Source organism: Thalassospira xianhensis MCCC 1A02616 (genome assembly GCF_003326475.1).
GTDB classification, from domain to species: Bacteria; Pseudomonadota; Alphaproteobacteria; order Rhodospirillales; family Thalassospiraceae; genus Thalassospira; species Thalassospira xianhensis.
Window position 1 is genome coordinate 57,672 of the sequence record NZ_JPWA01000010.1, and the last position, 87,067, is coordinate 144,738.

Sequence of the window (87,067 nt, forward strand, 5' to 3'; positions counted from 1 at the left end):
TGGAGCGGACATAGAGGCGCGCGATATAACAATCATCACCCGTGACCTTGTCACATTCCCCGAATTCAGGGATTTCTTCAATCATCTGCTGAACGATATGCAATTTGCCCGGCAGCGGGCGGATGCGCACAATCGCCTGCAGCGGATAACCAAGCGCCTCGGGATTTACATCAATGGTAAAGCCCCGAATAACCCCGCGATCTTCCAGACGCCTGACCCGCTCTGCCACACCGGGGGATGATAATCCGACACGAGCTGCCAGTTCCTTTTGTGAGATACGCGAATCATCAATCAGGATTTTCAGTATCTTCTGGTCAATTTCGTCAATCACTTTACTTTTTCCATAAATCTGCCATCTCAACTTTATATAATTAATTAAATGACCGATATTTTCAATCTCAAGCCATGGAACGAAGCCGAAAAAAGGCGCAAATTTCATCCATAAAATCAGTTTAACGGAGCATTCCGATGGATGAAAAACTGCGCGGCACGGTCGAAATGACCGCGGCCATGACGATTCTGGGCACAATTGGCTGGTTCGTCGTTATGTCGGGGCAATCCGCCCTTGATGTTGTTTTCTGGCGGTGCGTATTCGGGGCGGGTGCCCTGCTTGTCGTCTGCGCTGGCATGGGTTTTTTACGCGGACTTTTGAACCTGCGGACATTGGGCTGGGCAGCGCTTGGCGGCGTTGCTATCGTGACAAACTGGTTTCTGCTGTTCCAGTCCTATTCGATGGCCTCTATTTCGGTTTCAACAGCAGTCTACAACACGCAACCCTTCATGCTGGTGATGTTCGGCGCATTGCTGTTTGGTGAAAAGCTGACAGCAAATAAATTCGCTTGGCTTGCCATTGCATTTGGTGGATTGCTGCTGATCATATCGGGCAAGCCCGATGGCGGCTTTACCGGCACCAATTATGCCGGCGGCATCGCGATGGCTTTGATCGCGGCCTTTTTCTGGGCGGTTGCCGTCATCATTACCAAAAAACTGAAAGGCACCCCGCCGCATCTGATCGCCCTGATACAGGTTTGTGTCGGCATCTTGCTACTCGCCCCCTTTGCAAATCTTGATAACCTGCCCGACACGCCATCAAGCTGGGGCGCGCTTGTCATGGTTGGCGTGGTTCATACCGGAATCATGTATGTGCTGATGTATGGGGCGGTTCAGAAACTGCCCACCCATTTGCAAGGGTCGCTGTCCTTCATCTATCCGGTCGTTGCGATCCTGGTAGACCTGATCGCGTTCGGTTATCGCCCCGATACCGCCCAGATCATCGGGGCAGTGGCGATTGTGATTGCCGCGACCGGCATGAATCTTGGCTGGCAACTGATGAAAACCAAACCAGCCCGCCATGCCTCTGGTTAAATTCGGAAAAACACAAAACAAAAAGGGGACCTTTGGTCCCCTTTTTCTAATTGCCTATCTCAACAGGCCGGAAATCAGGCAGCAACCGTCGCCTCAATCGCTGCAAGCGCTGCATCGGCCTGATTGGCATCGGGACCACCGCCCTGTGCCATATCGGGGCGGCCACCGCCCCCCTTGCCGCCAAGCTTTTCCACACCGACACGGACCAGATCAACCGCGCTGAATTTACCAGCAAGGTCTTCGGTCAGGCCGACAACGATGGATGCCTTGCCGCCGTCGGTCGAAATCAGGGCTACAACACCCGATCCCATCTGATCGCGCAATTCATCAACCATGCCCTTGAGTTCCTTGGCGGGGATACCATCCAGAACACGCAGGGCCAGTTTGACACCATTGACTTCCTTGAACGCGACCGCACCCGATGCCCCGCCCGAACCGGCTGTTGCCAGTTTCTTACGCAGGTCGGAAACTTCGCGTTCAAGCTTGCGGCGTTCATCCTGCAAGGCTTTGACACGTGCCGGAACATCTTCGGGAACGGCTTTGAGATCGGCCGAAATGGTTTGCAGAAGCTGATCGCGGGCCGCCATATAGCTTGCGGCATCCGAACCGGTCAGGGCTTCGATACGGCGGACACCACTTGAAACCGCACCTTCGGATACGATCTTGAACATACCGATATCGCCGGTCCGTTTGACATGCGTACCACCGCAAAGTTCAAGCGAATAGGCATGTTCGTTCGCTTCGGGCAGGCCCATCGAAACAACGCGGACTTCATCACCGTATTTTTCGCCAAACAGCGCCATCGCGCCCAGTTCGATCGCCTCGTCCGGGGTCATCAGACGGGTGGTGACTTCACTGTTCTCGCGGATCAGACGGTTGACGTCGAATTCGATTATAGCGGCTTCTTCGGCGGTGATGGGTTTGGGGTGCGATACGTCGAAACGCAGACGATCCTTGGCAACCAGCGATCCTTTCTGGGTGACGTGATCACCCAGATGCTTGCGCATCACCGCATGCAGAAGGTGCGTTGCCGAATGGTTCGCGCGCAAGGACGAACGGCGGGTATGATCGACGCGGAATTCGGCCGCATCGCCAACTGAAACATCACCTTCGACAACCTTGCCAAGATGCACATGCAATGCGCCAAGTTTCTTCTGGGTATCGGTGATTTCAATCACGGCACCCTTTTCGGTTTTGATCACGCCGGCATCGCCCTGCTGACCACCGGATTCCCCAAAGAACGGGGTCTGGTTGGCAACAATGGCAACCTCATCGCCCTTGGTTGCGGTTTTGGTTTCCGCACCGTCCTTGATCAGGGCCGTAACGACGCCCTCGGCATTTTCGGTTTCATAGCCCAGGAATTCGGTCGCGCCATCACGGTCATTGATGTCAAACCAGACTTCCTCGGTCGCGGCTTCGCCGGAACCCGACCATGCGGCACGGGCCTTGGCTTTCTGTTCTTCCATTGCGGAAGTAAAGCCGCTTTCATCAATGCCGATCTTGCGCGGTTTAAGCGCATCCGCCGTCAGATCAAGCGGGAAGCCATAAGTATCATAAAGCTTGAAGGCAACATCGCCTGAAAGGGTTGCCCCCTCGGCCATGCCATCGGTCGCGTCATCAAGCATCTTGAGACCGCGATCAAGCATGGTTTTAAAGCCCTGCTCTTCAAGCTTCAGGGTTTCTTCAATCAATGCCTGCGCCCGAACCAGTTCCGGGAAGGCACCGCCCATTTTGCGCACCAGTGCCGGGACCAGTTTATACATCACCGGGTCTTGCGTGCCGATCATGTGCAGATGGCGCATGGCGCGACGCATGATACGACGCAGAACGTTACCACGGCCGGCATTGGACGGCAGAACGCCATCAGCAATCAGGAAGCTGGTCGAACGCAGATGGTCGGCAACTACGCGATGCGACACATTATGCGGGCCATCGGGATCGGTGCTGGTGGCATCGGCCGATGCCTCGATCAGCGCGCGCATCAGGTCGATGTCATAGTTATCGTGCTTGCCCTGAAGGACGGCTGCAATACGTTCAAGGCCCATGCCGGTATCAATCGACGGCTTTGGCAGATTGACGCGTTCGCCATTTGCCATCTGCTCGTACTGCATGAAAACGAGGTTCCAGATTTCGATGAACCGGTCCCCGTCCTCTTCAGGGCTACCCGGGGGGCCACCCCAGATTTTATCGCCATGGTCAAAGAAGATTTCCGAACACGGACCGCACGGACCGGTATCGCCCATCGACCAGAAGTTATCCGACGTCGGAATGCGAATGATGCGATCATCGGAAAGACCGGCGATCTTTTTCCAAAGGCCATGGGCCTCGTCATCGGTGTGATAGACGGTAACCAGCAGCTTTTCTGCCGGGAGGCCGTATTCCTTGGTGATCAGGTTCCAGGCAAACTCAATTGCGTTTTCCTTGAAATAGTCGCCAAACGAAAAGTTGCCGAGCATTTCAAAGAAGGTATGGTGACGGGCGGTATGACCGACATTTTCAAGGTCGTTATGCTTGCCACCGGCGCGCACGCATTTCTGCGAGGTGGTCGCACGCGAATAATCGCGGTGTTCCTGACCGGTAAAAACGTTCTTGAACTGCACCATCCCTGCGTTGGTGAACATCAGGGTCGGGTCATTGCGCGGCACCAGCGGGCTGGAAGACACGACCTCGTGGCCGTTCTTGCGGAAGAATTCCAGAAACGTGGTGCGGATATCGTTAACGGTCTGCATCTCTCTCCAACCCGGAAAACGCGGAACAATCGCTGCCGCAAACGTGCGGCGCGACTGCCCTATTTAGCGGCTCGGCCCTGTGCTGTCCAGTCGGGGAAAGGCTTTGCGGTGTTTAAGTGACGATTTCTGCGTCCGGCACCGCGTCGATACGTTCAGATATGCCAACCTAATCAAGAACCGGTCGCATGAAACTGCGCTCGTAACTGATGATGCTTCGGTTACGTTTTTCAAGTTCAAGTGTCGCAACACATTCTTCGTCTGCCGCCATGCGATTGCGGTAATCTTCGTATGCCGCAAGGCTTGGGAAGCTAAACAGCGCATAGGCAATGTTGCTGGCCCCTTCATGCGGCAGGAAATAGCCGTGATGCGTCCCGCCCATCCGATTAACGATGGGAATCCAGCGACGGGCATAATCCTCGAACTCGGGGATTTTGTGCATGTCGATAACGTATTTCAGATAGCAGGTGATCACGGCGAGAGCTTTCTGGCACTTAGGGGGAAGATTACTTCTCAACGCCTTCCTGAATCTGTTCACCCAGTTTTTCAACATCGCGACCAAATCCGGCAGCGGTTTCGCACGCCGCAAGCGACATGCCAAAGCCCGCAATCAGGGCCAATGCCAGAATACGTTTTACAAGAATAGCCATTGTTTGAATGCTCCTGCCTTTAACGACATGTTGATTTTGAAGGCGGCCGCGGCCTGCTTCTGACGCAAGGCATTTGGCTTCCGAAATCGGTTGCTATCTTGTCGGGGTCGCGTGCTGCTGGCAACTCTTTCCTGCATGACGGTTTAAAAGCCGCACAGAAAAACGGACGCGCCGTAGCACGCCCGTTTTCGTTTGCTCGTATTATTGTCTATATCGCAATCAGATCGGTGGGCGACGGCCACGCAGCGCGTTGACCAGAAGCGAAACCACGAACAGCACGAGGAAGACAAAGAACAGGATCTTGGCGATCCCGACAAATGTACCTGCCAAGCCGCCAAAACCAAGGACGGCGGCAACAAGCGCCAGAATGAGACAAAAGACTGCCCAACCCAACATGATGTTATCTCCTTTTCAGGCTTTGGCTGCTTGCGGGTGATGGAGTTGCTCCAAAAGTCCCGTCAGCGAACGAAAATCCGCGATGATGCCTTACTCGCTGGCTTCATCCTGAATGGCTTCACCAGCATTTTCCATATCCTGGCCAAACCCTTCGGCGGTTTCACACGCGGCAAGGCCAAAGCCCATGCCGGAAATCATTGCAACGGCGAAAAGCTTTTTCAAAAAGTCAGACATTTCGGTTTCTCCTGTTTGCTCGACGTGATTTTGTTCACACCATCCATAACGGAGCCGGAAAGACAAAGTTCCTTCGCACATTGCCAAGCCCCTGATTTGGCGCAATTAAGGCAGCCCGGATGCCTTTATTTTTGCCGGTTTTGGCCAATATTGATCATTTTGGGGCAATTGCAAATTTACTCACCGCACAACAGAAAACGGGCCCCGAAGAGCCCGTTTGATGTGTTCAGAAAAACCGGTAATCAGCAATCACGCATCATCGTCATTTGACGGTTCATCATCGCTCATGCTGGTCATTGCCTCGGCAATCAGGCCGGCACTTTCGCGGATGCTGCGCTCGATTTCGGCGGTCATTTCCTGATTTTCACGCAGGAATGTTTTGGCATTCTCGCGCCCCTGACCGATACGGGTAGAGTTATACGAGAACCATGAACCGGATTTCTCGACGATCCCGGCCTTGACACCAAGATCAAGGATTTCACCCATCTTGGAAATGCCTTCGCCATACATGATGTCGAATTCGACCTGCTTGAACGGCGGGGCCATCTTGTTCTTGACGACCTTCACACGGGTCTGGTTACCAACGACCTCATCACGGTCCTTGATCTGGCCGATACGGCGGATATCAAGACGAACCGACGCATAGAATTTAAGCGCGTTGCCACCCGTGGTGGTTTCCGGGCTGCCAAACATCACACCGATCTTCATACGAATCTGGTTGATGAAGATGACCATGCAGTTCGAACGCGAGACAGAGCTGGTCAGTTTGCGCAATGCCTGGCTCATCAAGCGGGCCTGCAAACCAACGTGGGTGTCGCCCATTTCGCCTTCAAGTTCGGCACGCGGTACAAGAGCAGCAACCGAATCGACGACCAGAACATCAATCGCACCGGAACGCACCAGCGTATCAGCGATTTCAAGCGCCTGTTCACCCGCATCAGGCTGCGAAATCAGGAGTTCGTCGGTATTCACACCGAGCTTGCGGGCATAGCCCGGATCAAGAGCATGTTCCGCATCGACAAAGGCGCAAGTCCCGCCAAGTTTCTGAGCCTCGGCAATGGTATGCAGCGCCAGTGTGGTTTTACCCGAGCTTTCCGGGCCGTAAATTTCGACGATACGGCCACGCGGCAGACCGCCAATCCCGAGCCCGATATCAAGCCCAAGCGACCCGGTCGAAATGGCTGAAATATCCACCGCACTATCGCGCTGGCCAAGCTTCATGATCGAGCCCTTGCCAAATGCGCGTTCGATCTGCCCAAGGGCGGCTTCGAGTGCCTTCTGCTTATCCATCGTATCTTTATCCACCAAATGCAGCGCGGTCTGAATCATTTTTCGAACTCTCTTATTCCACAGGGCCGGGTAGGATGCAACGCAGGCGGTTCCCCGGTCCTAAATGCGGAACGCCACCGCTAGGTGCCCCGCCGGATAACTGACATCACGCCAACCATTTTCCGGCAAACGCATTGAGAACATAATGTGAACACTTGCACAAAAAAATGGATGTTGCAAGTTTGTTCTCATTCTGGTGGGTAAGAATTCGAACCCGGATAAATAAAATTGCCGCCGGACTTGTGCCGGGATTTTTAAAACAATTCGGAGAAGCCCGGTTCAGGTCGTGATTTTCAGATGTTCGTGCCTATGTGCATGTCCATGATCGTCATCGCCATGGTGATGGGCTTCGACATGCAGTTCGCCCGGAACGGAATAAAGCTGCCCATGGCGAACCCCCGGCTGTGCCAGAACCTGATCGGCAAATCTGCGGATATCGGCAAGCTTGCCGCGCAGGGTAACGCTTTCAAGGCAGGTATCATGATCGATGTGGAAATGCACGGTCGAGACCGTCAGGTCATGATGTTCGTGCTGCGCGCTCATCAAGCGTGACGCCAGCATGCGTTCTTCATGATCATAGACATAATTCAGAACCGCTATGCCAACGCCGCCGGTGTCTTCGTCAAGCTTGGTATTCTGAAGCTTTTCCCGGATCAGGTCACGAAAACCTTCTGACCGGTTGGTGTAGCCGCGATGTTCAAGGAAGGCATCAAACGCCTCCATCAAATCGTCTTCGATTGATACGGTCACGCGGGTCATACGAATTCCCTTTCAGAATCATCAGTTTGACTCGTATGAACATTTTTGAAAAGTTCATACCGCCTTTCAACTTCCCTAATCTCCCAAAGGATAGCAGATGTTTCAATCAAAGTTCACAACCGCGCTTGCAATTGCCGCACTGGGTTGCCTGATCGGCTTTGGCGCAACGGCCCATGAATTCGTTGCCAGCAGCAAAACCACCGACGCAGATGGCAAGGACACTGCTGCCTTCACCCTCGATTCGACCCATGTTTTCGGCACCCCCGAAGAAGTCGAAGCCCCAAAGCATGTCAGTGCGCAGTTGATCACCCCCTCGGCCACCACCGAACTTGATGTCACTGAAAATGCGGATGCCCCCAATCTGACTGGCATATTCACCCTTTCCGAAGAAGAACCCGCATGGCTTGTCGGGCATCGACTGCCGGTGATCTGGTCACAAACGCCCGATGGCTGGAAAGAAGGCGGGCCGGACGCACATCCCGATGCGGTTGCGTCATCCCGATTTGAAAAATTTTCCAAAAACCTGACTGGAGGCTCCCAAAACGCGGATTTTATTTCTTCCCCTCTTGGGCACAAACTTGAAATCGTGCCGCTTTCCGATCCGCGCATGACGGCAATCGGCCAGGACGTTGCGGTTCAAATCCTGCTGGACGGGCAACCTTATTCGACCAGTGTCCTGGCAACCTATGCCGGATTTACCGACACGCCATCGTCTTATGCCTATTACACCGAAACTTTCAGCGACGAGCGTGGCAGCGGCATTGCCAAAATCCGGATTACGAAACCGGGTCTTTGGATGGTTCGGGTTGCGGCCGATGTCCCGGACTCTGATGCATCTGTGCGGGTACATAACCTGCGGGCAACCCTGACTTTCAATGTCAGCCAATAGGCCGCCACATGCTGCAATCCTTTGGACGTTTGATGATCGCGGCAATTGCCTGTGCGATCCTGCTTTATGCAGGATCGTTCCCGGCGATTGCCCACGGGGCGGGATGGCAGATTGACCAGAACCGGACCGCCACCATCTATCAGTTCGGCTATACAGATGGCAAACCAATGATATTTGCCGAAGCCATGGTGACGTCACCGGACGGGAAAACCTGGCAAAAAGGAAGAACCGATCGTGACGGACGCCTTGCCGTCGCGGTTCCGTCATTACGCCCTGAAGATGATACCGATGCGCATTGGAAAATCATGGTATCAGACGGCATGGGTCATCAGGTTGTCCTGATCCATTCACCGGAAAAAACACCGCCACCGGGAACACAATCTTCGGCCCCAACCCCCGGATTGCAGGGAAACAGCGCCTTGCTTGACCTGCCGGTCTGGGCTGCAATCCTGTTCGGTTTCAGCCTGATTGCCAATCTTGCCTTTCTGCCGAGCTGGATCACCAGGATCAAAAGGCAGAGAAAATCGCACTTAATGCAGGAATAAAAGCGCAACACCCCCAAAGGCCATGCAGGTCCCGACAATGGCCTGCAGGCCAACGGGGCGGCGAAGAACCACACCTTCATAGACAATCAGCAAAACCGGCGGCAATGCCATCAGCGTCGATGCGATCCCGACATTGGCATTCTGAACCGCCACCATCGAGAGCCAAACGCCAAGCGCCGGACCGATGAAAGCCCCCAGAAACAGCCACCGCCCGACATCTGGCGCACTGCACGCCACAATCGTGCGCCTTGCACGGCCAAGCACAATGGCAATCCCCCACATGATCACAACCGCGACAAAGGTTCTGATCCAAGTAGCCGACAGCGCGGAATAACCGCCGATCAACGCGTATTTCGCAGTAATCAGGTTTGCCACCTGTCCGATGGCGCCGCCCAACCCGAACAAAACACCGATCAGGTAATTGCGTCCCTCCAGCCCGACGGGGCGCCCCTTTTTCATCATGATGACCAAAAGGATTCCACCAATGCCCAGTGCAATGCCCGACATTTCCTGAAGGCTTAGGACTTCGTCAAACAACACCCAACCCAGAACCGCCCCCATGATCGGCACCGTCGACATCATCAGCATTGATAACCGCGCACCAAGCATGACAAAGGCCTGAAACAGCATGGCATCGCCAATCACAAGACCAAGAACCGACGACAGTGACAACCAGCCAAGCTGTTCCCACGTAACCGCATTCGGCCAGGGCTGGCCTTCCAGTATCCAATGCAGCACCGTCAGACAGGTAATTGAACACGCCAGACGCCCGCGATTGACCGTCTGTGCGCCGACCTTTCCGCCAATATTGGAGAAAATCATGCTCGACGTCGCCCAGGCCATCGCGGCAGTAAAGGCGGCTGCTTCACCGAAAAACGGGATCATGCGGGGCTCTTGCTTGGACGTTGTCATATAAGCTTTGGAACCGGATTGTGGCGCAACCGGTTTGGGAACATAAACCCGCTTTATCGGGGTTTGGCAATCTGAATTTCCAATGGCAAACAAAGCCCGATCAAAGACCCTTACCGGATTAAATGTACTTTCAACATTCCCCCCCTACGCTTCGGGTTTTCACCGTTGATCAAGGATCACGTTTTGAAACATACCGGCCTGATTTTGCTTCTTGCTGTGCTATTCACCCCGATGATTGCCAAGGCGGAAACCACAACGGTCTGCACCCTGATATCGGATGCAAAAACCGGCAGGACCATCGTCGAAGAAGGCCAATGCGCAACCCGCGCGACGGCGGCCTCGACCTTCAAGATCGCCATCAGTCTGATGGGATTTGATAGTGGCATCCTTAAGGATGCCCATCATCCCGTATGGTCGTTCAAGGAAGGCTATCCAGACTGGCGCGCCGCATGGCGCGGGGATACGGATCCGCAATACTGGATCGAACAATCCGTCGTCTGGTATTCGCAACAGATCAATATCAGACTGGGAGAGGCAAGGTTTCGCAACTATGTCACATCCTTTGATTACGGAAATGCCGATGTATCCGGGGATGCCGGAAAACAGAACGGCCTGACGCGATCATGGCTAAGCTCTTCCTTGCAAATCTCGCCTGCCGAACAGGTTGAATTCATTTCAAAAATGATCCGGGGCGAACTGCCCGTCAGCAAACAGGCCCGGGAAATTGCAATGGGACTGTTTGACATCGGTGTTCAGGCAAATGGCTGGCATGTATTTGGCAAAACCGGCGCAGGCCTGTCGCAAAATGCCGATGGCAGCCCGATAAACGGGCAACCCTGGGGCTGGTTCGTTGGCTGGGCAACACGCGGCAGCCAGACCATCGCCTTTGCCAGATTGACCCATGACAGCACGCGCCCGGCAAAATCGCCCGGCTTTGGTGCGCGCGATACGTTTTTGGCCGAATATTTTGCAACAGATGGTGCCTTTTGAGGGGGTAAATCCTTCTGTATCTTGCCAATTGCGGATCGCGGCCTATGTTGGACCGATTGGCATAAAACAGGAAAGACTGCATGAGCCGGAAAAATGAGACCACCGCGGAAAGCAAACCGTTCAAGGGCATTCGCCGTCATCTGCATGATGGCGAGGTGGTCATCATGGATCTGCCGATTTCACCGGTTTCGATCCTTGTCCCCGGTATCATCAAGATCATCTGGATTGCTGTTCTGATTTACGCATCCTATCACTGGCGAGCAATTTACGATTTCCTGATGCCGCAGGCACGCGCCCTTCTGACCGGTCCTGAAGCCTTTGCTGCACTTGACCGGGTCTGGGAAGAATATGAATTCGTTTTTTCGATTGCCCTGTTTGGGGTGATCATCGCGCTGATTTCGATTGTCTGGAAACTTTTGAAGCGTGCCCTTGGCGTTTCAACGCGCGCTGCACGCGACAGTATTCTCTTGCCGCTTACGGCCATTCGCGATCTGTTTTTCTTTGAACGTGTCATCACCAATAACCGCATCGTCACGCGAAGCGGCGTGTTGCGCAAGGATCAGGATGATCGCGGATTTGAGTCGATCAAAAGCACTCAGATCAGCAAAAGCGTAATCGGCAATATCTTTGATTATGGCGATCTGCATGTTACCGACCGGCTGGGGCACAGCTTTACACTGCGTCAGGTCACGGCACCGGAAACCGTTGCCAAGGAACTTTCCGATTTCTTTGGGCGCGTTCGCCCCGATAACCGTCAGGGAGAGCCGATCGACATCACGCATCGCGCCCGCGAAGAAGCGATAGAACACTCAGAAAACAAGCCGCTGGCACACCCGGAAGGCGAAGTGTTTTAACTTTACACAATCATGGAACATGACAGCACCCGACGCGTCTTAAAGTTCAGGTAAAGCCGCCCCGATGCAAATGCGGCCAGATCCGGACAAAAGATGTTTCGATGCTGCCTGCAATTGCCAGCCTGCCGCTTTGGTCCATAGTCGGACTGTTTTCAATTTGCGCCCTGATTATCGGTTTTGCCGGAACGCGGCTGGCAAATGTTGCCGTCAAGCTGGCCGAGCGGACCGGTATGGGGCAAATCATTGCCGGGGCCGTTTTTGTCGGCATGTCGACCAGTCTGCCCGGAAGTGTGCTTTCGGTAACAACAGCATGGCAAGGCCATACCGATCTTGCCATCGGCAATGCACTGGGCGGCATTGCTGCCCAGACGACCTTTCTGGCAATCGCCGATTTCCTGTATCGCAAAGGTAATCTGGAACATGCCGCCGCCAGTGCCACAGGGCTGGCGCAGGCGACCCTGTTGGTCAGTATGCTTGCTCTCCCGCTTTTGGCCCATGCAGGCCCAGACTGGATGATATTGCATATCCACCCGGTATCGATCCTGTTGTTCATTCTGTATGGTTTCGGGCTGTCACTGCTTGCCGAAATCCGTCATCAACCAATGTGGCGGCCGCGCAAGACCGACCTTACCGACGAAGACGCCAAGGAAGATGATACAGATTACCATCCCGAAAGCACATTTCGCCTATGGGCAGAATTTCTTGTCTTTGCCGCGATAACAGCAATCGCCGGGTACACTATTGGTGAAAGCGGACTGGCTATCGTCAAGAAAACCGGTATCAGCGAAACCGCCGTGGGTACTTTCCTGACTGCGATAGCTACATCACTTCCCGAACTTGTTTCGGCAATTGCGGCTGTCCGTATGGGGGCGGTTAATCTGGCAGTTGGAGATATTATCGGCGGCAATGCGTTTGATGTTCTGTTTCTGGCGGCGTCTGACTTCGCCTATCGCGATGGATCGATTTACGCCGCCTTCAACCAGCAACATCTGTTTACCATTGCCCTTGTCATCCTGATGACCGGCATCCTTCTGTTGGGCATGCTTAACCGCGAACGCAGGGGGCTTGCCAATATCGGCTGGGAAAGCGTTTCGATCCTGTGTCTTTATGGCATGTCGATATTTTATCTTTCGGGATAGGCCAACAAGATAACGCCAGCAAGTCACTTTGCCTTTTGGCGCCACTCCATGATCTTTTGTAAAAACAGTGTCGTGCCTTTATCAAAGACCGGAAGCAAATCGGCATGGTCCGCAACCAGCCAGCTGTAAACCGAAAGGCTCGTAACAGTCACAGCGTGAAATCCGTCGGGAACGCCACCGGTGACCGACAACGAGTAGTTATCAAGCAGAATGGCATCCAATCGCCCGTATCGGAGCATCTTCTGCATCATTTCGGGGCCACGCGGAACATGCACGATATTTGGATAATCGGCCAAAAGTACGTTAGACCAGTTTGCCCCTAGCCAGACACCAACGATTTCATCTGTCAGATCGTCTATTCCGGATACCTTTCCAGACCGCACCACCAGCATTCCGTCAACCAGTCCGACGCGGGCATTTCCCCGTGTGATCTGGCGGTCAACCCGTTGCTGGAATCCCTCAATCTCGGCAAAAACACCATCGATTTCGCCGTGGGACAAAGCCTGAGCAACCCTTGCAAGAGGCATACGTACCGGTTCGACACATAGCCCAGCCTGCTGCATGGCTTCGCGATATGGTTCGATCCCATCCCCGGTCATCCGGACTTCCGGCATGGCAATAATCAGGCACTTTTCAGCAGCGAGGGCGAATGTCGAAAGGCTTAGGATCGAAACCAGAACCAAAACGATCAGGCCGGATGGTCCTGTCCTGAACTTTTCGCAAAACGTCATCGCCACTTTCCCAAAGCAATCCAGAACGCCAACGGCGTCCAAATCAAACAGACCGGGCGCCCAACAATAAGGACCCGGCCTGTTATCATGATACTTACTTCAAATTCAGAGCATGAGGGAATTCAAGATCTCGAAAACAAGCACAAATCGCATTGGTTTCATCGTGCGGCGATCAGATGTTCGACCAACGGCGTGTCTTCCCCCTGATGCAGTTTGTTGACCTTTTCCTGAAGGACACGATCCGTGCCGGTTACCCGTTTGTGATGGCGCAGATGTTCGATCCATGAACCTTCCGACCAGACTTCGGTAAACAGATCAGCCTGTTTGCTATCCTGATACAGGTTCCAATGATAGGCACCATGACGCTGGCGCGCCTTGCGCATGGCTTTCATCAGGTCACTAAAAGTCTCACGGTCCGCATCAGCAATGCGGTAGGAAATGCGGATCATGACAGGGCCGCGATCATGTTCGACATCCTCGCCGATTATTGGTTCGGGCCAATGCATCGACGGCGCAAGATCAAGGTCCGCCCCCTGATTAAGGGCAAACCGCATGGTGGCAAACATCAGGACAATCGCCCCGGCCGCCGCACACAACAACGCCGTTTCAATCGAAAACCGATCGGCAACCCAACCCCATAGGATACTGCCACCCGACATCGCACCGAAAAACAGGGTCAGAAAGACAGACAAACCACGTGCCCGAACCCAATCAGGCAATGCCGTCTGTGCGGAAACATTGAAGGATGACAGAACCGCAATCCACGATGCCCCGGCAATAAAGGACGCAATCACGGCAACAGCCGGTTGCTGGATCAAGGCAAAGGCAACAAGAACCGACGCCGTGCCAATCGTTCCGGCCATGACGGTTTTATCCGCCCCCAGACGCGCCTTGATCCGGGGCAAAACAACAGCCCCGATAACCGCCCCAGCACCGACACTGGCAAGCAGGATGCCATAAAGCTGCGGACCACCTGCTAACACTTCACGCGCAATTAGAGGCAGCATCGCCCAATAGGCACTGGCAAAAACAAAGAACGCCACCGCGCGCACCAGTGTCGCAATGACCGGCGGGCTGTTAAATACATAACGAAGGCCCGTGCGCATGGCCCCAAAGACCTTTTCGCGCGGCATGATCTGATCTGCCTTTGCCGGTTTCCAGAAGAAGAGAACAACCAGAATGCCAACAAAACTGATCGCGTTAAGCGCAAAAGGCGCGACCAGCCCGACAGACACAATCAGGAATCCGGCCAATGCCGGTCCGATTGCACGGCTGACATTGATCCCCATCGAATTCAGTGCGATAGCCGGTGCCAGACGGGATTTATCAACCAGCGACGGGACAATTGCCTGCCAGGCCGGTGCCATAAGTGCCGCGCAGGTTCCCATCATGAAGGTAAAGGCAATCAGGATCGACGGCGTTACCAGTTGCAGATAAACGAGTGCTGATAAAGCCGCAGCCAACCCCGCCATTACAAGATTGACTGCTAGCAGTAATTTGCGACGATCCATCAGATCGGCCACAGCTCCGGCAAAGATCGCGAACAGGAACACCGGTAAAGTGGTTGCAGCCTGCACCAGCGCGACGACAAGCGGCGAAGGTGAAAGTTCCGTCATCAACCACCCCGCACCAACGTCATGCATCCATGTGCCAATATTTGAAACAACGGTTGCGATCCAGAGGAAGGCAAAAGCACGATGGCGGAAAGGCGACCACGGGCCCGCTTTGGTTCCGGTGGTGTTTTCTGATTTCTGAGTCTTCATCTTAACCTTCCCCTATTGCACGGTCAGAATGTGATCGGTAATCACAAACCCCGCCGTCATCGCCACCACCAAAAGTGCACCGACAATTTTCGGAGGAGCTGGCAAAGGTAAATCAAGCCAGCGACATCCGCCACCAATCGCAAGTCCCAGCCCAATACCGGTCAGAAGTTGCCACATGGTCCTATTCTCCTGTTTTGGGCACATGTCCGATCGGACCAGCGCAATTTTTACGATTGTTACAGCGACGATGCGGAAACCAGCGATCTACCGCCAGATAGCCGATCGTCATGGCAAGTACCAGAAGCGCGCCTGTCATGGCAGGCGGGGCTGGAACCGGGATATCGATCACCCGGCAACCGATGCCAATCAGGATCGCCAGCAAAAGTCCAAATACGATTTTCATGATTTTCAATCTGTTGCGGCATCCGGCCCATTAAAGACCCTGCCTGCTTGTCTTTCGGGGAACCGGGCGGGCAAGGTGGCCCGCCCGATCCATAACGGCACTAGACTGCAAAGCAGGAACAGCCAAGCGCCCCCCAGAACGATTTTGCATCCGCAACTGGCACAGGATTATTCCAGGCAATCCCGTGGTCATGTCCGTGGACACCGCAGCCATGATTGCAAGCGTCATGGCATGCGCGCTCCGCGTGATGGGCATGGGATTCCGGGCGCTGTCCGGGGCTTTCGTGATGCAAGACCGGGCTCCAGGAAGGAGATGCCGGCGGAATCTCCGGTGACAGGGGCTGATAACCGTCTTCGCCATAGACAACATTCCCCCCCACCATGGTCAGGACCGAATTGATCCGGCGAATTTCTTCGGGCGGGACACTTAGATAGTCAGCGGAAAGGATTGCCAGATCGGCATATTGTCCAGGTGCCAGCGTGCCTTTGACATCCGCCTCGCCCGAGAACCATGCCGACCCTTTCGTCCACAGCATGAGCGCAGTTTCACGATCAAGAACGTTGTCATTGTCGTAAAGTGACATACCGCCAACCGTCTTGCCGGTAGTCAGCCAGTAAAGACCGACCCACGGGTCGTAGGATGCAACGCGGGTCGCATCTGTTCCCGCCCCGACCGGAAGACCATATTCCAGCATTTTGGAGACAGGCGGGGTCGCCATGGCAGCATCCTTGCCATAACGGTCAACAAAATATTCGCCCTGGAATGCCATGCGATGCTGGATCGCGATGCCGCCACCCAGTGCCTTGATCCGTTCGATATTGCGTTCGGAAACGGTTTCGGCATGGTCGATGATGAACCGTGTCTTGAACGGCTGTTTACCATTCACCCTTTCGAATACACCAAGGAAACGGTCGATGGTTTCGTCATAGGTCGCATGGATGCGGAACGGCCATTCCCGTTCAGCCAGCAATTCAACGATGGGTTCGAGTTCGCTTTCCATGACCGGCGCCAGATCGGGGCGCGGTTCAAGGAAGTTTTCAAAATCTGCGGCCGACCAGGCAAGGTTCTCACCAGCCCCGTTCATCCGCAGCATATCATCGCCAGCCCCCGGTTCGGTCATTCCAACCCAACGTTCATAATCGCTAAGCTCGTTTCCGGCGTTTTGCGCAAACAGGTTATAGGCGATGCGGACAGTCATCTGCCCGTCATCATGCAGACGGCGAATGACATCATAATCTTCGGGATAATTCTGCCCGCCGCCGCCAGCATCAATGACGCTGGTGATGCCAAGCCGGTTCATTTCGCGCATATAGTGACGGGTGGAATTGATCTGATCCTCAATCGGAAGCTTGGGACCCTTGGCCAGCGTAGAATACAGAATCAAGGCAGATGGTTTCGCCACTAACAGGCCGGTTGGATTGCCCTTGGCATCCTTTTCAATGACACCACCGGGCGGGTTTGGTGTGTTTTTATCAAAACCAAGAACCTTGATTGCGGCCTGGTTCAATAAAGCACGCCCATAAAGGTGCAGGATGAAAACCGGCGTATCTGGTGCGGCAGCATTGATTTCATCAAGGGTTGGCATCCGGCGTTCGGCAAACTGGAATTCCGACCAGCCACCGACAACGCGCACCCATTGCGGGGCTGGCGTGACAGCCGCCTGCGCTTTAAGCATGCGTAGCGCGTCGGCAACGGACGGCACGTTTTCCCAGCGCAGTTCCATGTTGAAGTTAAGACCACCGCGAATAAGGTGGGTATGGCTGTCATTCAGCCCCGGAATAATCCGGCGTCCCGCGCCGTTGATCATTTTGGTTTTGCGATCGGCCAGTTTGCGTATCCCGGCTTCGTCACCGACCGCAAGAACCTTGCCATCGGCAATCGCAATGGCTTCTGCTTCCGGAGTCTTTGGGTCGAGTGTTGTGACCTTGGCGTTGTAAATGATGGTGTCGGCGGTCTGTTTCATTTGCTGGCTCCTGATCCCTGTAATCGGCAAAGTCGACAAGGCGGCCGTGGCGGCAACACCTTTCACGAAAGTCCGGCGTTTCATTGATTTGATCCCTGCAAAAAAGGCAGCCTGAGACAAGCGATTGACCGGCCCGCTGCCAAAAAGAAAAGGCACGACGGAGATCCCCTTCCGTCGTGCCATCACATCAGGAAGCAGCCTGCGGTGCGAGGCGCGGACCGTGTTCGACACGTTCCGGTGCCTTGTGAACCATGGTGTAGGCATAATCGACGCCCATGCCATATGCGCCGGAATGTTCTTTCACGAGTGCCATTACATCGTTGTAGGTTTCACGATGTGCCCAGTCGCGCTGCCATTCGAGCAGAACCTGCTGCCAGGTTACCGGCACCACACCAGCCTGAACCATGCGATCCATCGCATAATTATGCGCATCAACCGATGTGCCCCCCGAAGCATCGGCGACCATGTAGATTTCATATCCGCCTTCAAGCATTGCACAGAACGCAAAGGAGTTGTTGCAGACTTCGGTCCACAAGCCGGAAACGATCACTTTCTTGCGGCCGTTTGCAGCGAGTGCATCACGCACTTTCTGGTCATCCCAGGAATTCATCGAGGTCCGTTCGAGAAGCGGCGCTTCGGGGAAGACGGCCAGAAGTTCCGGATAGGTATGGCCCGAAAAGCTCTCTGTTTCGACGGTCGTGATCGTGGTCGGGATGTTGAAAATCTTGGCAGCCTTCGCCAGACCAACGGTGTTGTTTTTCAGAACCTGACGATCAATCGACTGAACGCCGAATGCCATTTGCGGCTGGTGATCGATGAAGATGATCTGCGAATTTTTCGGAGTAAGAAGTTCGAGCTTTGACATGATAATTCTCCTGTTAATGACGTAAGTCTTGCCTGTTGATCCCCACCCGTTTTCATCTGTGCTCGGGTGATGAGGAGATAATGACATCTTTTAAAAATGGAACAATTCTGTTATTTTGAGACAAATTATCCCAAATTTGAGACAAATTAACGATGGATCGTTTTGCTGAACTGCGCGCTTTTGTCGCAGTGGTTGAGAATTCCGGCTTTACCGCAGCGGCACGGGCATCACGCCTGCCCCGGTCTACGGTAAGCCGATTGGTCATGGGTCTTGAAGAAAGGTTGAATACGCAGCTTCTTCAGCGATCGACGCGAAGCGTTGCAACCACCAGCACGGGGCAGGTTTACTATGAACGCGCCCGGCAGGTGCTTGATGATCTTGACGAGATTGACCTTGCCGTTACGACAACGTCTTCGACACCGTCAGGACATTTGCGCATTAGTGCACCCCTACCTTTTCAGGGCATCAACTTCGCCCAAACCGTGGCGAATTTTGTGAAAGTCTATCCGGATATGACGGTTTCAATGGATCTGGAAACCCGACTGGTCGACCCGGTGTCGGAAGGCTACGATCTGATCGTGCGAATCGCCCGCCCAGACGAAGAAACCAATCTTGTTGATCATCGCATTGCGACGCTGAAATACGTTACCTGTGCGGCGCCAATGTATGTTCGGAAATACGGAATGCCTGAAACCCCGGCCGATCTGCGCAATCACAAACTGATTGTCTACGCAAACCGCAATCGCATGCGGAACTGGATCTATCAGACAGCCAATGGCCGGGTCGAAATCAAAGCAGACTCTGCAATGAAGACCAACAATATGGAAGCATTGATGGTTTGGGTCGAAAACGGCTTGGGCATATCGGTGCTTCCGGAATATGCCCTTCGCGATGCTTTCAAATACAAAAGGCTGGTAAAGCTGCTTGAGGATTACGAACTGCCGGAACTTTGCCTGCAGGTCATCTATCCACCGACCCGGCACCTGTCGTCAAAAGTACGCCTGTTCACCGATATGGTCGCCGAGGAATACTCAGCCGTTCACTTCTGAAGCCGAAAGGCCGGGGAAACAAACCAACGGGATATCGACTACAGGACTTCCTTGACCTTGGTCGCAAGGTCTTTGAGCGAGAAGGGCTTGGGCAGGAAATGCACGCCGTTTTCTTCGTCAAGTTCGTCACGATAGGTATCTTCGGCATAGCCCGAGATAAAGATGACCCGCAAATCCGGACGCTTTTCGCGCAGCATCCGGATCAATGTCGGACCATCGATACCGGGCATCACCACATCCGAAATGACCAGATCGATGGTCTTGTCGGTTTTCGCCAAGACCTCAAGCGCGTTGTCGCCATTGTTGGCTTCAAGCACATCATACCCTTTGCCGCGAAGCGCGCGCGCACCAAATGTTCGCACCGCATCCTCGTCCTCGACCAGAAGGATCGCACCGGTACCGGTCAGATCGCGGGACGGGGCTTCTTCGGCCACCGCGCGGGTTTCAGCCAGTTCTTCCTCGGTCGCCTCATAACGCGGCAGATAGATCGTAAAGGTCGTGCCAACACCAGGTTCTGACTGGACGGCCACGAAACCGCCGGTCTGTTTGACGATCCCGTAAACGGTCGAAAGGCCAAGCCCCGTCCCTTCGCCGCGTTGTTTGGTCGAGAAGAAAGGTTCAAAAATGCGCGTCAGGTTGTCCTTGGGAATACCGATACCGGTATCGGAAACCTCGATACGAATGTAATCCCCCGGCGGGATCAATTCGGTACCGGTATTTCGGGCTTCGTCGACAATCTCGGTGCCGGTCTGGACCGTCAATGTCCCGCCATTGGCCGCCATGGCATCGCGCGCATTGACCACCAGATTGATGATCACCTGATCAAGCTGCCCCGGGTCAACCTTTACCAGACCGATATCGCGCCCATGACTGACCTTCAGATCAATCTTTTCACCAATCAGGCGACGTAGCAGGTTCGACATTTCCGCCAGCGCATCGGTGATATTGATGATTTTCGGCTGCAATGTCTGACGGCGCGAAAATGCCAGAAGCTGCCGAACAAGATTGGCCGCACGATTGGCATTCTGTTTGATCTGCATGATATCGGCAAAGCTGGGGTCACCCGGCCCATGCCGCGACAGCAACAGATCGCAGAAACCGATCATCGCGGTCAGCAGGTTATTGAAATCATGCGCAACCCCGCCCGCAAGCTGCCCGACGGCCTGCATTTTCTGCGACTGGGCAAATTGCTCCTCAAGGTTCTTTTGTTCGGTCGTATCAAGGAAGTTCAGCAGAAGCGCTCCGGCTTCACCTGATCGCCCGGCGACACGTTGCAGGTAAATCTGTGCGGCCACGCCGCGCGAGCCTTGCAAGCGGGCCTCGATCTGGCCGCCTTTGCCCATGCCCATGACGGCCTTGGACAGATAGCGCGCGACCTCGTCGCGGTCTTCCGGCAAGATCAGTTCAAGGATTGACCGCCCAATCACCCGTTCATGACGCTGGCCCGCCGTTTCGATAAAGGCGCGGTTGGCGTCGGTAACAGTCCCCGACATATCAGCCAGAACAATCGACAGCGGACTGTCATCGAAGAACCAGCGCACCCGGCGTTCTGTTTCCGCAAGCGCATGTTCCCATTCATGGGCCGGCATCGGATCAGGGAAGACAACAGCCTGGCTTCGGATCGGACCGGTGCCCGGCGCATTGATCGAATGGGTGACAAAGCATTTGATCGGCTCGCCGCCTTTGACCTTAAGCTTCACCTCGCCATTCATGCCATCGCCGACGATCAAATCTGCCAGTTCCAGCGTACCGCTGGCGAAATCCTCAGGTTCTCCGCCCAGCCAGCTTGCCAGACGCCGGTTCAGGTAAAGAATGCGCCCTTCTTCATCCAGCCCACAGACACCGACAGGCAGGCGTTCGATCATTTGATCGGCCTGCTCGCTTCCGGCGCCGTCTGCCATCCGCGAGGCGACCCCGCCGACCGTCATTTCATCATCGGTACCGGTAACAAACGCGCCAAAGGCCGCAGACTGTTCTGCAACAACAAGTGAACGCCCCACTTCAGGCATGGCGGATGGATCAATACCGTCAACAGTCCAAAGCATCTGCCCAGCACGGGCATTTGCCGCCGTCACCGAAATCCGCAGGCAGGCCGTACCGGCTTCATAGGTTTCTTCGGCAATCTCTTCTGACGATGCTTCGTCACTACCGGCATCATCCTTCCCGATTGCATCACTGTTCACAGGTTCGGCAGGGGCTGCAAGTGCAAGTTGCTCGGGCTTTTTGGCCTGCGAAAAATCAACATAAATCTCGCCGGCCTCGCCCCGCATTGCACGCGTGCGCAAATCGGCGAGTTCGGAACTGCCGACATCCAGATAGCTCAGGCGTGCCTCAAGTGCGGCAAGCATGTCTTCGCCCGGTTCGATACCGAGTTTGCGAGGAAAGGAGGGGTTGGCATAAAGCGTGCGGCCATAGGCATCGATCAGGGCAACACCAATATCGGAATGCGCCAAACCGTTCAGTAAGGGCGCAAGGTCACTATCACCGGCAGATCGCCAGCGCGCAGACAGTGACAGGGCGGCCACCGCAACGATCGCGACCCCTGTTACCATGGACCCGATGATCCACATGATACGCGCATCAAGACCAGCCTTTGCCATGACCTGCAAGAGGACATAAACAAAAGCGACAAATGCGACACTTACAGCAAGGATAATTCCCCGAAACAGCACGCGACCGCCTTTAACGCCAATAACTTACAATATTGCTCTATACTTTTAGCTGCTATTGGGCTGACTGGCTACCGGCAAGTTTTACATTAGCCGGAAGACATAATGTACTCTGCCCGGGACCGAGACCTAGCGCATGATCGCAGCCGCAATTTCCTGCCCCAGATCGGCAATCGCAGCATTCCGTTCATCCATTGATGCAGATGTTTGGGTTATATATATCGCAACAATCACCGGCTTTTGTTCCGGCGGCCAGATCACTGCCGCAATCGCACGCGATCCAAACCCGCCTGCCCCGGTTCGGTCCGCAATCTTCCAGTCATCGGGCAAACCAGCCCGCAGCAACGGGCCACCGACCTGATTACCCATCAGCCAATCTTCAAGAAGCTGGCGGGATTCCGGGGACAGGGCATCGCCAAGCAACAGATAGGCAAGCAAAGCACGCATGGCATCGGGTGTTGTGGTATCACGCGGATCACCCGGTTTTGCGGTGTTCAAATCGGGTTCGATCCGGTCAAGCCGGGTCACATCATCGCCAATGTCACGCAAATAGGCGGTAAGTTTACCCGGCCCGCCCAACGCATCAAGGATAAGGTTGGCGGCTGTATTGTCGCTCAGATGCAGGGTGGCTTCGCACAGTTCCCCGATCGTCATTCCGCCATCAACGTGCTTTTCGGTTATCGGGGAATAAGGCACCAGATCTTCGGCGCCGTAAGTAATCCGGCGATCAAGCGTTTCTGTTCCAAAGTCGACCTTGTGCAGTACCGCGGCACAGGCAAGAAGCTTGAACGTACTGGTTAGCGGGAAACGTTCATCCTCACGATATTGCCATTCCCGACCATTTTCCACATTCAGAATACTGACACCAACCCTTGCACCAAGTCGGGTTTCAACCGCATGAATGGCGTCCATCAGACGATCATTGGCCGATGCGGCCATCGGCATCCCAAACGGCAACAGCAGTGATAGAATAGCAGCAGTTGCCAGAACGGCTTTTTTAAAGGCAGACATGTTTTGCAGATTTCCCGGAAACAAAACAAACAGATAACGAGGCAGGCTGCTTGTTACCGGGATTAACGGCTGAATTTTGGCGCAATAATGTCGAAAGGTCGAACTTGCGATTGGCAGCGGGGCCGGCACTCAACCCAGCTTCTTGCCTCGCTGGCGGAAAACGAACGAGATGATTTCGGCAACCGCCTTGTAATGTTCCGGCGGGATTTCCTGATCGATTTCCACGGTCGCGAACAGGGCACGCGCGACCGGCGGGTTTTCCATGATGGTGACATTGTTTTCTTCGGCCACTTCACGGATTTTAAGCGCAATATTGTCCTGCCCCTTGGCGACGCACATCGGGGCTTCCATCGCACCGACATCATATTTCAGCGCTACCGCATAATGCGTCGGGTTGGTGATCACGACGTCGGCGGTCGGAACGTTCTGCATCATGCGCTGCTGGGCACGCTGCATTCGGATCTGGCGGACCTTGGCTTTGATTTCTGGGCTACCCTCGGTCTGTTTGTATTCGTCCTTGATCTCCTGCTTGGACATTTTCATCTGCTTGGTGAATTCGTATCGCTGATAGGCAAAATCGAGCCCCGCGATCACGGCTGTCAGCGAAATGGCTGCGATCATCAAAATAATGATCATATCGTAAAGCCGTTCCAGCGCCATTTCGATCGGCATCTGAGGATAAAGCTCAACATCCATCAGTTCGGGAACAATCACGAACCCCAAGACCGCACCGACCAGGACAATCTTGAAAACGTTTTTGACGAATTCGACCATGTTCTTCATCGAGAACAGGTTCTTCGCCCCATTCAGAGGGTTAAGTTTATCCGGTTTAGGAGAAATGCGTTCAACAGCGATGACCAGGCCGTTTTGCAACAAATGCCCGGCAGCCGCAAAAAACATCAAAAGAACAAAGGGAATGCCCAATACATAAAGCATTCCTAGCAGTACATCTTTCATCAGTACCGGCAGGCCTGCCTGGCTGACATCATACATATGCGGATGTTCGATAAATCCAACCGCAAGATCCCGGACTGACTGCGCCATGCCGGGTGCCATCATGGTCATCACCAGACCACCACCAAATAGCAGCATGAAGTTACCGACTTCCTTGGAAACCGGTACCTGCCCTTTCTTTCGGGCGTCCTCAAGCTTTTTACTTGTGGGGTCTTCTGTTTTTTGGCTGTCGTCTTCGTCGGCCATTCCCATACCATTCCGGGTTGCCCGGCATTATGCCGTAAGGTTGGCGGTCCCTAGGGGTTGACGAAACTTTCCAACCCGTTTTCGTAATATTCCAAAAATACCATCATCATGGTCGGTAATGCCAGTGCCAGAAGCACAAAAGCCAATCCGATCTGAACCGGCATGGCAACAAAGAACACCGGCAACTGGGGCATCAGCTTGTTCAAAATGCCCAACGCCACCTGCAGCACGATTGCAACGATCAGGAACGGAGCCGAGATTTTCATCGCGATGACAAAACTTTCATTGATCGCACGCGCGAAAAATTCGCTCATATCACCAACCGGCAAGGCCCCCCCTGGCGGAAACAGGGAATAGCTCTCAAACACAGCCTGTATCATCAGATGATCAAGGCCGGTCACAAAAATCAAAACCATGCCGATTTGTGTGATAAAATTGCCGGTTACCGCACTTTGCGCTCCCGACAGCGCATCACCGCTGAAGGCGTTTGCCATCGAAGAACTATAGGCAATAATCGAGCCGGCTGTTTGCAAACCAGCCATCATAACCTGCCCAAACAGACCAAAAAATGCACCGATGGTCAGCTCGTAGGCCAGATGAACAAAAAGTGTCGGAGCATCAGCAGGCTGTTCGGGTATCAACGGACCCGCCAGCGGTGAAATCACCACTGCCACCCAAAAAGCAAAAACCAGCCGCACCCGTGCGGGTACAACCCTTGCCCCGATTCCAGGCATAAAGGCAAAGGCCGCCCCGACCCTGGCAAAGCTCATCAGGACCACATAGACATTAAGTGTCAGAAGATCATCGAGATTCATCTTCTTTCAGGATGTCCTGTTGTTGGTTTTTTGCTAATTCGGCAGGCCAATAAAATGATCGACCATTCGTCCCATGAATTCGGTCATTTCCGTCATCATGAAAGGCAAAAGCACCAGAAGTGCGATAAAAATCACGAGGATTTTGGGTACAAAAGTCAGGGTCATTTCCTGGATTTGGGTCAAAGCCTGAAACAGCGCGATGACCAAACCGACACCCAATGCAATCAGCATCAAGGGCGTACTGACCTTCAGAAGAGTCCATACGGCATCATAGGCCACGTCCATGATTTCCGCTTGATCCATCGGGTCTTCCTGCCTCGTCTTCCGTCACGTTACATCATTCATACAGGATAAGACCGGTGATGGGCCATGATTTCCTGCAATTTCAATTCGATCGCCCTGAAAACAAAAAGCCGCACGAAATTCGTGCGGCTTGCTCAAGGCGTCCTTCCGACAATTCAATCAACCGTCAGATAGGCATGCTCAGTACACTCTGGTAGGCTTCAACCGCCTTGTCACGAACACTGACCACAGTACGAAGTGTGACTTCGGCAGCCGAAACAGCGGTCACCACTTCATGCAGTTCCGCGTCACCAACGATGGCCTTCTGGGTCATCTGTTCACTGTTCACCATGGTTGCACGGGCATCAATTGCCGCCCCCTTCACCATATCGGCAAAACTTTCCCCCGGATTGACCGTCTGGCCGTTACCGCCAACACGCTCGGCCACGCTTGCGGTCTTGCCGCTTGCAGCGTTCCGGTAGGCAGAAATGGCATCGTTAAAACTGGCAACCATCGGTTCGTATCCTTAAAGCGGCGTTTGCAGACCTGATATTTTGTAACTTACTGCAGAATATCAAGGGTCTTGAGCAGCATGCTGCGCGAAGACTGTATCACATTGAGGTTGGCTTCATAGCTTCTCTGTGCTTCGCGCAAATCCATCATTTCGACCAGCGTTTCAACGTTCGGAGTCTGCACATAGCCCTGATCGTTGGCGGCCGGATGGCTCGGTTCGTATTTCATACCAAAATCGGACTTGTCCGTCATGACTTTATTGACCTTGACCAGCTCGACACCGACTTCCCGATCCATCACATTTTTGAAAGTCAGCAGCTTGCGGCGATAGGGGTCCTGCCCCTGCGCGGTCGGAAGACTGTCAGCGTTGGCAACGTTTTCAGCCGCGATACGAAGACGGGTACCCTGTGCACGCATGCCTGCAGCGGAAATTTTAAAAGCTTTGTAAAGTTCCATGATCGCTTATTCCTTTAACGCTGCTTATGCGCGGCCCAAAGCCGAAATCATCATCGACTTATGCTTGGCATAAAGTCGGGTCATGGTCTGATAATCGACCTGGTTTTCGTTCATCTTGACCATCTGCTCTTCAAGGATGACGGCGTTTTTGCCGGGCGCGACCTCATAGTTCTTGCGCACTTCCTCGTCCTTGAAGTTCTGCGGTTTGTGCAGGCCCTGGCTGTGCCCCGGTGCGGTCGCCTGCATCGCCAGAATAAACTGGCGGTCGCGACCAATGGTTTTCGGGTCGAATTCTTTAAGGTCGTTGGAGCGGTAATTAGGCGTATCGGAGTTGGCAATATTCTGCGCGATGACTTCCTGACGCTGCGTCAGCCAGTCCATCTTTTCTTTCAGATTGGCGAACATGCCAAGTTTGCCGATATCCATTGCCTGCTCCTGTTATCGCGACCCCAGTATTAGGCGGGCCGGTAAAGTCGAAGTTAACGCCGTGCCCGGATCGGGCCCCGGATCTGGTCAAAGGCTATTTTTGCCGCCCCGGCTCGATCCTGCAAACTATGTTGCATGAGGCGTGCCAAAACCAAAAAAGCGTTAAATTACAATGCCGGGCCGGGTTGCTATCGGTGACACTGGACCGCGACGGACAAAGCGGGCATATTGTGTCGCGTCTGGCGAATTTCTTTCGCCATCTATCGAAACCGGGACATTTCATGCTCTATCTCACACGAAAAGTTGGCGACTCCGTTGTTATTGACGACAACATCGAAGTTACCGTCGTTGAGGTTCGCGGCAAAACCGTGAAGCTGGGCTTCACCTTTCCCGAAGATGTACAGGTCCTGCGGCGTGAACTTTATGATCGCATTCAGGAAGAAAACCGTTCGGCTGCGGCCAGTGCGGATCTTGTGCGTCAATTGGGTCAGGTCACCAATGCGGTTGCCGACAATATGAAAAACAGTCCTGATGCCGACAAAGACGACGGTAAAGACTGATTTTCCGGTCGCGCAATCACCGGCATGGGCCGGGGATGCAAGACCACCGACATACGACAGACACTATCGTCATCCTCCTGGCAGGTAGCCGGGATATTGACCCTCATCTGTCGAATTCGCCTGCGCCGCCCTCTCCTGCTCCGTTACAGCATCATCAACATTCTGACCGGTTGCGGGTGACGGCAACGATTTGTTGACCATCTTCTGGCTATGGTCGAGGCTTGTGAATGGCGATAGAGCCGCGCAAAACGCGGGAACTTGACGAGATGGGCAAGAATGACCGGTAACCGACCCAAGGTCGACATCACCGATCCGCGCGAAATCCGCTCGGAAAATCTTGCCGCGCCCGGTTCCAGCGACCAGAAAGCCGTGGCACTAAGCTATGCCCATGGCAGGGATAACGCGCCGATATTAAGCGCGAAGGGCGAAGGCAGCGTTGCGGAACAGATCTTGCAACTCGCTTTTGCCAACGGGATCAAAGTCCGCAAAGACAGTGATCTTGCAGAAATTTTGATGGCTGTGGACGTCGATAGCGAGATTCCGCTCGAAGCGTTTGCCGCCGTCGCCGAGATTCTGAACTATATATACCGTATCAACCGGATTTACGGTGATCCGGCGAAGAAAAGGCCGACGACGTCGAATATCGACCAAGTATCGGCAAACAGTTTTGCAGATCGCAACCGGGAAGATCCAAATGAGCCCTGAACAATTCAAACCCGATCAGTTCAAAAAAGATCTCAAACGTGTTTTATCCCTGATCACGGCCAGTCAGCGATTTGTCGATGACGGCAAAGTGGTCGAGCTTAACACGCTGGAAACCAAAATTTCCGATCTGTGTGTGCAGGCTCGTGCAATGAATGGCGAACAGCGCCGCGAGGTCGCACCACTTCTGGCGGCGCTGACCGACGATTTGGCCCGTCTGGAAACCACGATGCACAAGGAATATTCCGAACTGCAACGCCAATTGCGCGGTCTTAGCAATAACGCACAGGCAACCAATGCCTATGCGCATGCAGCCCGGACCACCCGCTGAGCAAGTTCCGTCACACCGTTTTGCGGCGCAACGCCGGATCGCGAAATCCGATGGTGACTTGCCTGCATCACCTGTGCACGGTAAACAGAACGGGGTCCGGATCATAAAACCGGGCAACATCACAGGTCCGTCGCGGGGAAGGTAACCTGATGGAATTTAGCGCTTATTTCCGATTTGTTGCGGCCCTTGTCTTTGTACTGGGCATGATCGGGGTTTTGGCGCTGGTCGCACGGCATTTTATTCCCGGTGCACGAAACATCAATCGCCGCAACAAGGAACGCCGGGTTTCAATCGTCGAAGTCGTTCCGGTTGATACCAAACGCCGACTGGTTCTTTTCAAACGTGACGATACAGAACATCTGGTTTTGCTCGGCCCTGCCGGGGATTGCGTGATCGAACGCAATATCGGCACACATTTTTCCGAAGTTCTCAGCGACGATATGCGCATTCATGGCGATGATAATCTGCCCGATGCCGCACCGACGTCCGACACCGACACAAACCCGACCAAGATCAACGGGAAACAACCTGCATGAGCATTGCGCCCATTTCGCATTCCCGACAGGATCAAGCCAGACAGGCACATCCGCCCCGCAATGGTAGCGTGCCGCGCTGGCTGGTATTGGCAGCAGTCTGGTCACTGGTACCATTGATCGCTATCGGATTTGGCGGCGACACAGTCCATGCCCAGACATTCAATTTCGATCTTGGTGAAGGACCCGGCGTGACTTCATCGGGCCGGATGATCCAGCTTATCGGCCTGATCACGGTACTGAGCCTTGCCCCTGCCATCCTGATGATGGTGACGTCCTTTACCCGGATTGTTGTGGTACTCAGCCTGCTGCGCACCGCCCTTGGCATTCAGCAATCACCGCCCAACCAGGTCATGGTCAGTCTGGCGCTGTTTCTGACATTGTTCATCATGATGCCAACGATGGAACGTGTTTGGGACGAAGGCCTGCAGCCGATGATCAACGGCGATATCGACGAATTCGAAGGCATGGAAAGGTCCGTCAGGCCGGTTCATGACTTCATGATGACGCAGGTGCGTGACCGCGATCTTGAACTGTTCGTCAATCTTGCCAATGTCGAAGTAACCGGCCCGGAAACCATCCCGCTGCGCGCCTTGATCCCGGCCTTCATGATCAGCGAATTGCGCCGCGCGTTTGAAATCGGCTTCCTGCTGTTTATCCCGTTCCTGATCATCGACATGGTGGTTGCCAGTATCCTGATGTCAATGGGTATGATGATGCTGCCACCGGTCATCATCTCGTTGCCATTCAAGCTGATCTTCTTTGTGATGGTCGATGGATGGTATCTGATATCGGGCTCGCTGGTCGAGAGTTTCGGCGGTTAGCGACCGTTAGCAAAACTCCAAAAACAAAAGCCGCCTTGCACAAGCAGGCGGCCTTTTCTGATTATCACGGCTGTCATGTCAGACCGATCGTTTTCCCGTTTTGAAAACATTCTTTTCAAGCGGCTTCAGGCCGAAGCTGCCACGACGTGGTGCCGGGTTATCCGCAACATAACGATCTGCCTGCTGGCGTTCACGGTCGTTCATACGCGCCCGCACAGCTTCCATTTCGCGGTATGCCTGACTTCCCGCGGATGGTGCAGACATCCTGAGCCAGTAATAGGCCATGATATTGTCCTGATCGACACCGCTGCCAATCGCGTAAAGCCGTCCCAGGGCAGCCTGCCCGTTGGCTGATCCCTTGCGTGCCGCCCGTTCATACCAGCTTGCTGAACGGACCATATCAACCGGCACCCCAAGGCCATGTTCATACATCACACCAATCAGGTGATAGCCACCCGGATGGCTGAGTTCCGCCAGGTCCATCGCAAGATCAAGTGCCGCGGCATAATCGGGTTCACGATGCGCAACACCAAAGATCAGAATTTGCGTCATCTGGTATTTGGCAGAAATATCGCCCTGATCACACGCATTCATCAACATTGTCCAGCCGCGGTTAAACAGCTTCAGGTCGGATGAATGGCAGAAATACATCGCCAGATTGGCCTGGGCATAGGTATCGCCCTCGTTCGCGGCCATTTCAAACCAGCTGATGCTTTCGGCAATATTCCGTTCTGCCCCCAATCCAACACCAAGGGCATAGCCAAGAGCAGATGCCGCTTCGACACTGCCGGCACGGGCTGCGCGCAGATTATATTCAAACGATTTTGACGGATCGCGTTTTACACCGCGCCCTTCAAGGTAAAGATAGGCAAGCACACTGGCAGCAGAGGGGTCATTGGCCTCGCTCGCGCGGTGCAGATATTCCACTGCCATCTCGTCGCTCTGATCGACACCCCATCCATTGAGGTAACACACCCCAAGGTTATAAAGGGCGGCGATTGATCCGTTTTCGGATGCCTGTTCAAACCATTCGGCCGCAGTTTCGGGATTTTCCGGCACCCCCAGCCCCTTGGCATAAAGATAGCCAAGATTATTGGCCGAAATGCCTTCGCCGCCAAGTGCCTCTTCGCGGAACCAATAGGCTGCCTCGCGGTACCACTGATCACCTTCGCCCTGATCCTCGGCAACACCGATCCCCTTGGAACGCATGAAGCCATAACAGATGGCAGCAAAGGCGCGGCTTTGACGGTGAATCTGGTCAAGAATCTTGCGCGTGGCGCCCTCATCCCGCGGCATACCAACGCCACGGAAATGCCTGAGCGCAAGCGAAAGCTGCGCGAAGATATCACGCTCGACCTTCGCATCATCGTAATAGACCATTTTAAGTGCACGATCCATCACAGCACTGCTTCCACCAATAGAAAAGGACTGAATTTTTACACCTTGAAGGCGTACCAATCCAATCAAAACATAAATATGACTATTAGTTTATAGCACTAAGCTGCGACTTTTCCAACTGATCACGATAGTTGCCCAAAAATCCCTGGAAACTTTCGACCTCGTCAACCTTGCTTGCAAGGGTCCGGTAGTCGATCAAACCTTGAGACGGGCTTGATGTGATCAGGCTAAATGCTTCGGCATAAGGGCTTTGCGCCATCACGATGCCGTAACGACGTTTAAGCATATTAAGCGTGCGTTCTTGCCCGCCCATCGCAAGATTAACTGCCCAGTTCAGGACATAACGGGCACGTTCATCGCCAAAATTCTCGATCATGTTGCCCTGATCTTCGCCAACGAGACGCTGGAAAGTTTCGGCCGCCGACAGATAATCACGAGTATCCCGGTAATATTCCACACGCAAAAGTTCCGCATCCTTCGAAAGGTCGCCTTCAAGGGATGCCATGGCTTCGGCACCGCGATCTGTATCAAGCAGCGCACGCGCCCGCAGATGCCGGCGTTGCGTTTCCAGCTCGTCAGACATGCCGGCGACTTCGCTGTTATCAAGCACGCGAATGGTTTCTTCGGGCTTACTGTCAAGCAGATACACCAGCGCCAATCTGGCACCGACACGCGCCTTCTCCGTGCCGTTCAGGCGGAAATCAACCTGATGTTCCAAAAGGGTTTCAGCCCGGTCAAACAATTCGACATCCACCATACGATCGGCCAGACGGCGGATCAGCTCATCACCCTTTTCGCCCGCCGGTGTCAGTTCGCGGAACTCGTCATACAGCGCAACCGCCTTGATAGCTGAAATATTATTGATCTCGTCACCAAGATAGATCGATTCGAACGTGTCATGCATCATGTCGGTGACTTCTGTCGCCGATGGACTATTGGGGAAGAAAATCGCCGCCTGACGCAAGGTATTCAGACCTTCGCGATATTGCTTGTTTTTGATCTGCAGTTCGCCCAAACGGCGCAACAGCGCCATTTCGAATCCATCCCCTCGCCATGCAAAACGCAGTTTTTCCAGTTGCTCGATGGCATCATCAAGGGTCAGACGTTCAAGACGCATCAAAAGTTCGGTGCGATCAAAGATGGCATGCGCGCGTGCCTTGCGATTGTCGCCTTCGGCAACCTCGTCCCAGGTGGCGACGGCCTGTTCGAACTCGCCGGCTTCTTCTTCAAAGATGCCTTTCAGATATTCGACATCCTTGATCTTGCTTTCGCCAAGTCCCTTGGCCACAAGCATTTTTTCGATCAGGTCCATGCCTGCTTCGGGATTGCCGACGATCAGAGCCTGTTCCGCAGCCAGTGGCCCCAGTCGCGACAGCAATTCTGGCGGATAATTATCAAGGATATGCACGCTTTCCAGAAGATCCCGCGCACCATCGTTCGGCCGACCGCGTGCAGCCGACGTGACCGCCCGCCACAATTGCATTTCGGGAATGGCGCGAAGGCGCTCGTCCTCCAGCAGACGAGCTGCCTCATCATATTCTCGGTCAAGGAACTTGATCGCCGCCTTTAGGGCGCGGAATTGCAGTTTCTGCGCGATCAGCGGATCGTCATCTTCCATGGTCGAAGCAACAGCATCGGCTTCGGGCCCTAACCCGTTGGCCATGTAGTATTGCGCGAGTTCAAGGCGGGCCTTGTTGCGGTGTTCGTCACCGCTTTGCGCCAGTTCCCGACGCAACTGATGGATCGCCTTGTTGTAATTATCAAGACCACCGCGACGCCAGTCATCAAGCTCGAAAATAAGACCTTCGCGCCCTTCTCCCGCGCGGGCACGCACGCCGGTTGCAGAAGCCAGAAGACGCGCACCTTCCGGCGAGATGTTCAAACCATCCGCCGCCGTCACCACAACAGCCTGACCATCATCACGATTGGTAACCTGGACGGTTTCGTTGACCGGGGCAACAACCACCCCCTGGACTGACGGAAGAACTTCGAAATCGGGATAACGCAATGCCGTCTCGATTCCGTAACCCATCTCGCGTGTTGGCACGACACGCAAAGAATCGCCGACCTCCGGGTCTTCGATCGGAATTGTCGGACTGATATTGATCAATGGCACGACAAGCCGGGCACGTGTCTGATTATCCAGTTCGATTGACGGGCCAAGCCGTTCTATCGGCTGCATGGTGCCCTGCTGAAGGGTAACGTCCCAGTCGCCATTCTCAGAAGGTGTGCTATAAAGCCCGACCCCTTCGGGGATGGTCATCCGCAAGACCGTTGCATAGGGGCTGTCGATCTGCTCAATCACTCCGATAATCTGGGCTGCATCCTGACGAACAGCATCAAGATCAAGACTTGCGCGCACATCAAATACCATCCACAGGAAACCGGCACGCGACCAAATTGCAGCCCCGCCCGGCCGCCCGAACGGGAAGCCAAGTGTAAGTCTGCTCTGGTCCTGTGTCACCGTGACTTCCAAAGTCCCGATGCTTTCGCGAGCTGGTGCAACAGCCTCGGCCGAAACCGACGTGTCAGCCTGCTCTGAAAGTCCGCGTGCAATCGGATCATCCGTTGGCGCGGTCGGCGAAGGGACCGATACGCTTTCAGAAGCCACGCCAGAACGCGGTGCACCAGCAGAAGACGATGCATCGGATGCAGTTTGACGTGGTGCTGCTGGTGCGGCAGGTGCCGTGGGGGCAGACGGCGTCGGGGACGCGGACCGGGTTGCCGTCGTTGTTGCGGGGCGACCCGTATCGGCGGGATCACCCTGAACGCCCATCAAATCAACGACGACTTTGTTCCCGGATCTGAAATGCCTCAGCGCGCGCGGTGGATTGGTCTCGATACCAACAGATAACGGGTCTGTTGCACTTTGGCGAAGCGTGACACCTTCGGGTAAACGGCGTGTCACGCCAGTCGCATCAATACGGGCGGGACTGGTAAAGGCCAGGGTCTGGTTGCCCTGATCACCATTCAACGCGTAATCGGTACGATTGGGCCAATCAAAGACCAGTCGATAGAATGTTGGATGCCGACCAACCCGGACTTCAAGGGCAGGTGTGGCCGCAGCAGGTGTGACGGCGGCCTCTGGCGTCGATGACGTGTTTGGTCGGGCTTGCGGCGTGGGTAACGGTTCGGATGCAACTTCAGCCGGAGGATTGGGTGCCGGACGGGGCGGTGTCGGTTCCGGCGATGCAGGCTGTACGGGCGCTGGAGCTGGTTTGTCCAGAATATCGAGAACCACATTGTTCCCGACATTGAAAACCCGGGCCTCAAAATCGTCACGCAGAACAAAAGCAACCGTGCGTCCGTCAGGATCAAAAAAACCGTCACTCACATAATCGGAAACAGGTCCGAGTACACCGCGCATTGAGGCAACAAGTGGCTGGTCAAAACGCACGACAAGCTGATCACCGATGATTTCAGCGGTGTAATTGACGGGCTTGTTCCATTGCAGAACGATACGTCCATAGCCACTATGTGCGCCCGAGCGGATGATCACCGGATCTGCCGCCTGGGCGAGTGCGGGGCGCGTTCCCATGACTGGCAATACTGCCAGACCGGCCACCACAACAAAGGCAGCCAGCAGGAGACGCGCTACGACCAAAAGCATTCTTACGAACCTCCGATCCCGCTTCCGCTATGGGGTTCAATCACAATGTCGACCCGACGAGCCATTGTAAAACGTGCTTGCTCGTCTGCCATAATCGGAAGCTGGTCGTATCTTGATGCCGCAAATCCGTAAATATTTATGTAATCCGTGTAACCGGATCTTTTAAGTTCGTTGGCAACGGCAGCAGCACGGGCCAGGGAAAGTTCCCAGTTAGAGGCATAAAGGCCCCGCCCGCTGACCGGTCGGGGGTCAGTATGTCCCTGAACGCCAATCCGGTTTCCGATATTCCTCAGGACACCGCCAAGAACAAACAAAGCCTGACGGGCCTTATCCGTCATATCGGAACTACCACTGATAAACAGGATATCGCCCGGTAAGGAAATGACAAGTTTGTCCGCATCACGACTAAGTGTGGCATCGCCCAGAACATCGTTGTCATCAATCGCGTCATCAATCACGGCGCTGAGGTAATCAAGGTTCATCGCAGGCTTGCGATAGACACGCGGAATGTTCAGCTGCGCGGTTGGCTCATCACTCTCTTCGACCGGGGATGGTTTGATTGATTGCGACAAAGAGTCGACGACCTCGTCCCAACGGTCAATTTTGACCTTGGACATGGCAAACAACATCACAAAGAACGTCAGCAACAGCGAAATCAAATCCGCCAAGCTTAGCATCCATGGCGGCGGCCCCTTCGGACCATTGTCACGCTTCATCTCGTCCATCAGCCATTCCCCCCCGTTTGCGGTGCCAACGGAATGGGCGCGTTAATTCCCGGTCGATTGCCCCCCGGAAGCGGGATCAGCATTTTGCCACTATTTCCATTCCCCGGACCACTTGATGCCGGTGCAGGTATCGCGCCGTTATCCGTGCTATCCGATTGCGCCGGTGTCGTAATCGGAACAGGTGGCTCTTTCGGGCCGAAATCCCAGAAAAAGCGGAAGGTGACGATGAACGGATCAGCCCCGGGATCAATACCGACATAAAGATTGTTTTCAGGTGCACCGCGATCAATCAGGTCGCGGGCAAACGCCCCTGCGCGACCGATCTGAAGATTGTTTTCAATCTCGACGGTCCCCTTTGACCCGACTTCGCTGCCCATCACCATTTCCATCTCATAAGACGCATAACCGCTTTCATCGGCCAGCACTTCTGCAAGCTGGTCCATGAATTCGTTCTGGCGCTCACGGATCAAAATGGAATTTGGATCAAACAGCTGTTCGACATGCATGATGACTTCCATCAGCGTGCCCGGCTGGATGACCTGAACACGAACAACCTTGATTGCGGTCTGGAACAGGGAACCCAGTTTGTCCTGGGTATCTTCGGCCGCAACAACCGGTCCCTCGATCGAGGTGACGGTTTGCAGGCTGGTGGTCGGTGGCAGAATGGCGGCAAATGCAGAAGAAAGGCTTTCCTGAACTTCCCGGGTTTTGACTTCCTCGAAGGTCGAAATGGTATTCAGCAGAATAAAGAAAGCCAGCAGCAGCAGATAGAGAGCGAGGAACAGCGCAACCGCCCCGTTTGTAGGCGGGCTTGGTGGTCTTGGTCCGTCGTCCTCTATTTCCGCCATAACCGTCCCATTTAGCTAAACATCGCGTCGATGTCAGCCTGCGAGACACCTTTACCGTCGAGCTGCGGCCCGTTCAGCAGGGCCGCTTCACCTTCGGGTTCCTTCTTCTTGCGGGGATTGGATGCGGCATATTTGGCAATTTCGTCACCAAATGCCTTGACCAGTCCTTCGACCCGTTCCTCAATAGATTTCAGGGCCTTGATCACCTTGGTGGTCCGTTGACCTGTGATATCCTGGAAGTTACAGGCTTCATAAACACGCATCGTTGCGCTGGTAACGATTTCTGCCTGCTCGGGGGGGAGAGTTGTAGCGAACTCCTCAAGCGTATCCATCGCATCAAGGATTTCATGCGTTGCCCCGGCTGTCGCATCGACAATCGCGTCGAGCTCGTCCGTGGCATTGGGGATATATTCCGCCTTGATATCGTCCGGCCGCAAAGATGCGATTTCGGATTTCATCTTGCGAATGATGCCCGAAAGTTCATCCAGTTCACCAAACAGGCGTTTCTGGTCATCCGATGGCTTGTCACCTTCCGACACAAAGCGGGAAAGCTGATCCATCAGATCGGACAATTGTTCGACCTTAAGCTCGTCACCATCAAGGCGCGCCTTCAGGTCCAGCAACAATTGCCGCAGTTCGTCTTTGGACGTTTTGGACATCATGGTATCGCGGGACTAATGCCCCGCGCCCCTAATCAGAACTCACCGATAACGGTGGTGAGTTTGCCCTTCAACGTCTCTGCGTTGAACGGCTTGACGATATAATTCGAAACGCCGGCTTTTTTCGCCATGACAACGTTTTCGGTTTTCGCCTCGGCGGTGATCATGATGAAGGGCAGATCCTTCAGCTTTGTATCAGCGCGAACTTCCTTCAGAAGCTGAAGACCGGTCATCGGCTCCATGTTCCAGTCGGAAATCACAAGGCTGAACGGCTTTTCGCGCAGTTTGCGCAACGCCATGCTGCCATCCGTCGCTTCTTCGATATTGGTAAAGTTCAGCTGCCGCAGGAGATTGCGGATGATACGCAACATGGTTTTGTAGTCATCCACAATCAGGATCGGCATATTCGGATCGACGGCCATTCACCACTCCATCATGCTATCAAATCTCTCACCCTTACCCCTGTATTCCCTGTGCATAAGGGTAAGGCCCCTATAATCGTGATGTACCTATTTAACAATGGTTAATCAAGGCTTTTCACAATTCCCTAATAACGTCCATCATGTTGATGATGCTTGAATAATCCCCCGGCTGACAGCCTTTTATACAGACGGGATTTTACCCGCACCTGCATCTTGGGCATTATTGAAGCGGCAACATGTTGATATCCTGCTTGTAGGCCAGTTCTGTTGTCAGGGCACGGGCGCGATCTGCGGACATTTCAGCAAGAACAGCAGCAGTATTTGCCTCGCGCATGCCAAGTGCGACCTGCAACAATATATCCATATCAAGATCATTCCAGATGCGAGCGGCATCCTTTGGTTTCATTTTTTCATAAACGCTGATCAACTTGGTGATCCGTTCGTTTTCCTGCTCTTCCTTCGTCTCGACCAGACCTTCGATGGCCGTTTTCAGCGATTTCATTTCCTCGATCTTCGCATCAATCCGGGCTTCGGCGGCCGCCAGCAGGCTCTCGCGCTCATCAAGACGCTGCTCCTTGCGATCCAGCTCTGAACGCCGGACAGACAGGTTCTGCAAAAGATCGATCTCTTCCTGGGTAAACAGGGTCGGGTCCCCGCCCAGCATCGGCGGCGTATCACCCGCATCTTCCGGCAGACCGGAAGCCCCATCGCCTTCCATCATTCCCAGGGGATCGTCCAGTCCAGGGCCGGGAGTCCCGTTCGTGGTCGCCGGATCGGTTGCTGGTGCCGGCTGCTCCTGTGCCTGAGCACGCGCAACCTGCATCACACTGACACCGGAGGCATCAGTGGCATCATTGCCTTTGGGTTCATCCGAAAACAGCCCGACGATTTTGACCGTCAAAACGATAAAACCGACTACGACCACCAACGGCAGGATACGCACAGCAGACATTCATTCACCCGGTAGACGGAACGCTTTCGCATCCACATTGAATTTCAAATCATATACTAACAGGTAGGTACCAAATTTGTCGAAAAAAGACGCCAAGCCTGTTTTTCAGCAAACATCACAATCTTATTTGAATTCTCGACACAGATGGCCCTTACCGAACAGAACGTAACGCGGCAAGAAGTTCGCGTTCGGCTTCCGACCGACCAGCATCCTCATCCTGCCCGTAAGGATCGGTCTCAGCTTCCGGTACGGATGATCCAACAGAACGCGCACCTGAACCATATCTGTCACCTGACGGTTCGGCTGGCGAAGACGCTGTCGGCCCTGTGCCGCGTTCGACATCGCGCATCAGACGGGCGGCAAGTTCTTCGGCCCGGGTTTCAACACCCTGCCGGTCATCAACCATGTCACTGCGCTCATGTCCGGCAGTATTTACTGCCCCGGCAAACTTTGCCCCGCTGCTACCACGCCGGGTTGCATTGGCATCACTTGCCGCCTTCTCCAGCCGGTTGGCAATGCTTTCTCCACGGTCGACCATGAAAGAAAGATCTTCGTTCAGCGCATTTGCCTTTTCAATATCCTCGCGCAGTTTTTCACCGGATTGCTCAGCCATTTCCTTTAATGCGCGGATCGATATTTCGGCACGTTCGTTGGCAGCGTTGAAAGCCGTCAAAAAATTCTGCATTTCCTCACGATTACGGCGGAAGGCCGCCAAACGACGGCTGAGGATCATGGCATATATGATTGTTGCCAAAAGCAGGACAATCATTACCAGATCAAGATAGATGGCATATTCCATCAACTGTCTTCCTCATTATGCCGCGCCCGGTCACGTACCTGGATCGCGATCCTGTCCCCCTTGCGCCCCATCATCCCCTTGAACAGGGGCACATCCCCGCACCGAACCTCGACAGGCGACGTCGGGCTGGTATTAAGAACCAAACGGTTGCCAACTTCCAGATTAATCACATCACCCAGCGACATGATCTGTTCGTCAAGTACGGCAAGAAGGTTGACGTGGGTTTGCCACAACTCGTTCGCCAAGTGGTTTTCCCAAATCGAGTCACGACCGAATTTTTCCCCCATGAACATCTGAAGCAGCAGTTCACGAACCGGCTCCAGTGTTGCATATGGGATCAGCAGTTCCAGACGACCACCGCGATCTTCCATATCAATGCGCAACTTCGCCACGATGGCGGCGTTGGCATGTCGTGCAATGGTCGCAAAACGCGGGTTGGTTTCAAGCCGTTCGAACCGGAACGTCACCGGGCTGAGTGGATCAAACGCAGCCGACAGATCCCCAAGAACCACATGGATCATGCGTTCAACAAGGTTGCGTTCAATCGTGGTATAAGGACGGCCTTCAATACGCATTGCCGCAGTCCCGCGACGCCCGCCAAGCAACACGTCCACGATGGAATAAATCAGCGCTGAATCGACCGTCAGCAACCCATAGTTATCCCATTCCTCGGCCTTGAAAACACCCAGCATGGCGGGCAACGGGATCGAGTTGAGATAGTCCCCGAAGCGTAGCGACAGAATGTTATCGAGAGAAACTTCGACGTTATCCGATGTAAAGTTACGCAACGAGGTGGACATCATGCGGACCAGCCGGTCGAAAACAACTTCAAGCATCGGCAGGCGTTCATAAGCCACCATCGACGAGTTGATGATCGCCTGAATACCTGACTGGTCGCCTGCGCCCGATCCGTCATCAAAGCCCAGAAGACTGTCAATTTCGTCCTGGTTCAGAACACGCGCGGATCCGGGGCCGACATCTTCGTCTTCGCCACCGCCATCTTCGTCACCAAGCATGGATTCCCATTCGGCAGCCATATCCTCGCCGCCGTCATCTCCATCCTCATCACCGCCAGCCATGGCTTCCCATTCAGCGGCGAGTGCGTCATCATCATCTTCATCTGCCATCGGCGATTTGTCCCTGGCTCTTTGGCCCGTTACCTTCTTGATGGTAGCTCTGGCATTGTCGCCGGCACCCTATTGTACCAGCATTTCCTTGAACAGAACGTCGTTAATTTTTGCCGGCTTGGCGGCGGCACTAACCCGGATCAGCAATTCCTCGCGCAGGCGGAACATCCCCTCGGAGCCAGCAAGGTCTTCGGGGCGCAACTCGCGAAGATAAACCTGAAAGTTGTCAACAATACGTGGCATCATCTGTTCGATCTGCGGCAACATGGCCTGATCGGCGACTTCCAGACTGACACGTATTTTAAGATAGCTTTGCTTGCCGCCACCGGCATTGAGGTTCACCAGAATTTCAGGAAGATCAACAAAGCCGACATTTTCCGGAACTCCCGGTGCTTCCTCAATTGCGCTTTCCGAAATGACTTCCTCTGTCTGCGTGCCACCACCACCGGTAAGCATATCGATCACCGGCTGTAAAAGCCCGGTAAAATACGCAGCCGCAGCGCCACCCAAAAGCAATAATACCAGCAAGATAACGACAACGAGCAGTTTTTTACTGCGCCCACCGCCACCATCCATTTCTATTTCGTCGACATCATCACCCATCGGCCTGCACTATCCCGTGTTCACACCCGTTACACTGTCCAGCAAACACTATGCCGGAATGATGAGGCATAACGCCTCGACGTTAAAATTCCGTTTCCCGCATCCTTCAGAATAGCGGGCATAGTTATCAATCTAATATACGGGCCCGGGGTTGCCACCCCCTTCCGGGAACCAACCCGACCTGATAGCACGGCAAGTTCTTCCAAAGAGCCCAACCTTTTAACAGGGCAACAAATGCCGACCCAGAATTATCACCATAATTTCAATATGTTACTACGACTGGCACACCTTTCGCAAATAGCTTGCCCAGATCACTGACCCGATTTGGGAAACTGAGAATATGGAAAACGTTACCTACATCGCTTTGTCGCGCCAAAAGACGCTTCGCAGCATGATGAACAACATCTCCCAGAACCTGGCGAACATGAACACGACCGGGTACAAGGAAGAGAAAATGATGTTCACGGACTGGATCGCGAAGAACAAGGATGCGCCGTTCCGGGGCGAGCGTGAAATCTCGCTTGTTCAGGATATCGCACAATTCCGCGACACACGCGTGGGTAACATTGAAAATACCGAACGACCGCTGGACGTAGCATTGAGCCAGCCGGATATGTTCTTTGCCGTGCAGACACCCAGCGGGACCCAATATACCCGGAATGGCAATTTCAGCCTCGATCCGGGTGGACAGTTGATTACCAATGAAGGGTATCCGGTCCTGAGTGATGCCGGTCAACCGATCTTCTTTAACGAAGCCGACAATCTGATCGAAATCAAGGGTGACGGCAGTATCTCGACCGATATCGGCCAGATTGGCAAGCTGCAGGTCGTTACTTTCGACAACGTTCAGGAAATGAATGTAACCGGCAGCTCGCTTTACAGCGTCGTCAAAGACAACCCGAATGATCCCGATGGCGCCCAGCCGGTTGACAATCCCGGCGTCGTTCAGGGGGCTCTGGAAAAATCCAACGTCAATCCGATCAGTTCGATGACCCAGATGATTGATGTATTGCGCACCTATCAGTCGGTGACGCGATCGCTCGAAAGCGAGAACGAGCGTCAACGCAACATGATCAGCAAACTGGGCGATGTTCGCGCCTGATTAACCGGGCGCCCTGCCCCGAAGTAAAGAATTCAAATGCGCCGTCGGCGCAGACCCAGGAGACAGAAGATGCGGTCACTTGATATTGGAGCCCTTGGCATGCAGGCACAGTCCACCAACGTGGATGTGACCTCGCACAACATCGCCAACATGACCACAACCGGCTACAAACGCCAGCGCGCCGAATTTCAGGATTTGCTCTATCAGGACCTGCGTCGCGCCGGGTCTCCATCGTCGGATACCGGCACAATTGTCCCCGTTGGCATCCAGGTTGGTCTCGGCGTAAAAACTGCCGCAATTGGCCGCTATATGGGTCAGGGCACGCTGACGCTCACCGAGAACGAACTTGATGTCGCAATTCAGGGGCGCGGCTATTTGCAGATTGATTTGCCAAGCGGTGAAACGGCTTATACCCGTGATGGCACACTGAAACTCGACGCCAATGGCCAGCTTGTCACGAAAGACGGCTTTGCCGTGCAGCCTGGCATCACTGTGCCGGACAATGCAACGTCAGTCACAATCAATACATCTGGCGAAGTATTTGCAGAAATCGATGGTCAGGTTGCACTTCAGAACCTTGGTCAGATCCAGCTTGCTACCTTCATCAACCCGGCAGGTCTTGACGCTTTGGGTGACAACCTGTTCCTTGAAACCGAGGCCTCCGGGGACCCGGCAACCGGTGTTCCCGGCGGGGTTGGCTTTGGTACCCTCCAACAGGGTTATCTGGAATCCTCAAACGTCAACGTGGTTCAGGAAATCACCAACCTGATCAAGGCACAGCGTGCTTACGAGATGAACTCGAAATCGATTTCGACCACAGACGAAATGATGAGCGCGGTCAGTAACCTGCGTTAATTCGGTTCGTCTCTGGGATAACAGGACTGTTCGGACAGAAATTGCGCGGGTCACCGAAAAACCGGTTGTCCGCGCAAACTGCATTTACGCGATTTACACAGTTCCGTGCTATGGTTGTCGCATGAAAATACAGAAAATATTCCTCATACTTGCATTGCTGTTTCCGGCCTTGCTGAGCAATCCTGGGCAGCCGCACGCGCAATCATCATCCGGCACACGGGAAATGGATGCAAATATCCTGCTGCGCCCGGATGCGATCGTTGAGGGGCAATATGTAACCTTGGGGGATATTTTCAGCGGCATCGATCTTGAGCAAAGCGACATTCCTGTCGCTCATGCTCCGCAACCCGGACGTCAAACCGTTCTTGATTATCGCTGGCTTTATGGAATCGCCCAACGACACAAGGTGCAATGGCGCCCGCGCACCGCAGCCGATCAGATCGTGATCACACGCGCCAGTCAGACCATCTCGATAGACGAGATTGCCGATGCCATCAAAGATGCGCTCACTGATCACGGTATAAAGCCCCCCTTTAATGTTGATCTGTCAGGCGAAACATTTCAAATCCACCTGCCTGTTGACGTTCCGGCTGCAGTCGAAATTACCGGATTGGATGTCAACCAGCGAACCAACCGGTTCATCGCGAATGTCACAACCGGTTCGCAAACCGCCCAGCGCCGCACCTACCGAATGAGCGGCAGATATTTCCCGCTGGCCCAGATACCGGTTGTTGTGGAACCAATCCGGCGGGGCGCTGTCGTTCGCCCTGATCAGGTTGAATACAAGAATATCCGGACAGAACGTCTTCCGGCCGGCACCATCAGTGACATCGATGATGTCGTGGGCAAAGAGGCATTACGCCCTGTCAAACCCGACGAACCACTGATGTTTCGCGATTTTTCCAACCCGATCCTGGTCAGACGCGGGGCACTGGTCACAATCCGGCTGGTGACGGAAAATATGTCCCTGACGGCACGTGGCAAGGCACTGGAAGACGGCGCAAAAGGATCAGTCATTCGTGTCATGAACATGACCAGCAACAAAACCATTCAGGTGGAAGTTGTTGCCGAGAACGAGGTCCGCGCCCTGCCGGCAATGTCGCAGTAACGAGACAATTACCAACCAATCCCGATCAAATTCAAAGACTTGCACACCCGGCAAGCTTTGCCCTTATAGCCTCGGCAATCTGGCATGAGGATTGCGTAAATACCGGCAGGAATCCCAGGAGGAATAAATGCCCGGTAATCATTTCCAGATTTCGATGCGCCGTCTGGCGCTCGTAACCAGTTTGATTGGTGCGACAGCGCTGCTTTCTGGCTGCAATGCCATGAAGCGACTTTCCGAAGTTGGCGAAGCACCAAAACTGTCGGCAATCGATAACCCGACCCAATCCGAGACCTACCGACCGGTGAGCCTGCCAATGCCGGCCCCCCAGGTCGCGGAAAGCAATCCGAACTCGCTTTGGCGTTCCGGTGCGCGTTCCTTCTTCAAGGATCAGCGCGCCAACCAGGTCGGCGATATCCTGACAGTTGTCGTAGACATGCAGGATAGTGCCGCATTGGCCAACACAACCGCACGATCACGCACCAACAGCGAGGATCTTGCAGTACCAAACCTTTTCGGCCTCGAGTCCGAATTCACCAAAGTATTGCCGGAAACGCTCAACCCGTCATCGATGTTCGATATGAACAGCGCGACATCCAACAGAGGCAGTGGCACGCTTGACCGTAACGAAGCAATTGATCTGCGTGTGGCAGCCATCGTTATTCAGGTTCTTCCGAACGGCAACTATGTCATTCATGGCCGTCAGGAAATCAGGGTCAATAGCGAAGTGCGTGAGGTTCAGATCGCGGGCGTCATTCGCGCAGCAGACATCACTTCAGCCAACGAAGTCGAATATGACAAAATCGCCGAGGCGCGTATTTCTTACGGTGGCCGCGGTACGATTTCCGATGTTCAGCAGCCGCGCTACGGCAGCGAAATCATGGATGTCATCCTGCCCTTCTGACCGAACCTGATCGCCTGCATTTTCCTGGGCTTCCGCAGGCAGTCACAATTAATAAAACCGGCCTTCCCGAAGGCCGGTTTTATTGTATCTGGACATGCCCGAAAGAAAAAAGGTCCGGCTGCGTATCGCAACCGGACCTTTGATTTTGGTTATCCCTAACCAGTATTCCCCCACAGAGCCTTGGCTTTTGCCTTTTGGCCGGATCAACGCAGGCGCGACCCTTATTTCTTCCCGACGCGATCAGTCGTCGCGGCGAGTGCGCTCCATCCGTTCGTGGCGTTCCTGGGCTTCAATGCTCAGGGTCGCAATCGGACGAGCTTCAAGTCTTTTAAGGCTGATCGGCTCGTCGGTTTCTTCACAGTAACCATATGATCCGTCTTCAATTCGACGCAAAGCAGCATCAATTTTTGAAATCAGCTTACGCGCCCTGTCACGAGTGCGGAGTTCCAAGGCCCGGTCTGTTTCGGCCGATGCACGATCGGTCAAATCCGGTTCCTGAAGTCCCCCGCCATCCTGCAGGCTCGCTAATGTTTCCGAAGATTCTTGCAGCAGTTCAGCCCGCCAGGCCAAAAGCTTCTGCCGGAAATATTCCCGCTGGCGCGGGTTCATGAACTCTTCGTCCTCAGCGGGACGATAGTCTGGTGGTAGCGTGATAGTCATGTACGCCCTCTATACAGGACTCATCGAACGCGCGGCAATATAGAGGGCGCGCGCAATGGGTGCAAGCTGATTGAACAAATAAATCTGAATTAGTGAGAAAGCCTTTGTAACCTTGGGTTTCGCAACCAAAATTATTCTCGAAACCACCGATTTCAAGCTAATCCCGAAACCTCAAGCTTTGCCAGTTCCACCTGCGCACGCAGATCAATCTCGTCCAGCACAGAAGAAAGAGCAGGATCGGAAATATTTTCGCGTTGTTGATCCAGCAACCCGACAAGCTGGCGTAACCGGCTGGCAGGCAGAGTCCCACTCAGCAGCGCGTCACGCACCCCCTCAAGCTGCTCAAGCAGGCTTTCGGCTCTGAGAACCGCGTGTTTTTTCGGGGAGTCAAGCGCATCACCACTTTGCTGCAAAGCCAGCAGGGCATCAAGCGCACTGACTGTGCCCGCACTATGCACACCACCGGTTCCGCTTGCTCCGCCAGTGGAATCGAGTGAGCGAATGGCATCGGCAAAACCACCAGCACCACCACCGCCAGATGTTTTCTTGCGCGACGTGTTGCTTGTACCTGTTGCCTTGGATCCGCTGACCTTCATTTTTAACTTCCGCCTGCTATGTGGTAAGCTTTCCGGGATCGAACATGCAGTCATGACCATATCAATCAGCACTGCCAAACTCGTCGACCCAATCCGCACCGCCCCTTGGCAGTGATCCGGACGGGGTCGAGTCTCCCCCAAAGTGCCGATTGGCGCAACGGGAAAAAAATGCCGGGTCGTCATGACACTAGTGCCGTGCAGCTTTTCGGCACATCAAAAAAACACTGATTTTCCGATAACTTCGGCAATTCACGACCCCAAGCTACCGCTTTCTGTCATCTGGCACGGTTTTCGCAGAAGTGGTTCCCGAATTGTATCGGATGGCTCCCATCCTCGGAAGCGGAACAAAGAATATGATCACAGGTCTCGGCAAATATGTAGTGAAGGCAGCAGCACTTGGCGCTCTGGGCATTGTTGCCCTGATGCAGGTTGCTCCGGCGAATGCCCAGTCGCGTATCAAGGATATCGCGGACTTCGAAGGCGTTCGCGACAACATGCTGGTCGGTTACGGCCTTGTTGTCGGCCTGAACGGCACAGGCGACGACCTTGGCGATGCTGACTTCACCCGCCAAAGCCTTGTCGCCATGCTTGAACGCCTTGGTATCAACGTACGTAGCCAGATCGACGACATTGATTCTGATAATATCGCGGCCGTAATGGTCACCGCCACCCTGCCGCCCTTCTCTCGCCAGGGTTCACGCCTTGATGTATCCATCAGCGCAATCGGCACTGCCGAAAGCCTTCAGGGTGGAACCCTTCTGGTGACACCGATGGTCGGCGCCGACGGCGAAGTTTATGCCGTTGCCCAAGGCAATCTTGCGGTTGGCGGTTTTTCCGCCGCCGGCAATGCCCAGACAGTGGTCAAAGGTGTTCCGACATCTGGACGTATTGCCAGTGGTGGTATCGTTGAACGCGAAATCGACTTCAACCTGAATTCCATGCAGAACATGTCCGTTGTTCTTCGCAACCCCGATTTCACGACGGCAAGCCGCATCGCCGAAGCCGTTAATGCCTATCTTGGTGAAGTCGCAGCCCGCCCAAGCGACCCGGGCACCGTTCGCATCAACATTCCTGAACGCTACAATCAGGATGTCGTGGCTTTGTTGACCGACATCGAGCAGCTTCGCGTCGAACCAGACCAGATCGCACGCGTCGTCATTGATGAAAACACCGGTACGATCGTGATGGGCGAAAATGTTCGCATCAACCGCGTTGCAATCGCACAGGGCAATCTGACCATCCGTGTCACCGAGACCCCACAGGTATCGCAACCTTCTCCGTTCTCCCAGACCGGCACGACCGAGACTGTCGACCGGACCAATATCGAAGTGGATGAAGGCGAGGATAACCAGCTTGGCGTGCTTGAAAGTGGCGTCAGCCTGCAGGAACTGGTCAACGGCCTGAACAGTCTTGGTGTTGGCCCGCGCGACATGATCACCATTCTTCAGGCGATCAAAACGTCCGGCGCCCTCCAGGCCGAAATCGAGGTGATGTGATGATGATCGACAGCACCAGCGCCCTGATGGCGCAAGCCCAGGCATCCGCCCAGTACGGCGCACAGAATAACGTAACCAACCGCGCCAGCCAGTTGACGGATGGCCACATCAAAACCGACGCACAGGCCCGTAAAGCCGGTGAAGAATTTGAGTCCATGTTTCTTGGCCAGATGCTGAGCCACATGTTTGCCGGCATCGAAACCAACGAAATGTTTGGTGGCGGTCACGGCGAGACCATGATGCGCTCCCTGCTGGTTGACGAATACGCCAAAGAAATGACCCGCGCAGGTGGCATCGGAATTGCAGATGCCGTTACACGCGAAATTCTCAAGGTGCAGGAAGGATAATGACCATGACCACCGAACAGATGGTTATCGAGCTTAAAAGCGTCACATATGACCTTATTTCCCTTCTGGAGCGTGAAACCCAGGGGCTGCGCAAGCTCGAAATTGCCGAGTATGAGCAATTCGTGTCGGAAAAATCTGCCCTGTCGATGCAGTACGAACAGCTTGTCGTCAAATTGCGCGCGCGCGGTTCAGAGCTCCGCCAGTTGGCCGAGGACGACAAGGCGGAGCTTCGAGACCTGCAAGCCGAATTCCAGCAGGCCGCCCGCCGCAACATGACCGCCCTCCAGGCCGCCAAGGCCACCAACGAACGCATGGTCAATGCCATCGTTCGTGCGGTGAACGACAAGGCCAAGGAAGACTGCACGACCTATAACCGTTCCGGCCAGACCGGCAAGGCATCCCTTGGTGGCTACGGCCGCCCGACCAGCAAACCTGGCACGTCTTACAGCGTTAACGAAACGCTCTAGGGGTAAAGGCGAAGATCATGTCACTGACCCAGGCACTTAACAGCGCAATTTCCGGCCTCAATACCGCACAGGCCCGCATTTCGATCACCTCTTCGAATATCTCGAACGTGAATACCCCCGGCTATTCGAAGAAGATCGCTGGCCAGGAAACTCTGGTGCTCGACGGGGTTGGTGCAGGTTCGCAGATCGGCGACATCTATCGCAATGTTAACGAGGGTCTTGTGCGTGAAATGCGCGGCGAGCTTGGCAAAGCTGGACGGGAAGAAGTCCGGTTTGAATTCTTCAAGCGCATCCAGACCCTGTTTGGGACGCCTCAGTCTGACGGTGCGATAAGCCAGCGCATCAGTGATCTTGCCGACGCCTTCGAGCAGCTTGGCAATACACCGGAACAGAACTCGCCAAAAGTCGAAGTGATCGAAAGCGCCATTCAGGTGATGGATGCGTTCGAGAACCTGTCCGAACAGATCCAGCACATGCGGGGCGACATCGACAAGAACATCTCTGATGAAGTCGATAGCGCCAACGTATTGCTGAACGAGATCGCCGAGCTCAATACGGATGTCGTGCGTCAGAGAAACCTTGGACAGCCGACCACCGAGCTTGAAGACCAACGCGATCAAAAAATTAATGCGCTGTCCAAGATCATGAACGTCACCACGTATAACCGCGGCGATGGCTCCATGGTCCTGTTTACGGCCAATGGTAGCCGTACCCTTCTGGACAGAAGTCCTGCGACCCTGACATTCAGCCCGACTGCCGGTTTTGAACCTGGCACAGGTGGATCGGGTATAATGCTGAATGGCGAGGATATTACCGATGTCATGCAGACCGGGACGATCAAGGGCCTGCTTGAAATGCGTGACCAGGAATTGCCGCGCCTGAACGACCAGATCAACGAACTGGCCGGTGAATTGCGTGATGCCATCAACGAAGAGCACAACAAGGGTACTGCCTTCCCACCACCAACCAACCTGTCGGGCAACCGCATGGTCGCGGGATCGGACCCGTTGACGGCATCCGGTACATTTCGGATCGCAGCGTTAACTGCCAATGGAGAATTATCTGCCGACGACAGTTGGGCCGACATCACATTGCCAACGGTTCCCGCAACGGTGCAAGGCCTTATTGATGCAATCAACGCGTCTGATGCCGGCGGCTATCTAACCGCATCACTGGTTGACGGCCAGATGGTAATCGAAGGCATCGACGGCAGCCGCATTTCAATTAATGAAATGACCAGCGCCATCACCACGAGCGACGGTCGAGAACAGGGATTTTCCCACTATTTCGGTCTGAACGACTTTATTTCCACGACGAAACGCTCCGACACTATGACGTCGTCCCCGCGCGACAGTGCAACAGCAGCGTTGAATGTGACGGCGAATTCAATGGTCATCAGTGCCGGTAGCGGTGTTCTGACAACACCGGGCATTACCGTCAACTATGCGGCAACCGACAGCCTAACCGACGTGCGCGATGCCATCCGCACCGCTCTGGAAGGTGCGGGCATGACCGCAGAAGATGCTGCCGAAATGGCATATATTGTCGACGACGGTGATCGTTCTCGTCTGGTGCTGAGCTATACGGCAAACATGACGATAACCGACAATGGTAACATGGCCAAAACAATCGGCATGACCGAAGACATGCCGACACTGGCTGGCAATATGGATATCGACAGTGTGATCAAAAACGATCCGGCCCGCATCGTACGCGGACAAATGAATGCCGATGTCTATGGAACATCAAATGCGGTTGTGGATTCTTCGGCAGCTATCCCCAATCTCGGCCCACTGGTACCGCCGCCGCTAAACTATACGCTGACCGTCAGCGGCCCTTTTTCCGACGTGAATATCGATTATGACAGCGGTTCGTCACTGGAAGATATCGCAAATGCTATCAATAACAGCGCAATCCTGTCCGACAACAATATCACGGCCGACGTTATCTATGACAGCAGCATCGGCGGTTATAAATTGCAGGTAACCGACGCCGATGGTGATCCGTTCTTTTTCCAGGATAGCGGCCTTCCTTCTGCAGACAGCCTGACAACGGTTCTGGGATTGGGTATCAATTACGGTATTCACGAAGGTGACAATAGTGCCGCCCTTGCACTTAGCAACACGTTCGAACGTACCGATATCGATTTCGAATCTGCAGGCGGCCTGTCTGCCGAAAGGACGTCACTAACCGATTTTGCTGCTGGAATTATTGCAACTTCTGCGACCAAGGCGTCCGTTGCCGCGAGCAACTATGAGTTCCAGTCCTCTCTGGTAACGGATCTCGATACCCGCATCCAGAATGAGGCCGGGGTCAACCTTGACGAAGAAATGTCCGATTTGATCATTTTCCAGCGGGCTTACAGTGCATCCGCACGGGTTATTTCGACCGTGGATGAATTGTTTGATACGCTGCTGAATGCGGTTTAAGCTACCGCATAAAATGGAGACAGTAAGATGGTAACGCGCGTTGCAACTTACACAAGCCACACATTGCTTTCGAACCTGGCGTTGAAAAACGCATCAAAGGTTGCGGATCTGAATACCCAAGCGTCGAGCGGTTATAAATCGCGCGAATATTCGGGTATTGCAGAAAGTACGCAACGCTTACTGAATCTCGAAGCAGAATATACCCGCACCGACCAATATCTTCGAAACGCAACCCAGGCCAAACTGCGTCTGCAATCGATGGAAACGGCCGTCGATGAAATGACTTCCGTTGCGGTCAAGATGAAGACCCTCCTGATTCAGGCACTCAGTGCCAATCAATCCGACGATGTCAATCTTGACAATGAAGCCACACAGGCGATGCAACAGCTTGCCGGTTTGCTCAACACCAATCTGGATGGGCGTTTCCTCTTTGCTGGCGGACGATCCGATCAGCCCGCAGTCGATATCGACAAAATCTATCCTGCGGATAACTATGCCAGCGGAGAAACCTCCATCAGCGCAGCCGATACGCTCGCCTCGCTGGGGGTTACCGACGGCACGATCGAGATTGTCAGCTCTGATAGCGATGGCAATACGGTTACGACAAACATCCCCTATGTTGCGGCAACAACGACCATTGGCGACCTGATTAACACCATTAACGGCAATACCGCCAATGGTGCGACGTCAAGTCTTCGCCCGGTTTCATCCGGCGGATCACCCCGATTGAATATCGAGAATGTGGGTAACGGATCCATTACGTTGAACGAAATCGGTGGCGGCAACATACTGGAAGCCCTTGGGCTTACCAAAATTCCGAATCCGCGAAACGACACGGCCTACTATTCCGGTGACCAGCAGGTTCTAAGTACCCGCGTCGACAAGAATTATGATATTTCATACGGAATTCTTGCTGATGCCCCTGCATTCCAAAGCCTTATTCAGGGGTTGGGGATTGCCGCAGGTACAACTGATCAGGAAGCACTTGGACAGGCACTTGATCATATCAATGATGCCATCGAAAACCTTCCGAACATTCAGGGTAAAATCGGTCTTGATATCGCCAACCTTGAACGCTTTGAAGGCAGCCACGCTGATTTCAAGGTTTTCGCGAGCCAAGCCATTGCGGATATCGAAGGCGTTGATATTCCGCTGACCCTTGTCGAACTGGCCCAGCACGAGACAGCATTAAACGCGAGCTTCATGACGATCTCCCGTTCATCCGAGCTAAGTCTGGTAAACTATCTGAGATAATTTGCGAAAAGCCTTCTTGTATTCAGCCTTTCAAAGGCACACACATACAATCAACCAAACATCAGCGCGCCGGAGTTAGAATGGCAATGGACCCCGAAAAGGCCACCGACAAGACCGTACCCGAGTCCGTGGTAGTTGAAACCCGGTTTGGCAATATAGAGTTTAGCTGGGACAAGGGCATCTATATGCCGATTGGCCTTTTGGGTTTTCCTGACCATCATGTCTTTGGTCTGGCAAACATTCCCAATACCAACCTGGATCAGTTCAAGCTTTATCAAAGCCTGACCGATGCAAATCTGTCCTTCATCGTGGCCCCTTACAATATGGATAGCCAGATGATCGATCAAAAGGACATTGATCTTGCACTTTCCAGCCTTGCAATCGAGGCAAAAAACCTGGCAGTCCTGATGGTTGTCACGGTGCGCAGTGCACCGGATGGCAAAGGCATTACCATGTCGACCAATCTGCGGGCTCCGGTCTTTATTGACACGGAACGCCAGATTGCCTGGCAGCACATTATTCCCAACGACAAATATTCCGTTCAGCACGATCTGTAAAACCGGAAGTTGCCCACTTGCCCGGCAGATATTGCCGGGCAATGCTTTTATTCCCCTCAAATCACGGCCCAAAACTGGCACGCTCGTTGCTTAATACTCTGGTATTCAGGCTCTCGAGCAAACGAAACACACGATAACCGTGATGGGACACGGGCTTCGAGAGCATTTTTTCAGACTACACAGGCTCCGATGGGGCCATCCATGTAGGAGGGAAGTATGGCTCTTAATATTATCTCGAACTATGCTGCAAACGTTGCACACCGCAACTTGCAGGAATCCGACACCATGGCGACCCGGTCGCTTTCAAAACTGTCGTCGGGTACCCGTGTTGTTTCGGCTCGTGACGATGCTGCCTCGATGGCAATCGGTGCCCGTCTGAACGCAACCACCCAGGCACTTAAAACGGCAACCGTCAACGTTGGTCAGGCCAACTCGATGCTGCAGATTGCCGATGGTGCAATGGCAACCATCGACGATGTTCTTGTTCGCATGAAAACGCTGGCAACCCAGGCTGCTTCCGGCAACCTGTCAGACACCGAACGCGGCTTCCTCGACGATGAATTCCAGCTTCTGAAAGACGAAATTGATCGCATCGCATCGTCAACCAACTTCAACGGCGTTCAATTGCTTGGCGATGGTGGCGATGTTGATATCAACTTTACTAACGTTGGTGCCGGTACCGGCGCGGACCTGAGCAATGCCAACGGCTTCTCCGGCTTTGCGATTACCGACAACAACTTCTGGGCAAGTGACGATACAGAAGATGGTGTTGCCGACAACAACTTTGCTGTCGATATCACCCAGGGTCCGGGCAACTCGGTTATTATGACCATTACCGCGAATGTTGATAATGGCGGCACCGGTACACCGACTTCCACCACTCAGAGCATCGACATCACCAGCTACCAGACTGCCGGTGACAACGAAGTTGGCGTCGGCCAACAGGCCAGCTTGAACTTCGACGAGATCGGCCTGTCCATCACGTTCAACTCTGGCATTACGGCTGTTGTTGATGCTGCTGTTGGCGGCACCGCATTTGGTGAAGCCGCTAACGCTGGCAACGGCACCATTAACATGTTGGCCGACAACGGCCAGCGCTTCAACGCCGATGTCAACTTCCAGATCGGTGCAAACAATACCGCCGCCGACCGTCTTTCAGTCACCCTGACCCGTGTGGATCTTGACACTCTTGGTCTTGCGACAACCATAATCGGCGATCAGGCAGGAGCACAGGCGGGTATCGAAAGTGTAAACTCGGCAATTGATGCCCTGCAGGCTGCCCGCGCGTCGATCGGTACGTTCCAGAACCGCCTCGACTTCGCTGGTCAGAACCTGTCAACCACAACAGAAAATACCGAATCAGCCCGGTCTGTCCTGCTTGACCTTGACGTCGCATCTGAAATGACCACGTTCACCTCGAAGCAAATTCTGGTGCAGTCCGGTGTCGCCATGCTGGCACAGGCTAACCAGATGCCGCAGAACCTGCTGCGTCTGCTGCAACAGTAAACTATCTGCAAGGCAGTCCGCAAAAGGTGCGACCTCATTAGAGGCGCACCTTTTGCTGCCGATAAGGCATTTCCAAAGCAGATCGTCATCCCCGCGAAGACGGGTATCCATTATATTTTGATGGGATATAGATTCTTGGTCGGCGCACCGCTCCGCACGGAATGACGATTTTGCTCCATTCCAGGCTTTGTCAATAATTCGAGGCCTTTTGGCATTGCCCCCCCCGACAGGGTGACGACCTCCGGGTCCGCGGCCCCGTTGCCCGCTTCGGCCCCTTCCGGCCATGACGGCACGCCCAACAACCGATGAAGCCCGGACAAACTTCGGGCTTACGGCCACCAACTCTCCACCACCGGCGGACCACAATCCACTGCTGCCATTGCTGCCGCTTCCGGCAAATACGGGGTCCCTTCCCCGAAAAGACGCACCTCTCCCGCCATGACCAACAAGCATTTTGAACCGTGTTAGAACCAGCGCATTATGCCCCCATAATGGCTCCGCCATCCGCTGGTCAGTATCCTGCGGATCGGCTCGCCGCTCCGTCTGCATCCCCATCCCTGTCTGTGTCTTTGTCCCTGCACCCTGATGACCTCTCTGGTCTGGCCCCGAACGCAAAAACCCGCAAAGCGCATCTGGCTTTGCGGGTTTCGGTCCGGGTGTATTTCTCCCGTTGATTTTTCTCTTATGCCATAAATGAAAGAACAAATCAAGAACTTTATTTAAAAAACGGCATGAGGCAGCAGGCAAAACATTCCCAAGCAGCCTGTCATTCCCGCGAAGGAAAGAATCCATTATATTTCAATTCGATATCGACCTATACTCAGCACTCCGCTTTGCTCGGAATGACGACTTTGCTCCATTCCGCGCTTGGTCAACAATCCGGGGAGTGACCTCCAGAGCCGCTGTTTTCTTCTTTAATGACATTCAGGCACTTTCGATTCGAACCGATTCGTGCTTTTCAACACTTTCAGGGCGAAAACGCTATCATCCCCCCACTGAAAACAACTTCAAATATTCGGAATATCAACGGTATATCTATATTAACATATTGATTTAAAATACATTTTCATCAATCAACAAATTACTGGACATACATATCATCCATATGTATATTTCGTGGTACAAAGTTTTGCTTCTGCTGATCAGGAAGAACATCAGAAGCATATCTGGCAATGTTGCCAGGTTTCAGAACGGCATGATGCCGTTTGAGCTATCCATGTAGGAGATATAAAATGGCTCTCAATATCATTTCCAACTATGCTGCCAACGTTGCACACCGTAACCTGTCTGCTTCAGACGAAGCAGCAACACGTTCCCTGTCGAAACTGTCGTCGGGTACCCGTGTTGTTTCCGCTCGTGACGATGCTGCCTCGATGGCAATCGGTGCACGTCTGAACGCAACCACCCAGGCGCTTAAAACGGCAACCGTCAACGTTGGCCAGGCCAACGCGATGCTGCAGATTGCCGATGGTTCCATGGCAACCATCGACGATGTTCTCGTTCGCATGAAAACGCTGGCAACCCAGGCTGCCTCTGGCAACCTGTCGGACACCGAACGCGGCTTCCTGAACGATGAATTCGGACTTTTGCAGGAAGAGATTGATCGTGTTGCGTCATCAACCAACTTCAACGGCATTCAGTTGCTTGGCGATGGTGGCGACGTTGATATCAACTTCGCAAACGTTGGTGCTGGCACCGGCGCAGACCTGAGCAATGCCAACGGCTTCTCGGGCTTTGCGATTACCGATAACAATTTCTGGGCAACCGACACCAACGCCGTCCTGACCGATAACACCTTCGCAATTGATATCACCCAGGGCCCCGGTAACTCGGTTATCATGACCGTTACTGCAACCATCGAAGGTGCCGCAACCACCCAGAGCTTGGACATCACCAGCTACCAGACTGCCGGTGACAACGAAGTTGGCGTCGGCCAACAGGCAAGCTTGAATTTCGATGAAGTCGGCCTGTCCATCTCGCTCAACTCTGGCATTACGGCTGTTGTTGATGCGGCTGTTGGCGGAACGGCATTCGGTGAAGCCGCTAACGCGGGTAACGGCACAGTTAACATGCTCGCTGACAATGGTCAGCGCTTCAGCGCCGGCGTCGATTTCCAGATTGGGTCGAACAATACTGCCTCTGATCGCCTGTCGATTACGCTGAGCCGTGTTGACCTCGAAAGCCTTGGTATTGATGGCGACGATATCAGCACCCAGGCTGGCGCTCAGACTGCGATCGAAAACGTCAACTCTGCAATCGATACCCTGCAGGCTGCCCGTGCATCGATCGGTACGTTCCAGAACCGTCTCGACTTCGCTGGCCAGAACCTGGCAACCACCCAGGAAAACACCGAATCTGCCCGGTCCGTTCTGCTCGACCTTGACGTCGCGTCTGAAATGACCGCCTTCACCTCGAAGCAGATCCTGGTGCAGTCCGGTGTCGCCATGCTGGCACAGGCTAACCAGATGCCGCAGAACCTGCTGCGTCTGCTGCAGTAATCCGGATATCCGAGGAAGGATGGGAGTTAACCTCCCATCCTTCATCCGGATTATCCTTTGCCGCAAAGGCGGCATAGGAGGGTCAGATGGAAATCGTAATCGGCGCATATCAATCCCAGCGTTCTTCAGGCTCTTCTTCGGGTTCTGAAGTTTCTGCGTCACTCAATACGACAGGCCAATCTGCAACAATCAAAAGTGCGGTCACATCTTCTGACGCAAACCATTACAAGGCCGATGCCGGCGCTAGACTTCAGCAGGCACTGGCCAAGCTGGATATTCCCGAACTGTCCGAGCAGAATTCCCGTATCGAACTGAACTTCAATCAGGATACCGGTCGGGTTATCGCCAAGGTTACAGACCGTTTCAGCGGCGAAATTCTTAGGGAAATTCCGTCCAAGGAACTGCAAAATCTTTTCGCGCAAATTCGCGAATATCTTGGCAGTGTCGTGGACGAAGAAATCTGATTTAGCATTTGGGCCTTTCGGAAAAGGCACGCTTCTTGCGTAAAAGATCGTGTTCAGGCAAGACGTGTAAAAGTTGCCGACCGACAAAGCCCAGGGAGCAAGGCAAATGAGCGGCGTAAACCTTAATAACATCTATGTCGGAGAGAACGGTCGAATTCAGCTTTCGGGCGGCTCTTCGAATATCGATTTCGTCGATGTCGTCGACAAAATGATCGCTGCACGCCGTTTGCCCGCAGATTCCCTTGAAAAACGTGTCGAAGCCAACGATGAAAAGCTTGCCGCGTTAAAAGAATTGCAGACCCTTGTCGGTACGCTCAAAGACACGATGGCCAACCTTTACGGCGCGACAAGCTTCGATAAGTCGAAAAACATCTTCGAAGCCAAACAGATTTTCGCATCCGCCTCGAACGGTGCAGGTACCGCATCCCCTGTCGGGCAATTGATGGGCGTAACCGCCAAAAATGCGGCTGCGGCCGGTACTTATAGCTTCGAGATCAGTCAGGTCGCATCCAAGCACAAGATCGCTAGCAACACCCAAGCCGTGAACCCGACCGACGATGCACCTGTTGGCGCAGGGACTTTCAATATATCAACGGCTACCGGCAATGCCGATATCACGGTTGCTGCCGACGACTCGCTGCTTGATATCCGCGATAAAATTAATGCCGTAACATCGAGCACCGGCGTTCAGGCATCAGTTGTAAAGGTTGCCGACGGACAGTCTACCCTGATTTTCACTTCAACCGCAGAAGGTGAAGACAACCGCATGACATTGAGTGATGTCAGTGGGACGGTATTGGCCGATCTTGGCGCAAATGAAATTGATCCGGGTAATAATGCCGAATTTACTCTTGATGGCATTGCTGTCTCTCGGTCGTCGAATGAAATTTCCGATCTGATCGACGGGCTGAGCATCAGCCTGTATGATGCCGAACCGGGCACAACGATCAAAATCGAAGTTGAACAGGACCTTAATCAGGCCAAGTCCGCCATTGTCGGATTTGTCGAAGCCTACAACGCTGTCCAGACATTTATAAACGAAAAGACGTTCGTTGACCCGATTACAGGCGAAAAGTCCGAAGATGCCATTCTGCTTGGCAACTCGGCGGTTAAGAATATCGAATCGTCGCTGCAGCAGCTTGCAGGTTCGTTTGCCAAAAACGTTACCGATCGCGCGGGCGAGACTGATTATTCAGTTCTGGCGGAAATTGGTATCGACTTTGTTCCTTATGGAACATCGGAAGATCCACTTTTGAATAAAACGCTGGAGCTTGATGAAACCAAGCTTGATGAGGCGCTTCTTAATCAATCGACCGAGGTTATGGAGCTCTTTAATTTCCGAGCTAAAACCGACAACGCCAACCTGACCATGACCGGTTTCAACGGTAAAACAGGCGGCGGCCAGTATGACTTTACGATCAATGCTGCTGGCGGAACCATTACCAGCGTGACTTATGACGTTACGATTGATGGTGTTACCACAACCGGAAAGAATGCTACTATCTCGGGCAACAGCATCACAACAGCGGATGGTTTGCGCCTGATTTACACTGGCGACGGAACCGCCGTTGAAAACGCAACGATAAATACCAGTGTTGGTCTCGGCACCCAGTTCTATTTTGAACTCGATAGCTTCCTTGACAAGGATGAAGGTGTTCTTTCGCAGGAAATCGAGTCCATCGAAACGCAGAATGCATCTTATGAAGACAAGATTGATCGCATTGACGAACGCCTTGTAAGGCAGCGCGAAAATCTTATGGATCGCTTCATTGCCATGGAAGCAGCACTTGCCCGGATGAAAAATATCCAGAGTTCTCTCGATGAATTGATGGCTGCTGGCAAAGATAGTGATTAACATTTAATACTCAGACATGCACACTGACAGGACGCCTAGCAGACCAAGGAGTGTAGCGTGAAAGAGCATGCAGCACACATATACAGAAACCAGCAAGTCAATACAGCCTCGCCGGCCAAGATGGTCTTCATGCTGTACGAGAAGACGCTATCCTGCTTGCAGGAAGCTCTGCGAGCAATTGATGCCCGGGATATCCAAAGCCGCTGTAATGCCAATTGTCGTGCTCTTGACCTGATTGCCCATCTCTCCAATACACTGGATATGGATCAGGGCGGTGAGATCGCGACCAATCTGGAACGACTTTATACCCATTGCATGCTGCGGTTAATGGATGTTGATCGCCATAACGATCCGCAGGCTGCACATGATGTTATCAAGCTTTTGACACCTCTTCGCGATTCTTGGGCAACACTTGCCGAAAGAAGCGAGAACGAAATGCGCCAGGCAATCCTTGCGGCACAACAGACTCAGCAACCTCGCCCGCAGTCCTATCCGCAAGCAGATCGACAGGACGCAGAAGACAAAGAACAACGTCCCAAATCAGGTCTTTCGATTTCTGCCTGAACCATCAATTTTCAAATGCTAAAGCTTCCGTCTTTTCTGACGGAAGCTTTTTTCATGCCCTATCGGCATGAAAAGCCCGGCAAAAAATGCCTTTGCCCACAATCAACGATTAAGTAGCTGATTCTTTATACGAATCCGAAACGCCCAAAACTGGCCCGTCTCTTGCAAATGTTCTGACACTGTTTTGAGAAGGACCATGTCATGAACAGCTCTGCGATTATCAGATCGGCATCACCTACCATATCCATTCCGGGCCAAACTGCGTCTGCCAGCAGCGACGTATCCTTTGGCGACATGATGGAGCGGATCACTGACAACTGGGCAGAACGCAATGCTCAGGTCCATCACGAGACGGCAAAAAATGCCCAGGCTCAAATTCGCGAGAATACAGATGCCCGACGCAGCGACAGTGCAGACAGCAAGTTGCGCGACGATTATATCACACCTGATGCACCGCGGACCGATACGCGCTCCAGCAGCGATGACCGTGATCATTATGACGACGTCGACACAGCCGATAAGCATGATGATCCTCGTCCGGCACGTGATGTAGCCGACAGCAAGGGCGAACAGGAGCGCGACGACCTGAATGGAAAAGAAACAACTTCGGCATCCGATCCCAAAGAGGCTTCTGACGAGCAGGATGACGATGTAGCCAATGCTGATCAGCCTGCCAAAGCAAAAGACGAAACTGCCGCTTCTGCAGATCCAGCCTCGAAAGACGAGCCGACGATTGACCCGAACATGGCGGCCGTGCCCGCTGTCAATCCCGCGGTAAACGCGCAGGCCGCTAAGACTGTCGCCGGGACACAGACGGCAGCTGCAGTGGCAGGAACAGCTGCTCAGTCGGCTACAGGCACCCCAGCCCAGAATACCGAGGGCACTACCGACGGATTGATGAACTCCACAGCCCTGTCGCAACCTGCAGCAGCCGCAACGGCAAAATCTGCCCTTAACGGCCTGGATGGAAGCAGCACTGCTGCTGATGACAATGACAGCTTTATCGCCAAGGTCGTTGATGCCATGAGCGGCGAAGGCAATACCAGATCCGGCACCAAAACCGAAAATTCGGGCAACAGTACCAATGCTGTGAATGCAAATAACAATGCGGGTCAGCAAAATCCTGCCTCGTCGGGTAATGCGATCGCAGCGAACGGGACCAATCAGGCAGCACAGCAGGCAATGGCCGCTGCGGCGAGTGTGCCGAATATGCAACCGGGTGCACAGACAGCAACGACCGGTAATGCTGCAACTACCGTTAACGCAACCGGGTCTGCCGAGAGTACGGCCCAGGCAGCCAATGGAACACTTACCGGCAATAGTAGCCTGAACCAGAGCAATTCTGCTGGACAAACCGCACATACAGCACGCCATGCCCCCGCCCAGCAGGTGCAGCAGCAAGTCGCGGTGCATATCCGCAATGCCGCCAGCGAGGGTGTGGACAAGATTTCGGTTCAACTGCGCCCTGAACATCTTGGACGGGTCGACGTGAAACTTGAAATTGGCCACGATGGTCGTGTTCAGGGCGTTATTCAGGCCGACACGCGTGAAACACTTGACATGCTTCGTCAGGACTCACGTGCGCTGCAGCAAGCTCTCAAGGATGCGGGCCTGAACGCAGACAGCCAAAGTTTTACCTTCGAGCACAGGAACGAAGGTGGCCAAAGCCAGGAAGGCAACGGCCAATCCAGATTGGCAAACAATTCTGGCAGTGCGCCTGACGAAGGCGATGTCATGAGTGGTGCCGAGCTCGCTGAACATGTCGCGATTGGCTATGGGGTTAATCCCAACGGCCTCGTTGATATCCGAATTTAGGAAAGGTAGGGGAACAGGATCATGACCGTTTCATCAACTACCAATATTGGTGTGGCAGGAAACAATACGAATGCTGCCTCCAGCAACTCCGCCAGCCAGTTGGCCCAGAACTTCGACACGTTCCTGACGCTGTTGACCACCCAGCTCAAGAACCAGGATCCGACCTCGCCGATGGAAAGTGACAAATTCACCGACCAGTTGAGCCAGTTCGCCCAAGTCGAGCAAGGGATTCAGAGCAACAAGAACCTTGAAAACCTGCTTGCGATGCAAAGCCAGCAGCGACAGCTTTCCGCCCTGTCCTATGTCGGGGCCGAGATCGAAGCGGTTGGCGACACCAACTGGCTCGAAGATGGTGGCGATCTCAAATACAAATACAACATCTCGCCGGAAGTTCCGCGCCTGCAGCTGCAGGTTCAGGATCAGAGCGGGAAGACGGTTTATTCCGAAGATCTCACCGATGTTTCCGGTCTCCAGAACTTTACCTGGGATGGCAAAAACAATAGTGGCGTCGAACAAGCCGAGGGAGCCTACACCCTGGTGCTTAAACCGATGGCGGCTAACGGTGATACCTTCAAGGACGAAAAAGGGAAACCGGCCTCAATGGCGATTGGCATCATTGGCAATGTCGACAGTGTCGATATTGGTGATGACGATATTTATCTACGTATCGGTGACGTTTCTGTACCGTTCGGAACCCTGACCAACGTGAAACTTGGCGCGAACAGTACAGATACCGGAACCGAGACCGGCGACAATAATAATCCCGGAACTGACGAACAGGACGAAGCAGCCTGAAGGCTTTCATCCGGATTTTGATCAACACCCTGTAGGTGCAGGAGAAATACAATGAGCCTTTTTGGTGCTATGATTTCCGGTGTATCCGGCCTGAATGCCCAGTCGCAAAACCTGGGCGTCATTTCGGATAACATCTCGAACCTCAACACGGTTGGTTATAAAGGTACCGTTGGGCGTTTTTCGACGCTTGTTACGGAATCCGCGACCAACACCCGTTACACCCCCGGTGGTGTACGATTCCACCCGACAGCCCTGATCAGCAAACAGGGCCTGTTGCAGGCGACCTCGTCAAATACAGCAGCCGCAATTTCCGGCGATGGCTTTTTTGTTGTCCGCGACACGAACACTCCCGGCTCGGACAACGAGATATTCTTCACGCGTGCGGGTGATTTCAAACCTGACGATGACGGTTATTTGCGGAATACTGCCGGATATTATGTTCAGGGCTGGGCAACTGATCGTAACGGCGTCCTTCTGGACCCGACAGGAACACCAACTACGTCGAACAGCTCCGCAATCTCTGATTTGCAGGTTCTTGACATCAACTCGATCCTGACGGCAGCCGCGTCAACCACAACGATCGAGTTCGGAGCAAACCTTAATGCCAACGAAACACCGTTGACAGGCGGTTCGGATGTTTCCACAACATTGGGTATTGATGGTACTGCTGCCCTTGCGGGTCAGGCAGGTATCGCCGCCGGTGATTCTTTTGACATCACCTATAACGGTACCACCACGACAATCACGATCAACGCTGGTGAAACACTTGCTGATATCGCTGCAGAAATCAGTGCTGTTACCGGCGTGACAGCAACCGCCACTGCAACCGGCACCAACGATACCCTGACCATTACCGGTTCGTTCGCCGATCAGGATGTTGTCATTACCAACAACAATAACACACCTCTGACCGCCCTTGGCTTCTCCGGTCCGTTCCCGGCAACTCTGGCTGCGACCTACACGGGTGGTAACCTGGCATCAGGTGCTGTTGCCGAAAACAACACCATGCCGGTAACAATCTATGATTCCCTTGGTACTGCACATGTTGTCCAGTTGCAGGTCATCAAGCTGGGTCAGAACCGTTGGGGATTTGAGCTTACCGGAACCACGGCAACAGGCGAACTTGATGCAACCCAGCATCCTAACGGATTGATCCAGTCCGGTGTCATTACCTTTAACGGTGACGGCAGCCTGCGAACCTTTACTGACAACGCTGGTACCGACCTGCTTGATCAGGAAATCACCGCAAACTGGACCAATGGCTCCAACCCCAACGAAATCACCCTTGATCTCGGTACGGTTGGACTGACTAACGGTATCACCCAGTTTGGTGCAGGTTCGGACTCTAACGGTAACCTCGTAGAGTATGATACCCGCTTCATCAACCAGAACGGTGCGCAAGCAGGTTCCATGGTGAACTATGCCTTTACCGAGGACGGTTTCCTTCAGGTTGAATTCGCCAACGGCGTGAAACGTCCGATTTACAAGTTGGCTATTGCCACCTTTGAAGCGCCGGACGAAATGGAAAACTATACTGGCAACGTTTATCGCCAGACCCGTGAATCGGGTGACTATCTGCTGCGTGAGCCGGGGCTGAACGGTGCAGGTAACGTCGTAGCATCGGCTCTTGAATCGTCGAACGTCGATCTTGCCGAGGAATTCACAAACATGATTGTGACCCAGCGCGCCTATTCGGCGAACACCAAGACGATCACCACGACTGATGAAATGCTTGACGAGCTGATCCGTATCAAACGGTAACTGATTGATACCATCGGGGCGGCTTTGCGGCCCCGATGGACTGCATATTACAGGGACTCGCCCGGCTTTTTCAGCCGGGCTTCTTTTTGGCACCCACAATACCTACATAATGGGCAGCATATTGATCTCGCCAAAGATGCAAATGATTCAAATCACTGGCGAATTTTGGACACATTACTGGGCAATAATTGCCGGTCGTTAACCTGTTCTTCAATATGCGCTTCTATTCGTTGATGATACCGGTAGCTATTGTGCGGACATCTGCCGGTGTTGGGGACAGTGGTAACAATCGATCCGGAGCAGTCGAACGTGGGCGGTTTATTGCAAACGCTTAAAGGTCTTGGACCGACGCGCCTGATGGCCATCAGTGGCGTCGGGGTGTTGCTGCTTGTGTTTTTTGCATTCCTTATTCTGCGTGTTTCGGCACCGAACATGGAATTGCTTTATCGCGATCTTAATCCCGCGGACGCCAGCCAGATCGTCAACCGGCTCGAAGAACAGCAGGTTTCTTATCAGCTTTTGAATAACGGCACCGAAATTCTGGTCCCGGCCGATCAGGTCAACCGCATGCGCCTGTCGATGGCCGAAAGCGGTTTGCCGACAGGTGGTTCCGTCGGCTATGAAGTTTTCGACAATGGCAGCGGCCTTGGCGCGACCAGCTTTGAACAGAACATCAACCATGTCCGCGCCCTTGAGGGCGAGTTGGCGCGTACCATCGCGGCCATACAGTCCGTGCAGCAGGCGCGCGTTCATCTTGTGTTACCCAAACGCCAAATGTTCTCGCGTGAAACACAGGAAGCAAGCGCATCCATCGCCGTTAAAATGGCTGGCGGAGAATTGAAGCCCGAACAGGTCATTGCCATCCAGCATCTTGTCGCGGCAGCGGTGCCCCAACTGACCCCAAGCAAGGTTTCGATCATTGATGAACGTGGACGCCTTCTGGCGCGCGGTCAGGGCGAAGAGCAATCATCTACATTCCTGACCCAGACCGCCGATGAAATGCGCATCCGCAACGAAACGCGTCTGCGCAACACCATTGAAGATCTTCTGTCGCGTTCCCTTGGCTATGGCGAAGTCCGCGCCGAAGTTTCGGTTGAAATGGATTTCAACAAGGTCACAACCGCGGATGAACGGTTTAACCCGGACGAACGGGTTGTGCGTTCCAGCCAGACGATCGACGAAAATTCCACCAACAGCGAAACCGAGGGTGCCGACCCGGTAACGCTGCAAAACAATCTGCCGGACGCCAACTTTGACGCCGGACAGGGAGCAGGCACCAGCAGCCAGGAAACCCGTTCCGAGGAAACCGTCAATTACGAGATCTCCAAAACCACCACGACAAAGGTCAAGGAAATTGGCGAAATTTCCCGTGTGACCGTTGCTGTTCTGGTTGATGGCACCTATACGACAGACGAAAACGGTGAACGGCTTTATCAGGAACGTTCCCCAGAAGACCTGGAAAAGATCGCGGCCCTTGTTCGCAGTGCAATCGGCTATGACCCGGCGCGTAGCGATCAGGTCGAAGTGATCAATATGAGATTTGCCGACACGGCAGACCTGTTCCCGGATGAAGATGTCGAAACGTTCCTTGGTCTCGACAAAGCCGAAATCTTCCGTATCGCCGAGATGCTGGTCCTTGCCATCGTTGCGATCCTGGTCATCCTTCTGGTGGTTCGCCCGCTCCTGACCCGTGCCTTCGAAACACTGCCAAGTGCTGCCGATATGGCACAGCGTCAGTTGCTGGCCGAGGACATGACGGCAGAAGGCACCCCTGCCCTGACAGGGCCATCACCGGTCCCGATGGCACCGGGCATGGAAGATGGCGAAGAACTGATCAACCTGTCGCAGGTCGAAGGTCGCGTGAAAGCCTCCTCGGTCAAGAAGATCGGCGAGATTGTCGAGAAGCATCCGGAAGAGGCCCTGTCGATCATTCGCAACTGGCTTTATCAGGAAACCTGATTTGCCTGACGGTCCAATCATGGGCAGGGTGGCGTAAGGCCACCGGCCTGCTTGTCGCACAAACCAAACCAGCGGTTCGATATGACGGCCATTGAAAAATTCAAATTCTCGCTCAGTTTCGATGATGCCGATGACGTCATTCGTTCGTCAGGTTCGGATGATGAACATTATTCTCTGGGCAAAAAGAAAAAGAAGAAAGAGGAGGAGGCCCCACCGCCGCCTCCGGCAATTTACACCGAAGAACAAGCCGCCCAGATGGTAGCCGAAGCTGAGGTCGCGGCCCGCGAAGCCGCCGATGCTGAAGGTTTTGCCCGTGGCCTTGAACAGGGGCATGCTGAAATTCGATCATCCCTTGAACAGGCGATGGCAGATACTTCGGCACGTCTTGCCGAAACGCTTGCCCGGATTGACGAACAGCAAAAACGCGCCAACGCCCGCATCAACGAGGACGCCATCCATGTTGCCATCGGCGTGATGCGCAAAATTGCACCGGCCTGGTCAAAACAGTTCGAACTCACCGAAATCGAAAGCATCGTACGTCAATGTCTGGCAAACCTGTTTGACGCGCCCAAGGTGATTGTTCAGGTCCATCCCGATATCAGCGATATGGTTTCGGAAAGTGTTGAGAAAATCGCGCAGTCGCGGGGTTTCTCGGGCAAGGTCAGTGTTGTTGGCGAGCCCGATATCGATCTTGGTGATTGCCATGTTTCATGGGGTGACGGAACTGCGGTTCGCGATACAAAACGCATCTGGGCCGAAATCAACGATATCGTGGAACGTGCCCTGCAAGGCCATGGAGACGAGCATGAGCTCGACGGCAGTGATATGGGCGATCCTGACATACAAGACACCAGTCTGGCTGATCTGCCGCGCAATCAGCCCGGTGCAAAGCCCGAAGCACCGGCCTCCGGTCCGGAACCGGCACCCGGAAACCGGCGTGACGGCGAGGGAACAGGATCACACGACACGCCTGTATCGACCGGTCAGATCGAAGAAGGTCATGGCACAGAACGGGTTAATATGCCAACATCCCCCCAGGATGATGCGTCGCACACAGAAATCGGGATCGACGATAAAGAGGATCAGCTACAACAGGATGGGGACCCGTTGCAGCCAGATCACAAACCCGGTGTCGAAAACGAAACAAAAGTCGATGTGACGCAGGAAGCTCAAGGATCAGGAGACGAAAATGGCCGATGATGACGATCTTGAACTCTCGGAACTCGACAATGACGATATCGAGCTAGAGGGCGAAGGCACCGAACTTCTGGCCGCCGCCGAGATCGGCAGCGATGCCATGAAGACCTCCAAGGATCTCGAAGCGGTTTATGATATTCCCGTTCAGGTTTCAGCAGTCCTTGGAAAAGCAACCATGCAGGTAAGCCAGCTGCTAAAACTGGGTCGTGGTGCCGTCGTAGAGCTTGACCGCAAGGTTGGGGAAGCTATTGATATTTATGTAAACAACCGTCTGGTCGCTCGCGGCGAAGTGGTGGTTGTCGAAGACCGTCTGGGGGTAACCATGACGGAAATCATCAAGTCCGAGAAAAACTAGTCTTTTGAGAGGATGAGCGGGTATGGCGGACGGGGGGACTAAAACGTCGTTTGATATCGCGACGGTTGCGGGACTGGCTATTGGCTTCGCGCTTATTATCGCGGCGATCGTATTGGGGGGGTCGCCCGGGGCATTCATCGATATTCCGTCCGTTCTGATCGTGATCGGCGGGACGGCTGCGATTACCGCTGTCTGTTTTGCTTTGGGCGAATTCCTTGGGGCCGGCAAGGTCCTGATGCGCACGATTTTTCACAGATCGCGCAACCCGGCCGACGCCGCCCTGCAGATTTTGCAACTGGCTGAAATTGCGCGCAAAGGCGGAGTTCTGTCGCTTCAGGGCCATCTCGATAGCCTGCAAAGCGAAGAATATCTCTGGAAGGGGCTATCGCTTGTTGTGGACGGCACGCCGCCCGAAGAAGTCGAAGCCATCATGCGCAAGGACATGAACGCCACCATCGGGCGCCACCAGAAAGGTGCGAACATCATGAAAAAGGCTGGCGATATCGCGCCGGCCATGGGCCTGATCGGGACACTGATCGGTCTGGTGCAGATGCTTGGCAACCTTGATGACCCGTCTTCGATCGGTCCGTCCATGGCTGTTGCGCTTCTGACAACTTTCTATGGTGCGGTTCTGGCAAACATGGTGTTTATGCCGCTTGCAGCCAAACTCGAACGCAACTCGGGTGAAGAAGAACTTTTGAATTCGGTCTATATGGTGGGGGCCGTCTCCATCGGGCGACAGGAAAACCCCCGTCGTCTGGAAATGCTGATCAACTCCATCCTGCCCCCGTCAAAACGGGTCAGCTATTTCGATTGATCGGTGATATCCGCCAATTGAAATTGCCATTGGGAACGAAGCGGAAAGAGATGAGACTATGCAGGTATTGATCGTTGGTGGACTGGGCGGTCAGATCGGCGCAGCCAGCAAGATCGCGATGGCACGCGGCGCAACAGTCCAGTTGGCCGAAAGTGTCACGACATCGCTGAATATCCTGCGCGCAGGCAACCGTATTGATCTGGTCATGGCCGACATCACCCTTGATGTCGCTGCCCTGATCGAGGCGATGCACCGTGAACGCATCAATGTTCCGGTAGTGGCCTGTGGTATCGGTAATGATGTCAATGGTGCGGTCAATGCGATCAAGGCCGGTGCGCAGGAATTCATCCCGCTGCCTCCCGAAGCAGACCTGATTGCCGCCATCCTCGAAGCCGTTACCGAAGAAAGCCATGCCCTTATCCATCGCGATGCCCGCATGGCTGAAACCCTGCGTCTTGCAGAACAGGTCGCCAAAAGCAGTGCATCCATCCTGATCACGGGCGAAAGCGGAACCGGCAAGGAAATCATCTCGCGCTTCGTGCATCGCAAATCCAACCGTGCCGATAAACCGTTCGTCGCGGTCAACTGTGCCGCCATTCCCGATAACCTTCTGGAATCCGAACTGTTTGGTCACGAAAAAGGTGCCTTTACCGGCGCACAAGCCCGGCGTATCGGCAAATTTGAAGAAGCCAATAGCGGCACCCTTTTGCTTGATGAAATCAGCGAAATGGATGTCCGCCTGCAGGCCAAGCTGCTGCGTGCCATTCAGGAAAGGGAAATCGACCGTCTGGGGGGCAAAAGCCCGGTGAAGGTCGATGTCCGCATTCTTGCAACCTCGAACCGCAATCTTGAGGCCGAAGTCAATGCCGGGAATTTCCGCGAGGATTTGTATTTCCGACTGAACGTCGTCAATCTTGATATCCCGTCCTTGCGCGAGCGTCCGGACGATATCCCGGTTCTGGCCGAATTCTTTGTCAAAAAATATTCCGAAGCCAACGATGTCCCGGTTCGCCCGATCAGCCCGCTGGCAATTGCACGTTTGCGCAGCCACCACTGGCGTGGCAACGTGCGCGAACTGGAAAACACCATGCATCGCGCGGTCCTGATTGCGGGTCCGACCGAAATCGGCCCCGAAGCCATCATGCTTTCGGGCGCGGGCAGCAGCGAACCGGGTTGGCAGTCTGCACCGGCACCCGAAGCGGCCCATGCACCTGCCCCATCGCAACCCGCCCCAAGTGCACCTTCACGCGCAAGTTCGGCCTATGCCAATGCCAACGCGGCTTATGGTGGTGCGGCCTATCGTCCGGCTTCCCCAGCACCACAGGCACCTGCACCGCAACCTCATCATCACGATGATTATGCGTCACCCTGCCCGGCTGAACCGGTCGACCATGATGGGGATGCGGCAGATCGAACCAACGAGGATTCATCGGTCACGGCCGCCCTGGTCGGTCGGACGGTTGCTGATGTCGAACGCGATCTGATCATTGATACGCTGAAACATTGCTTTGGCAACCGCACCCATGCCGCCAACATTCTGGGCATTTCGATCCGCACGCTGCGCAACAAGCTGCGTCAATATACCGACGAAGGTCTTGCCGTGCCGCAACCCGGCAATGGTCAGGACTGAACATTACAAAACGACCGGTGCACCCCATATCAGAACAAGGGATGCATTCCCGGGATCGAACAACAATAGGGTAACCAACAGGCAATATGGCCGACGGTCGAGACATCACACCGGCAGGATCTGACGGATCGGAAGGATCGGGCGGCGCAGGCGGCCTGAATATGGCCGGTATCCAGTCGCGCGTCCGCTCGGCCATGAAACGTGGCGACATCGCCATGGCGCTTGGCTTCATCCTGATCCTTGTGGTCATGATGTTCCCGATGCCACCGTGGCTGCTTGATTTTCTGCTGGCATTGTCGATCAGCTTCTCCGTGCTGATTCTGATGACATCCCTGTTCATTCAGAAGCCGCTTGAATTCAACTCTTTCCCGATGATCCTGCTGGTGGCGACTTCGCTCCGCCTGGCATTGAACATCGCAACCACACGCCTGATTCTGGGCCATGGCCACGAAGGTACCCATGCTGCAGGTGCCGTGATCGAGGCGTTCGGCAGTTTCCTGATCTCGGGCAATTTCGTGATCGGGATTATTGTTTTTGCGATCCTTGTGATTATCAACTTCGTGGTGATCACCAAGGGTTCGGGACGTATTGCCGAGGTCGCGGCACGCTTTACCCTTGATGCGATGCCCGGCAAACAGATGGCGATTGATGCGGATCTGTCGTCAGGACTGATCAACGAGGCGCAGGCAAAGGCACGCCGCAAGGAACTGGAAGACGAAAGCTCGTTCTTCGGTTCCATGGATGGTGCCTCCAAATTTGTCCGCGGCGATGCGGTTGCCGGTATCCTGATCACCTTCATCAACGTGATCGGCGGTATCATCATCGGCACTGCCCAGATGGGCCTATCATTGGCCGAGGCCACCGAAACCTATACCATCCTGACAGTTGGCGACGGTCTGGTGTCCCAGATCCCCGCCCTGATCGTCTCGACCGCAGCGGGCCTTCTGGTGACCAAGGGTGGCCTTGACGGTGCAACAGAAAAGGCCGTTTTCGGGCAGGTCAGCAATTATCCTGCCGCCCTTGGTGTTGCGGCCGCAATGATGGCCGGCATGTCACTTTTGCCCGGCATCCCGATGGTCTGGTTCCTTGGTCTGGCGATCGTGCTGGGTTATCTTGCATGGCATCTTGGCAAAAAGCAGAAAGAAGCGGCTGCCAACGCCCAGATGGAGGAAGCCCAGACCGCGGCCGACGCCGCAGGCCCGCCGCCTGAAGAACCGATTGCCAATGCACTTCGCATGGACTATGTGCGGCTTGAACTTGGATACGGCCTCCTGTCGCTAATCAGTACCGAACGCGGCCAGAAACTGACTGATCAGATCAAGGCCCTACGTCGGCAACTTGCCACCGATATGGGCTTTGTCATGCCCAGCGTGCGCATTCAGGACAATATGCAACTGCCTGCCAACACCTATGTCCTGCGCGTCAAGGAAATAGAGGCCGGCCGTGGCGACCTTCGTCCCAATATGCTGCTGGTCATGGACCCCCGCGGCGAGGAAATTACCCTTGCCGGCGAAAAGACCATGGAGCCGACCTTCAACCTGCCCGCCATGTGGATCGAGCAGGGCATGAAAGAAGAAGCCATGTTCCGCGGCTATACGGTTGTCGATCCGCAAACCGTGATCACCACCCACATTACCGAGGTGATCAAGGACCATATGCCCGAACTGCTGTCCTATGCCGAAACCCAGAAGCTTCTGGACGAGCTCGACGACGACCAGAAAAAGCTGGTCGAGGATATCGTACCGGGTCAGGTATCCGTGGGCGGTGTTCAGCGCGTTCTGCAAAACCTTCTGACCGAACGCATATCGATCCGCGATCTGCCGACCATCCTCGAAGGGATCGCGGAATCTACCGCCTTTACCCGCAACCCGACCTTCATGACCGAACATGTGCGGTCCCGTCTGGCCCGCCAATTGTCGGATGTGAATACCAACCATGATGGCGTGATTCCGCTGGTGACCCTGTCGCCGCAATGGGAACAGATCTTTGCCGAAAGTCTGGTCGGCTCGGGCGAGGAAAAGCAACTGTCGATCCCGCCAAGCCAGCTGCAGGAATTCATCAACAAGGTGCGCACCACGTTCGAGCGGCTGGGCATGATGGGCGAGAGCCCGGTTCTGCTGACAAGCCCCGGCATTCGTCCCTATGTCCGGTCCATTGTCGAACGGTTCCGGCCAACCACGGTTGTGATGTCGCAGAACGAAATCCATCCCAAGGCTCAACTCAAAACCATGGGGCAGATATGATGATCCATTGCGAGGGGACAGCATATGCGCCTTAAGACCTTCAGCGCCCCGACCATGACCGAGGCGATGGCACTGGTCAAAGAGCATATGGGATCGGATGCCATTATCGTATCGACCCAGGATATCCCGGGCACGGGCGTGCGGCTGACCGCGGCCCTTGATCGTGATCCGGATCTGGATTTCGATATCGCGGATCAAGGCCCTCCGGGTCATCAGGAACTGTTTGATCACGCACAAGAGGCCCTTCTCCGTCATAATCTGCCCGAACGGCTGCGTTTGCGGCTTTGTGATCTTATGGTCCGCGAAAGCGGTGCCACTACCGCACAGCAATTACTGGCATCGGCACTGGACGAGATTTTTGATTTTTCGCCGTTGCCGGAAAAAAACACGCCGCGTGCCTTGGCCTTTGTCGGCCCGCCCGGTTGCGGCAAAACGCTGGCGGTTGCCAAAACTGCTGCCCGTGCGGTGATGAAAAAGCGAAAAGTCGCGGTTCTGACCACCGATTACAAACGCGCAGGCGGTGTGGCCCAGCTTGAGGCATTCACCCGTATCCTGAATATCAATCTGTCGCTGGTCAAAACACCCGAAGAATTCAAAGCCCAGTTTGCCCGTATGCGGGATGCCGACATGGTTCTGGTCGATACGGCAAGCTGCAATCCCTATGTCGATGCCGACATAAAGGCTTTGGGCGATTTCATGACAGCCGTTCCCAGCGAACCCGTATTGGTCAATCCCGCAGGGATCGACGCCGATGAATGTGCCGATATCGCTAGTGCCTTTGCAGATTGCGGTGTTTCGCGCATGGTGATTTCCAGACTGGATGTTGCATCGCGCCTTGGTGGCGCGCTATACGGTGCGGATTCAGGAAATCTTTCCCTTTGCAATGTCAGTATGACCGCTCAGGTTGCAGACGGACTGACCGCAATCAGCCCCGTCGCTCTGGCTAAACTTCTGATACCGTCCCATCGCGCCGAGAACGCGAAACCGAGTTTCTCCGAGGTCGTGAAATGACTGCCAAGTCTGATGAAGTATCCAAAACTGCTCCGCGTGCCAAAGGCCGCAACGTCCTTGCCATCGCATCGGGCAAGGGGGGCGTGGGCAAGACCTGGTTTGCCATTACCCTGACCCATTCGCTGGTGCGCGAAGGCAAAAAGGCTCTTTTGTTTGACGGTGACCTTGGCCTTGCCAACATTGATATACAGCTTGGCCTTATGCCCAAACATGATCTGGGCGGCGTGATTTCCGGCCGGATCGGCCTGCGTGAAGCTGTAACGCCGTTCCCCGATGGCGGCTTTGATATCATTGCGGGGCGCAGCGGATCGGGCAGCCTTGCCAATCTGCCGGTCACCCGCCTTCAGGCCTTGTCCGACGATCTGATTCTGACTGGCAAAAGCTACGACAAGGTGCTGATTGATCTCGGCGCAGGCGTTGATCAGGGCGTGCGCCAGATGACCAGTCTTGCCAATACGGTCATTGTCATCACCAACGGTGACCCAACCTCGCTGACCGATGCCTATGCCTTTATCAAGGTTACCCATATGGCCCGCCCCAAAACCGATATCCGCGTGGTGGTGAACATGGCCAAGGACCGCAAGGAAGGAGAGGCGATCTATAACAAGCTTCTCAAAGCCTGCGAAGGTTTCCTGAAGATCAGTCCGCCGCTTTTGGGCGTTGTACGTGCTGATCCGCGTGTTTCCGAATGCATTCGTTCGCAAACCCCGCTTCTGATGCGTCATCCTAATTGCGATGCCGCCCAAGACATGGAAGCGATCACGCAAAAACTGCTGGAGGGCTGATGCCATGACGTTCCCGCCTCAGGCCATAACACCCGGTACCGCAGTAGGTGGTCAGGGTGGTTCGGCTGCTGGTGGGACAGGCACACAACCGGCACAGGTCAGTGCCGCGCAACAGGTCGCCAATGCCATTGCCAAACTGCCGGTCGAAAGCCTGCTTCAGGCGTCGGTACAATCACGTTCGGGCAATGAGTTGACCCTTCTGACCAGCCTGGGTCAGGTGAATATAAAGCTGCCGACACCACTTCCGGCCAATCTTGGTGACTTCCTGTGGGTTCGTATCATGCCCCAGGCGCAGACGCAGCAGGGGAGCGATCCGGCAGCAGCCCTTCGTCTTCAGGTTTTGCCGCAAACACTGACACCGGGGGCAACCGGAACTGGCAGCGGCTTACCAACTGCGGGCATCAACAGCAATCCGCTGATCCCCGGTCAAACCTTTGGCGCCATCACAACAAGCAGCCTGACCCTGCCCAATGGCAGCCAGTTGCCTGCCGGAAGCCAGACACAGGTTATCTTTGTCGGACAAGGTGCCGTCAGCGCCGGAAAAGCCGCCCAGATTGCAAACATGACTTCAGCAGGCACAGCCCCGACAGTCACGACCGGTGGTACTTTGACAAGCCCTTCGACAGCAGGTCTTGCCGGTCAGACTGTTTCGAGCGGTGCAGCCCCGGCTGGAAACGTTACACCACTGGTTCTGACGGGCACTGTTCTGCCGCCCGATAGCGCCGAAGCCCGCATGTTGCCGAACGGCTTTACTGCCCTTCGCACATCTGCCGGTGTCGTCGGAATCAGATTGCCGGTTCCAGCGCCCGTTGGGGCGACCCTTTCATTCAGTATTGATGCCAGCACCACGACCGGACGCAGCACTCAAATCCCGCAAATGACCGAAGCGGAATTGATCGCGCGCGGCCAGAATGCTGCCTTGTCGCGTGACTGGGGCAGTTTGCAGCAAGCGGTTACCGCATTGGCACAACACGACCCCGGCGCAGCAGCAAGCCTGTTAAACAGCATCCCGCAGGCCGGACCGAAACTGACCACCACCATGATGTTCTTTTTCGCGGCCATGACCGGCCCAGGGGGAACAGCACGCGGCTGGTTGGGGGATCGCGCCAGCAACAGCCTGTCATCGATTGACGGGAACGGCGACGATATCCTTAAAAAACTCGAAGGCGATTTCAGCAGATTGCGGGGCATGGCCGCCGACGAACGCCCGGATGGCTGGCGTGTGATGCCGATGCCGTTTCAGATGGGGGAACGGATCGAACAGGTGCGCCTTGCGTGGCGGCATGGCGACGGTGAAAACGAAAAGGGTGAAAAGGAAGAACCCGGTACGCGCTTCCTGCTTGATCTCTCTTTTAGTGAGGTGGGCCACACCCAGCTTGACGGTCTGGTCAAAGGCGAAGACGGCAAGTTCGATTTGATCGTGCGCACTGAAAATCCGCTGCAATCGGATAATCGTGACGACATCCGCGGTATATTCCGCGAGGCATTGCAGATTTCCGGCTATAAGGGCCACCTGATTTTTCAGGATGGTAGCCGCTTCGTCGAAATCGCCCCACCGGCCAACGAACCCAAGCCGGGTTCCCATCACGGGATCGAAGCATAAGCTTTTCGACTATGCCGGGATATGTCCTTGAAATGAAGCCTTTTCGTTCCTGCCGGGCAGGAGTAATCTTGAATATTCATCTGAATAATCACAGGTCGCGCCGATGCTGGAAATATTTGAACGTCGAAACCTGTTGCTGACCGAACATAATCCGGGTGCGCAGCTTGACTATGTCGTGACGTTACAAAGCGAGCTGACCGGATGCGAAACCGTTTTTCCCGCACGCATGACGCTGCGTTATGTCCCAGACCGGCTGATCCTTAGACCGGATTGTCTGGCGGCATACTTTGCCGAAATCGCCCGTATACCGTTCGATAATTTCGAAACGGCCGCCGTGCTTCTGATGGAAGATTTCAACAATGAGATCATCCCGCGCTGGATCAATTTGCGCCTTGATAAACAAAAGGCCGACAATGCCAGTGTCCAGCACCACGAAGCCGCACTCGAAGACCGCCAGCCGAAATGGCATAATCCGCGCCTGCTCGACCGGCTGGAGCGCTACTGATCAGCGGAAAGGTGTTCCGTGCACCCATTGGGTCAGGGAATAACGCAAACCGGCGGTGGTCGGTGCCACGCGGTGCAAAACGAAACTCGGGAAAAAGATCGCGGTACCGCGTTCCATCGGCGCGTCAAAAACATGCCCGGCCGGGTTCAGTTGCAACAAGCCGCCTTCATACTGATCAGGTTCGGAAAGCTGGATGACCATGGTCAGTTTGCGACGACGTGCAATATCGGACGCTCCAACGTCACTGTGCCAGTCATAATGTCCGCGCTGATCCCCGGCATAGCAGGCGATCTGTGCGTCTTCGGCAAATTCCGACAGAGAAAAATCAAACACATTGCGGTTGACGTCCGCGACCATGTCGATAATGCGCCGCATCACGACCGGTTGCTGCGTTTCGTTGAACCAGGTGATCTGTGAACGGCGGATATGACTTGCTGATTGTCCCTGAACAAGGCCGCCGTCATCAAGCTCGGTCGAAAATCCGTCAATCAACCGTTCGCAGGTTGCGGTATCAAGCGCATCCGGAACGATTGCATACATTTCTTCTGGAAACATTCACGACATTCTCCGATGCCGCATGGGCCTTTTGATTTTGTATCTCGGACCCAAGACAATTCTTTGCGGTGGGTTTCTCTTAGGACCAAACGTCCGGATTGACCAGCGTGAAAATCATGCAGAAACCGCCTGCATGCTATACCGGATTCACGATCCTGCCACCCGCCGCAGCCCCGTCATCAGGATCATGGGTGACCATAAGGGTCGGCAGACCACGCAAACGTGCCTGATCAAAAACAAAGGTTCGGATCTGGTCGCGTAATTCGGTATCGAGCTTTGAAAAAGGTTCATCAAGCAAAAGCGCATTGGGTTCGGACAGCAGCACCCGCATCAGGGCAACACGTGCCCGTTGCCCACCGGATAACGTCGCAGGATCACGGTCGGCAAAGCCATCAAGCCCCGCACTTTCAAGTGCTTCATCAATCCGTTTCTGCCGTTCGTCGCGCCCGCGGATGGTCGATGGCAGGGCAAATGCCAGATTGCCGCCAACCGATAAATGAGGAAACAACAGGTCATCCTGAAACAGAATACCGACATGTCGATCCTGTGGTGCCAAACCGTCCAGCGACGTTCCGTTCAACACGACCTGCCCACCAACCTCAAACCCGGCGGCATTGCCCGATGGCAAGGTTCCACAAATATGCGCAAGCAGGCTGGATTTCCCCGAACCGCTTGGCCCCATCAGGGTTACGATCTCGCCCGGCTTGATCTCGATATCAATATCAACCAGCACCCGCCCGTTCAGACGAATGGAAACCCGGCGCAATTCAAGGCCGCTGGCTGTGGTGTTATCGGGGCTGAGGTTTCTGCTCATTTGCCCACTATATCCTGTTATGGTCGGCCATGCCGCGCCGGTGACGGAACACAACAGCCGGGATCAGAAGCGCCAGGGCAAAACCGGCAAAAGGCAGGATCATTTGCAAAAGCCCGTAAATCCCGATCATCCTCCGGTCTCCGCCCGATGCCAGTGCCACCGCCTCGGTCGTTACCGTGGCAAACCGCCCCGCCCCGATCAAAAGGGTTGGCAGATACTGCCCGACACTGACTGCAAGGCCGACAGCAAAAGCCGTCAGAACTGCACGGGTCAGCAAGGGCAACCGCACCCCCCAGAACACCCGTGCCGGTGATGCACCAAGGCAAAGGGCCGTTTGCCCATATCGCGGATCAAGGGCGCGAAACGGATCGGCAAGTGACAGAAAAACATAGGGCAACACAAAGATTAAGTGAACGATCACGACAGAAATCAACGTACGTTCAAGGCCGATGCCAGTGAAAAACACCTGAAGCCCAAACATGAAGCTGATTTGCGGCATCAAAAGCGGTAGGTAAATCAAGAACATCACCCCCTGTCCCGGTATTTGAAACCGGCGGGTTTCGTTTTCAAGACATCCAAGAACAAGTGCAATTGCGACCATCACCGACAAGACTGCAATTACAAGTGTCGTCCCCAGTATCGCACCCAGCATGTCATATTCCCGCATCCAGAGATGCAGACTGAAACTGCGCGGCAGGAATTCCGGAAACGACCAGTATCCGGCGAAGCTCCAGACCAGAAGACTTGCTAATCCAAGAAACACGACGGTAGCAGTCAGGACCGCCGCACCGGCAGAAAAACTGCGAATGGCTCCATCCCCTTGGGCGCGCATACCGCCCTCCGCCCAGATACGCCCCCAAAATCCTGCCAGCGTTTCACCGGCCCGCCAAATGGCCATCGCCACCAGCACGAGGATCAATTGCAACATGGCCCCGGCAGAGGCCAGAAAACGATGCGAAAGGTCCGGGTCGGACAACCAGCCCAGAATACGCACTGCCAGCGGTGCCGGTGTCGTCGGGCCAAGGATCATTGCGACATCAACAACCGAGGTCGAATAAGCCAGCACCGCCAGTACCGGCAAACGGATTTGCGGATAGATCCGGGGGAATACGGCTTTCAGCCAGCCGACCACACGACCATAGCCGAACGTAAGTGCCACCTGACGGGTCCGGTCTGCATCTGCCTGCGGCAAGGCGGCAAGCGTCATCAACAACAGAAACGGAATTTCCTTGGCAACCAGCCCGGCAATCAGGGCAATTCCCATCGGATCATGCAAGGTCACGATATCAGGCGGCCGATCCCACCCGGCAAACAGTGCCACCGCCCGGACAATCCAGCCGCTTGGTGCAATCAGAAATGCCAAACCAAAAGCCGCAGCAGCATGTGGCACGGACAAGATTGGTGACAATAACCGCTGCATCACCACAAAAACCTTCGTTCCCTGCCACGCCGCACAGAACAGCATGACCAGTGAAAGCGAGATCAGGGTGGCAACCAGTCCGTTCACAAGCGATAGCCGCACAGAAATCGCCAATCCCGGCTGAAGGAGCAAATCACGCCACGGATCAATCGATATTCCGTCACCACCAAGCGCCGGAAGATACCCGAATGCGGGCAGCATCGTCCCGATCAGCCCGGCGCAAACCGGACCAATCATCAGAATAAGGGTAAAAGCCGGAAAAAACCGCAGCATAGAGTCTATTGGACCACGCCGTAACGTTTCTGCCATTCGGTTTCAACCAGTTCCATCCAGCTTGGATGCGGTTCTGGCAAAACCGTTCCGCGTTCAGAAGGCGACAGCGATGCAATACCGAGGTCCAGACCGGCAAAGGCCTTCTGCATGTCTTCTGGCAGTTTATCCATCGCCAGTACCGTATCGGCCCCCCAATATCGCGGATCCTGTTTGCGCAACTGGGCTTCGGGCGACATCAGAAAATCGGCAAGCACAACCGCCCCGGCCTTGGCCGATGCGTTATAGGGAATGGCAACAAAGTTAGTATTGCCAAGCGTGCCGTTATCAAACACATAGGATCGAACCGTATCGGGCAGTTCCATAGCTTCGATCGCAGATGATACCTCACCGGAACTGAACGAGAACGCGATATCGATCTCATTATCGGCCATCATGGTGCGCAATGACGCGCCGTTTTGCGGGTAAGCTTGGCCGTTGCGCCACAATAAAGGCTGCAAATCTTCAAGATATCCCCAAAGTGGTGCCAATACCTTTTCGGCATCCGTCTGATTTGCAGGCTGTTGCAGAACTTTGGGGTCGTCAACCAGCTCGGTCAGGATTTGTTTCAGGAAAGTCGATCCCATATAGTTTGGCGGCTGAGGATAGGTAAAGCGCCCCGGATGTTTGACCAACCATTCCAGAAGTTCCTGTGCTGATTTGGGCACATTATCAAGGCGCGCGGTGTCGTAATAGAAACTGACCTGCGCCATGCCCCAAGGTGCTTCAAGGCCCATGGTCGGTACCGTGAAATCGTTGATGACGGTTGGCTTGCCTTCGACATCGACATAGGCAAAATTCGGCGTCTGTTCCGCCCATGGACCGAACAGAAGGTCATTGCGCTTCATGGCGGCGAAGTTTTCACCATTCAGCCAGATCATATCGACCGCCCCGCCGTCATCGACGCCAGCCGTCTTTTCCGAAAGCACCTTTGCCACCGCATCGGCCGTATCGGAAAGTTTTACCTGTACGACATTTACCCCATAACGTTCCTGCACCTGCGCACCGGCCCATGCGATGTAATCATTGATACGCGGCTCCCCCCCCCAGGCATGCCAGTAAACCGTTTGACCACGCGCCTGATCCAGAACCGATTGCCAATTGCCGATATCGGGCGCCGGGTCGGCCTTGGCAGGGATGGCAACCGTTGCTGTTGCAAGACCGGCGACAATGCTCAGACCGGCAAGAAAAACGCGCATCTTGGAAATCCTTGTTACTGGATGGGGCACAAATAACAGCCGATTGAAACAATCGGGCGCCATCCGCGTTACCTGTTTGTTTTTGTTGCCATCATTTTTCCAATCTTGGCAGACTAAAATCAATTCACGCTTGCGTTAGATGGCTGGTGATTACACCTTATCGGTGCTGCCGGTATCGCGGTCAGAAACACAGAAACGGGAACAGGTCATGTTTGAATGGATCACGGATCCGCATATGTGGATGGGGCTTGCCACCCTGACCGCACTCGAAATCGTGCTGGGTATCGACAATATTGTTTTCCTGTCGGTGATCGTATCCAAACTCCCGCAAAATCAGCAGAAATCGGCACGTCGTATCGGCCTGATCGGGGCGATGGGCATGCGGCTTGTACTTCTGGCCTGTATCGCGTGGGTGATGGAACTGACTGCCCCGATGTTTTCCGCCTTCGGGCAGGAGGTCAGTGGACGGGATCTTATTCTGATTGTCGGCGGGTTGTTCCTGATCGCCAAGGCGTCCAAGGAAATTCATCACACAATCGACGAACCCGAAGAACACGGGCCCGGCAAGATCATGTCGGGCTTTGCGATGACCATCGCCCAGATCATGCTGCTTGATCTCATCTTCTCGCTCGACAGTGTGATTACCGCCGTTGGACTGGTCGATCATATATCGATCATGATGATCGCGGTTGTTCTGTCGGTTCTCGTCATGCTGGCTGCGGCCAAAACCATTGGCGATTTTGTTGAGAAACACCCATCGGTCAAAATGCTGGCACTGGCCTTCCTGATCCTGGTCGGATTTGTCCTGCTGCTGGACGGTGTCGAAATCCATGTCCCCAAAGGTTACATCTATTTCGCCATGGCATTCAGCCTTGGGGTCGAAACGCTGAACCTGATCAATCAAAAGCGTAAACGCAAAGCCAAAGAGCTCGGAGCCATCAAATGAAACAGGTCGCACCTCCTTCGTGCCTGCAAAATGCATTCGACAAACATGGTCTTGACCATATCAAGGTGCTGGAATTTCCCGATGGCACCAGATCAGCTGCGGATGCCGCATCGGCAATCGGCTGCGATGTCAGTGATATCGGAAAATCACTGGTGTTCATGACCGAACGCCACAAACCAATCCTGATCATCATGAACGGTGCCGATCAGGTCGATGAAAAACGCGTTGCCGGCCTGATCGGCGGCCTTTCGATCCGCAAGGCGACGGCGGACGATGTCCGCACCTCGACCGGCTATGCCATTGGCGGCGTACCGCCCTTTGGCCATGTCGGACCGGTCGAAACCCTGATTGATGAAAAATTGCTTTCGAAAAAAACGATCTGGCTGGCGGCAGGAACACCCAAAACGGTCTTTGCCATGACTCCGGACGAACTCCGCCGGGTAACCGGCGTTGAAACAGGTGTTTCGATCTCGGCCTGACCCAACTTAAATCAGGCCATCATCACGGGTGGCGGAACGTGCCCCGATTTCGTCAAGTTCCGCCTGTTCCTTGCGGTCTTCTTCCACACGCTCCGCCTCAACGCGGTTGCGTTCGGCAATTTCAGCGGTCTTCACGGCCTTGAAAGCGTCGGCAACCTCGTCACGGAACGCGTCAATTTTGGCCTCCTGATCGGATATCCGTTTGACCAGTGCCGCGCGCTCGGCAATGACCGCACTGGCAAAAGAACCATAGGCGAAACCGGCAAGTTCGGGATTTTCGGCCGCAACCCTCTGCTCTTCGATGACCGCTTTTTCCAGAGCATCCTTTTCCGTCAGAAGATTATTCAGCACACCCTGCATCTCGCCAAGTTCGCGGCGTTTGTCATCCAGCGCCCATTTGCGCATCCGGATCAGGGTTTTGAAATCCTTGGCCATCGCTGTCAGTTACCCGAAGTATCGCTGGCACGGCATTTCAGCATGATCATGATCTCATTGCTGATCACGCCGAAGCGCACGTTTCGCTGCATTCAGATCATTCCCCGCATTTGTGGCGGTTGAACGGCTGTTAACCTGGGACCGAAGACGATTGCGTTCCATGACGGTTGCGCCTTGCGGATTGGCTGCCGGTTGACCTGCTCCATCAGGGGCTTCCTGCTGGGTAGGTGCCAGATCAAGACGGCGTGCGAGTTCGGCATATCCGTCGGCCAGACGGGTGCATTCGGTTTTGCGCTGCTTCAGGAATTCCTCAATCAGCGGGAAGTAATGTATTGCTTCGTCCACCTTCGGGTCCGTCCCCAGACGATAGGCCCCCAGACGGATAAGTTCGGCCATGTCCTCGTATGTCGCCAGCAACTGGCGGGCACGCGACACGATCTGGTTTTCGTGCTCGTTATTGCAGCCGGGCATGGTACGCGACACACTGCGCAAAATATTGATGGCCGGATATCGTCCCTGCTCGGCAATTGCGCGATCCAGCACAACGTGCCCGTCAAGAATACCGCGCACTGCATCGGAAATCGGCTCGTTATGATCATCGCCATCGACCAGTACAGTAAAGAGGCCAGTGACCGATCCCTGCCCCGGCCCGCCCGGCCCGGCACGTTCCAAAAGACGCGGCAATTCGGCAAATACCGTCGGGGTATAGCCCTTTGACGCGGGCGGCTCACCTACCGAAAGGCTGATTTCACGCTGGGCCATGGCAAAACGGGTTACAGAATCCATCATGCACAGGACATCGCGCCCGGTATCGCGGAAAAACTCCGACAGTGCCATCGTCATATAGGCTGCCTGACGACGCATCAGCGGCGGTTCGTCCGATGTGGCAACGACGACGACGGAACGGCGCAGACCTTCTTCGCCCAGATCGTCTTCGATGAATTCGCGAGCCTCGCGGCCTCGTTCGCCAATCAGACCGACGACCGATACATCGGATGTTGTGTGGCGGGTCATCATCGACAGCAAGCTGGATTTACCCACACCCGACCCGGCAAAAATACCCATGCGCTGCCCCCGGCAACAGGTCAGGAAGGTGTTCATCGCGCGCACACCCAGATCGATCTTTCCAGCAACACGCTGGCGCGAATGGGCGGATGGCGGTGCATTGCGGATCGGATAGGGCGTTGGACCTTCGGTCAGAGGACCCTTGCCGTCAACCGGTTGCCCGAACGCGTTGACCACACGCCCAAGCCAGCTTTCATCGGGATAGACCTGTGGCTGGGTGTCGGCCAGTTCAACCTCGCAACCAATACCGATGCCGTCAAGCATCCCGAACGGCATCAAAAGAGCGCGTTCATTGCGGAAACCGACAACCTCGCAAATGACGGCCTCGCCATCCCGGCGTTTGACCTTGCAACGATCCCCAACCGATAGTGCGCCTTCGACCCCACCAATCTCGACCAGCAGCCCCAAAACAGCCGTAACCCGCCCGACAATCCTGTAATCGGGAATGCGGCGAAGTTCGGCGATGATGTTTCGGCCAATCTGAAACACGTTTGCACTTTTCTGTCTGACGGGTGTCGATACGTGATGCGATCCGGAATTTTATCGTCACCACTCTGTCAAAGGGTGGCAAATTCGTCCGCGTCGCACCAGATATAAGTGTCATAAACGGTATTAAAAACCCGTATATGCCAAATTGGCATTAAAAATCCGGTATCGGCATGCATGGTCGTTAACGGTGCAAACCGTTGGGAAACTTCACATTCCGGAACCGAGCCGCCTTTATCGGTGAAAAAAAGTTAACAAGATGCGACTCGCCTGCTTGCCACGAGTCGCAAAGCAACGTATCGTTAACGGAATGGAATAAAATTTCCACACGGCAATCGTTGGGGCGCTTGTCGGAATAAGCCGGATCAACACGGAATTTTTGCGGAACACGGTAACGGAGCGGAACATGCGGGTGCTGCTTGTCGAAGACGACAATGCCACTGCTGACAGCATCGAGTTGATGTTGAAATCAGAAGGCATGGTTGTCGATACCACGGATCTTGGGGAGGATGGCCTCGAGATCGGTAAACTTTATGATTACGATATTATTCTTCTGGATCTCATGCTGCCGGATATCGACGGTTATGAAGTTCTCAGACGCTTGCGCGACGCACGCGTTGAAACCCCGGTGCTTATCCTGTCGGGGTTGACAGAAACCGAAGACAAGGTCAAAGGACTTGGTTTCGGTGCGGATGACTATCTGACCAAGCCGTTTGACAAGGTCGAATTGCTGGCACGCATTCAGGCGATCGTTCGCCGATCGCGCGGCCATGCCCAATCGATGATTGCCACTGGCAGGCTCAATGTGAACCTCGATGCACGCACCGTTGATGTTGACGGGTCACCGCTACATCTGACCGGCAAGGAATATGGCATCCTTGAATTACTGTCGCTGCGCAAGGGCACGACATTGACCAAGGAAATGTTCCTGAACCATCTCTATGGCGGGATGGACGAACCGGAACTCAAGATCATCGACGTTTTCGTGTGCAAACTGCGCAAGAAAATCCAGTCGGCCACCAAGGGCGACAACTACATCCATACGGTTTGGGGCCGGGGCTATGTCCTGCGCGACCCGGACGTCAACAGCAGCGCAGCCGCCTGATCGCAACGCATCTGCCGTCGCGTTCCGCTGTGCCCAAAGTCAAAAACGCCCCGATGCTTCATCGGGGCGTTTTGCTTTGTACTTTATGGCTTACCGAGAAGTACCGGTTTTCTATTTCTTGTCTTCGGGTTTACCTAAACGCGAACGATCAAACGTGGTCGACGGGCGCGTTGTACCGGTTCCCGTGCTGCCTGTTCCGCTGGATGGTCGTGCAGGCGGCGTGCTTCCTGTCGAACCGGTCGTTCCCAATGGACGACGATACGTTAATCCCGCTGTACCGTCAGAACCGGTGCCGCCGGTTCCGGTAGCAGATGGGCGCGAATATGTGCTGCCTGCGGTACCGGTTGTTCCTGTTGTCAACGGTCGGGCAGCTGTTCCGGTTGAACCGGTGCCTGTGGTGGTTGTCGGGCGCGCGCCGGTTCCGGTCGAAAGTCCCGGACGCGGCGGCGTTGTGGTTCCGGCACCTGTGCTGGCCGTGGTGCCACCCGCTGCATTCTGCATATGTTTCGGTTTCGGGAAGGCAAAGCCACCCGTCGCTGCACCGGCACTCGCCGCAGCAGGACCAGCTGCCTGAATTTTTTCCAGCGCAGAAACGTCCACATCCGGTGCCCCCGGACGGTTCAGCTGATAAATGCCGCGCTGGCGTGCCAGCGGTTTGAATTTGTCGGAAATGCCCAGAACCGTTTCCGCCCCGCCAAGGAACAGGAAACCGTCATCGGGCATCAATGCCGAAATGCGGGACAGCACATCGGTCTTGGTCGGTTGATCGAAATAAATCAGCACGTTGCGGCAATAGACGATGTCAAACTGCCCCAGTGGACGGAAATCATCGAGCAGGTTGAATTCCTTGTATTGAACCTTGGACCGAATTTCCTGCGAGATTTGCCACTGGTCCTCCTTCTTCTGGAAATACTTGACCAGAAGCTGGATCGGGAGGCCCCTTTGGACTTCGAACTGGGAATAAAGACCGGCACGAGCCTTGGTCAGGATTTCGCGCGAAATATCTGTCCCGATAATTTCAACCCGCCAGCCTGAAAGCTGTGTTTTGAATTCATCAAGGATCATTGCCAATGAATAGGGTTCCTGCCCCGAGGACGCCGCCGCACACCAAATCCGCAGATGGCGTTTGGAAGCACGTTCCTTGATCATGTGCGGCAGAACGACATGGCGGAACTGGTCAAACGGCTTGGTATCGCGGAAGAAGAAGCTTTCGTTGGTCGTCATCGCATCGACGACTTCCTCGACAAGCACACGGTCACCACCGCGCAACGCCGCGATCAGTTCGGTCAGGTCCTTGAGCCCGCGCTTGCGCGCAATCGGCATCAGCCGGCTTTCGAGCAGATACGTCTTGTCCTGGCTCAGAACGAGCCCGGATTTTGACTTTATCAGTCTGCTAACGAAATCGAAGTCCTCCGGCCTCATCATCTCGGCTTAACGACCCCCTGCAAATTTTTTGATATAGGCCGCGATGCCACCCACGGGGAGAACCGCTGAACAAATGCCTGCATGCGCTGCGGCACCTGGCATTCCCCACACAACGCTTGTCTGTTCGTCCTGTGCAACAACCATCCCCCCGGCACCCACAACAGTACGCCCACCCAACATACCATCCTGTCCCATACCTGTAAGGATAGCCGTCAGTATATTACCACCATAGCTTTCAACAAGGCTGCGTAGCATCGGGTCAACCGACGGACGACAGAAATTTTCGGGCGGGTTCTGGTTCAGAACAATTTTCCTGCTGTTACCACGGCCCTCTACCACCATGTGGTAATCCCCGGGGGCAAGGTAAACCTGCCCACCCTGAATTGGCATGCCCGTCTGACCTTCCTGGCATTTAAGCCCCGTCAGACGCGTAATGTGTTCCGCAAGGATTGTGGTAAAGGTCGCAGGCATATGCTGGGTGATGAAAATCGGTTGCCGCACACCAGCAAGCCCGCGTAGCACTTCAAACAAAGCCTGCGGACCACCGGTCGAACTGCCGATCGCAATCACTTCGACATTGATGCGTTTTTCCGGAAGAAGACTGATCTGCCCCGTTGTCATCGCGCGTCGTGCTGGCGCAGGTGCGGCGGCACCGGCAGGCGCCTTG

At 54.4% G+C, this 87,067-nt stretch carries 85 protein-coding genes and 1 pseudogene (1 of these 86 running past the window's edge); 43 read left to right on the forward strand and 43 right to left on the reverse strand.

Features of this window, described 5'->3' with window-relative positions; genetic code table 11:
- On the reverse strand, window positions 1-331 hold the 5' portion of the coding sequence (locus TH5_RS10140; protein WP_114121835.1) for an Lrp/AsnC family transcriptional regulator. It extends 113 nt beyond the left edge of the window; only the first 331 of its 444 coding nucleotides appear in the window; it begins with the start codon at window positions 329-331; its stop codon lies off the left edge, out of view.
- Window positions 332-468: 137 nt separating this feature from the next.
- Between TH5_RS10140 and TH5_RS10145 the strand changes: the two genes are divergently transcribed.
- Window positions 469-1,365 carry a DMT family transporter gene (locus tag TH5_RS10145; protein ID WP_114121771.1) on the forward strand — a complete coding sequence of 299 codons (897 nt, stop codon included), beginning with the start codon at window positions 469-471 and terminating at the stop codon, window positions 1,363-1,365.
- A gap of 74 nt (window positions 1,366-1,439) precedes the next feature.
- On the opposite strand, the gene alaS is transcribed toward TH5_RS10145, so the two are convergent.
- The 7 genes from alaS to nikR form a co-directional block, all read right to left on the reverse strand.
- Window positions 1,440-4,094 carry an alanine--tRNA ligase gene (gene alaS, locus TH5_RS10150; RefSeq protein ID WP_114121772.1) on the reverse strand — a complete coding sequence of 885 codons (2,655 nt, stop codon included), beginning with the start codon at window positions 4,092-4,094 and terminating at the stop codon, window positions 1,440-1,442.
- 166 nt (window positions 4,095-4,260) lie between these two features.
- Window positions 4,261-4,566, reverse strand: coding sequence for an NIPSNAP family protein (locus tag TH5_RS10155; protein ID WP_114121773.1), 306 nt, complete (start codon window positions 4,564-4,566; stop codon window positions 4,261-4,263).
- A gap of 31 nt (window positions 4,567-4,597) precedes the next feature.
- Window positions 4,598-4,741 (reverse strand): hypothetical protein, encoded by a 144-nt coding sequence (locus TH5_RS10160; protein WP_007090559.1) that lies wholly within the window; start codon window positions 4,739-4,741, stop codon window positions 4,598-4,600.
- A gap of 219 nt (window positions 4,742-4,960) precedes the next feature.
- Window positions 4,961-5,137 (reverse strand): DUF1328 domain-containing protein, encoded by a 177-nt coding sequence (locus TH5_RS10165; protein WP_082824831.1) that lies wholly within the window; start codon window positions 5,135-5,137, stop codon window positions 4,961-4,963.
- A gap of 90 nt (window positions 5,138-5,227) precedes the next feature.
- Window positions 5,228-5,371: an entericidin A/B family lipoprotein gene (locus tag TH5_RS10170; protein ID WP_114121774.1), complete on the reverse strand. Its 144-nt coding sequence runs from the start codon at window positions 5,369-5,371 to the stop codon at window positions 5,228-5,230.
- A 249-nt stretch (window positions 5,372-5,620) separates the two neighbouring features.
- Entirely contained in the window at window positions 5,621-6,700 is a 1,080-nt protein-coding gene (gene recA / locus TH5_RS10175) for a recombinase RecA (RefSeq protein ID WP_085641964.1), read from the reverse strand.
- A gap of 279 nt (window positions 6,701-6,979) precedes the next feature.
- Window positions 6,980-7,459 (reverse strand): nickel-responsive transcriptional regulator NikR, encoded by a 480-nt coding sequence (nikR, locus tag TH5_RS10180; protein WP_062952854.1) that lies wholly within the window; start codon window positions 7,457-7,459, stop codon window positions 6,980-6,982.
- A 97-nt stretch (window positions 7,460-7,556) separates the two neighbouring features.
- Between nikR and TH5_RS10185 the strand changes: the two genes are divergently transcribed.
- On the forward strand, window positions 7,557-8,348 hold the full coding sequence (locus tag TH5_RS10185) for a DUF4198 domain-containing protein (RefSeq protein ID WP_114121775.1): 792 nt from the start codon (window positions 7,557-7,559) through the stop codon (window positions 8,346-8,348).
- 8 nt (window positions 8,349-8,356) lie between these two features.
- Entirely contained in the window at window positions 8,357-8,893 is a 537-nt protein-coding gene (locus TH5_RS10190; RefSeq protein ID WP_114121776.1) for a hypothetical protein, read from the forward strand.
- On the opposite strand, the gene TH5_RS10195 is transcribed toward TH5_RS10190, so the two are convergent.
- On the reverse strand, window positions 8,879-9,778 hold the full coding sequence (locus tag TH5_RS10195; RefSeq protein WP_114095652.1) for a DMT family transporter: 900 nt from the start codon (window positions 9,776-9,778) through the stop codon (window positions 8,879-8,881). The genes TH5_RS10190 and TH5_RS10195 overlap by 15 nt on opposite strands.
- 210 nt (window positions 9,779-9,988) lie before the next feature.
- Between TH5_RS10195 and blaOXA the strand changes: the two genes are divergently transcribed.
- The 3 genes from blaOXA to TH5_RS10210 all read left to right on the forward strand — a co-directional run bounded on the left by blaOXA (window position 9,989) and on the right by TH5_RS10210 (window position 12,788).
- Window positions 9,989-10,795 carry a class D beta-lactamase gene (gene blaOXA / locus TH5_RS10200; protein WP_147250090.1) on the forward strand — a complete coding sequence of 269 codons (807 nt, stop codon included), beginning with the start codon at window positions 9,989-9,991 and terminating at the stop codon, window positions 10,793-10,795.
- Between the two features lie 80 nt (window positions 10,796-10,875).
- Entirely contained in the window at window positions 10,876-11,649 is a 774-nt protein-coding gene (locus tag TH5_RS10205) for a PH domain-containing protein (protein ID WP_114121778.1), read from the forward strand.
- A gap of 101 nt (window positions 11,650-11,750) precedes the next feature.
- Entirely contained in the window at window positions 11,751-12,788 is a 1,038-nt protein-coding gene (locus TH5_RS10210) for a sodium:calcium antiporter (protein WP_114121779.1), read from the forward strand.
- 23 nt (window positions 12,789-12,811) lie between these two features.
- Here the strand turns inward: TH5_RS10210 and TH5_RS10215 are convergent, their stop codons facing one another.
- The 6 genes from TH5_RS10215 to TH5_RS10240 all read right to left on the reverse strand — a co-directional run bounded on the left by TH5_RS10215 (window position 12,812) and on the right by TH5_RS10240 (window position 18,513).
- Window positions 12,812-13,519 (reverse strand): substrate-binding periplasmic protein, encoded by a 708-nt coding sequence (locus tag TH5_RS10215; protein ID WP_147250091.1) that lies wholly within the window; start codon window positions 13,517-13,519, stop codon window positions 12,812-12,814.
- Between the two features lie 158 nt (window positions 13,520-13,677).
- Window positions 13,678-15,282, reverse strand: coding sequence for an MFS transporter (locus TH5_RS10220; protein ID WP_114121781.1), 1,605 nt, complete (start codon window positions 15,280-15,282; stop codon window positions 13,678-13,680).
- Window positions 15,283-15,294: 12 nt separating this feature from the next.
- A complete protein-coding gene (locus TH5_RS10225; protein WP_062952861.1) occupies window positions 15,295-15,459 on the reverse strand; it encodes a DUF1427 family protein in 165 nt (54 codons plus the stop codon).
- A gap of 4 nt (window positions 15,460-15,463) precedes the next feature.
- On the reverse strand, window positions 15,464-15,685 hold the full coding sequence (locus TH5_RS10230) for a DUF1427 family protein (protein WP_208638437.1): 222 nt from the start codon (window positions 15,683-15,685) through the stop codon (window positions 15,464-15,466).
- 100 nt (window positions 15,686-15,785) lie between these two features.
- On the reverse strand, window positions 15,786-17,648 hold the full coding sequence (locus TH5_RS10235; RefSeq protein ID WP_114121782.1) for an amidohydrolase: 1,863 nt from the start codon (window positions 17,646-17,648) through the stop codon (window positions 15,786-15,788).
- A 187-nt stretch (window positions 17,649-17,835) separates the two neighbouring features.
- Entirely contained in the window at window positions 17,836-18,513 is a 678-nt protein-coding gene (locus TH5_RS10240; RefSeq protein WP_244204872.1) for a hydrolase, read from the reverse strand.
- Window positions 18,514-18,665: 152 nt separating this feature from the next.
- Here TH5_RS10240 and TH5_RS10245 point away from each other — a divergent pair, with 152 nt between their 5' ends.
- Window positions 18,666-19,562 (forward strand): LysR family transcriptional regulator, encoded by an 897-nt coding sequence (locus tag TH5_RS10245; protein WP_114121783.1) that lies wholly within the window; start codon window positions 18,666-18,668, stop codon window positions 19,560-19,562.
- Window positions 19,563-19,600: 38 nt separating this feature from the next.
- Here the strand turns inward: TH5_RS10245 and TH5_RS10250 are convergent, their stop codons facing one another.
- From TH5_RS10250 to flgB, 8 genes are all read right to left on the reverse strand, one after another.
- Window positions 19,601-22,234 carry a hybrid sensor histidine kinase/response regulator gene (locus TH5_RS10250; RefSeq protein ID WP_114121784.1) on the reverse strand — a complete coding sequence of 878 codons (2,634 nt, stop codon included), beginning with the start codon at window positions 22,232-22,234 and terminating at the stop codon, window positions 19,601-19,603.
- Window positions 22,235-22,360: 126 nt separating this feature from the next.
- The gene (gene bla, locus TH5_RS10255; protein ID WP_114121838.1) at window positions 22,361-23,242 is read right to left on the reverse strand and encodes a class A beta-lactamase; all 882 of its coding nucleotides are present in this window, start codon (window positions 23,240-23,242) and stop codon (window positions 22,361-22,363) included.
- 129 nt (window positions 23,243-23,371) lie between these two features.
- A complete protein-coding gene (gene flhB, locus TH5_RS10260) occupies window positions 23,372-24,442 on the reverse strand; it encodes a flagellar biosynthesis protein FlhB (RefSeq protein WP_114121785.1) in 1,071 nt (356 codons plus the stop codon).
- 50 nt (window positions 24,443-24,492) lie between these two features.
- The gene (gene fliR / locus TH5_RS10265; protein WP_062952869.1) at window positions 24,493-25,257 is read right to left on the reverse strand and encodes a flagellar biosynthetic protein FliR; all 765 of its coding nucleotides are present in this window, start codon (window positions 25,255-25,257) and stop codon (window positions 24,493-24,495) included.
- 33 nt (window positions 25,258-25,290) lie between these two features.
- Window positions 25,291-25,560: a flagellar biosynthesis protein FliQ gene (fliQ, locus tag TH5_RS10270; protein WP_062952870.1), complete on the reverse strand. Its 270-nt coding sequence runs from the start codon at window positions 25,558-25,560 to the stop codon at window positions 25,291-25,293.
- Between the two features lie 166 nt (window positions 25,561-25,726).
- Complete coding sequence (fliE, locus tag TH5_RS10275; RefSeq protein ID WP_062952871.1) at window positions 25,727-26,053, reverse strand: flagellar hook-basal body complex protein FliE; 327 nt, start codon at window positions 26,051-26,053, stop codon at window positions 25,727-25,729.
- Between the two features lie 47 nt (window positions 26,054-26,100).
- Window positions 26,101-26,508, reverse strand: a complete 408-nt coding sequence (gene flgC / locus TH5_RS10280) for a flagellar basal body rod protein FlgC (protein WP_007090579.1) — start codon at window positions 26,506-26,508, stop codon at window positions 26,101-26,103.
- 24 nt (window positions 26,509-26,532) lie between these two features.
- Entirely contained in the window at window positions 26,533-26,934 is a 402-nt protein-coding gene (gene flgB / locus TH5_RS10285) for a flagellar basal body rod protein FlgB (RefSeq protein ID WP_114121786.1), read from the reverse strand.
- Window positions 26,935-27,128: 194 nt separating this feature from the next.
- Here flgB and csrA point away from each other — a divergent pair, with 194 nt between their 5' ends.
- From csrA to fliP, 5 genes are all read left to right on the forward strand, one after another.
- On the forward strand, window positions 27,129-27,494 hold the full coding sequence (csrA, locus tag TH5_RS10290; RefSeq protein ID WP_244204873.1) for a carbon storage regulator CsrA: 366 nt from the start codon (window positions 27,129-27,131) through the stop codon (window positions 27,492-27,494).
- 276 nt (window positions 27,495-27,770) lie between these two features.
- Window positions 27,771-28,199 (forward strand): EscU/YscU/HrcU family type III secretion system export apparatus switch protein, encoded by a 429-nt coding sequence (locus TH5_RS10295; RefSeq protein WP_114121787.1) that lies wholly within the window; start codon window positions 27,771-27,773, stop codon window positions 28,197-28,199.
- On the forward strand, window positions 28,189-28,527 hold the full coding sequence (locus TH5_RS10300; protein WP_062952875.1) for a hypothetical protein: 339 nt from the start codon (window positions 28,189-28,191) through the stop codon (window positions 28,525-28,527). The genes TH5_RS10295 and TH5_RS10300 overlap by 11 nt, the downstream gene beginning before the upstream one ends.
- A gap of 149 nt (window positions 28,528-28,676) precedes the next feature.
- Window positions 28,677-29,063, forward strand: coding sequence for a FliO/MopB family protein (locus TH5_RS10305; protein WP_114121788.1), 387 nt, complete (start codon window positions 28,677-28,679; stop codon window positions 29,061-29,063).
- Window positions 29,060-29,884: a flagellar type III secretion system pore protein FliP gene (gene fliP / locus TH5_RS10310; protein WP_114121789.1), complete on the forward strand. Its 825-nt coding sequence runs from the start codon at window positions 29,060-29,062 to the stop codon at window positions 29,882-29,884. Before TH5_RS10305 ends, fliP begins: the two co-directional genes overlap by 4 nt.
- 78 nt (window positions 29,885-29,962) lie before the next feature.
- On the opposite strand, the gene TH5_RS10315 is transcribed toward fliP, so the two are convergent.
- The 10 genes from TH5_RS10315 to TH5_RS10360 form a co-directional block, all read right to left on the reverse strand.
- Window positions 29,963-31,282 carry an SEL1-like repeat protein gene (locus TH5_RS10315; RefSeq protein ID WP_114121790.1) on the reverse strand — a complete coding sequence of 440 codons (1,320 nt, stop codon included), beginning with the start codon at window positions 31,280-31,282 and terminating at the stop codon, window positions 29,963-29,965.
- Window positions 31,283-31,367: 85 nt separating this feature from the next.
- Entirely contained in the window at window positions 31,368-34,892 is a 3,525-nt protein-coding gene (locus TH5_RS10320) for a tetratricopeptide repeat protein (protein ID WP_114121791.1), read from the reverse strand.
- A 2-nt stretch (window positions 34,893-34,894) separates the two neighbouring features.
- Window positions 34,895-35,617: an OmpA/MotB family protein gene (locus TH5_RS10325; RefSeq protein ID WP_114121792.1), complete on the reverse strand. Its 723-nt coding sequence runs from the start codon at window positions 35,615-35,617 to the stop codon at window positions 34,895-34,897.
- On the reverse strand, window positions 35,617-36,465 hold the full coding sequence (locus TH5_RS10330; RefSeq protein WP_097051018.1) for a flagellar motor protein MotB: 849 nt from the start codon (window positions 36,463-36,465) through the stop codon (window positions 35,617-35,619). Before TH5_RS10330 ends, TH5_RS10325 begins: the two co-directional genes overlap by 1 nt.
- 11 nt (window positions 36,466-36,476) lie before the next feature.
- On the reverse strand, window positions 36,477-37,124 hold the full coding sequence (locus tag TH5_RS10335) for a protein phosphatase CheZ (protein ID WP_114121840.1): 648 nt from the start codon (window positions 37,122-37,124) through the stop codon (window positions 36,477-36,479).
- A 35-nt stretch (window positions 37,125-37,159) separates the two neighbouring features.
- The gene (locus TH5_RS10340; RefSeq protein ID WP_062952883.1) at window positions 37,160-37,546 is read right to left on the reverse strand and encodes a response regulator; all 387 of its coding nucleotides are present in this window, start codon (window positions 37,544-37,546) and stop codon (window positions 37,160-37,162) included.
- 220 nt (window positions 37,547-37,766) lie between these two features.
- A complete protein-coding gene (locus TH5_RS10345; protein ID WP_114121793.1) occupies window positions 37,767-38,498 on the reverse strand; it encodes a MotE family protein in 732 nt (243 codons plus the stop codon).
- A 151-nt stretch (window positions 38,499-38,649) separates the two neighbouring features.
- A complete protein-coding gene (locus tag TH5_RS10350; RefSeq protein ID WP_114121794.1) occupies window positions 38,650-39,297 on the reverse strand; it encodes a DUF6468 domain-containing protein in 648 nt (215 codons plus the stop codon).
- Window positions 39,297-40,424 (reverse strand): flagellar motor switch protein FliM, encoded by a 1,128-nt coding sequence (gene fliM / locus TH5_RS10355; protein ID WP_114121795.1) that lies wholly within the window; start codon window positions 40,422-40,424, stop codon window positions 39,297-39,299. The genes TH5_RS10350 and fliM overlap by 1 nt, the downstream gene beginning before the upstream one ends.
- A gap of 69 nt (window positions 40,425-40,493) precedes the next feature.
- A complete protein-coding gene (locus tag TH5_RS10360) occupies window positions 40,494-41,027 on the reverse strand; it encodes a flagellar basal body-associated FliL family protein (protein ID WP_062952887.1) in 534 nt (177 codons plus the stop codon).
- A gap of 340 nt (window positions 41,028-41,367) precedes the next feature.
- Here TH5_RS10360 and flgF point away from each other — a divergent pair, with 340 nt between their 5' ends.
- From flgF to flgH, 4 genes are all read left to right on the forward strand, one after another.
- Entirely contained in the window at window positions 41,368-42,129 is a 762-nt protein-coding gene (gene flgF / locus TH5_RS10365) for a flagellar basal-body rod protein FlgF (protein ID WP_062952888.1), read from the forward strand.
- A 69-nt stretch (window positions 42,130-42,198) separates the two neighbouring features.
- On the forward strand, window positions 42,199-42,984 hold the full coding sequence (gene flgG, locus TH5_RS10370) for a flagellar basal-body rod protein FlgG (RefSeq protein WP_114121796.1): 786 nt from the start codon (window positions 42,199-42,201) through the stop codon (window positions 42,982-42,984).
- Between the two features lie 121 nt (window positions 42,985-43,105).
- Entirely contained in the window at window positions 43,106-44,092 is a 987-nt protein-coding gene (flgA, locus tag TH5_RS10375; protein WP_244204874.1) for a flagellar basal body P-ring formation chaperone FlgA, read from the forward strand.
- Window positions 44,093-44,219: 127 nt separating this feature from the next.
- Window positions 44,220-44,993, forward strand: a complete 774-nt coding sequence (flgH, locus tag TH5_RS10380) for a flagellar basal body L-ring protein FlgH (protein WP_114121798.1) — start codon at window positions 44,220-44,222, stop codon at window positions 44,991-44,993.
- 240 nt (window positions 44,994-45,233) lie between these two features.
- Here the strand turns inward: flgH and dksA are convergent, their stop codons facing one another.
- Both dksA and TH5_RS10390 read right to left on the reverse strand, forming a co-directional pair.
- The gene (gene dksA, locus TH5_RS10385) at window positions 45,234-45,653 is read right to left on the reverse strand and encodes an RNA polymerase-binding protein DksA (RefSeq protein WP_007092332.1); all 420 of its coding nucleotides are present in this window, start codon (window positions 45,651-45,653) and stop codon (window positions 45,234-45,236) included.
- Between the two features lie 152 nt (window positions 45,654-45,805).
- Window positions 45,806-46,249 (reverse strand): flagellar assembly protein FliX, encoded by a 444-nt coding sequence (locus TH5_RS10390; protein WP_114121799.1) that lies wholly within the window; start codon window positions 46,247-46,249, stop codon window positions 45,806-45,808.
- A gap of 353 nt (window positions 46,250-46,602) precedes the next feature.
- Here TH5_RS10390 and TH5_RS10395 point away from each other — a divergent pair, with 353 nt between their 5' ends.
- The 24 genes from TH5_RS10395 (at window position 46,603) to TH5_RS10510 (ending at window position 76,162) form a co-directional block, all read left to right on the forward strand.
- Entirely contained in the window at window positions 46,603-47,745 is a 1,143-nt protein-coding gene (locus TH5_RS10395; protein WP_114121841.1) for a flagellar basal body P-ring protein FlgI, read from the forward strand.
- Window positions 47,745-48,092, forward strand: coding sequence for a rod-binding protein (locus TH5_RS10400; RefSeq protein WP_114121800.1), 348 nt, complete (start codon window positions 47,745-47,747; stop codon window positions 48,090-48,092). Before TH5_RS10395 ends, TH5_RS10400 begins: the two co-directional genes overlap by 1 nt.
- Before the next feature lie 5 nt (window positions 48,093-48,097).
- Window positions 48,098-48,559: a flagellar protein FlgN gene (locus tag TH5_RS10405; RefSeq protein ID WP_147250092.1), complete on the forward strand. Its 462-nt coding sequence runs from the start codon at window positions 48,098-48,100 to the stop codon at window positions 48,557-48,559.
- Between the two features lie 17 nt (window positions 48,560-48,576).
- Window positions 48,577-50,988, forward strand: a complete 2,412-nt coding sequence (flgK, locus tag TH5_RS10410; protein ID WP_114121802.1) for a flagellar hook-associated protein FlgK — start codon at window positions 48,577-48,579, stop codon at window positions 50,986-50,988.
- Between the two features lie 27 nt (window positions 50,989-51,015).
- Window positions 51,016-52,242: a flagellin N-terminal helical domain-containing protein gene (locus tag TH5_RS10415; RefSeq protein WP_114121803.1), complete on the forward strand. Its 1,227-nt coding sequence runs from the start codon at window positions 51,016-51,018 to the stop codon at window positions 52,240-52,242.
- Between the two features lie 80 nt (window positions 52,243-52,322).
- Entirely contained in the window at window positions 52,323-52,799 is a 477-nt protein-coding gene (fliW, locus tag TH5_RS10420) for a flagellar assembly protein FliW (RefSeq protein ID WP_114121804.1), read from the forward strand.
- A gap of 216 nt (window positions 52,800-53,015) precedes the next feature.
- Window positions 53,016-54,305 carry a flagellin N-terminal helical domain-containing protein gene (locus tag TH5_RS10425; RefSeq protein WP_114121805.1) on the forward strand — a complete coding sequence of 430 codons (1,290 nt, stop codon included), beginning with the start codon at window positions 53,016-53,018 and terminating at the stop codon, window positions 54,303-54,305.
- A 1,232-nt stretch (window positions 54,306-55,537) separates the two neighbouring features.
- On the forward strand, window positions 55,538-56,803 hold the full coding sequence (locus TH5_RS10430; protein WP_114121806.1) for a flagellin N-terminal helical domain-containing protein: 1,266 nt from the start codon (window positions 55,538-55,540) through the stop codon (window positions 56,801-56,803).
- Between the two features lie 86 nt (window positions 56,804-56,889).
- On the forward strand, window positions 56,890-57,267 hold the full coding sequence (locus tag TH5_RS10435; RefSeq protein ID WP_114121807.1) for a flagellar protein FlaG: 378 nt from the start codon (window positions 56,890-56,892) through the stop codon (window positions 57,265-57,267).
- 106 nt (window positions 57,268-57,373) lie between these two features.
- The gene (gene fliD / locus TH5_RS10440) at window positions 57,374-59,122 is read left to right on the forward strand and encodes a flagellar filament capping protein FliD (protein ID WP_114121808.1); all 1,749 of its coding nucleotides are present in this window, start codon (window positions 57,374-57,376) and stop codon (window positions 59,120-59,122) included.
- A 57-nt stretch (window positions 59,123-59,179) separates the two neighbouring features.
- A complete protein-coding gene (gene fliS, locus TH5_RS10445) occupies window positions 59,180-59,686 on the forward strand; it encodes a flagellar export chaperone FliS (protein ID WP_114121809.1) in 507 nt (168 codons plus the stop codon).
- Between the two features lie 201 nt (window positions 59,687-59,887).
- On the forward strand, window positions 59,888-61,501 hold the full coding sequence (locus TH5_RS10450; RefSeq protein WP_114121810.1) for a flagellar hook-length control protein FliK: 1,614 nt from the start codon (window positions 59,888-59,890) through the stop codon (window positions 61,499-61,501).
- 21 nt (window positions 61,502-61,522) lie between these two features.
- Window positions 61,523-62,296, forward strand: coding sequence for a flagellar hook assembly protein FlgD (locus TH5_RS10455; protein ID WP_114121811.1), 774 nt, complete (start codon window positions 61,523-61,525; stop codon window positions 62,294-62,296).
- 51 nt (window positions 62,297-62,347) lie between these two features.
- On the forward strand, window positions 62,348-64,057 hold the full coding sequence (locus TH5_RS10460; RefSeq protein WP_114121812.1) for a flagellar hook protein FlgE: 1,710 nt from the start codon (window positions 62,348-62,350) through the stop codon (window positions 64,055-64,057).
- Between the two features lie 309 nt (window positions 64,058-64,366).
- A complete protein-coding gene (fliF, locus tag TH5_RS10465) occupies window positions 64,367-66,016 on the forward strand; it encodes a flagellar basal-body MS-ring/collar protein FliF (RefSeq protein WP_114121842.1) in 1,650 nt (549 codons plus the stop codon).
- 81 nt (window positions 66,017-66,097) lie between these two features.
- Window positions 66,098-67,216, forward strand: coding sequence for a FliH/SctL family protein (locus TH5_RS10470; RefSeq protein ID WP_114121813.1), 1,119 nt, complete (start codon window positions 66,098-66,100; stop codon window positions 67,214-67,216).
- On the forward strand, window positions 67,206-67,568 hold the full coding sequence (gene fliN, locus TH5_RS10475) for a flagellar motor switch protein FliN (protein ID WP_007091338.1): 363 nt from the start codon (window positions 67,206-67,208) through the stop codon (window positions 67,566-67,568). The genes TH5_RS10470 and fliN overlap by 11 nt, the downstream gene beginning before the upstream one ends.
- A gap of 22 nt (window positions 67,569-67,590) precedes the next feature.
- Complete coding sequence (locus tag TH5_RS10480) at window positions 67,591-68,385, forward strand: motility protein A (RefSeq protein WP_114121814.1); 795 nt, start codon at window positions 67,591-67,593, stop codon at window positions 68,383-68,385.
- A 58-nt stretch (window positions 68,386-68,443) separates the two neighbouring features.
- Window positions 68,444-70,015 (forward strand): sigma-54-dependent transcriptional regulator, encoded by a 1,572-nt coding sequence (locus TH5_RS10485; RefSeq protein ID WP_114121815.1) that lies wholly within the window; start codon window positions 68,444-68,446, stop codon window positions 70,013-70,015.
- Window positions 70,016-70,101: 86 nt separating this feature from the next.
- A complete protein-coding gene (gene flhA / locus TH5_RS10490; RefSeq protein WP_114121816.1) occupies window positions 70,102-72,258 on the forward strand; it encodes a flagellar biosynthesis protein FlhA in 2,157 nt (718 codons plus the stop codon).
- Window positions 72,259-72,282: 24 nt separating this feature from the next.
- Window positions 72,283-73,269 (forward strand): flagellar biosynthesis protein FlhF, encoded by a 987-nt coding sequence (locus TH5_RS10495; protein WP_114121817.1) that lies wholly within the window; start codon window positions 72,283-72,285, stop codon window positions 73,267-73,269.
- On the forward strand, window positions 73,266-74,054 hold the full coding sequence (locus tag TH5_RS10500; RefSeq protein ID WP_114121818.1) for a MinD/ParA family protein: 789 nt from the start codon (window positions 73,266-73,268) through the stop codon (window positions 74,052-74,054). The genes TH5_RS10495 and TH5_RS10500 overlap by 4 nt, the downstream gene beginning before the upstream one ends.
- 4 nt (window positions 74,055-74,058) lie before the next feature.
- Window positions 74,059-75,657 carry a hypothetical protein gene (locus tag TH5_RS10505; RefSeq protein WP_114121819.1) on the forward strand — a complete coding sequence of 533 codons (1,599 nt, stop codon included), beginning with the start codon at window positions 74,059-74,061 and terminating at the stop codon, window positions 75,655-75,657.
- Window positions 75,658-75,760: 103 nt separating this feature from the next.
- Complete coding sequence (locus tag TH5_RS10510) at window positions 75,761-76,162, forward strand: hypothetical protein (protein ID WP_062952913.1); 402 nt, start codon at window positions 75,761-75,763, stop codon at window positions 76,160-76,162.
- On the opposite strand, the gene TH5_RS10515 is transcribed toward TH5_RS10510, so the two are convergent.
- The 4 genes from TH5_RS10515 to TH5_RS10530 form a co-directional block, all read right to left on the reverse strand.
- Window positions 76,163-76,717 carry a prolyl hydroxylase family protein gene (locus TH5_RS10515; RefSeq protein ID WP_114121820.1) on the reverse strand — a complete coding sequence of 185 codons (555 nt, stop codon included), beginning with the start codon at window positions 76,715-76,717 and terminating at the stop codon, window positions 76,163-76,165. It lies immediately after the preceding gene.
- Between the two features lie 136 nt (window positions 76,718-76,853).
- Window positions 76,854-77,531, reverse strand: a complete 678-nt coding sequence (locus tag TH5_RS10520) for an ATP-binding cassette domain-containing protein (protein ID WP_114121821.1) — start codon at window positions 77,529-77,531, stop codon at window positions 76,854-76,856.
- A 7-nt stretch (window positions 77,532-77,538) separates the two neighbouring features.
- On the reverse strand, window positions 77,539-79,260 hold the full coding sequence (locus tag TH5_RS10525; protein ID WP_244204875.1) for an ABC transporter permease: 1,722 nt from the start codon (window positions 79,258-79,260) through the stop codon (window positions 77,539-77,541).
- Window positions 79,230-80,459: an ABC transporter substrate-binding protein gene (locus TH5_RS10530; protein ID WP_114121823.1), complete on the reverse strand. Its 1,230-nt coding sequence runs from the start codon at window positions 80,457-80,459 to the stop codon at window positions 79,230-79,232. Before TH5_RS10530 ends, TH5_RS10525 begins: the two co-directional genes overlap by 31 nt.
- A 208-nt stretch (window positions 80,460-80,667) precedes the next feature.
- Here TH5_RS10530 and TH5_RS10535 point away from each other — a divergent pair, with 208 nt between their 5' ends.
- Entirely contained in the window at window positions 80,668-81,405 is a 738-nt protein-coding gene (locus tag TH5_RS10535) for a TerC family protein (RefSeq protein WP_114121843.1), read from the forward strand.
- Window positions 81,402-81,884, forward strand: coding sequence for a YbaK/EbsC family protein (locus TH5_RS10540; RefSeq protein ID WP_114121824.1), 483 nt, complete (start codon window positions 81,402-81,404; stop codon window positions 81,882-81,884). The genes TH5_RS10535 and TH5_RS10540 overlap by 4 nt, the downstream gene beginning before the upstream one ends.
- 6 nt (window positions 81,885-81,890) lie before the next feature.
- Here TH5_RS10540 and TH5_RS10545 read toward each other — a convergent pair whose 3' ends face one another.
- Together TH5_RS10545 and fliI are read right to left on the reverse strand one after the other, a co-directional pair.
- Entirely contained in the window at window positions 81,891-82,319 is a 429-nt protein-coding gene (locus TH5_RS10545) for a flagellar FliJ family protein (protein ID WP_114121825.1), read from the reverse strand.
- Between the two features lie 54 nt (window positions 82,320-82,373).
- Entirely contained in the window at window positions 82,374-83,873 is a 1,500-nt protein-coding gene (gene fliI, locus TH5_RS10550; protein ID WP_114121826.1) for a flagellar protein export ATPase FliI, read from the reverse strand.
- Window positions 83,874-84,276: 403 nt separating this feature from the next.
- Between fliI and ctrA the strand changes: the two genes are divergently transcribed.
- The gene (ctrA, locus tag TH5_RS10555) at window positions 84,277-84,975 is read left to right on the forward strand and encodes a response regulator transcription factor CtrA (protein WP_007091320.1); all 699 of its coding nucleotides are present in this window, start codon (window positions 84,277-84,279) and stop codon (window positions 84,973-84,975) included.
- Between the two features lie 612 nt (window positions 84,976-85,587).
- Here the strand turns inward: ctrA and TH5_RS26150 are convergent.
- A pseudogene (locus TH5_RS26150) lies at window positions 85,588-86,397 on the reverse strand (CheR family methyltransferase); the annotation flags it as partial.
- Window positions 86,398-86,406: 9 nt separating this feature from the next.
- Window positions 86,407-87,067 (reverse strand): chemotaxis protein CheB (locus TH5_RS10565; protein WP_279627758.1); only part of this gene is annotated, 661 nt, incomplete at its 5' end.

Coding starts and splice junctions, on each gene's coding strand:
- TH5_RS10435 (WP_114121807.1), top strand. CDS start 56,890: ATGGAAATCGTAATCGGCGCATATCAATCCCAGCGTTCTTCAGGCTCT.
- TH5_RS10185 (WP_114121775.1), top strand. CDS start 7,557: ATGTTTCAATCAAAGTTCACAACCGCGCTTGCAATTGCCGCACTGGGT.
- flhB (WP_114121785.1), bottom strand. CDS start 24,442: ATGGCCGACGAAGACGACAGCCAAAAAACAGAAGACCCCACAAGTAAA.
- TH5_RS10425 (WP_114121805.1), top strand. CDS start 53,016: ATGGCTCTTAATATTATCTCGAACTATGCTGCAAACGTTGCACACCGC.
- TH5_RS10400 (WP_114121800.1), top strand. CDS start 47,745: ATGATGATCGACAGCACCAGCGCCCTGATGGCGCAAGCCCAGGCATCC.
- TH5_RS10485 (WP_114121815.1), top strand. CDS start 68,444: ATGCAGGTATTGATCGTTGGTGGACTGGGCGGTCAGATCGGCGCAGCC.
- TH5_RS10220 (WP_114121781.1), bottom strand. CDS start 15,282: ATGAAGACTCAGAAATCAGAAAACACCACCGGAACCAAAGCGGGCCCG.
- TH5_RS10340 (WP_062952883.1), bottom strand. CDS start 37,546: ATGGCCGTCGATCCGAATATGCCGATCCTGATTGTGGATGACTACAAA.
- alaS (WP_114121772.1), bottom strand. CDS start 4,094: ATGCAGACCGTTAACGATATCCGCACCACGTTTCTGGAATTCTTCCGC.
- TH5_RS10320 (WP_114121791.1), bottom strand. CDS start 34,892: ATGCTTTTGGTCGTAGCGCGTCTCCTGCTGGCTGCCTTTGTTGTGGTG.
- TH5_RS10530 (WP_114121823.1), bottom strand. CDS start 80,459: ATGCGCGTTTTTCTTGCCGGTCTGAGCATTGTCGCCGGTCTTGCAACA.
- TH5_RS10515 (WP_114121820.1), bottom strand. CDS start 76,717: ATGTTTCCAGAAGAAATGTATGCAATCGTTCCGGATGCGCTTGATACC.
- TH5_RS10450 (WP_114121810.1), top strand. CDS start 59,888: ATGAACAGCTCTGCGATTATCAGATCGGCATCACCTACCATATCCATT.
- flgF (WP_062952888.1), top strand. CDS start 41,368: ATGGAAAACGTTACCTACATCGCTTTGTCGCGCCAAAAGACGCTTCGC.
- TH5_RS10325 (WP_114121792.1), bottom strand. CDS start 35,617: ATGGACGAGATGAAGCGTGACAATGGTCCGAAGGGGCCGCCGCCATGG.
- flgH (WP_114121798.1), top strand. CDS start 44,220: ATGCCCGGTAATCATTTCCAGATTTCGATGCGCCGTCTGGCGCTCGTA.
- TH5_RS10545 (WP_114121825.1), bottom strand. CDS start 82,319: ATGGCCAAGGATTTCAAAACCCTGATCCGGATGCGCAAATGGGCGCTG.
- fliR (WP_062952869.1), bottom strand. CDS start 25,257: ATGAATCTCGATGATCTTCTGACACTTAATGTCTATGTGGTCCTGATG.
- fliW (WP_114121804.1), top strand. CDS start 52,323: ATGGCAATGGACCCCGAAAAGGCCACCGACAAGACCGTACCCGAGTCC.
- TH5_RS10190 (WP_114121776.1), top strand. CDS start 8,357: ATGCTGCAATCCTTTGGACGTTTGATGATCGCGGCAATTGCCTGTGCG.
- nikR (WP_062952854.1), bottom strand. CDS start 7,459: ATGACCCGCGTGACCGTATCAATCGAAGACGATTTGATGGAGGCGTTT.
- TH5_RS10415 (WP_114121803.1), top strand. CDS start 51,016: ATGGTAACGCGCGTTGCAACTTACACAAGCCACACATTGCTTTCGAAC.
- TH5_RS10455 (WP_114121811.1), top strand. CDS start 61,523: ATGACCGTTTCATCAACTACCAATATTGGTGTGGCAGGAAACAATACG.
- fliE (WP_062952871.1), bottom strand. CDS start 26,053: ATGGTTGCCAGTTTTAACGATGCCATTTCTGCCTACCGGAACGCTGCA.
- fliN (WP_007091338.1), top strand. CDS start 67,206: ATGGCCGATGATGACGATCTTGAACTCTCGGAACTCGACAATGACGAT.
- TH5_RS10470 (WP_114121813.1), top strand. CDS start 66,098: ATGACGGCCATTGAAAAATTCAAATTCTCGCTCAGTTTCGATGATGCC.
- ctrA (WP_007091320.1), top strand. CDS start 84,277: ATGCGGGTGCTGCTTGTCGAAGACGACAATGCCACTGCTGACAGCATC.
- bla (WP_114121838.1), bottom strand. CDS start 23,242: ATGTCTGCCTTTAAAAAAGCCGTTCTGGCAACTGCTGCTATTCTATCA.
- fliP (WP_114121789.1), top strand. CDS start 29,060: ATGAGCATTGCGCCCATTTCGCATTCCCGACAGGATCAAGCCAGACAG.
- flgB (WP_114121786.1), bottom strand. CDS start 26,934: ATGGATATCGGCAAACTTGGCATGTTCGCCAATCTGAAAGAAAAGATG.
- TH5_RS10245 (WP_114121783.1), top strand. CDS start 18,666: ATGGATCGTTTTGCTGAACTGCGCGCTTTTGTCGCAGTGGTTGAGAAT.
- TH5_RS10215 (WP_147250091.1), bottom strand. CDS start 13,519: ATGACGTTTTGCGAAAAGTTCAGGACAGGACCATCCGGCCTGATCGTT.
- TH5_RS10330 (WP_097051018.1), bottom strand. CDS start 36,465: ATGGCGGAAATAGAGGACGACGGACCAAGACCACCAAGCCCGCCTACA.
- TH5_RS10480 (WP_114121814.1), top strand. CDS start 67,591: ATGGCGGACGGGGGGACTAAAACGTCGTTTGATATCGCGACGGTTGCG.
- TH5_RS10430 (WP_114121806.1), top strand. CDS start 55,538: ATGGCTCTCAATATCATTTCCAACTATGCTGCCAACGTTGCACACCGT.
- fliM (WP_114121795.1), bottom strand. CDS start 40,424: ATGGCAGATGAAGATGATGATGACGCACTCGCCGCTGAATGGGAAGCC.
- TH5_RS10240 (WP_244204872.1), bottom strand. CDS start 18,513: ATGTCAAAGCTCGAACTTCTTACTCCGAAAAATTCGCAGATCATCTTC.
- TH5_RS10230 (WP_208638437.1), bottom strand. CDS start 15,685: ATGAAAATCGTATTTGGACTTTTGCTGGCGATCCTGATTGGCATCGGT.
- TH5_RS10460 (WP_114121812.1), top strand. CDS start 62,348: ATGAGCCTTTTTGGTGCTATGATTTCCGGTGTATCCGGCCTGAATGCC.
- TH5_RS10295 (WP_114121787.1), top strand. CDS start 27,771: ATGACCGGTAACCGACCCAAGGTCGACATCACCGATCCGCGCGAAATC.
- TH5_RS10395 (WP_114121841.1), top strand. CDS start 46,603: ATGATCACAGGTCTCGGCAAATATGTAGTGAAGGCAGCAGCACTTGGC.
- TH5_RS10335 (WP_114121840.1), bottom strand. CDS start 37,124: ATGTCCAAAACGTCCAAAGACGAACTGCGGCAATTGTTGCTGGACCTG.
- TH5_RS10160 (WP_007090559.1), bottom strand. CDS start 4,741: ATGGCTATTCTTGTAAAACGTATTCTGGCATTGGCCCTGATTGCGGGC.
- TH5_RS10210 (WP_114121779.1), top strand. CDS start 11,751: ATGCTGCCTGCAATTGCCAGCCTGCCGCTTTGGTCCATAGTCGGACTG.
- flgC (WP_007090579.1), bottom strand. CDS start 26,508: ATGGAACTTTACAAAGCTTTTAAAATTTCCGCTGCAGGCATGCGTGCA.
- TH5_RS10510 (WP_062952913.1), top strand. CDS start 75,761: ATGCTGGAAATATTTGAACGTCGAAACCTGTTGCTGACCGAACATAAT.
- TH5_RS10165 (WP_082824831.1), bottom strand. CDS start 5,137: ATGTTGGGTTGGGCAGTCTTTTGTCTCATTCTGGCGCTTGTTGCCGCC.
- TH5_RS10360 (WP_062952887.1), bottom strand. CDS start 41,027: ATGGGTGATGATGTCGACGAAATAGAAATGGATGGTGGCGGTGGGCGC.
- TH5_RS10390 (WP_114121799.1), bottom strand. CDS start 46,249: ATGAAGGTCAGCGGATCCAAGGCAACAGGTACAAGCAACACGTCGCGC.
- TH5_RS10145 (WP_114121771.1), top strand. CDS start 469: ATGGATGAAAAACTGCGCGGCACGGTCGAAATGACCGCGGCCATGACG.
- TH5_RS10305 (WP_114121788.1), top strand. CDS start 28,677: ATGGAATTTAGCGCTTATTTCCGATTTGTTGCGGCCCTTGTCTTTGTA.
- recA (WP_085641964.1), bottom strand. CDS start 6,700: ATGATTCAGACCGCGCTGCATTTGGTGGATAAAGATACGATGGATAAG.
- TH5_RS10495 (WP_114121817.1), top strand. CDS start 72,283: ATGCGCCTTAAGACCTTCAGCGCCCCGACCATGACCGAGGCGATGGCA.
- flgG (WP_114121796.1), top strand. CDS start 42,199: ATGCGGTCACTTGATATTGGAGCCCTTGGCATGCAGGCACAGTCCACC.
- TH5_RS10540 (WP_114121824.1), top strand. CDS start 81,402: ATGAAACAGGTCGCACCTCCTTCGTGCCTGCAAAATGCATTCGACAAA.
- TH5_RS10300 (WP_062952875.1), top strand. CDS start 28,189: ATGAGCCCTGAACAATTCAAACCCGATCAGTTCAAAAAAGATCTCAAA.
- TH5_RS10520 (WP_114121821.1), bottom strand. CDS start 77,531: ATGAGCAGAAACCTCAGCCCCGATAACACCACAGCCAGCGGCCTTGAA.
- TH5_RS10405 (WP_147250092.1), top strand. CDS start 48,098: ATGACCACCGAACAGATGGTTATCGAGCTTAAAAGCGTCACATATGAC.
- fliQ (WP_062952870.1), bottom strand. CDS start 25,560: ATGGATCAAGCGGAAATCATGGACGTGGCCTATGATGCCGTATGGACT.
- TH5_RS10535 (WP_114121843.1), top strand. CDS start 80,668: ATGTTTGAATGGATCACGGATCCGCATATGTGGATGGGGCTTGCCACC.
- TH5_RS10505 (WP_114121819.1), top strand. CDS start 74,059: ATGACGTTCCCGCCTCAGGCCATAACACCCGGTACCGCAGTAGGTGGT.
- TH5_RS10315 (WP_114121790.1), bottom strand. CDS start 31,282: ATGGATCGTGCACTTAAAATGGTCTATTACGATGATGCGAAGGTCGAG.
- TH5_RS10525 (WP_244204875.1), bottom strand. CDS start 79,260: ATGGCAGAAACGTTACGGCGTGGTCCAATAGACTCTATGCTGCGGTTT.
- flgA (WP_244204874.1), top strand. CDS start 43,106: ATGAAAATACAGAAAATATTCCTCATACTTGCATTGCTGTTTCCGGCC.
- TH5_RS10170 (WP_114121774.1), bottom strand. CDS start 5,371: ATGTCTGACTTTTTGAAAAAGCTTTTCGCCGTTGCAATGATTTCCGGC.
- fliD (WP_114121808.1), top strand. CDS start 57,374: ATGAGCGGCGTAAACCTTAATAACATCTATGTCGGAGAGAACGGTCGA.
- dksA (WP_007092332.1), bottom strand. CDS start 45,653: ATGACTATCACGCTACCACCAGACTATCGTCCCGCTGAGGACGAAGAG.
- TH5_RS10205 (WP_114121778.1), top strand. CDS start 10,876: ATGAGCCGGAAAAATGAGACCACCGCGGAAAGCAAACCGTTCAAGGGC.
- TH5_RS10345 (WP_114121793.1), bottom strand. CDS start 38,498: ATGTCTGCTGTGCGTATCCTGCCGTTGGTGGTCGTAGTCGGTTTTATC.
- TH5_RS10195 (WP_114095652.1), bottom strand. CDS start 9,778: ATGATCCCGTTTTTCGGTGAAGCAGCCGCCTTTACTGCCGCGATGGCC.
- flgK (WP_114121802.1), top strand. CDS start 48,577: ATGTCACTGACCCAGGCACTTAACAGCGCAATTTCCGGCCTCAATACC.
- TH5_RS10235 (WP_114121782.1), bottom strand. CDS start 17,648: ATGAAACAGACCGCCGACACCATCATTTACAACGCCAAGGTCACAACA.
- flhA (WP_114121816.1), top strand. CDS start 70,102: ATGGCCGACGGTCGAGACATCACACCGGCAGGATCTGACGGATCGGAA.
- TH5_RS10225 (WP_062952861.1), bottom strand. CDS start 15,459: ATGTGGCAACTTCTGACCGGTATTGGGCTGGGACTTGCGATTGGTGGC.
- TH5_RS10500 (WP_114121818.1), top strand. CDS start 73,266: ATGACTGCCAAGTCTGATGAAGTATCCAAAACTGCTCCGCGTGCCAAA.
- TH5_RS10350 (WP_114121794.1), bottom strand. CDS start 39,297: ATGGAATATGCCATCTATCTTGATCTGGTAATGATTGTCCTGCTTTTG.